The following is a 111,961-nucleotide window of genomic DNA, read 5'->3' as shown; positions in this document are numbered from 1 at the left end:
GGCGAGCCGCAGCGCACAAGTGTTACGCGGCACGCGGCAGCACAGTTGCCGCGTGCAGGCGACTTACCAGGGCAGGGCTTCGCCCATGTGGAAGAAGCCGCCGGTCGGGCCGTCGGCCGGCAGTGTGGCCAGTTGCACGCTGGTCTTGCCGCCGTCGGCGATGTCCATCGGCGCGTTCGGGCCGCCCATGTCGGTCTTCACCCAGCCCGGGTGGGCGGAGTTCACCTTGATCGGCGTGCCGGCCAGTTCGGCCGCCAGGTGCACGGTGTAGGCGTTCAGTGCGGTCTTCGACGCGTTGTAGGCCACTTCCTTGGCCGGCGCGATCGGCGAGTCCGGCGCGCAGTGCGTACCGAGCGAACCGAGGATGGACGACAGGTTCACGATGCGGCCGGCCGGTGCCTGGCGGATCAGCGGCAGCAGGATCTGCGTCAGTTCGATCACGGCGAAGAAGTTCACGTCGAAGGTGCGGCGCAGGACGTCCTGCGACACCGTGCTGGCGTTCGGCGCGAAGAAATCGCCGAGCGCGATGCCCGCGTTGTTCACCAGGATGTCGAGCCGGCCGTACTGGCTGGCGAAGTGGTCGTACACCGCCTGGAAGGTCGACGGCTTGGTTGCATCGAAGCCGATGGCCGAGGCGGTGATGCCTTCGTTGCGCAATGCGGCGACAGCCTCTTCGCCTTTCTCTGCGTCGCGCACGCCGATCACCACCTCGATGCCGAGGCGGCCGAGGCCGCGCGCGGTTTCCAGGCCGATACCCCGGTTGCCACCGGTGATGAAGGCGACTTTCTGTTGCGTGTTCATGCTCTAGCTCCTCAGGGATTGCGGGCGTGCAGGGGCTGGTCCGGCCCTGCGTCGGAAATGTCTGCGGGCGCGCGGCTGTGCCAGCCTCCACCCAGCGCACGGATAAGACCCACGGCGGCGCGCGCACGTTCGCCTTCGAGCTGCGACGCGATGCGCCGCTGCAGCAGCACGCTGCGGTCGGCGTCGATCACGTCGAGCTGGCTGACCGAACCTTCGCGGTACTGGATCTGCGACAGCTGCGCGGCACGCGCGGCGGCGCTCACCGCCTCGTCCTGCGTGCGCGTCTGTTCCGCCAGGATGCGCAGGCCGGCCAGGTTGTCCTCGACTTCGCGGAAGGCGCCGAGCACCGTCTGGCGGTAGGCGGCGACCTCTTCGTCATAGACGGCGCTGGCGCGTTCCAACCCGGCTTCGCGCGCGCCGCCATCGAAGATGGGCAGCGTCAGCGCGGTGCCGACCAGCGGTCCGAGCACGAAGCTGCGCGTGCTCCACTGGAACAGATTGCCCAGTTCGGACGATTCGTAGCCCAGTGCGCCGGTCAGGTTCAGACGCGGAAACCACGCCGCCTGCGCGATGCCGACACGGGCGTTGGCCGCGGCCATCGCGCGCTCTGCGGCGGCGATATCGGGTCGCCGTTCGAGCAGTGCCGAAGGCAGGCCCGGCGGGATGTCGAGCGTGACCCGTTCGAGCGGCTGCGGCTCGAGCGCGAAGTCCGCCGGTGCGCGGCCCAGCAGCAGCGCCAGTGCGTGTTCGGCGTTGGCGCGACGGCGTGACACGCCGAAGGACTCGGACTGCGCCGACGCCAGTTCGGTCTTTGCGCGCGCCAGTTCCAGCTCGCTCACGTCTCCCTCGTCGAAGCGCCGCTGCACCAGGCGCAGCGTGTCGGTGCGCAGCTGCACGGTGCCGCTGTAGAGCGCCTGTTCGGCGTCCAGCTCGCGGATCAGGAAATAGGTCTGTGCGACGTCGGCCTGCAGCGCGAGCTGCAGCGAACGGAACAGCGCTTCGCGCTGCTGCGCGGTGGCGCTGGCCGCATCGACGCCGGCGGCCACGCGGCCGAACAGATCGACCTCGTAGGCGACGGTGGCCTGCGCCCGCCACAGCGTGAGGGCGCGACCGTCCGCGCTGTCGTCGAGACCCTGTGCCGCCGGTGACTGCCGTTGCCGCGTCGGCCCGAAGCCGGCACCGACCTGCGGCGACTGCTGGGAGCGGGCGTCGCGCACCAGTGCACGCGACTGGGCGAGGCGCGCGGCCGCAGCCTTCAGGTCCTGGTTGGCGTCCATCGCCTGCGCGACCAGCGTGTTCAGGCGACCGTCGCCGAACACCGTCCACCACTCGCCGCGTGCCAGTTCTTCAGATGGCTGCGCAGGCTTCCAGTCCTTGTTACCGGCCGGCGCTTCCTTGAATGCCTGCGGCGTGTCGACCGCCGGACGCTCGTAGGTCTGCATGACCGAGCAGCCCGCCAGTACCAGCAGGCTGGACAGCAGCACGGCGCCGGTCCGCAGCGAGCGATAGGCCGTTGTGGGAGCGAGCTTGCTCGCGATGGCGGCCTTCGGCTTGGCGTCGGCCGTGTTCAATGATGTGTTCATGTCCATGCTCCGGATCAGTGGGCGACGGCTGCGACATCGGGCAGCGGCGTGTGGCCGGCGTGGGTGAGGCGCTTGCCCGAGGCCTTGCGCAGCAGCACGTAGAACACCGGGGTCAGGAAGAGGCCGAAGAAGGTGACGCCCAGCATGCCGGAGAACACCGCCACGCCCATGGCATGACGCATTTCCGAACCGGCACCGCTCGACGTGACCAGCGGCACCACGCCCATGATGAAAGCGATCGATGTCATCAGGATCGGGCGCAGGCGCAGCCGGCTGGCTTCGATCGCCGCCTCGACGATGCCGCGTCCGCGCAGTTCCAGTTCGCGGGCGAATTCGACGATCAGGATGGCGTTCTTCGCCGACAGCCCGACCAGCACCATCAGGCCGATCTGCGTGAAGATGTTGTTGTCGCCGGCGGTGAGCCAGACGCCGGTCAGCGCGGCCAGGATGCTCATCGGCACGATGAGGATGACGGCCAGCGGCAGCGTGAGGCTTTCGTACTGTGCGGCGAGCACCAGGAACACCAGCAGCACGCTGATCGGGAACACCCAGACCCCGGCGTTGCCGGCCAGGATCTTCTGGTAGATCAGGTCCGTCCATTCGTACTTGACGCCGCGCGGCAGCACTTCGTCGGCGATGCGCTCGGCCGCGGCCTGCGCCTGGTCGGACGAATAGCCGGGCGCCGGGCCGCCGTTGATGTCGGCCGAGGTGTAGCCGTTGTAGCGCACCACCATTTCCGGGCCGAAGCTCTGCTTCACCTTGACCAGCGAGGACAGCGGCACCATGTCGCCATTCGCGTTGCGTGTCTTCAGCGCCAGGATGTCCGCGGCTTCGGCGCGGAAGGGCGCGTCAGCCTGGGCACGCACCTGATAGACGCGACCGAAGCGGTTGAAGTCATTCACGTAGAGCGAACCGAGGTAGATCTGCATGGTGTCGAACACGTCGGTGATCGGCACGCCGAGCTGCTTGGCCTTCACGCGGTCCAGGTCGACGTCGAGCTGCGGCACGTTGATCTGGTAGCTGGAGAAGGTCGGGCCCAGTTCCGGCGCCTTCGCTGCGGCGGCGATGAAGGCTTCCTTGGCCGCTTCCAGTTCGGCGTAGCCGAGCGCGCCGCGGTCCTGCAGCTGCAGCTTGAAGCCGCCCAGCGTGCCCAGACCCATGACCGGCGGCGGCGGGAACACGGCGATGTAGGCGTCCTTGATGTCGGCGAACTTGGCGTTCAGCGACGCGGCGATTGCGCCGGCCGACAGTTCCGGGCTCTTGCGCTCGTCGAAGGGCTTCAGCGTCGCGAACACGATGCCGGCGCTCGAACTGTTGGTGAAGCCGTTGATCGACAGACCGGGGAAGGCGACCGCGTTCTCGACGCCCGGCTGGGCCAGCGCGATCTCGCCCATGCGGCGGATCACGTCTTCGGTGCGGTCGATCGAGGCGCCGGCCGGCAGCTGGGTGAAGCTGATCAGGTACTGCTTGTCCTGCGCCGGCACGAAGCCGCCGGGCACCAGATAGGACAGGCCGACCGTTGCGCCGAGCAGCACGGCATACACGCCCATGGCTGCGCCCTTGCGCTGGATCATGCCGCTGACGCCGCGCCCGTAGCTTTCCGAGCTGCGGTTGAAGAAGCGGTTGAAGCGCGCGAAGAAGCCGCCGAACACGGCGTTCATCGCCCGCGTCAGCGCGTCCGGCTTGGCGTCGTGACCCTTCAGCAGCATGGCCGCCAGTGCCGGCGACAGCGTCAGCGAGTTGAAGGCGGAAATCACCGTCGAGATGGCGATGGTCATCGCGAACTGCTTGTAGAACTGGCCGGTCAGGCCGGTCATGAAGGCCAGCGGCACGAACACGGCGACCAGGGTCAGCGCGATGGCGATGATGGGCCCGCTCACCTCCTGCATTGCGCGGTAGGTGGCTTCGCGTGCCGACAGCCCTTCGGCGATGTTGCGCTCCACGTTCTCGACCACCACGATGGCGTCATCGACCACGATGCCGATCGCCAGCACCATGCCGAACAGCGACAGCGCGTTGATCGAGTAACCGAAGCCCAGCATCAGCGAGAAGGTGCCGACGATGGACACCGGTACCGCCAGCAGCGGAATGATGGAGGCGCGCCAGGTCTGCAGGAACACGATGACCACCAGCACCACCAGCGCGATCGCTTCGAGCAGCGTCACGATGACCGCCTTGATCGACGCGCGGACGAACTGCGTGGGGTCGTAGACGATGCGGTATTCGACCGAGGGCGGAAAATCCTTGGCCAGTTCGGCCATGGTTTCGCGCACCGCGGCCGACACGTCGAGCGCGTTGGCACCGGGCGCCTGACGGATGGGCAGCGCCACCGCCGGCTTGTTGTCGAGCAGCGAGCGCAGGCCGTATTCGGAGGCCGCCAGTTCGACCCGGGCGACGTCGGCCAGCCGCGTGATGCTGCCGTCGGGCGAGGACTTCAGGATGATGTCCGAGAACTCCTCGACCGTCTGCAGACGACCTTGCGCGTTGACCGACAGCTGCAGCGGCACGTCGGCCGAATTCGGCGAGGCACCGATGACGCCGGCTGCCACCTGCACGTTCTGTTCACGGATCGCGCGCACCACGTCGCTGGCCGTCATGTTGCGCTGGGCCACCTTCTGCGGATCCAGCCACACGCGCATCGCGTAGTTGCCGGAGCCGAACAGGCCGACCTCACCGACGCCCTTGATGCGCGCCAGGCGGTCCTTCACGTTGATGACGGCGTAGTTGCGCAGATAGGTCGTGTCGTAGCGGTTGTCCGGCGAAATCAGGTGCACCACCATGGTCAGCGTGGGCGAGCTCTTGAGCGTGGTCACGCCGAGCCGCTGCACGTCTTCCGGCAGCCTTGGCATCGCCTGCGACACACGGTTCTGCACCAGCTGCTGCGCCTTGTCCGGGTCCATGCCGAGGTTGAAGTAGACGGTCAGCGTCAGGTTGCCGTCGCTGTTGGCCTGCGACTGCATGTACAGCATGTCCTCGACGCCGTTGATCGCCTCTTCCAGCGGCGACGCCACGGTTTCGGCGATCACCTTGGGGTTGGCGCCCGGGAACTGGGCGCGCACGACGACCGACGGCGGCACCACTTCCGGGTATTCGGAAATCGGCAGCTGGAACAGCGACAGCGCGCCGGCCAGCAGGATGAGCACCGACAGCACACCGGCGAAGATGGGTCGGTCGATGAAGAATCTGGAAATGTTCATGGCATCAGGCCTTCACGTTCGGAGCACGCCGGGCCGGCTGCGCGGGCGCACCGACCAGGCTTTCGCGGTTCATCGGCACGCTCTTCGGTGCCACGGTGTCGCCCGGGCGGGTGCGCTGCAGGCCGCTGACGACGATGCGTTCGCCGGCGTTCAGGCCGTTCTCGATGATGCGCAGGCCACTCTGACGCGCGCCCAGCCGCACTTCGCGGTAGGCGGTGCGATTGGTCTCGTCGACCACCAGCACGAAGCGCTTGTCCTGATCGGTGCCGATGGCGCGTTCGTCGATCAGCACCGCTTCGCGCGGGGCACCGCCACCGAGGCGGATGCGCGCGTAGAGGCCGGGCAGCAGCAGGCCGTCGGCGTTGTCGAACACGGCGCGCACGCGGATGGTGCCGGACGAGGTGTCGAGCCGGTTGTCGACCGAGGCCACGGTGCCGCGGCGCGAATGGCCCTCTTCGTCGGCCAGGCCGAGGAAGACCGGCACCGGTTCGCCGCCGGCGGCGCGAGCCGGATTCACGTACTTCAGGAAGCTCTGCTCGTCGACGTCGAAGGCGGCGTAGATCGTGTCCATCGACACCAGCGTGGTCAGCGGCGTGGTGCCGGCGCCGGCGGCGACGATGTTGCCCACGGTCACTTCGGCGCGCGAAATGCGGCCAGACACCGGGGCGGTGATGCGCGTGTATTCGAGGTTGAGTTTCGCCGCGGTCAGCGCGGCCTGCGCCGCCTGGACCTGGGCGGCGGCTTCGCGCGCGGCGTTCTGCTTCTCGTCGAGGTCGCGCTTCGCGATCGCGTTGTCGGCCGCCAGGCGCTGGCCGCGCGCGAGGTCGGTCGCGGTGTAGGCGGCCCGCGTTTCGGTCGCCGCCAGCTGCGCCTGTGCGCGCTCGACTTCGGCCGCGTAGGGGCGCGGATCGATGGTGAACAGCACGTCGCCCTTCTTCACGCGGGCACCGTCGCGGAAATGCACTGCGGTCAGCGTGCCGGACACCAGGGGCCGTATTTCGACGCGATCCACCGCCTCCAGCCGGCCGGAATAGTCCTGCCAGTCGATGATGGTCTGGCGGCTGACCTCGGCCACTTCGACCGGGGTGGCGGCCGGCGCGGCCGCTGCGGCGGGCGGTGTGTCGGCTTGTGCGCGCATGACGGCAAAGCCGCCGGTGGCAACCAGTGCGGTGATGACGAGGGCGAGGGCGGTGCGCGTGTGCGGGATGGACATGGCGGCTTCCTTGCTGGAGGGTTGGATGGAATGAAGAGGCATCGGATCGGTGTTCAGACGGCGTGACGGGCGTCGTTGTGACCGGCCTGCGCGCGGCCGAGCCGGCAGCGCAGGAACTGGACGACGCCGTCGAGCAGCGGCGGATGGGCGAGCAGGGTGGCGTGCGTGATGCCGGCGAAACGCTCGACCTGGGTGTGCACGCCGGCGGCGATCAGCGCCGCGGCATATTTCTCCGCTTCGCAATGCAGCAGGTCGCGCCCGGCGGTGGCGATGTAGGCTGCCGGCAGACCGGCCTGGCGGCACGACTCCAGCGGTGCGGCGTAGGGGTGCAGGCGCTGCGACAGCTGCGGCAGGTACTGGCGGTAGCAGTCGGCGCAGTCCTCGGCGCGCAGGTCGGACTGCAGACGCGCGGCGTCGCCGGTGCGCGTCATGCTCGGGTCCAGCATCGGGCCGATCAGCACCTGCACGGCGATGTGCACGTCCTGCCGGTCGCGCGCGATCAGCGCCAGGCTGGCGGCGAGGTTGCCGCCAGCGTCGTCGCCGGCGACCGCGATGCGCTGCGCGTCGGCGCCGAGCGTGGCCGCGTTGTCGGCGGCCCACAGCGTCGCCGCGTAGGCGTCCTCGGGCGCAGCCGGAAACGGGTGTGCCGGCGCCAGCGCGTAATCGACCGACACCACGACCGCGGGCAGCGTCGCCGCGATGTGGCGCGCCGGCACGTCGGCGTCGTCCAGCGATCCGCCGACGAAGCCGCCGCCGTGCAGATACATCACCAGCGGCAGCAGGGTGTCCGAACGCGGCTGGTAGATGCGCAGCGGCAGGCGGCCGTGCGGGCCGGCGATGTCGATGTTGCGCACGTGCGGTGCAGCGGTGCCGTGCGCGTCGGGGTGCAGCAGATTCATGCGGTCAGTCCTGCCGGCTATGCCGGGGTCAAGGTGTGACCGGATTCTGTATGTTGGCTCGCTGTGGATAAACTGGTCTAATCTGGTAACACTGTTCGCTGAGTGCGAATAATCGGACGAGGTCCGGTGCGCACTCGCTTGCCTACCCTTGTCCGGAGTTGCGCCATGGATCGTTTCCAGGCCATGCAGGTATTCACCCGCGTCGTCGATTCCAACAGCTTCACGCGTGCCGCCGACAGCCTCGGCCTGCCGCGTGCCACGGTCACTACCGCGGTGCAGAACCTGGAAAACCTGCTGCAGGTGCGTCTGCTCAACCGCACGACGCGGCGCATCAGCCTGACACCCGACGGCGCCGCCTATTACGAGCGCTGTGCGCGCATCTTGGCCGACGTCGAGGAGGCGGAAGCGTCCTTCCGCGAGGTGGCCCGCGGGCCCAAGGGCCGTCTGCGCATCGACGTGCCGGCGCCGGTCGGGCGGCTGGTGCTGATTCCGCGCATGTGCGAATTCCACAGCCGCTATCCGGACATCGAACTGGCCATTGGCATGGGCGACCGTCCGGTCGACCTGGTGCGGGAAAGCGTCGATTGCGTCATCCGCATCGGCGAACTGCAGGACTCGACGCTGGTCGCGCGACGCATCGGCACGATGGAGACCGTCACCTGCGCGTCGCCCGATTACATCGAACGTCACGGCGAGCCGGTCGCGTTGGCCGACCTGCAGCAGCATCGCGCGGTGCATTACTTCTCCAGCCGCACCGGTCGCATCTACGACCTCGATTTCGTCGTCGAGGGCGAGGTAACCGAAGTCAAGGTGCCGGGCAAGGTGTCGGTGAACGACGGTGACGCCTACGTCGCTTGCGGGCTGCAGGGTTTCGGCCTGATCCAGCCGCCGCGCTTCATGGTGCAGGCCCACCTGCAGTCGGGTGCCTTGCGCGAAGTGCTGCCGCAGTGGCGGCCGTCACCGATGCCGATATCGGTGGTCTATCTGCAGAACCGTCACCTGTCGCCCAAAGTGCGTGCCTTCGTCGACTGGGCGGCCGAACTGTTCGGGCGCTGCCCGATACTGGGCGGCTGCGACCAGGCCTGCAGCAAGGCGGAGCCGAAGGACGGCGACATGCGTCAGGCGATACTGGGCCTGCAGGCGGTCGAGGCCGGCAGCTACTGATCGCGACATGAAATTGTCGGTCGCAGGCTCCGATCCAGGCGGCTGCCGGGGCCGGAAATTCATCTGCCTCGCCGCGGCGGGAAGTACCACCATGCCACCGCCACCAGCAGTGCGAACAGCGAATAGGCGAGCGTGAACACCCAGGACGGCGCTTCGTAATAGAGCAGTCGCTGCACCCAGTGCTCGATGAAACTCGCACCGTAGGTCGCCTCGCCCGCCTGCCGGCGCAGCCAGATCTCGAGCGTGGTCAGCGGACATGCCTGTCCCATCCAGGCCTGCGCAACGACGATGCCGATGGCGGCCAGATGGGTCAGCCGGAAGTGCAGCGCGTTGACCCAGCGCCAGCGCAGCGTGTTGCCGACGATCACCAGCACCAGCCCGCCGACGACGAACAGCACGACGGCGAAGTGCAGCAAAAGGACGGCGTCCGCGAGCAGTCGGTACGAGGGCGAGAGAAGCATTGGGGGATCGATTGCAGTGATTCCAGGAGTGTGTGGCCACCTGTGCTGCAAGTCTCGCTTATGGGATCAGGCGTTTGGACAGAGTATCAGGGCGACCCGTGCCGTCGGTCCGTGTCGATCCCTTCTTCGACTTGGACGGCTGGCTGCAGATATCGGCCGCCCCGCTCGATATCGTCTATCGGCTGCTTCCAGTCGGGCGAGTCCGGTATCAAACACCAGAGCGACGCCTGAACTCCAGAAGCATAATGTTCCCAGCCCACAACTCGTAATCCGAAGTGGGCGTTGATGCGTGCTTCGATGTCGCACATGTATTTTCCGCAGTGTTGAACCCATCTCATATTCAGGGCGGCGATCCAGAACAGGGCGATCGCCGCGATGGCAGCCACCGCGATGACTATCCAGCCGTGTCGCCACTTATCGAGTTGGTCCGCCGCTGGCACCGCGAATGCTGCAATGGCTCCGCCATAGGCGACGTGTGAAAACGCCGTGCGCAAGCGTTCCCTGACCTCTTCCTTTAAGTGGTCATACTCTTTCAAGACCACTTCGATAGCGCCGTCCGGAAGCTTTGTGTAGACAGACATTGGACGAGCTCCTTCGGGATTGGATGCTGATTGAAGTGTGACCTGTGATGATGAATCTCGACGTTTCTCTCGTTGTTCTATCTCATGGCTGTTGGGCGGCGGCAGTGTCCTTGCGGTCGTGCGCAGCCCTGTACAGTCCGCACGCCAGACTTCGCATCGAGTGATTGCGAATGATGTTTGCCTTTGGATCAAAGTTGTAGCGATATTCCCAGACAGACGGATGCTCGGTGTACGGCGCCAGGCGGCTTGTGAAGAGGCGGATATATGCCAGGACTTCGCCGTGCTCGAATATCCGGTTGATTCGCAGTCCATTCGCGTTGTGCGTGCGTGGAGGATCTGGCGACGAGTACCAGCCCGTCACCGGGGACGGATCAAACGCAAATACTTCGGACACTCGCGGACCTCGTGCGTGTGAGGGATCCTGCTTGAAGGTGTATGCAAAATGCTGGGCGAGTCCGCCGCCCAGCGAGTGACCTGTCGAGACGATCCGAATCGTGTCTCCGTTGGGGTGGCGCAGCACATCGGAATCGGCTATGAGCAGGTAAGTCTGAGGATTCGAACGCAGGCGCTCATGAAACTCCTCGGCCACTTGGCGTGCGGTAAACGTGTACTGGTCCTCATGTCCAGGAATGAAACGGAGAAACCAGCGGAGATTGGCCGTCCAGTCAGGAATCTCCAGAAAGTTCGTTCCTTCGAAGACCACGACGATCTCCCGCGGGCTGGTTTCCTTCTCCAGAACGAGAAGGTAGAGGCCCTTCTTTCGCATGGCCCGGGTCAGTGTCTCGCTCGGAAAATCCTCCCAGGCAGTCCAACCGGCCGGCATGGGCGGCCTGTTCATCGTTCCGCATGCAGCAACCTTGTCACTTTCGGCGGTATCCGTTGAGACCTGCCTGTCAGCCATGGAGCGCAGCCGTGCTGCCTCGTATGCATAGTCGCTCATTGCGGCGTACTGCCACTGCATCCTTGCATGAGGCTCCGCATCAGCCGGTTCATCGTACTTTCCTTTGCGCGGATCACGGACCAGTACCTGATGCGATTCCTGAGTGAACGTCGCACATCCTGAAAGTCCGGCTCCGAACGCAAATAGAGATGCAAGGAAGGCGCAGGTTCGATTCAGCATGAAGAGCCTCATGTCGTATGTCACGTGGTTCTGGTTGTAGGGGGCGAGATGCCCCTGCTACCTCGACATCGTATGCCAATTGCGCGTTTGTGCAGCCGCATGGGAGATGTCGTGCGAGGCGCCGACGGTGTCCGTCGCGCCAAGGGAGTTCTCGAACCCCGCCAGCTCCCCGGTGCACGTGAATTCGTGCGTGCGGTCGTGTCATGCCGGTACCGGCTAGATATCAGATCCGCAGCGCCGGATAATCGATGCAGATCTGTCGTGGGTGATAAGCCGGGAGGACGCATGAAGGACGTGAAGGCAGTGGTGTTCGACGTGTTCGGCACGCTGGTGGACTGGCGCACCTCGATCGCGCGCGAACTGCAGGCCGTATTCGGCGATCGCGCCGATGCTTTTGCACTGGCCGATGCCTGGCGGACCGAGTACCAGCCGGCGATGGAGGAGGTACGCGCCGGGCGTATTCCGTTCTGCAAGCTGGACAGGCTGCATCGGCGCAACCTCGACATCGTGCTCGCCCGCGCCGGGCTGGACGACTGCGACGAGGCGGCGCGTGTCGCGCTCAACCTCGCCTGGCACCGGCTCGATGCCTGGCCGGACGTGGCGGAGGGTCTGCAGATGCTGCGCCGCGATTACCGGATCGCACCGTGTTCCAACGGACATATCGCGCTGATGGTGAATCTGGCGCGGCGCAACGGCTTTGTCTGGGATGCGGTGCTCGGTGCCGAAGTGGCGCGCGACTACAAGCCGCGGCCGGTGGTGTATCTGGCGGCGGCCGACGCTTTCGATCTGGCACCGGCGCAGACGCTGATGGTGGCGGCGCATTCATCCGATCTGGCTGCCGCGTCTGCAGCCGGTCTGCGTACCGCCTTTCTGGCGCGGCCGGACGAGTTCGGCGCCGAGCGGGGCGAGTCAGCGGCGGCGGTTCCGGTCGACCTTGCTGTCGCCAGCGTGCCTGAACTGGCGCAGGCACTGGCCGCACTGCGCTGAGCTTTCAGCGCGCGTCGGCCCCGGCGGCAGCTTTCGCCGGTACGCGCAGGATGCGTGCGACGAGCAGGCTGGCGCCCGCCACCAGTACCGCGCCGCAGGCGGCGGTGAACTGCAGCGCGTCGGTGAATGCGGCGTGCGCGGCCGACAGCAGCGAGGCGCCGGCTGGCGCGGGCAACTGTGCGGCGGCAGCGACCGCACCGCCTATGGTCGACAGCGCACCGGTAGACAACGCCGCCGGCAAGTCGGCTGGCATGCCTCCGGTGAGCAGATGACGGTAGATCAGCGTGCCCAAGCTGCCGAACAGCGCGATGCCCAGCGCGCCGCTGAACTCGGCACTGGTTTCCGACAACGCTGCGGCCGCGCCGGCGCGTTCCGGCGGTGCCGAACTGACGATGATGTCGTTGCCTATCGTGAACACCGGCGCCATGCCCAGACTCATCACGACTGTCGCCGTGACCAGCACGGCGAGGCCGTGCGGTCCGTCGATCAGCGTCAGCAGCGCGAAGCCGACGGCGGTGATCGCCATGCCCCACACCAGTATCGACACTGCCGACACGTGACGCGCCAGTCGCGGCGACAGCAGCGAACCGAACACGAAGCCGAGCGACCACGGCAGGATGGCGACGCCCGCCTCCAGTGGCGACAGGCCAAGCACCAACTGAAGATGCTGGGCGATGAAGATGTAGACGCCGAACATCGCCAGGCAGGACAGCGCGTAGGCGGCCACCGTGGCGCTGAAGGCAGGGCGGCGGAACAGTGCGACGTCGAGCAGCGGGTAGGCGATGGTCCGCTGACGCCGCACGAACAGTACGCCGAGGCTCACGCCGACCAGCACGGCGGCGAGCGCCAGCGCATCGGGCCCGAGCGTCGCCGCGTGCTTCAGACCGTAGATCGTGCTCAGCACTGCGGACAGCGACAGCGCGACGCTGGGCAGGTCGATGCGGCCGGCGTGTTCGTCACGATATTCCGGTAGCAGAGAGGGGCCGAGCAGCAGGAGCAGTGCCATCACCGGCACCGCGAGCAGGAAGGTCGAGCCCCACCAGAAGTACTGCAGCATGACGCCGCCGATCAGCGGACCGAGCGCACTGCCGACCGAGAAGGCGGTGATCCAGATGCCGATGGCGAACTGTCGTTCGTGCTCGTCATGGAACATGTTGCGGATCAGCGAAAGCGTGGACGGCGCCAGCGTCGCCCCGGCCACGCCAAGCAGGGCGCGCGCCGCGATCAGCGTGCCGGGGCTGCTGGCGAAGGCGGCCAGCACCGAGGTCAGCGCGAAGGCGGCCGCACCGGCCAGCAGCAGGCGCCGGCGGCCGATGCGGTCGCCCAGCGTGCCCATCGTGATCAGCAGGCCGGCCACCATGAAGCCGTAGATGTCGATGATCCACAGCATCTGAGCGGCGCTGGGAGCAAGGTCGGTGCTGATCGCCGGCAGCGCGAGATTGAGCACCGTCAGGTCCATCGCGTAGACCAGACAGGGCAGGGCGATCACGGCCAGGCCTGTCCATTCGCGACGGCCGGCTTTCGGGGCGGGTTGAACTGGAGTCATCGGGGATAAGAGCGTCTGCGCAGGTCGACGACGCGACAGATATCGCAATATCGACACTGTCGGACGCTGCAAAAGAAAACGCCCCCGGCCTTGCGGCCGGAGGCGTTCGTGCTAACCGAGCGGTGAAGCTTAGTTGGCGGCGAACGGGTGAGCAGCGGAACCCTTCTTGGCAACCACTTCAGCAGCGGTCGGGGTGCCGGCAACTGCACGGGCGATCGATTCCTTGACAGCGCGGTAGTTGAAGTCCTGGATCTTCGCGTCGTCGTCGGCCAGCCAGTGGATGAACACGCCAACGCAGATGAACAGGTTGTCGGCTTCGTCAGCCGGGATCGTGCCGTCAGCAACGCTGTCAGCCACGGCCATTGCAACGCCGCGCTGTGCCGGGCCAAACATCTGGACGGCTTGCTTGGCGCCCTTGATGGTGACCTTGTTGAACATGACGGTGGCCGGCTTGCAGACCAGGTTCGGAGCGACAACGGCCAGCAGGGACGTGAAGCCGTCCTTGTTGTTGACCAGTGCGTTTGCGAACGCGGCTTCAGCGGCGCTGCCACGCGGGCCCATGATCAGATCGATGTGAGCAACTTCGTTGCCGTCACCAACCAGGGATTCGCCAACACACAGACCGTTAATCTTCGCCATATTGAATCTCCTCATTTACAAGGCAGTTATAGGGGGTAGATCCCCCCCGGGGTGGTAACCCATGTTCCGGGGTGCGAAACACAGGATCAAAACTTCTTCTTCTGCTGCTCTTCGCGCCGCCCGTCGACCCACTCGAGCACGTCGGCCAGGAAGGCCGTCACGACGGTCAGGTCGGCGCTTGTACCGGGGTTGATTCCGGCTGATTTGAGCTCTGCGTCCCATGCCATCAGCGCGTCTTGCATCATAACCGGATCACGACATTGTTCAAGCCGAACGTACATCTGGACGCCCTTTTCGCGTATCGAGCGCGCCGTTTCCGCACCATGTTTGCGCGCGATATGGGTGTCGGGAATCAATGCGAGACAGAACATGAACACTGTGGTCGCTGCCCATGCTTCACTGCACCATCGACGACGCGCTGCAACATACTTTGGCAGCAGGTGATCGAACACCAGAGCATGACCGCTTGCGTAAAGCGAGGCGATGCTGTCCCGGTGCGCCGCCAGCTGCATCGCTTCGAGCAGCGTGATCACTGGGGCTTCGGCAACGTCGTGCTCGGCGCGTTCCCCGATGCCTGCCGGATGAGCCAGGCGGATTGCCGCATACGCGTGTGACGCGTCGATGACCGTCAGCCCGGCCAGTGTGCGCTGCAGCGATGCGCGGAGCGTTTCGTCGCTGTTTCGATGCAGTGCGGCATGGGCGATCGGCGCACAGCCGAGCACGATGCCCAGATTGGTGTTGCAGCCGACCGCCTGCCAGGTGGCGCGCATCGCGTCCTCGATGCGCTCGCCCACTGTCGCATCCAGGCGACACAGCGGTGCGGCTGCGGCCCGTGCGCTGGCGATGAAATCATCGACCTGCATGCGGTGACCGTCGCCGTGCAGGCCGACGTTACCCGGCTTGAGCGCCTCGACGTCCAGCCGGCAGGCGTGCTCGAACAGTGTGGCGAGCTGCACCGCCGCCGGCGTGCTCAGCATGCGATCACGCCGGCGCCCGGAATACGGCGCAGCAGGTCGTCGGCCAGCAGTTGCGCGATGTTCAGCGGTGTCACGCCCTGCAGGCCTTTCCAGGCCGGAATGCTGTTGACCTCGAGCACGGTGAGCTCGCCGTGGTCGTCGCGCAGGATGTCGATGCCGGCGTAGTCCATGCTGCAGGCGCGGGTGGCGTCGACGGCCAGGCGCATCAGCGCGTCGTTCGGCGACACCGGGATCGCTTCGCAGACGCCGCCCTGGGCGACGTTGTTGAGCCAGCTCTTGCCGCGGCGCAGCATGGCGGCGACCGGTTTGCCGTCGATCACCATCACGCGCCAGTCCGACCACTCACCGACGCTGTCGCGCGAGCGCGCGCTGTAGCGCTGCATGTACCAGACATTGCCCAGTGTTTCTGCCGCCGGCAGCGCGTCGCCGGCCTTCAGCCGCACGATGCCTTCACCCTGCGAGCCGAACAGCGGCTTCACCAGCACGTCGTGCCCGGCGGCGAACTCGCGCATCAGCACGGCGCGCGCCTCGGCTTCCTGCTCGGTCACCCAGGTCGGCGGCGTCGGGATGCCGGCGCGGTGCAGCAGCACGCTGGTCATCGCCTTGTCCACGCTCTTCTCGATCGCGCGCGCGTGGTTGTAGACCGGGATGCCCAGTTCGCCCAGGTAGTGCAGGAAATCCATGCGCAGCACGACCTGCTGCAGCGAACCGCCGGCCACGCCGCGCACGAACACCGCCTGCGGCAGCTTCTGTTCGAAGCCCGGCATCACGACGCCGGAAATGCCGCGCTGCAGGTCGATGTGGCACTCACCGAGGCTGACGTAGCGGGCCAGCAGGCCGCGCGCGCGGAAGGCCTCGCGCAGCCGGGCGCCATGCCAGCCCGGCTCGTCGGTGACGATGGCGATGTCCGCCTGCTGCACGCTCATGCCGATTACTTGCCCTCGCCGAAGGACTTGGCCAGCAGTTCGGTGTTGATCTGGCCGGCGCGGAAGCTCTTGCCCGTGCGCAGATTGCTCACCACCACGCGGGCCGGTGCGAACAGCATCGGGTCGATCTTGTAGAAGTCGTACTTCACTTCCTTGAATACTTCGGCGAACGGACGGCCGTAGTCGCGCGAAGCCGACGACGGCAGCTTCTGCGCCAGATCGGCCGCTGCGTCGTCCTCGCAATCGACGTAGAGCTGGGCGACGCCACCGAACAGGATGGCGTCGTTGGTGCGGCCCATCGCGTTCAGGAAGTCGGGCGCCGGCGGGGCGATCGGTGCACTGGCCGAGCCATCAACGATGTGCTGCAGCGGGAAGCCGAGCGCATGCACCTTGTGCAGCGCCACTTCGAGCACGCGGCCGACCACCTGCACGGTGCCGGCGAGGCTGCGCGTCGGCGTCAGGATGAGCGTCACGCCGTCGTCCGGCACATTGCAGTCGCGGCGGATCTTGGCCAGTACCTCGGCCGGCGGCTGGCGGTCGACCTCGAGCACCAGAACGGCGTGCTTCGCGTCGTCCTTGTAGCCCAGTTCCTTGTACAGCGGCTCCTTCACCGCCAGCGCACGGCCCGGACCGGAACCCAGTGCGTGGAAGGCCTCCTTGCCTTCGCCGTGCGACAGGCTCCAGCCGGCGTACTGGCTGGCCAGACAGGCGACGACCGGGTGGGTCGAATGCACGTTGATGATGAGCGGCCAGTGCGCTTCGCGCGTGTTGAAGGTGGCGGTGCCGAGACCGCCCATGCAGATTTCAGTGATGCGGCGGCCGGCTTCGATGCCGCCCGGGCAGTTGATGCCGGCGTCGATGACGCGGCCGCCACCGGGCAGCGGCTCGACCTTGATGCGCAGCGCGTCGGCGTCGCGCACCAGACCCTCGACCAGGGCCATCACATGCTTGCCCACGCTGGGCTGTGCACCGGTCAGCACCGGGCCGTGTTCAGGGTTGCTCATCTTCAGTTCTCCTCACGAAAGGGCTGTTGTCGTCATCTGTCCGGCGAAAAGGCCGGGCGTGTCCAGAAGTTGTCGTTCGCGTTGCCGCAGTTGCCGGCTGACGGTGGCGCCGTCGCGGCCAGCGGCGAGCACCGTGCACAGCGGCATGGCGCGATCCGTCGTGCTGCCGGCTGGCGGCCGGTCGGCGCTCCATGCCGGCCATGCCGCATCGTCGCCGATACGCAACGTGTCCGGCGCATACACCACGCGCAGTCCGCGTATCTCGTCGCCGGCCAGCAGTTCGACCTCGTCGAGCCGGCCTTCGCAGGCCGCGACGTGGGCGGCGAACAGACCGCCGACCACGCGCTCTTCATAAAGCATCATCGTTGCGGTGGGCCGCGGGTTGATCTCTATCAGCACCGCGTGCTCGCCGTCGAACACCAGATCCGCGCCATTCAGGCCACGCAGACCGAACTGCTGCGTCAGTGCAGCGACATCGCGCGCCAGCCGCTCGTGCTGTGCGCGGCTCAGCGGCAGGTCGCCGACCGCCTCGCACCAGGCGTAGGGACCGGCCACGCTGCCCGGATACTGGCGCGTGACGCCGACGATGCGCGCGTCGTGACCGTCGGCGAGAAACAGCACCGACGCCGGCACGCCGTCGATACGGCGTTGTGCGAACCAGCCCTCGGCGATCTGTTCGCCCGCTCGCGCCGGACGCACGCCGATGCCGCCACAGCCGCCTATCGGCTTCATCAGCCAGTCGTCGCCGGCCACCGGGCCCGAGATGTCGACCTCCGCGCAGCGAATACCGGCCCGGTGCGCCGTCTCTGCAAGATCCATCGGCGCCTTGCAGCGGGCGACCGTGGTGGCGTCGTTGCCGACGAGCGGTGCGATCGCATCCAGTTCGTCGAGCATTGACGGGACGGCCTCGAAACCCGAACCGGCGACGATGCCGCGCCAGTTGCCGGCCATCGACCGGACCAGCGCCGGCAGCCGCTCATCGAAGTGATCGCCCGACAGGGCGCCGCGTTCCAGCCGGCAGGCCAGTCGTGCGGTGTCGCTGTCGGCAAATGGATCGATCACGTCGCAGCGCCAGCCGGCCTCGACGCAGGAGCGTGCAAGTGCACGCGCACTGCCGGCGACGATGAGCCAGTGCGACACCGGCCCGCGCTCCGTCCGCGATTCCGCTTCAGGCGACCAGATCGCGTGCGGTGGCGAAGGCGTCGCGGAAGTCGAGATAGACCGGCTTGTCGGTGTTGATCATGCGCTGGAATAGACCGCGCTGGCACAGGTACTTCACGTTGCCGATGGCCAGTGCGCCGATGCCGACGGCCTTGCCCGATCCGGCGCCGAGCGGCTTGCCGTCGTCCATGACGCCCAGCCCTTCGATGCCCGCCGGCGGAACGGCGTTCACGTCGGCAGCGACCAGCAGCGAGCGCGCGTTCTGGAGCTGGGCCTTGCTCAGCACCTGGATGCCGGCCTTGGCCGTGCACAGGATGACGTTGGCCTGGGGCATCAGGCTTTCCTTCTGTTCGTTCGAACCCGCTTCGACCGGCTCGACCGACGAACCGTAGCGGGTATTCACGACTTCCGAGGCGACGCGGGCGCGCATCGCGCTCGAATGACTGCCGACCAGCACCTTGGCGCCAGCGCTGGAAGCCAGCACTGCAGCGGCGGTGCCGACCGGGCCGGTACCGCCGAGCACCAGCACGGTCTTGCCTTCGAGTTCGGTGTTGTGCGCCTTGCGCAGCTGACGCTCGACGCAGGCGACGAGGGCGGCGGCGGTGGTGAAGGCGCCGGAGGGGTCGGCGAATACCGACACTTCGAACGGCGGCACCATGGCGCCACGGCAGGCGTCGAGCATGTCGGCCGCCAGGCCGATGTCACGGCCGCCGATGAAGATGCCGGTGCGCTTCACGCCATTGGGGCCGCGCGAGAAGATGGCATCCTGGGTGAGGCCGTAGATCTGGTCCAGCCCGACGCCGGAGTAGGGCATCAGCACCTGGAAGCCGGCGTCGCACGCCATGTTCACATCGAAGGGGCTGATGTTGTTGGTGGGGCTGAACATGTGCAGGATGTACGGGTTTTCCATGGTCTCTCTCGCTCTTTCCGCCCGAAGGCTGGGTGCTCTCTTACGTCGTTGTGGGGTGCGGTGACGCACCTCTCCTCTAATTCCCGGTCTGCACCTGCGGCATCAGCCCGGCAGTTCCGTCCACTGCGCGCCCTCGTTGCGCGCAGCGCACACCATCAATTCCAGTCCTTCCGCCTGCGCGAACCGCGTGCGCGCAGACGCCACCATGGCGTTCGCGTCGGCCTCCGACGCTGCCAGCGCAAAGCCGGTCGGCCCCCAAGAACTCTGGCCGATGCAGGCTGCACCGAGCCCGGCCAGGTGTTCCGCGACACTGCTCACCAGCGCACTGGTGTAGCGGCCGCCCTGTGCCGGCGCGAAATAGTCGCCGACACATTGCTGCAATTCGTTGATCGCGGCACCGAACATGTCGATGTCGCGTTCGGCCAGCGCCGGCAGTGCGCGCATCAGCACCAGCCGGCTCAAGCGGTCCGCCAGACCCGCCTTGTAGGGCGGCAGCACGCGGAATGCCTCCTTCTCGGCCGCCCCGTGCAGGCCGCGACAGGCGTGATCGAAGATCAGCACCATGCGCCACTCCGCCGGGAAGGGCATTTGCACGACGATGGGCGGTGGGGCGTCCAGCGCGCCGCGACCGCCATCGACGATGAAACCACCGCCATCGAAACTGCCGATGCCGATGCCTGAACGCGCACCACGGTCGAGCAGGCCGGCGATGTCGCGCGAGTTCAGCTTCAGGCCGTGCAGACGCGCCAGCGCCATGCCGACCGCGAGAGCAAGTTGTGTGCCGGAGCCCAGCCCGGAGTGCGAGGGGATGGCGCCGGTGATGTCGATGCGGGCAGGGGGGAGATTGAAGCGTTCGCAGATCGTCGCCGCGTAGCGGCGCGCGCGCTCGGCGTCGTGACCGCTGACTTCGAGTTTCGCAGCCGGTTGGATCTGCAAGGTGGTGTTCAGACCTTCCAGCGTGAGGCCCACACTGCCGAAGCGTCGCCCGAGGCTGCCATCAAGGTCGACGAACCCCATGTGCAGGCGAGCGGGAGCCCGGACTTGCAGGGCGGCGGCGGTCGCGTGCGAAGCGTTCATCCGATGGGTCTGTCGTTGCGAAGGCGCGGATTATCCCAAATTCGGCGGCCTCACTGGCAAAGGCTTTTGCGACGGCGCCGGAAGCCGTTCAAGACAGTCGGGCGACGGTCGTTTACGGATCGCGCTGTCACGCATGTGAAACAGGTTGACCGCGGTGCGGTCTGTCCTGCCGGATGCTGCAGTGCGGTGCGCGAAGGCGCGCCCGTCGCAGGTTTGCGCTTGTTGTATCGTTGCGGGCTGCGGGTTCTATCAACCTGATGAAACGGATGACTCATGACGAATGAAGCGACTTCGACCGTCGTCACCGAAGTGGCCTGTCCGCTGTGCGGGCACGCCTGTGACGACCTGAGCGTCGATACCGCGGGCAGCGGCCTGACCGTCGTGGCCAACGGCTGCGACAGGGCGCGCGATGGTTTTGCTCGACTCGGCGGTGTTCCGACGAACGCTTCCGCCCGCATCGACGGCAAGCCGGCGTCGCTTGAAGAGGCCTGTGCGGAAGCTGCGCGCATCCTCGCGGGCGCGCAGCAGCCGGTGTTCGGCGGCATGGCGCTGGACCTGAACGGTGCGCGCGGCGCGATGGAACTGGTCGATCTGGCGGGCGGCATCGTCGAGCACATCAATAACGAATTCGGCTGGCGCGCGAGTCGCGCCGTGCAGGACGGCGGCGGCATCAACACGACGCTGGCCGAGGTGAAGAACCGCGCCGACCTCATCGTGCTGTTGGGTACCGATGCGGTGTCGCGTCAGCCGCGTTTCTTCGAGCGCGTGGTGTGGGTGAAGGAGTCGATGTTCGACTTCGATACCACCAGCCGCCACATCGTCTATATGGGCGCCGGCCTGAACACCGCGCCGGGCGTGTCGCCGGACGGCCGCCAGCCCGACGTGTTCGAATTCGACAAGAAGCGCATGCCCGAGGCGCTGTCGGTGCTCAATGCGCTGCTGGCGAAGCAGCCGGTGGCCGGTGAGGCGCCGCTGGGCATCGCACTTGCTCGCTGGCAGGCGCTGGCTGACGCATTGCTGGCGGCGAAATACAGCGTGCTGGTGTGGACGGCGTCCGCATTCGACACGCCGCAGGTCGACATGAACGTCGGCGCCATCGCGGCGATCGCCCGCAAGCTCAATGTGACGACGCGCTGCAACGCGCTGCCGCTGGCCGGCAACGACGGCGATTCGACGATGGGTGCGGTGCACCTTTGGCAGACCGGCTTCCCGATGCGCACCAGCTACGCCAGCGGTACGCCGAAGTTCGACCCGCTGCAAAACGGCCTGTCGCGCCTGGTCGCCAATGGCGAAACCGACGCGCTGGTGTGGCTGTCCAGTCTGAACGACACGGTTGCGCCGCCGTCGACCGGCCTGCCCACGGTGGTGATCGCGCCGCCGACGCAGAAGCTCGATGCGGAGCCGCATGTGTTCATTCCGGTGGCCACGCCCGGCATGCACCTGACCGGGCATTTCGTGCGCACCGACAAGGTGGTGTCGCTGCCGTTGCGGGCGCTGAAGAAGTCGTCGCTGCCCGCGGCGGAGCAGGTGACGGCCGCCATCGTGGCCAAGATGAAGGAGGTGGGAGCGTGAGTCTGATCAAACTGACCGGTGGCCGCGTGATCGATCCGGCCAACGGCGTGAACGACCAGGTGCGCGACATCTACGTGCGCGATGGTCGCATCGTCGCCGGACCGAACGAGCACGAGAAGATCACCGCCGAGTACAACATCGCCGGCCGCATCGTCATGTCGGGGGCCATCGACATGCACAGCCACATCGGTGGCGGCAAGGTGAATATCGCGCGCGAAATGCTGCCGGAAGATCACCGCGGCGATCCGCTGGAGCGCACCGAACTGACCCGTTCGAGCTGCGGTCACGCAGCGCCCGGCACGCTGGCGGCCGGTTATCGCTACGCCGAAATGGGCTACACGGCCGCCTTCGAGCCGGCCATCCTGCCGATCAACGCGCGCCAGGCACACATGGAAATGGGCGACACGCCCATTCTCGATACTGGCGGCTACGCCATGCTGGGCAGCGACGATTTCTTCCTGCGCATGATGGCGGCCAAGGAAGATCAGAAGGCGATCAACGACTACGTCGCGTGGACGCTGAACGCGACGCAGACGGTCGGCATCAAGATCGTGAACCCGGGCGGCATTTCGGCCTTCAAGTTCAACCAGCGCAAGCTCGATCTCGACGAACAGAACGCGTACTACGGCATCACGCCGCGCGAAATCGTCAAGGTGCTGTCGCGCGCCGTACATGATCTCGGCGTGCCGAAGCCGCTGCACGTGCATGCCAGCAACCTCGGCGTGCCGGGCAACGTCGACACCACGCTGGGCACGATGGACGCGGCCGAAGGCCTGCCCATCCACCTGACGCACATCCAGTTCCACAGCTACGGCACCGAGGGCGACCGCAAGTTTTCCAGTGCCGCGGCGCGCATCGCCGAGGCGATCAACCAGAAGAAGAACGTGACGGCCGACGTCGGCCAGATCTTGTTCGGCCAGACCGTCACCGCCTCCGGCGACAACATGGTGCAGTACCGCAACGCCGACCACGGCTCGCCGAAGAAGTCCGTCATCATGGACATCGAGTGCGACGCTGGCTGCGGTGTCGTGCCCTTCAAGTACAAGGACCAGAATTTCGTCAACGCGCTGCAGTGGGCGATCGGCCTGGAAATCTTCCTGATGGTCGATGACCCGTGGCGCGTGTTCCTGACCACCGACCACCCGAATGGCGCGCCGTTCACGACCTATCCGCACCTGATCAAGCTGCTGATGGACCGCAGCTTCCGCAACGCGATGCTGGACACCATCAACCCGGACGCGCGTGCGATGAGCAATCTGGCCGGCCTCGACCGCGAGTACTCGCTGTACGAGATCGCCATCATGACGCGCGCCGCGCCGGCAAAGCTGATCGGCCTGGCCGACCGCGGCCATCTGGCCCCGGGCGCTGCGGCCGACATCGTCGTCTACAAGGAGGACGCCGATCGCGAGCGCATGTTCGAGAAGCCGGAGCTGGTGTTCAAGGACGGCGAACTGGTGGTGCGCGACGGCCGGATCGTCAAGGTGGTGCGTGGCAACACGCACGCGGTGAAGCCGGAATTCGATCGCAGCATCGAGAAGAAGATCGAACCCTACTTCCAGCGCTACCACTCGGTGCGCATGAACAATTTCAAGATCAGCGACGACGAACTGTGCGAGTGCGGCGGTGGCAGCAAGCTGATTGCCCATGCATGCAAGAAGCGGGGTTGAGCAGATGATCATCAACGGTGTAGCGATCGACGACACTTTCGCCGAAGCATTCGGCATGCGGGGCATCCGCCTCATCATCACCGCGTACAACGAAACCTGGGCGCTCAATTCGGCCAACGCGATGACCGGCTTCGCGACCTCGGTCATCGCCTGCGGCGCCGAGGCGGGCATCGAGCGCGTGCTGTCGCCGGCGGAAACGCCGGACGGCCGCCCGGGCGTGTCGGTGCTGGTGTTCGCGGTGTCGAGCAAGGAACTGATCAAGCAGATCGAACGACGCGTCGGCCAGTGCGTGCTGACCAGCCCGACCAGCGCCATCTTCGCCGGTCTGGACGAAGGCGACCCGGTGCCGCTGGGCAAGACGCTGCGCTATTTCGGCGACGGCTTCCAGACCTCGAAGCAGATCGGCGGCAAGCGCTACTGGCGCGTGCCGGTGATGGACGGCGAATTCCTGGTGCAGGACACCGCGCGCATGGTGAAGGCGGTCGGCGGCGGTAACTTCCTGGTGCTGGCCGACACCCAGGTGCAGGCGCTGGAAGCCTGCGAGGCGGCCATCCGAGAAATGCGCAAGCTGCCGGAAGTGGTGATGCCCTTCCCGGGCGGCGTCGTGCGTTCGGGTTCCAAGGTCGGCTCGAAGTACAAGGCGCTGTCGGCCTCGACCAATGACGCCTTCTGCCCGACGCTGCGTGGCGCGACCAAGTCCGAACTGGACGAGCGCATCGGCGCCGTGCTCGAAATCGTCATCGACGGCCTGACCGACGCCTCGGTCAAGAAGGCGATGGAGGTCGGCATGCGTGAAGTCTGCAAGATCGGCGCGGCCGGCGGCATCCGCCGCCTGTCGGCCGGCAACTACGGCGGCAAGCTCGGCCAGTTCCAGTACCACCTGCGGGAGATCCTGTCATGAGCGCGCTGGTATTCACGCTGCGCAACGCACCTGCCCAGCGCGTCGACGCCGGCGCCCTGAATCCGACCGCGCTGGCCGGCCTGTCGGTCGCCGACATCGCGGCGCTCACGCTGCAGATCGGCAAGCGCACGGTACGCGTCGACGAGGTGTTCACGCTTGAAGGCGACGACACGGCGGACCTCGTGTTCCGCGGTGACTGCGGCAAGTTCGAGCGCATCGGTGCCGGCATGAAGTCGGGCCGGGTGACGGTCGAAGGCAATGCTGGCGCCTACGTCGGTCAGGGCATGCTCGGCGGCACCATCGCCATCAGCGGCAACGCCGGCGCCTTCTGCGCGACCGGCATGAAGGGTGGTCGCATCGAGGTCGCAGGCGACGTCGCTGAATTCGCCGGCGGCGCCATTCCAGGTGAAATGAAGGGCATGGCCGGTGGTCTGCTGCTGGTCGGCGGCAACGCTGGCGAGCGCCTCGGCGACCGCATGCGCCGCGGCCAGATCCTGGTCAGCGGCAACGCGGGCGACTACTGCGGCGCGCGCATGATCGCCGGCACCATCGCGGTGGCTGGCACGGTCGGCGCCTACCCGGGCTACCTGATGAAGCGCGGCACGCTGATCGTGAACAGCCTGCCGACGCAGATGCTGCCGGGCATGGTCGATTGCGGTCCGCACCGTCTCGGCTTCCTCAGCCTGCTCTACGCGAGCTGGAAAGGTCTGCCGGGGGCGTTCGGTGCCCTGGATGCCAGTGCCTGCACGGTCCGCCGCTACATGGGCGACATGGGCGTGGTCGGCCGCGGCGAACTGCTGGTCCGCGCTTGACGACGCATCGCTGGTGGCCGGAATCGCTGCATCCGCTGGTCGGGCGCAACGCGGCCGGCCGCCTGCTCGTGACCGAAGCGCTGCTGCGCTGCTGGATGTCGCGCCCCGAACTGGCGCTCGTCGACGACAGCTGCGTCGCGGAACGTGCGCTGGTGGCATCGCTCGACGCCGCGCCTGCGCGCATCGTCGAACACGGTGAGATCGCCGCCATCAAGGACGAGGACGCGCGCGACAACTGGTTCGCCTACGTCGCCTTCCGCGACCGTGTGCTGGCGCAGCCGGATCTCGAATCGGCCTGGCTGGAGCTGTTCCTCGACGGCCTGTCCGGCATCGCGCCGCTGTTCGTGCCGCAACTCACCGAAATAATCCTGCACGCGCTGCTGGAGGACTGCGACGACCCGCTGATGTGGCGCGCCGCGGAACTGTTCTTCCGCAATCAGCGCGCGACGCCACAGTCCGGCCGCGTGCTGATGGCCGACGCCGAAGTGCTCGGCGACTACGCCGAAACAGGCGGCTTCGGCAATATCGGCCGCCTCATCCTGCAGGCGGGTGCCGCGCCGCGGGCTGCGAATCTCGACGTGCTCGATCCGGCCAACGCCGCCGATCTGTACGCAAGGGTGGGGCGTCGCGCCGTGCTGCCGCTGAACGTCGGCCAGCCCGGGCTGGATGCGCTGTGCCGCGTGATGGAGCGCTGGATCGCGCATTTCTACGGCTGCGCGGTCCGCATCGCACCGCAGAAGGACATCCACGACGATCGCTGGGCCTGGCACATCGGCCTCGATCGCGAGGCGATGGACCTGCTGAACACGCTGTACGAGGGCGGCGAACTGGCGCCCGACCGCATGGCCCGCATCATTGCGCTGTTCCGCCTCGATTTCGTCGACCCGCAGGAGATGCGCGCCGAACTGCGCCGCGACGGCGAAGCGCGTCCGGTCTGGATGGCGCTGGCGATGGACGAAGCGGGTCTGGTGCAGATGAAGCCGCAGAACCTGCTGCTGAACCTGCCGCTCGCCGCGGCGAACTGAACGGCACAGCCGGCGGCGCGCGCTGCTGCGCCGCAATGCGGCGGCGGCTATACTCGCCCGCTTTCCCTGCATCCCCCGTATTGCGCCATGACTGTCGCCAAGCCCGAAACCCGTCCGGCCCGCCCGTATTTTTCTTCCGGCCCCTGCGTGAAGCGTCCGGGCTGGACGCTGGACGTGCTCAAGGACGCCTTCATCAGCCGTTCGCACCGCGCCAAGGACGGTCTGGCCAAGCTGAAGGAGGTCATCGTCCGCAGCCGCGAGGTGCTCGGCATTCCGGACGACTATCGCATCGCCATCGTGCCGGGTTCGGATACCGGCGCGGTCGAAATGGCACTGTGGACGCTGCTCGGTGAGCGCGAGGTCGATTGCCTCGCGTGGGAAGCCTTCGGTGCCAACTGGGTGACCGACGTCGGCCCGGTGCTGAAGCTTGCCAATGCACGCCTGGTGGTCGCGCCCTACGGCAGCCTGCCGGATCTGTCGGCGGTGAGTTGGGACCGCGACGTCGTATTCACCTGGAACGGTACCTCGGGCGGCGTGCGCGTGCCGGACGGCGACTGGATCGCCGATGACCGCGCCGGCCTGTCGATCTGCGACGCGACGTCGGCTGCCTTCGCGATGGAACTGCCGTGGCACAAGCTGGATGTGACCACCTGGTCCTGGCAGAAGGTGCTGGGCGGTGAGGCGGCGCACGGCATGATCGTACTGAGCCCGCGCGCGGTCGAGCGGCTGTACCGCCACACGCCGGCCTGGCCGATTCCGAAGGTGTTCCGCCTGATGAACAAGGGCAAGCTCACCGAAGACCTGTTCGAGGGCAATACCATCAACACGCCGTCCATGCTGTGCGTCGAGGACCAGATCGACGTGCTGCGCTGGGCCCAGGAGATCGGCGGTCTGCCTGCCTTGATCGCGCGCAGCAAGGCCAGTTTCGCGGTGCTCGAAAGCTGGGTGGCGAAGACCGGCTGGGTCGACTTCCTGGCCGACCGCGAGGACGTGCGCTCGCACACCTCGGTCTGCCTGAAGATCACCGACCCGTGGTTCGAGGCGCAGTCGCTGGAGGCGCGCTGGGCCATCGTGCAGCGTCTGTGCGCGCTGCTGGAGGCGGAAGACGCGGCCTTCGACATTTCCGCCTACCGCGACGCGCCGCCGGGCCTGCGCATCTGGTGTGGCGCGACTGTCGATACCGCCGACGTTGCGGCGCTGACGCCCTGGCTGGACTGGGGCTACGCCACGGTTAAGCAGGAGATGAGCCGGTGATGCGCGCCATCCTGTTCGACTGCGACAGCACGCTGTCGACGATTGAAGGCATCGACGTGCTGGCCGAACAGGCCGGCGTGGTCGATCAGGTGGTACCGCTGACCAATGCTGCGATGGAAGGCCGCCTTAAGCTGGAAGAGGCCTATGCGGCGCGGCTGGACCTGATCAAGCCCGACGCGTCGACCATCGACGCGGTCGGCCGCCAATATATCGAGACGCGTGTCGAGGGCGCTGCCGAGGCGATCGCCGCACTCGGCGCGCTGGGCTGGCAGGTGCACGTGGTGAGCGGCGGCATCCGCCAGGCGGTGCTGGCCATCGCGCGCTTTCTCGGCGTGCCGGACGAGCGCGTGCACGCCGTCGACCTGAGGTTCGACGCGAATGGCCACTACGCCGGCTTCGACCCGGAATCTCCGCTGGCGCGCAGTGGTGGCAAGGCGGAAATCGTGCGCCGGGTTGGCGCCGGTGCCGAACGCGTGGTGATGGTCGGTGATGGCATCACCGATCTCGAAGCGGCTGAAGCCGGTGCGCTGGTGATCGGTTTCGGCGGCGTCGTGCGCCGCGAGATCGTCGCCAGCCGGGCGTCGCATTTTATCGATCAGGCCGATCTGCGCGAGGTCGTGCGCCTGCTGGCGACGCCGGAAGAACTGGCGCGCGTCGAGTCGCTGCTGCGCTGAGCGACGTCGGTCAGCGCGTCGCGACGATGCGCCGGCCGTCGCCGGTGACCATGATCAGCGTGCGCGCGTCCGGTCTGTCCTGACGCACCACCTTGTCCATCATTTCGAACAGCCGGTTCTCGATGTCCATCGCCGCGCCGGCGCAGGCCATGCGGGTGGCGGCGATGCGGCCGAAGCGCAGGTCGTGGCCCTGGCGGGCCCAGCTTCCGGTGTAGCGGTTGCAGCCCGCGCGCCCGGCGAGCCGGCCCTCGGGCAGGAATTCGATGTGAGCGTCGACGTCGTCCGGTACTGTCGTCGTGCCGACCTCGCGGATCTGCCAGCGCCCATCCGGCGGTCCGCCGCCGCCGTAGGTGGTGCAGGCCGCAAGCAGCAGAACGCCCAGCAGCGATGCGAGGCGCGTGCTCATGTCAGAAGCGGGGCAGGGCCTGCCGGTAGAGCGGGCCGAAGCACTGCGTCACGTCGGGGCGGTAGCACACGAGGTGACTGTCCTCGCCCTGGCGGAAATGCACGAACACCCGGTAGGTTTCGCCCGAGTCGTCGGCGTTCTGCCCGAGACAGTCCTTGCCGCCGGAGTTGTGCCGGATGGTCACGTTCAGTTCGAAAAAGTCGTCGGCGACCGGCACGCTGGAAAACACATAGCTCACGTCGGTCTGCTCGTTGCCGCTGCTGACGCGGCCGGTGCCGTCGCTGCGATATTCGTAGCTTTCGACGCACTGCGACTCGTCGGTCCAGCTCCACAGCCCGACGATCTGTGGTGCGGCGAGCGGGCCGGCCGTTTCGATGCGCGCGGCCTGCGAGGCCGACGCCGCGAGCAGCGCCGCGCCGAGCAGCAGAGAGGTACAGGCCTGCTTGAATCGATGGATGTGCATGACGGCCTCCGCAGAGCGCGACATGTTTCGATTGTAGGCCGCTGCGTCAGATTCCGTTTGCCGCCTTGCGGCGCAGCGGACCGAAACAGTGCTTCAGTTCCGGTTCCATGCAGACGATGTGCTGGTCGCCATCGGGGTGGAATTTCAGATAGACGGTGTAGCGCTCGTTGGTGTCGTCGCTGGCGGCACCGGCGCAGTCGCGCCCGCCGTTGTCCTTGGTGATGGTCGCCTGCAGCCGGTAGAAGCCGTCCTTCAGTGGCACCGGATCGAAGATGTAGGCCATTTCGGCGCGCTCGTCGCCGCTGCTGACGCGGCCGCTGCCGTCGGCGGCGTACTCGTAGGTTTCGCTGCACTGCTGCGGGTCGGTCCAGCTCCAGCTGCCGGCAAGACGCGGCGACGCCGCGCTCACGCCGGGCTGGGCGGAATCGGCCGGTACGGCAAATGCACCGCTGCAGGCAAACAGTGAAGTGGCGATCAGACTGGCGCAGAGGCGCGGTGCAATGGACATGTCGGGCTCCGGTCGGACGGCTTGCGGGGACGCTGCGGCCGGCGCATTCTGGCACCGGGCTCGCGATGGGACACGGGCAGCGTGCCCGAGTTCTGCGCAAACCTGTGCGGAAATATCTGGCGCCTGCGGTGTCGAAGCCCCCGACCACACCGCATCGCGCAAGGGAGCGCCGCCATGGCCGACACCGTCCTGCTGTCCTATCTGTTCAGCGCCGCCGCTGCGCTGTCGGGCTATCCCGAACTGCCGCTGTCCGAACTGCCGACGCTGCGCATGATGGCGCCGGCTGCACTGGTCGAGGAAGCCTGTCCGGACGATCCGCGCGAGTGCGACAAGCTGGTTGCGCTGTACGACCACGACCGTGAGCAGATACTGATACGCGCCGATCTCGACCTGCAGGACCCGACCGACAATTCCTTCCTGGTGCACGAGTTCGTGCACGTGCTCGAGGCACGGCAGAAAGGTGCGCTGTACCAGCACGACTGCAATGCGACGCTGCGCTCGGAGCGCGACGCCTACCGCGTGCAGAACCGCTACCTGCAGCAGGAAGGGCGCAGCGAGCGCTTCGGCACGCAGCTGGCGACCGTGGTCTGTGCGCGCGATCAGCGCTCGGCCGGCAACGGCACGATGCGCCTCGAAGTCGCACCCGGTGTGGCGAACGAGGAGCGGGTGCTGGAGAACTTCATGCAGGAGCTGCGCGACGGCGCGGCCGCGGCACAGCGCCGCTGACCGCGCCCCCGCGACGCTTCAAAGCAGCACGCGCTCGATGCCGCCGGCGTTGGCCTGCTCGACGTAGCGGGCGGCCCAGTCCTCGCCGAGCAGGTGGCGCGCCATCTCGACCACGATGTAGTCGGCCTGGGTGCTGCTGTCGTTGTCGTAGCGCGACAGGCCCTGCAGACAGGACGGGCAGGAGGTCAGTATCTTCACCTCGCCGGCAAAACCGTCGGCGCGCAGCACGTCCGCGCCCTTGCGCATTTCCTCTTCCTTGCGGAAGCGCACCTGGGTCGAAATGTCCGGCCGGCTGACCGCCAGCGTGCCGCTCTCGCCGCAGCAGCGATCATTCAGCGCCACCTTCGTGCCGTCGGCCGTGCCGACCAGCTGATTCACCACCTTCAGCGGCGCGTGCGTCTTCATCGGCGTGTGGCAGGGGTCGTGATACATGTAGCGCACGCCCTGCACGCCTTCGAGCTTGACGCCCTTTTCCATCAGGTACTCGTGGATGTCGAGCAGCCGGCAGCCGGGGAAGATCTTGTCGAATTCGTACTGCTGCAGCTGGTCCATGCAGGTGCCGCAGGACACGATCACGGTCTTGATGTCGAGATAGTTCAGCGTGTTAGCGACACGGTGGAACAGCACGCGGTTCGAGGTGCTGATCTGCTGTCCCTTTTCCGCGTTGCCGCCGGCGGTCTGCGGATAGCCGCAGCACAGGTAGCCGGGCGGCAGCACGGTCTGCGCGCCGACGTGGTAGAGCATGGCCTGGGTGGCCAGACCGACCTGCGAGAACAGCCGCTCGGACCCGCAGCCGGGGAAGTAGAACACCGCTTCCTGGTCTTCGGACGCGCGCTTCGGGTCGCGGATGACCGGCACGATGGCGGCGTCCTCGATGTCCAGCATCGCGCGCGAGGTGCGCTTCGGCAGGTTGCCCGGCATCGGCTTGTTGATGAAGTGGATCACCTGCGCCTTGATGGTGGGCTTGCCCAGTGTCGGCGGCGGCGCCTTGGTCTGGCGGTCGACCAGGCCGAGTGCCTTGCCCACGCGATGCCCCAGCCGCTGCGCCTTGTAGCCCACGCCCATCATGGCCACGCGCAATGTCTTGATGGTGGCCGGATCGGTCGCGTTCAGGAAGGCCATCGACGCGGCCGTGCCCGGGTTGAACTTGCGCTTGCCCTGCTTGCGCAGTGCATTGCGCATGGCGATCGATACGTCGCCGAAGTCGATGTCCACCGGACAGGGCTTCTCGCAGCGATGGCATACGGTGCAGTGGTCGGCCACGTCGCCGAATTCGTCGAAGTGGCGCAGCGACACGCCGCGTCGCGTCTGCTCCTCATACAGGAAGGCCTCGATCAGCAGCGAGGTGGCGAGGATCTTGTTGCGCGGCGAATAGAGCAGGTTGGCTCGCGGCACGTGGGTCGAGCACACCGGCTTGCACTTGCCGCAGCGCAGACAGTCCTTGATCGAGGTCGCGATCTGGCCGATGTCGCTCATTTCCATGATCAGCGACTCGGTGCCCAGCAGCGAGAAGGAGGGCGTGTAGGCGCGCGACAGATCGCCGCCGGGCAGCAGCTTGCCGGCGTTGAAGTGGCCGTCCGGATCGACCCGCTGCTTGTAGTCGATGAAGGGTGCAAGCTCCTCCGGCGTCAGGAATTCGAGCTTGGTGATGCCGATGCCGTGCTCGCCGGAAATGACGCCGCCAAGCGAACGCGCCAGCGCCATGATGCGGGCCACCGCGGCATTGGCTTCCTGCAGCATGCCGTAGTTGTCCGAATTCACCGGGATGTTGGTATGCACGTTGCCGTCGCCGGCGTGCATGTGCAGCGCGACGAATACGCGGCCGCGCAGCACTTCCTTGCGGATGATTTCGACACGGTCGAGCACCGGCCGGTACATCGCGCCGTCGAAGATCTCGTCCAGCAGCGGCTTCAGTTCGCGCTTCCACGACACGCGCACCGAATAGTCCTGCAGCCGGTGGAACAGGGTCGGCTTTTCGGCGCGGTTGAGCAGCGGTCCCATCTCTACGCCGATCGACATCAGCAGCGGTTCGGCGCGCGCCAGCGGCATGTCGAGATTGTCCAGCAGCCACTGCCAGCGACCGCGTACCGCGGCCACCTGCTGCAGCGCCTGGGTGCGGCGGTCGCCGATCAGTTCGTCGGCATCGACATTGGCGTCGCCGGCATGCAGCGGCAGTTCGCCGCGCAGGAAGTCGACCAGCGCATCGCACAGGCGCAGCTTGCTGGCGATCGACAGTTCGATGTTGATGCGTTCGATGCCGTCGCAGTAGTCGCCCATGCGCGGCAGCGGAATGACCACGTCCTCGTTGATCTTGAATGCGTTGGTGTGGCGGGCGATGGCGGCGGTGCGGGCGCGGTCCAGCCAGAAGGTCTTGCGCGACTCGGCCGATACGGCGATGAAGCCTTCGGCGCCGCGCTGGTTGCACAGGCGAACGACTTCGGACGCTGCGGCCATCACCGTCGTTTCGTCGTCGCCGACGATGTCGCCGATCAGCACCATCTTCGGCCGGCCGTGGCGGCGCGCCTTGGTGGCGTAGCCGACCGCGCGCACGTAACGTTCGTCGAGATGTTCGAGACCGGCCAGCAGCACGCGTGCATTGCCTGACTTGGGAAGACCGTCCAGGTAGTCCTTGATCTCGACGATGGCCGGCACCGCCTCGCGTACCTGGCCGAAGAATTCGAGGCAGACCGTGCGGGTGACCGGCGGCAGCTTGTGCAGGATCCAGCGCGCGCTGGTGATCAGGCCGTCGCAGCCTTCCTTCTGCACGCCGGGCAGGCCGGCGAGGAATTTGTCGGTGACGTCCTTGCCCAGACCTTCCTTGCGGAAGCGCGCACCCGGCACTTCGAGGATGTCGGCTTCGCCCCGTGGCGTGCGGCCGTCGGTTTCGAAACGCTGGATAGCAAAGCGCACGACGGGCGCGTCGTGGATCTTGCCGAGGTTGTGGTCCAGCCGCGTGATTTCCATCGGCCAGCCATCGGCGTCCACCATGCGCCAGCTCGCCAGATTGTCGAGCGCCGTGCCCCACAGTACGGCCTTCTTGCCGCCGGCGTTGGTGGCGATGTTGCCGCCGACACAGGAGGCGTCGGCCGAGGTCGGGTCGCAGGCGAACACCAGGCCGGCGTTCTCGGCGGCATCCATGACGCGGCGGGTGACCACGCCGGCGCCGGTGCGTATCGTCGCGTAGGGCTCGGACAGACCCGGCAGCACCATGGGCTCGACGGCGCCCAGATCGATCAGCTTTTCGGTGTTGATGACTGCTGACTTGGCCGACAGCGGCACGGCGGAACCGGTGTAGCCGGTGCCGCCACCGCGCGGCACGATGGTGAGGCCGAGCTCGATGCAGCCGCGCACCAGCGGCGCGATCTCGTCCTCGGTGTCCGGGTAGAGCACGACCAGCGGATATTCGACGCGCCAGTCGGTGGCATCCGTCACGTGCGATACACGGGCCAGACCGTCGAAGGCGATATTGGCTTCGCGCGTGTGGCGGCCGAGCACCTTGCGGATACGACTGCGCAGCTTGCGGGTCTCACCGAAGCCGGCGGCGAAGGCATCGACCGCGTTGCGCGCGGCAGCCAGCAGTTCGCCCACCTTGCGATCACGCTCCTGCGATGCGGCATCACCGCCCGGCTGGCGGCGCTGTTCGATCTCGCGCAGTCGATGGTGCATCGCACCGACCAGCGCGTCCTGGCGCTTCGGGTTGTCGAGCAGATCGTCTTCGAGATAGGGATTGCGCTGAACGACCCAGATGTCGCCCAGCACTTCGTAGAGCATGCGTGCCGAACGGCCGGTCATGCGCTCGTCGCGCAGGCTGGACAAGGTGTCCCACATGCGGGCGCCGAGCAACCGGATGACGATTTCGCGGTCGGACAGCGAGGTGTAGTTGTACGGGATTTCGCGCAGTCGGGTAGGGTCGCGCGAAGCTTGCAAATCGATGAGCGCGGTAGCGGATTCCATCAACAAGCCATGAAGCGAATCGGAGCGGCATTATACGCCTGCTTCTTGTGCACTGCGCCACAATCGGCGCGAAGTGCGCCGGGGTGTTGTCCATGCGACGCATCCGACCTGTACCTGAACGGAAGAATCGATTGGATACCCTGACTCACGCACTGTCCGGCGCGCTGCTCGGCCGCTTCATGGCACGCGCGCCGGCCGACGAACGCCAGCCCAAGGTCTGGCAGACGGTGCTCGCCGGCGGTCTGGCCGCCACCTTTCCGGACCTCGACTTCGTGCTCGGCTACGTGTCCGAGCTCACCTATCTGCGCGGCCACAGAGGTGTCACGCACTCGCTGATACTGCTGCCGCTGTGGGCGCTGCTGCTGGCCTGGCTGATGCCGCGTCTGCTGAGCGCGCGCGGTGTCGGCTGGCGGCGCTTCTACGCAGTGGCGTGCGCCGGCATCGCCATCCACATCCTGGGCGACCTGATCACGCAGTTCGGCACCATGATCCTGGCGCCGTTCTCGGATCGCCGTTTCGGCTGGGGCACCACCTTCATCATCGACCTGCCGCTGACCGGGCTGCTGATTGCCGGCCTCGCGGCGAGTGCGCTGTGGCGGCGCAGCCGGCTGCCTGCCGCGCTCGGCCTGGCCGCGGTATGCGCCTGGATCGGCGTCGGCGCGGTCGGCAAGTTGGAAGCCATCGAGGCCGCGCGGCGTCATGCGGTGGAGCAGGGCATCGCCTTCGTCTCGATCGACGCGATTCCGCGGCCGGCTTCGCCTTTCAACTGGACCGCGGTGATCGACGACGGCCAGCGTTACCACATCGCGCACATCAACACGCGGCGTTCCGGACTGCTCGAGGCAGGGCCCGACGACAACCTGATCCGCCGCTTCTCGGCCCACTACCGGCCGGTCGCGCTGGCGCAGTGGGAAGTACGCGAACGCTTCGGCAATGGCGGATACGACGGTGTGCGCGAGCAGGTGCGCGCGGTCTGGTCGGCGCCGGATTTCGCCTTCTTCCGCTGGTTCGCGATGTTTCCGGTGCTGGACAGCGTGGGCAGCGCAGGCGGGGGCGCTTGCGTCAGCTTCCGCGACCTGCGCTTCGAGACGCCGGGGCGCGACACGCTGCCGTTCCGCTACGGGCTGTGCGAGAACGGTGCGGGATGGGCGCTGGTCGAGCGGACGATGGCCGGCTGGCGTGCGCTCAGCGGGCGCTGAAAGAGAAAAGCCGGGCCGGCAGTCCGCGGACCACCGACCCGGCTTTCATCGCGGCGGGGCGATCAGTACTTCAGGGTCATCGTCAGCTGGAAGGCACGTTCAGTGCCCGGAACGACCATGCTGCCGTTCTCGTAGATGCCGTCGTAGTAACGCTTGTTGAACACGTTGAGAACGTTCAGCTTGACGTCGTAGCGCGGTTGTTCATATGCAAGCATGAGATCGGCACGCACGTAACTGGGTGCATTCGCGATGCCGACCGGACTGGTACCACCAGTGCCGTAAGCAAGGCGATTGCCCTTGGCTTCGAGGCCGCCTCCTACGCGCCACGCCTCGGTAAGGCGGTAAGTGGTCCAGAGGTTGGCGGTGTAGCGTGGCGTATTGCGAGGCCGCAGGCCGACTATGTTCGGGTTATTCACGGCGAAGACTTCGTCGATTTCAGCGCGCATTAGTGCGATGCCACCGAACATGTCCCATTTTGGCGAAATACGACCTGCGGCTTCGAATTCGATACCGTCGGTGTGACGCTCCTTGGAGAGAACAGAGGAGTTCGCTTGTTCGAGATCAGTATTGCGTTCATTGAACTTGGTCGCACGGTACAGAGCCGTACGCAGCGACAACGCGCCGTCCAGCAGTTCCCACTTTGAACCCAGTTCCACCGTGCGGCTGCGTTCGGCGTCGTAGCGCGTGCCGTTGTTCAACTGGTACAGGTCGGCCGTTGGGTTGAACGAGTCACTCCAGGCGAAGTAGTAAGTCGAGGTATCGTCCGGCTGGAAAAGCAGGCCGCTGCGATAGCTCCACTCGTTGTACTTGAGGCGAAACTGCGGATTGGCAACCGTGTAGTAGTCAGCATCCATCCGGTCGTGGCGCAGACCAAGCAGCAGCTTCCATTGCGGCATGAATTCGATCTGGTCCTGTGCGTACACTCCGATCGAGTCACCCTCGTAACCGGCTCGGTTGGTGCGGGTGCGATTGCCGTAGTTTGCCGGGAGAACGGGATCAGGGTTCGCGTTACCGACGGTGGTGGCTGGGGCGGCAGCGGCGACGTAGTTCCAGCGGTCCTGCTTTTCGTTCAGAAGTTCGACACCCATCAGCACTTCGTGCTTCATGCCGGCGGCCTCGAACTTCGTGGTCAGATCGCTCTGCAGCGTGACGGTCTGCTCATGGGCGCCACGGGCGTGCGTCCGGCGACCCACCGTAGTTGCGTCGGTGACAGTAGTGGTGTTGATCCCGGCACCCAATGTCGGCTGTGTTGCCCACAATGCACGCTTGTAGTCGGCGAAACGCAGGACCGTTCGTACTTCGGTGTCCTGCGTGAAGCGGTGTGTCCAGATGCCAGTACTGATGTTGGTGTCGTTACGCTCGTAGTCGGACGGAGTGCCATAAAAACGGCTTGCCGACACGTCCAGCGGGCGACGGGTGATCTGAGTGCGGGTAACCGCACCCGCGCGGCTGATGAAGGGGACGCCGAAGTCAGGGACATCGTCTGTCGAGAGATAGAGGTGTCCGATCGAGAACTCGTCGGCGGTGCCGATGCCCCAGCGCAGCGTGGGGGCGATGCCCTCGCGTTTGGTCTCGACGCCGCGACGCGAACTTTCCGCATCGGTTTTCATCGCGCTGATGCGCAGGGCGGCGTTCTCGCCGACTACCTTGTTCACGTCAGCTGTGACACGGCCGTACTCATAGCTGCCGACGGTGGCCGACACTTCGGTGCGGTCGACGAGGCCCGGCTGCTTGCTGACGCGGTTGATCACGCCGCCGGCCTGACCTCGGCCGAACAGCATGGCGGCCGAGCCGCGCAGGACGTCGATCTGCTCGACGTGGAAGACTTCCCGATTGTACTGTGCGACGTCGCGCACCCCGTCCAGGTACAGGTCGCCGAAGGAATAGAAGCCGCGCAGCATGATGTTGTCGCCGATGCGACCGCCTTCGCCGGAGTTGAAGGTGAGGCCGGCGACATGACGCAGCGCGCTCTTCATGGTGTCGGCATTGCTGTCCAGCATCAGCTGCTCGGTCACCGTGGTGATCGCCTGCGGAATGTCCTTGGCCAGCTGCTTGGTCTTGGCCGACGTGACGATGCCTGTCTGGTAGCCGCGGTTCGGCGAGTTCGGGCGGTCGTACTCGTCGCGCACCTTCACTTCCGGCAGAACCGGAACATTGGAGTCGGTGGCGGGCTTCTGTTCTTCGGCGCCGGCGGTGGACGACAGGGCCATCAGCATGGCCGCGGCCAGCGTCAGCGGCTGCTGCGGGATCGAGCGTTTCATCAGTGCTAGTCCAGTAGGTTGATATCGGGGGCTGGACTGGCTTGCTGCGACGCAATGGGGCTGGCTGGTCCGCTGCCCGGCGCGTGCGAGGAGCACGAACATGGGCAAGTGCGGCGCAGTGTAAATGAGAACGGTTATTGGAAACTGGATGTTGCGGCGTCGCAACAATCGATTCGCGTGCAATCGAAATTCCGCGCGGGTCGGCGGATTGCGCGGACTGTCTCTGTGTGGTCCGCTCGGGTAGAATGAAAACTGTTCTCAACATCTGAATCAGCGGATATCGCAATGCCGACGCCTTCCGACGTGGAATCCCAGACGCCCGGTCCGACCGCCGGCTTCGCGCTGAGCAGCGCCACCGTCGGCGCGCCGATGACCGTGGTCGAGGTGCGTGCCGACGCCCGGGCGCCGGAATGGGCCAGCCGGCTGCGCGAACTCGGGTTCATCAGTGGTGAATCGGTACGCGTGCTGCGTCGCGGTCAGCCGGGCGGCGAGCCGCTGGCGGTAAGGGTCGGCGTGTCGACGTTTGCGCTGCGCCGCGCCGAAGCCGACTGCGTAATGGTGCGAGCGGCCGATGGAGCGGCAGCGTGACGCAGACGGTGGTCGATAGCAGCCGGCTCGGTCCGGCCTTGCTGGCGCTGGTGGGCAACCCGAATTGTGGCAAGACCGCGCTGTTCAACCTGCTCACCGGCAGCCGGCAGAAGGTGGCGAACTATGCCGGCGTGACCGTCGAGCGCAAGGAGGGCGTGCTGCGCACCCCGTCCGGCCGCCGGCTGGCGGTGCTCGATCTGCCCGGCACCTACAGCCTGACGCCGCATTCGCCGGACGAGCAGGTCACATGTGATGTGCTCGCGGGGCGTCTGTCCGGCGAGCGTCGTCCCGATCTGATCCTTGCGGTGGTCGATGCGACCCACCTGCCGCGTCAGCTCAGACTGGTGCTCGGTCTGATGCGCCAGGGGCTGCCGGTGGTGGTTGCGCTGAACATGACCGATCTGGCACGGGCGCGTGGCATCCACGTCGATGCCGAGGCGCTGTCGAAAGCGCTCGGCGTGCCGGTGGTGACCACGGTGGCGGTGAAGTCGGGTGGCGCCGACGCGCTGCTCGAACTGCTCGAGGACGTGCGCCCGGGCGCCGCGCTGCCGGCGGCGGAAGCGGGCGACGTCGCCGACGACCACAGACGTGTGCGCGACATCCTGGCTTCGCTCGGGCTCGACACCGTGCAGGCGCACGCCTTCAGCGACCGCGCCGACCGCGTGCTGCTGCATCCGCTGGTCGGCCCGCTGCTGCTGTGCGCGCTGCTGTTCCTGATCTTCCAGGCGGTGTTCGCCTGGGCCGAGGCGCCGATGGGCTGGATCGAGGCGGCGACCGCCACGATCGGCGAAGCGGTCGGATCGATCCTGCCGGACGGCCTGCTGCGCAGTCTGCTGGTCGACGGCATCGTCGCCGGGCTGGGCGGCGTGCTGGTCTTCCTGCCGCAGATCGTCATCCTGTTCTTCTTCATCCTGCTGCTCGAGGAATCGGGCTACCTGCCGCGCGCCGCCTTCCTGCTCGACCGGCTGATGGGCGGCGTCGGGCTGTCCGGCCGCTCCTTCATTCCGCTGCTGTCGAGCTTCGCCTGCGCGATACCGGGCATCATGGCCACGCGCACGATCCAGAACCCGCGCGACCGCTGGGTCACCATCATGATCGCGCCGCTGATGACCTGTTCGGCGCGGCTGCCGGTGTACGCGCTGCTGATCGGCGCCTTCATTCCGTCGCGCACCGTTGCCGGCGGGCTGGAACTGCAGGGGCTGGTGCTGTTCGCGCTCTACCTGGCGGGCATCGTGTCGGCCATCGCCATCGCCTGGCTGCTCAAGCGCTTCGGTGCGCGCGACCTGACGCAGACGCTGATGATGGAACTGCCGGACTATCACTGGCCGTCGGTGCGCAATATCGCGATCGGCCTGTGGCAGCGCGTGCTCATCTTCCTGCGCCGGGTCGGCGGCATCATCCTCGCGCTGACCGTGCTGCTGTGGTTCCTCGCCACCTTCCCGGCACCGCCGCCCGGCGCCACCGGCCCGGCGATCGAGTACAGCTTCGCCGGCACGCTGGGCCGCTTCCTGCTGCCGCTGTTCGAGCCGGTGGGCTTCAACTGGCAGATCGCGGTCGCGCTGGTGCCCGGCATGGCGGCGCGCGAGGTGGCGGTCAGCGCACTGGGTACCGTCTATGCCTTGTCGGCCACCGCGGACGACACTGCGCAGGCGCTGGCACCGCTGATTTCGGCCAGCTGGGGGCTGCCCACAGCGTTGTCGCTGCTCGCCTGGTTCGTGTTCGCGCCGCAATGTCTGTCGACGCTGGCCACCGTGCGGCGTGAAACCGGTGGCTGGCGGGCGCCGCTGCTGATGGCGGGCTATCTGTTCGGGCTGGCCTGGCTGGCAGCCTTCCTGACCTTCCGCATCGCATCAGGAGTGAGTGGATGACCGTACTGACCGACTTCGTTGCGCTGTGTGCCGTGGCGCTGGCCGCGCTGGCGGCCGGTCGGGCACTGCGTCAGTGGTGGCGCGCCCTGCGTGCGCCGTCCGCCGGTTGCGGTGGATGCACCGGCTGCAGCCGGCCGTCCGCGCTTCAGACGCGCCCGGACGGCGAATCGAGCAGGTGCTGATAGACGTAGCTGCGCAGCAGTATCCAGCTCTGGTTGTCCAGTTCTGCGAATTCGATGCCGCAGGCGACACCGCCGTCCGGCAGCGGATGGGCGTTGCGCACCGTGCCTTCGCACTGCACCTCGATGTCGACGAAATGCAGATTGAGCGGCAGCGTGAAGCTCAGCGTTTCCCCCACTTCGCCCGCGGCGGCGCTGCTGCGCAGTTCGGCCCCGGTGGCGCTCAGATTGGTGACGCGCACGGCGCGCGCGTCAGCGCCCTTGAGCTGTACCGCGATGTCGGTGCGGACGCGTTCGGCGCGGCGGATGCGACGGCTCGATACCGCGGGCGGAAACTCCAGGTGCAGGTATTCGTAGGGACTGACTGCGCGTTTGAGCACGCGGCTGTTGAAGCTGAAGGCCTTGCGTCCGGAGAAGGTGCGCACCAGCACGGTGTCGCCTTCGATCAGCGAGCCGCTCCAGTTCTTTTCGTCGGGCATGCTGACCAGCAGCGAACGGTCTTCGGTATAGCCGACCAGCCTGACGACGCGTGCGCCTCCGGTGATCTTGGCCGGTGGATCGAGCTGCATGCGGTCGCCGACCTTCAGGCCCATGCCGAGGAAGGTCGAGGTGCTGGATTCGATCGGATTGCTTGCCATCGGAGGATATCTGCCGTGTCTCTGGTGCCGGGTCTGCCGCGTTCACTCGTGGTGGACGGGCACCGAGGTCTACGGCGCGCGCGCCGTCTTCTAAACCCCTGTCCACGCATTTTTGCCGATCATGCCGGCTCGGCGATCAGTACAGCCTGTCCGTCGTGCGCGTCATGCAGCAGCCGGCAGCGCAGGCCGAAGGCCTGTGCCAGTTCGGGCGACGCCAGCACGGCGGCGGGGGCGGCATCGGCGCGGATGCGACCTTCAGCCAGCAGCACCATCCGGTCGGCGTAGCGCGCAGCCAGATTCAGGTCATGCACGATGGCCAGCACCGCACAGCCTCGACGCCGGGCGAATTCGCGTGCGCAGGCCAGCGTGCGGTGTTGCCAGGCGATGTCGAGCGCCGCCACCGGCTCGTCGAGCAGCAGCGCGTGCGCGCCTTCGGGTGCCGTCCAGATCTGCGCCAGCGCGCGCGCCAGGTGCACGCGTGCCTGCTCGCCGCCGGACAGCGTGGCACAGATGCGTGCCGCCATGCCGTCGACGCCGGTCAGCGCCATCGCGGCGCGTGCGATCTGCCGGTCTTCGGCGCCCGGGCGTCCGTGGTGGTGAGGGAAGCGGCCGAGCTCGACCACCTGGGCCGCGGTGTATTCGAGGTCGGTGCGCTGGTGCTGGGCATGCACGGCGCGCATTTGCGCCAGCGCAAGCGGTGCGATGTCCTGAAGCGCGGCGCCGGCGCACAGCACGCTGCCGTGTGCGACGTCCATATCGCCGGCCAGTGCGCGCAGCAGCGTGGTCTTGCCGGCGCCATTCGGGCCGACCAGCGCCAGCAGTTCGCCCGGCTTCAGCGTCAGCGTAACGTCGTCGAGCAGCAGGCGACGGCCGGCACGAACGGTCAGATTGCGGGCAGCGAGCATGTCAGGTGCTTTCGTGCGCGGCGCGACGGCGCAGCAGGGCGATGAAGAAGGGGGCGCCGAACAGTGCCGTCAGCACGCCGATCGGTAGTTCGGCCGGCGCCACCCAGGTACGGGCGGCGCTGTCGGCCAGCACGACCAGTGCGGCGCCGGTCAGTGCGCTGGCCGGCAGCAGTCGGGCATGTGCCGGACCGACCAGCCGGCGTGCGAGGTGAGGCGCGATCAGCCCGATGAAGCCCAGCGTGCCGGTCAGCGCCGTGGTCGCGCCGACCGACAGCGCGATCAGCAGCACGCAACTGCGGTTCAGCCGCGCGGTGGCGACGCCGAGGTGGGCGGCCTGCGACTCGCCCAGCGCGAGCGCATCGAGCGGTCCGGCGCGGCGCAGCAGCGCGCCCAGTGCCAGCGCGACCGCCAGCGTTGCCGCCACCACGCCGGGCCAGGTCGCGCCGGCGAGGCTGCCCAGCGTCCAGAAGGTGAACTGCCGCACCTGCGCGTCGCTGCCCATGAACATGAGCAGACCGATGCCGGACATCGCCAGCGCGTTGATGGCAATGCCCGACAGCAGCATCAGCGTGACCGAACTGCGGCCATTGCGGCGCGAGGCCGCATAGACGACGGCGGTGGTCAGCGCGGCGCCGGCGAAGGCGGCCAGCGGCAGTGCCGAGCTGGCCAGCCAGCCGCCCGCGCTCATCGCCCGTTCGCCGAGAACGACGACACAGGCGGCCGCGAGTGCCGCGCCGCTGCTGACGCCGACCAGCCCCGGGTCGGCCAGCGGATTGCGCATCAGACCCTGCATCGCGGCACCGGCGATGCCCAGACCGGCGCCAGCGATCACGCCGAGCAGCACGCGCGGCAGGCGCAGCGTGCGCACCACCAGTTCGGCTTCGCTGCCGGCGTCGGCACCGAACAGCGCGCCGAGCACGGCCGTCGGCGACAGGCTGACCGCGCCGCTGCCCAGTGCCAGCACGACGACGCAGAACAGCGCCAGCGCGAGCGCCGGCAGTGCCAGCGAAGCAGGCGCCCCGGCCGACAGAGTGAGTGCGCGCGTATTCACGGCGCGCGCATCCGGCGCGCCAGTTCGCTCACCGCCTGTGGCAGGCGCGGGCTGAAGCCCAGCATGCGCAGTGCGTCGAGGCTGACCAGCCGGCCCGCCCGCGCGGCCGGCAGCGCCGCCAGTCCGGGGCGGGCGAGGAAGGCGCTGGCGCCACCGGCGGCGGCGATGGCCTCGTCAGTCGTCACGATCACGTCGGGCGCCGCGGCCAACGCGGCTTCGAGCGTCAACGGCCGGTAACCGCGGAAGCGTCCGGCCATCACGTTGACGGCGCCGGCGTAGCCCAGCATCGCGTCGGCCGCCGTGTCGTCGCCAGCCACCATCGGACTGCTGCCGCCGTGGTCGAGGATGAACAGCGCGCGCGGCCGGCCGGGCAGGGCGCCCACCTCGCGCTGTGCCGTCTTCCAGTCGTGATCGAAGCGCTCAGCCAGTGTGCGGCCGGCGTCTTCCATCGCCAGCGCGGCGGCGACCATGCGGATCGCGTTGCCGACCTGCGCCGCGCTGTGGTCCGGCGGCAGCTGGATCACCTGCACGCCGGCGCCGCGCAACTGGGTCAGCGTGACTGGCGGGCCGGCATCGGCGGTGGCGATCAGGTGGGTGGGCCGCATCGACAGCACGCCCTCCGCCGCCAGCGCACGCTGATAGCCCACCTTGGGCAGCGCCTGCGCGGACGCCGGCCAGGTGCTGGTGGTGTCGGTGGCGACGATACGGTCGGCTGCGCCCAGCGCATGGACGATTTCGGTCACCGCGCCGCCGACCGTGACCAGCCGCTGCGCCGGTGCGGCGACTGCCGCGCCGGCGGCGAACAGCAGCGCCACCAGCGTGCTGCGGAGCAGTCGGCGGCTCATGCCGCGAGGCTGTCGGCGGTGCCGAGCTGGGCCACCAGTGCGCGCCAGTCCTCGCGCTCCGGCTTGCCCGGTTTGCGCTCCCCGAAGAACAGCGCGATGGTTTCACCGGCTGCGTCGAGCAGTTCGACCGAGGTGACGACGCCATCGGCGGTCGGCTTGCGCACGATCCAGGTCTGGTCGACCAGGTCCTGCCGCAGGTGCAGGTTGAAGCCGGGGTCGAGTACGTTGAGCCAGGGCCCCATCACTTCGACCCGATGCACCGGCCCGGTGTGGATCTGGATCATGCCCGGGTTGCCGACGAAGCACATGACCGACACCCCATCGGCGGCCGCCGCTTCGAGCAGCGAACGCGTCAGATCGTTGCCGATCCGGTTGGCGTGGCCCTCGGGCGCGATCTGCATGGCCTGGCGGCGCGATACCTTGTGCCGGCGCAGCAGCGGGAAGAAGTCGTGCGTGTCCTGCATGCCCAGCCAGTCGCGGCGGAAGGCGACGGCGTCGATTGCGTCGAGCGGCGTTTCGTCGCTGGCGGGCGCGCTGCGCGGCGCGACCTTTTCGCCGGCGCTCTGGTCGGCGGCGGCGAATTCGGCGACCAGCCGGTCCCAGGCTGCGAGATCGGTGCCGGCGCGCGAGAACACCTTGTGCACGGCGTCGCCATGCGCGTCATAGAACTGCAGGCTGCGCGACTCGCCCTTCGGACCCTGTTCGGTCACTGCGTAGCCGTATGCCCAGCGACCGTAGAAGATGCGCAGGTCGATGGCGCTGCCCAGCGCCAGACCGACCTTGGCATCGCCGGACATCTGTTCGAAGCAGCCGGTCTTTTCATGGACAGCGGCTTCGTTGCGGGTCAGCGCCATCACCTCGCCCAGTTCGGGCATGCGGCGAAACAGCGTGTCGAAGGGCGCGGTCAGGCGCACGGCGTCGCGGCCGACGCCGCTGGCAATCGCCTCGCCCTCGCTGATACCGAGGGCTGCGGCGGCGTCGCGATTGCGCAGGCGGCGCTCCGCCTTCAGCGCGTGGAAGGTGTGATAGAGGCTTTCCGGATCGGTGTGCGGCGTCATCGCGGTCTCCCGGTATCAGGCGCGACGACGCGACAGGGCGCCGAGCAGGCCGAGGCCGGCAGCCAGCGACATCCAGGTCGCCGGTTCCGGCACCGACTGGGCGAGTACGGCGAGCTGGTCGAGGCTGAGGTGCGCTTCCGAGCTGGTGAAGCTGAACTGCAGCGACAGCGGATCGGTGACCACCCAGGTCCAGTAGGCCTCTTCCTCGCTGCCACCGAAGCCGCCGAGCGCGGCGCTGTAACTGACCACCTTGTTCGCGGCGATGCCATTGAGCGTGGCGACGGTGTCGGCCGCCGTGCCCTGGGTCGCGATGCGCAGCCACACATTCCAGGTGCCGCTCTGCGCGACGTCGAGGTCGACCAGGAAGAAGGCTGCGCCGGCGGCGCTATACAGGTTGCCGCTGCCGGTCAGGAAGCTGCCGGCGCCCGGGTTGAGCTGGCTGACGCTGCCACTGCCGGCGATGTCGGGCGTGGCGTCGGTGCTGAAGCTGTCGAACACGTTCCACTCGGCATAGACGCTGCCGCTGGCCCACGGCGTGGCGGCGGAACTGCCGTTGCCGTCATGACCGGCGAGCGGGGTGTCCCAGCTGGCGCTGGTGGCGAAGGCGGCGGTGGAGGACAGTGCGCACAGGGCGCCAGCGGACAGCAGAAGGCGGAAAGACATGATGGACCTCGTTCTGAGCCATCTATCCCTTCCCCGCGAAGGCGATCGATCAGGCGGTTTCTGTGATTTGAAAACCTGCTCCGCGGCCCCGCGCCGCCGGAGTGTGCTGCGTCACGCCGGTCTCAGCCGGGCGCGAAATCGATGACGTACCGATACTGCTTGCCGCAGTCGATGATGACTTCCTTCTGGCCGCGCTTGAGCAGGCGGACCTCGACGCTCAGCGAGCCGAAGCCGTCGTGCCGGATCAGGTCGTCCAGCAGGGCGGACAGGCGCACCTTCAATGCTTCGGTCGGTTCGTTGCCTGAGGCGGACATGGATGCTTGCGGTCTGGCCGCGGACGGTCGATTTCATTAAATGATAATGATTCGCAGTATGGTGTCAAGCCTCAGGCATGACGACAGCGCTGCGCAGCATCGCGGCGTGGGCGAGCAAAGGGGAACGAGATGAATGCAAGGGCCCGGAGGCGGCCGCCAGTGAGGAGCGGGACGACGTTGCGCCGCCCCGCTGGGTGATCAGTTGCCGACCTTGCGCAGAACGAAGCGGCTGGCCAGCCCGGTGGCGTCACCGCGTTCTTCCAGCACGTCGAGCAGCAGAGTGCCCGAGCCGAGCTGATCGAGTGCCGACGGTGCGATCCAGTACTCGCACCCGGCCACTTCACCCAGCTTGACGTCATGATCGTCGACCGGCAGCGAGCCAACCGGGCGGCAGCGCGGCTGCAGCACGTCACCGGTCGCGTCGTGCAGGAACATCAGCGGCCCGTAGCGCGCCGACAGCCGGATGATGAGCATGACGGCATCGACGCTGGCCGCCAGTGCGGGAAATTCGGACGGATCGGGCATGAGACCGAGGCAGTAGGGGTCGGATGGATGTGGCATGGTGCGGTCATTCAATGGAGGTGGCGGCCCGTCCGCTGCCGCGCGTCGGCGCGTGGCGCCGCGTTCCGGGCGTGGCGTGCCGGTGCGCAGTCATCGACAGCTGTAGAACGGCCATGCTGGCAGACATCGGACGTGACTCCTGTGCGGAAAGACAGGATGGGCGCGGCGCCCCTCGCAGGGGCGTCGCGGAAACAGGCCGTCCCAGCAAGAGCCGAGCCAAGTGCGATGAATGGCGCTGGAGCATGATTAGGAATGGTTTTTTCCCGCATGGCGAACATTCAAACGCCGTGATGTGTCCAGTTACGGTGCATGACGGTGTTCATGCGTGCAACGCGTGTTTCATTTGCATGTCATTGATTGGGCGCGGAAATCCAGTACAGAAGCGCATTCTTGCAGCCCTGCAGTGTTCCTGACATATGAAATATCGTTCAGAACCTCATCGTCACCGACAGCTTCGCCGTCCGACCGGGCGCCTGTATGCCGACCGCACCGGCGAAGCCATCCTGCAGGCAGTAGGTTTCGTTGGTGAGGTTGTCGAGATTGAAGCGCAGTTGTGTGTCACGCGTCATCTGCCAGCTGGCGAACAGGTCGTACAGGCGTACGCCGTATTGCGTGCCTATCGTGCCGACGCCCGGCACGACCAGTGTGCCGGGACGCGAGCACACGGTTTCTACCGTGCTGGCAGCCGCCCGGCGGTCAGCGATGTCGCGTATCCGCACGCCGGCTTCGACCCGCCCGTCGAACCCGCGCACGCCGGCACTGATGCTCAGTGTGTCGCCGGGCACGCCATAGAGCGCGTAGTCGGTGCCGGCCACCGCATTGGTGATGCGGCCGTCGATCTGTGACCACGACAGCGACGAGAAGGCATGCAGTCCGTCGTAACTGATTTCCAGTTCGGTGCCCTTGCGCCGCTCCTTGCCCGGCTGGCCGACTTCGCCCCCGATATTGCTCAACGACGTCAGGAGATGGCGGGTGTGGATGTCGTAGTAGGTGACCCGCGCCTGCCAGCGCCCGTCGCGCGGCGAGGAGGGTTGCGGCATCCAGGCCAGCGTCAGTTCGTGGTTCGACGATTCCTGCGGCCGGTAGAGTGCTCCGCAGATTTCGTTGTCGGGCGCGAGGTCGAGTGCAGGATCGTAGGTCTGACCGTAGCCTGAAGGGTCGTACAGCGGTTCCGGATAAAGCACCGGATTGCCGGGCAAGGACCAGCCAGCGCTTTTCGCGCAGCGGCTGGCGAAACTGCCGCGGGCGAAGTACTCGTCAACCAGCGGCGGGCGGAAAGCTTCGTGGTAGCGCACGGTGGCCGACCAGTCGCTGCGCGGGATGCGCCAGGTGAGCGCCGCCGCCGGCGACAGCTTGACGAAGCGGATGTCCGGCGACTGTCCGGCGGCGATCATGTTGGTGCGCGTCTGACCCTCGGCGCTGACGTGGTAGCGGTCGAGTCGCGCACCCAGCGTGAAGGTGAAGGCGCCGAGCGTGAAGGCGTTCTCGACGATCAGTGCATCGGACACCTTGTCGCCCGGCGGTTGCGCCTCGTTGAAGCCGTTCGGGTAGACCTGCTGGTTGGTCAGCGCGCGCGAGGTGACGCGTGCGATATCGCGGCTATTACGTATGCCCTGGTAGCCGATGCTGAGCACGCCCTGCAGTTCGCCAATCGCGTAACGCGTGTCATTGAACACTTCGGCGGTCCAGATCGAGTAGCGCCAGGCGTCGTCGCAGCGATCGATGCGGAAAGCCGCCGGAAAGGCGGTCGATGGCGATACGCAGATGCGGCTCTGGGTGATGCGATGCACGTCATCCAGGTCGGTCGTTTCATAGGCGAGGGTGCCGCGCAGCGCGATCCATGAATCGGCCGGCGTGTAGTTCATGCGCAGATTGGTGGTGGTGTCCTCGATGCTGCGTTCGACCACGCCGAACTGGCCTGCACTGCCGGCAGTCGCGTCGTAGGGTGCGCGCTCGGGGCCTCCCGTGTAGTAGGTCTGGCTCAGTTCCAGCGTCAGGTCGTCGCTGGCGTAGAAGGTGGCCTTGGCGAAGCGGCTTTCCGAGTGCACCGCGGTCAGGTCGAGCCGGCTGCGGTCGGGCAGGCGGATGTCGTCCGAGTCGCGCCGGGCGATCGAGACGACCAGATCGAGATAACCGTTCGGCCGACCGTATACCGTCACCATGCGCAGCCGCTCATTGCTGTTCGCGTTGTAGCCATACTTGATCTGGGCGCCGACGCGCTCACCCGGCCGCAGGTAGTCGGCAGCGGATTTCGTGGTGGCCGAGATGGTGCCACCGAGCGCACCGGAGCCGGACTTCAGCGACGGCCCGCGCTCGATCTCGATGGCCTTCAGCAGTTCGGGTTCGATGAATACGCCGCTGCCGAAGCGGTACTTCTCGAAGCCTTTCACTGCGCCGTCGATCTTGAACAGCACGTCCTCGTTGTCGGAGAAGCCGCGCAGGTTGAATTTCATGCCGCTGGCGCGCGGACCGCCGTCGACGGCGACACCCGGCACGTCCTTCAGCAGGTCGAATATCGTGCCCGCCTGGCGGCGTTCGATCGCCTCGGGTCCTATCGTCGTGACCGGCCGATCGGGGGTCAGTTCGACCGCGGGCGGACGGATGTCGTCGCGGGAGTCGCGCACCTCCACTTCCGGCAGCGTGACGACGTCCTCCTCAGACAGCGCATCGTCCTGCGCCGCGCACGCGAGCGGCCACATCAGCGCCAGCAGCAGCTGCGGGCGCAGGGGAATTCGGTGTTTCAAGATGTCGTGACAGTCTGGATGGGCGAACGCAAGCGGGCGGCACCCTCGAGGGCACCGCCCGCATGCGGCGAAACGGACTCAGTGCTGACGCGTGCGGCGGCGGGCGACCAGCGTGATCACCGCCATGCCGCCGAGCAGCAATGCGGCGGTCTGCGGTTCCGGCACCGGTGCGGCCACCAGCTGATCGACCTGGAAGGCGAGCGACTGCGCGTGGTTGTCGGTGGCGAAGGTGATGCGGAAGCTGTCTACCGGCACGGTGACGCCGAGGCTGGCCAGGTTCCAGGTGAAGGTGAGGTGGTTCGGGTTGTTCGGGTCGGAGGCGACGAACTCACCGGTGAAGAAATCGGTGTAGCCCAGGTTCTCGCTCGCCTGTGAGCTGGAGAGCAGGAACTGCTCGCCGCCGTTGAAGCTGAGGCGCGGCAGGTTGTTCGCCGCCAGCACGCCGTAGATGCCGTTGCTGCCGGTGCTCACGTTGATATAGGTCTGGAACACGATGCTGGTCAGGCCGTCGACCGCGTCGCTGACCACCATTTCGAAGGTCGAGCCGTTGCCGGCGAACTGGTACAGGCCCGAGGAGGCCGGATAGGCGCCGCCGGAGGTGCGTCTGAGCACGGCGCCGCCTTCTGTTTCGCTGTTCGACGCGATGCCGGCAGCCAGTTGCGTGGCGGTGATGCGGGCTGCGGTCAGGTTGTTGAAGCCGTCGGTGGCGATCGAATCCTCGATGTCGTCGAAGGCGCTGTGGGTGGTGCTGGCGTAGGCAGAACCGGCGAGTGCGAAGCAGGCGGCCGCGAGGAGCGGCGCCGCGAACGGACGCAGGCGATGATGGATCATGGGTGACCTCTCTCGATGAACGGACGATGGGGTGCGCGGCCTGCGAACAGGCCTCGCGTACAGGACGCCGCATCGGAAGAGGGGCGCCGGGCGGTATGCGGGCAGGTCATGAATGCTCCGTGCGTTGCATGACTGGCTGGCCGCGATTGCCGGCTGGCTGGCAGGTGGGCCGGCCCGGAGGCCGGCAGGAAATCCGCGCGTCAGACGCGCAGGGCGTAGAACTCGACCACTTTCTGTGCTTCGAATGCGAAAGGCGTGGCGTCACCCGGCGGCAGGTGGGCCAGACGCAGGCTCAGCGCCGATTCGTCGAAGGCGATCCATTCGGCACGTTCCAGCGCCGGCGTCTGCAGTGCATCGACCACGCTCTGCACCTTGCGACCCTTGTCGGTCAGCGTGATGGTGTCGCCGACGCGCACGCGGATGGACGGGATGTTCACCCGCCGGCCGTTGAGCAGCACGTGACGGTGGCGAACCAGCTGGCGAGCGGCCGGAATGGTCGGTGCCAGCCCACCGCGGAACACGATGTTGTCGAGCCGGCGTTCCAGCAGTTCGACCAGCTTTTCGCCGGTCGGCAGCTTGGAACGTTCGGCTTCCTTGAACACGGCGCGCAACTGGGTTTCGGTCAGGCCGTAGTTGTAGCGCAGCTTCTGCTTTTCCATCAGCTGGGCGCCGAACTCCGACTTGCGGCGGTTCGGGCGGTTGCCGTGCTGGCCCGGTGGCGCAGTGCGGTTTTCGGCCGTCTTGCGGGTCAGGCCGGGGAGGTCGGTGCCGAGTGCGCGCAGCACGCGCAGGCGGGGGCCGGTGTAGCGGGACATGGATGCTCCGGGGCAGAGGTTTCAGTGCGCGGCACGCACGGCCAAATCGCCGACGGTATGCAGCGTCCAGCGGTTGATCAGGGCGCCGCAGACCTCGCGCATCAGCGGGTCGGCGCGTTCGTCGTCGGCCACCACTTCAAGATGGCGGATCACCATCTGCGCCACTTCCGGGCAGGGCCGTTCGGCGAAGCGGGTCATCACGAACAGCGTGGCGGCGGCGAGCGTGCTCGGGCTGGCTTCGCCGGCGTGCTGGTGTTCCGGGGTCATGTTGCATCCTCCGTCTGGGCGGCGCCTGGGCTGCTTGGCGCGGGTGCCGCGGGTGCTGTCGGGGAAGCTGGCGGGTGTCTGCGGGGGACCTGCAGTGCAGACGGTGGCTGGCGCGCGTTCTCTTTTTGGATGAGAACGATTCGCATTACATCATCGGTGCGGAAGGCTGTCAAGCATCGTCCACGGACAGATGCAAAGAAAAACGGCCACCCCGCAGGGTGGCCGTTTCGTCGTGCGGACGCCGCCGATCTACTTCGCCGCCGACGGATCGGTGACGAAACCGATGCGGGTGAGGCCGAGGCGGGCAGCCTCGCTCATCACGTGCGCCACCGAACGGTAGGGCACGTTCTGGTCGGCGCGCAGCTGGATCTCGGCGTTCTTGTCCTTCGCTGCTGCCTCCTGCAGCTTGGCTTTCAGCGTATCGGTGTCGATCTTCTCGCCGGCCCAGTACAGCTGTTCGTCGGGGCCGATGGCGATCTGGATGTTTTCCGGCGGCAGCGTGTTGGCGCTGGTCGATTCCTTGGGCAGGTCGACCTTGACCGCATGCGTCAGCAGCGGGGCCGTCACCATGAAGATGATGAGTAGCACCAGCATGACGTCGATCAGCGGAATCATGTTGATTTCCGCCATCGGCCCGTCGTCGTCCTGCTCGAAACTTGCAAATGCCATGTCCGGGCTCCCGATCAGTGCGCGTTGCGCGCGGCTTCGCGGCCGCGTTCGACCAGCGACAGCACGCGGTCACCGGTGGCCTTCGGATCGTTCGAGCCGCTGTCCTTGACGCCGGTCGACAGCATCACGAACACGTCGTGCGCGAAGCTGTTCAGCTCGGCCATCACGTTGCGCGTCGAGCGGGCAAAGAAGTTGAACGCAAGTGCTGCCGGGATGGCGGTTGCCAGACCGATGGCGGTCATGATCAGCGCCTCGCCGACCGGGCCCGCCACCTTGTCCAGCGTGCCCTGACCCGACATGCCGATGGCCAGCAGTGCGTGGTAGATGCCCCAGACGGTGCCGAGCAGACCGATGAAGGGCGCGCTGGAGGCAACCGAGGCGAGGAAGGTCTGGCCGTATTCCATGCGGCTGCGGTCGCGTTCGATCGAGCGCTTCAGCGCGCGGGTCAGGAATTCGTCGGCGCTGCCGGTGGCGATCAGGCCACGCGTGCCGGCATTGCCGCTGCGCAGGGTTTCAACCGCGCTGAAACCTTCGTGCACCAGGTGCGAGAACGGATCGGTCACGCCGTGCGAACGCATGTCGCGCGCCACGTCTTCCAGCGAGGAGGCGTTCCAGAAACGGTCGAGGAAGGTGCCGCTGGCGCGGCGCTGGCGGAAGGCCACGATGCCCTTGAGCACGATGAGGAACCACGTACCGATGGAGGCCAGCACCATCAGTACGAGGATGGTGGTTGCGACACCGTCTGCATTCGACAGAAAGTGCGCAAAGCCGAGGGACTCATTCATTCAAATTTCTCCTGATGGAAGCCTGATGCAAAAGTTGGCCGCCGCGCAGTGTACGCCTGACGCGGACGGGAACAAATCACGAGTTGAGACCGAAGTCGATGGGTACAAATGCCTGGCCGCCGCTGATCGCCTCGTCACCGCGGCGTGCCGGAACGAATTTCCATTTGCGCACGGCTTCGAGTGCGGCGTCATCCAGCCGCGAAAACCCACTGGACTTGGAGATTTCGACACTGGTCGGCAGACCATTCGCGTCGACCGTCACGCGCAGCATCACGCGGCCGGCTTCACCGAGGCGCTTGGACATCGCCGGATAGGCCGGGCGCGGGTTCTGCAGATAGGCAACGTTGAACTTCGGCGGGGTGACCGGCGGTGGCGCGACCACCGGCGCAGCGGTGACCGGCGCCGGTGACGGCTCGCTGACAGGCGGCGCGTCGATCGCGACCGGTTCCGGCGGCGCCGGCGGTTGCGGTGCAACGGTGGCGGTGGTCGGTGCGTCTGCCACCGCCGCGATCTGCGGCAGCGGCTGTTCCTTGCGCACCGGTTTGACCGGCTTCACCACCGGCTTCGGTTGCTCCGGCTCGACCCGTTTCTCTTCCTTGGGCGGTTCCGGAGGGGCGATCGGCAGCGGTTCGGGCGCGATCAGTGTCGCCTGCATCACCATCGGCGGCGCTTCCAGCGCCGCGGGGTTGTGCACGATCCACAGCAGCGCGGCGGCGTGCAGCAGCACTGCGCCCGCGAGCGACATGCCACGCAGCGGAAGACCCGCCGACGGTGTGCCTGAAACCGCCTCGTGACGAAGGACGCGGCTGGCGGGGCGCGCCAGAGCGGCACCCGGGGACTGCACGAAGGAGGCTTCGGATGGAACGAATGCGGCGCTGCTCATCGGGCCGCTCCGACGGAGGGGTGGGTCGTGAAGTCGTGCATCGATCGTCGGCGTTCTGTGAGTTCAGGAATGCGGTGTGCCTGCCTGCGCGGGCGTGGGCTGCGCGGATGCTGCGGGAGCGATCGTGAGCTGATCAAACAGGCGGGTCGCCGGGAAGGCGGTCAGCAGCCACAGCGCGGCGACACTCAGCAGTGCCGACAGTGCGCTGCGCAGCAACGGTGTGCGCGGCGGTGCGGGTTCGGCGTGGCGGCTAATCATGGCGGTTGTACGGACTGCGCCCGGGCGGCACCGACCCGTCGCGGACGGGCCGGTATGGCAGTTCCGTCGGGAAACCGCCGCGTGCGTCAGCTGCCGAGTTCTCCCATTGCGGACTGCGTGTAGTTCTGCAGCCCCATCTTGTCTATCAGGTCCAGCTGGGTTTCCAGCCAGTCGATGTGTTCCTCGGTGTCGGCGAGGATCTTGCGGAACAGGTCGCGCGAAACGTAATCGCCCGCGCTCTCGCTACAGGAGATCGCGTCCTTCAGCGTCGCGTGCGACTGCTGTTCGATCTTCAGATCGGCGCCGAGCATTTCCGGCACGTTCTCGCCGATCAGCAACTTGTGCAGGTCCTGCAGATTGGGCAGGCCTTCCAGCAGCAGGATGCGTTCGATCAGCATGTCCGCATGCTTCATTTCCTCGATCGACTCGTGATACTCGTGGTCGCCGAGCTTGGTCAGACCCCAGTTCCGGTACATGCGCGCATGCAGGAAGTACTGGTTGATCGCAGTCAGTTCGTTGACCAGCTGCTTGTTCAGGTACTGCAGAACCTTCTTGTCGCCTTTCATGAGACTTCTCCTGGTCAGGCGGTGCCACAACGGTGACGCCTGACCGAATTCTAGGCCGTCGCAAGGCGAGTGCGGCGACCTGTTTGTGCGAGGTATCAGGCCGCGGCGGCCTCCGCGTGAGCCCGGTGAAGACGGATCGGCTGCAGTTCGGCGCGGGCGGCGTCGATCACTTCCTTGGCGGCACGCACGCAACGGCCGCAATCGCGGCAGCAGCCGAGCTGGCCGGCGACGTCGCGCACGGTGCGGCATCCGGTATGCACTGCGGCCTTGATGTCCCGGTCGGTCACCGGTTCGCACAAGCAGATGTACATGGCTCTATTTGGTCAGGATGAGTTTTCCATTGCGCGTCAGCCGCAGCGAGTAGAGCTCGCCGCCGTGATTGATCGCGACCTGTTTGCGCCCGCCCAGCAACTGGCTCGAATCGAGCGCAGGCGGCGTCGGAGCAGCGGCGCTCTGCGGTGCCGGTTGCGGTGCCTGCGACGGGGGAGCGGATTGAGTCATTCGCCAATGGGCATAGAAATGAGAATGGTTCGTATTAGTACAGAAGCGAGAGGCGGTGTCAAGCGCGGCATGTGCGCTTCCCGCACGTCGAAGTGCAACGATCGGTGACGCCCGCCCCTACAATCGCGGGATGGACAGAAACGCCCCTGATCACATGCCGGCCGACGCACCGTTCTGCCCGGTTCATCACCCGGACTTCATTCCCCATCCGGACCATGCCGAACAGGCGGTCAGCCGCGTGCTGTGGCTCAGCGCTCTGGCCATGGTTGCCGAGATCGTCACCGGCTACCTGTCGGGTTCGATGGCGCTGCTGGCCGACGGCTGGCATATGGGGACCCATGTGGCGGCGATGGCGATCAGTGCATTCGCCTACACCTATATGCGCGCTCACCGCGGCAGCGCCCGTTACAGCTTCGGCCCGGGCAAGGTGTCCTATCTCGCCGGCTACTCGTCCAGCCTGCTGCTGGCCGGCGCAGCGCTGTTCATGATCGTCGAGTCGGCGTCGCGACTGCGCGCGCCGCACGCGATCCACTACGACGAAGCGCTGCTGGTGGCGCTGGTCGGTCTGGCGGTCAACCTGATCAGCGCATGGCTGCTGCACGACAAGGGCGGGCATGCGCACCACGGCCATGCTCACGGTCACGACCACGCTGACGATCATGCCCATCATCAGGGCGAGCACGACGACCACAATCTGCGCGCCGCCTACCTGCACGTGGTGGCCGATGCGCTCACCTCGATCGCGGCGATCGGCGCGCTGGTGGCAGGCAAGTGGGCCGGCCTGGCTTGGCTCGATCCGCTGGTGGCGGCGCTGGGTGGACTGCTCATCCTGCGCTGGGCCTGGCATCTGGCGCGCGACAGCGCCACCGTGCTGCTGGACCGCCAGGTCGAGGGCAGCGTGTTCGATGCCGTGCTCGGTCATGTCGATGACTGGGGCGGCCGGCCGCTCGACGTTCACCTGTGGCTGCTGGCGCCGGGGCGCCATGCGCTGGCGCTGACAGTGGCTGCCTCGCCGCTGCTCGACCCCGAGGCGCTGCGCGCTCGTCTTGCCGGCGAGAAGACGCTGGCGCACGTGACGCTTGACCTCAGGGTGATCGACGACGCTTCTGGTGCGGCGCAACAATCGCTATAATCGCGGGCTTTTCACAAGGAGCGAGACATGGGTCTGGAACGAGTTCCGTCGGGCAAGGATCTGCCCAACGATTTCAACGTTGTGATCGAAATCCCGATGCATTCGGACCCGGTCAAGTACGAAGTGGACAAGGAGTCGGGCGCCGTCTTCGTCGATCGCTTCATGTCGACCGCCATGCACTATCCGTGCAACTACGGCTACATCCCGCACACCATCGCCGGCGACGGCGACCCGGTCGATGTGCTGGTGATGTCGCAGTTCGCGCTGCCGCCGGGCGTGGTCGTGCGTTGCCGTCCGATCGGCATGCTGAAGATGGTCGACGAGGCCGGTGAGGATGCGAAGCTGCTGGCCGTGCCGGTGGACAAGCTGACCCCGATGTACCGCTCTGTGCAGAGCCCGCGCGACCTGCCGCAGATTCTGCTGGACCAGATCTCGCACTTCTTCGAGCACTACAAGGATCTCGAGCCGGGCAAGTTCGTCAAGGTGCAGGGCTGGGCCGACATCGAGGAAGCCAAGAAGGAAATCATGGCCGGCGTCGACCGCTACCAGCAGGCCGAAGAGAAGCCGAACTACTGAGTTCGAACTACGGCGAGTCCGGCGCCCCGCCGCGTGTGCGGTAGGGCGTGCGTTCCTCCAGTTCGTTGATGTGCAGTGCGATGCCGGCGCGCTCCCGTTCGAGGTAGCGCGCCACCGCATCGGAAAAGTCCTCGTCGCGCAGCCAGTGCGCCGACCAGGTGCGCACCGGCGTGAAACCGCGCGCCATCTTGTGCTCGCCCTGGGCACCCCCCTCGAAAGCCTGCAGGCCGCGTTCGATCGCGTATTCGATGCCCTGGTGGTAACAGGCTTCGAAATGCAGGCAGGGCACGTATTCCATCTCCCCCCAGTAGCGCCCGTACAGCCGCGTGTCGTCGCGCAGGTTCAGCGCGCAGGCGACGTCCTGCCCGTCACGCGAAGCGATCACCAGCATCAGTGATTGCGGCGTGCGTTCCCGCAGCAGTTCGAAGAAGCGGGCATTCAGATAGGGACGCTGGCCGCGCACGCGGTAGGTGTTGCGGTAGCAGGCGACGAACAGGGCCAGTTCCGCGTCGCTGATGTCGGCGCCGTCGATACGCCGCAGCGTGACGCCGGCGTCGCGCACGCGTCGACGCTCCTGGCGGATCTTCTTGCGCTTGTCGGCACTCAGCGTGGCGAGGAATTCGTCGTGGCTGCGGTAGCCGGCGTTGTGCCAGTGGAACTGTACCGATTCACGCAGCAGCAGCCTCGACGTGTCGATCGCCGCCAGTGCCGCGGCGTCCGGAAACAGCAGGTGCGCCGACGACACGCCGAGCGAGCGCGCGTGCGCGAGCCAGGCGTCGAGCAGCACGGCGCGCGCGGCGGTGTCCTGCGCCAGCAGTCTCGGGCCGGGAACCGGGGTGAAGGGCACGGCGCACAGCAGCTTGGGGTAGTACTCGCGACCGCTGCGCTCCAGCGCCTCGGCCCAGGCCCAGTCGAACACGTATTCGCCGTAGCTGTGCGACTTCAGATAGCCGGGCAGGGCGGCAACCAGGCAGTCGCCGTCGTACAGCGCGAGATGATCGGGGCGCCAGCCGCTCTCAGGCGACACGCAGCCGGACGTCTCGAAAGCGTCGAGCAGTGCGTGCGACAGCGTGGCGTGACCGCCGGTGAGCGCGTCCCACTGCGCCGCGTCGATGGCCGCCATCGACGCGTGCCGCTCGATGCGCAGGCTGTCGCGCTTCATGCCGGCGATCAGTCGTACTTGATGTACTTGAAGCGCGGATCGTCCGGAGTGCCGGCCAGCGCGCTGCCTTCTTCCGCGCCCGGTTGCCACATGATCACGTCCTCGATCTTCTTCGCCAGCTGGAAGTCGCGCTCAGTCACGCCCTTGGCTTCGTGATTGACCAGCTTGACGATCACGAAAGCATAGGACACGGCGAGGTCCGGGTGATGGAAGGCCGCCTCGGCCAGATGACCGACCGTGTTCACCACCATCAGCGTGCCCTTCCAGCCGCTGGTCTTGTACTTGCGGCGAATCCAGCCGTCCTCGTAGTACCACTTCGGCAGTTCGGCCTTCAGACGGGCATCGATTTCCTCCGGCGTGAAGGCTTCGTTCGGGCCTGCTTTTCTCCACTGCGACATATCGGTCTCCTTGAGTAACGCCACTCGTAACGCCACTCCGACCATTGCAACTCGCATGCGTTGCGTCGACCGGAATGAAAAACGCGCTGCATGCACCAGACGAGCCGGGCCGTGCAGCGCGCGCGGGGATTCGGCCGGACCCGAGGGCCCGGCCGGTCGCTCAGGACGCGAAATTCGCGGCGGCGAAGTCCCAGTTCGCCAGGCTGGCGAGGAAGGTGTCGACGAAATCCGGGCGACGGTTGCGGTAATCGATGTAGTAGGCGTGTTCCCACACGTCGATGGTCAGCAGCGGCTTGGCGTCGGAGGTCAGCGGGGTGCCGGCGCCGCTGGTGTTGACGATGTCCAGCGTACCGTCGCTCTTCTTCACCAGCCAGGTCCAGCCGGAGCCGAAGTTGCCGACGGCCGAGGCCTTGAAGGCCTTCTTGAATTCGTCGAAGCTGCCCCACTTGGCGTCGATGGCGGAAGCCAGTGCGCCGCTCGGGGCGCCGCCGCCAGCCGGCTTCATGCTGTTCCAGAAGAAAGAGTGGTTCCACACCTGGGCCGAGTTGTTGAACACGCCGCCGGCCGGGGCCTTCTTGACGATGGCTTCCAGGTCGAGGTTCTCGAACTCGGTGCCCTTGATCAGGTTGTTCAGGTTGGTGGCGTAGGCCTGATGGTGCTTGCCGTAGTGAAATTCCAGCGTTTCACGCGAAATGTGCGGTGCCAGTGCGTCGAGCGCGTAGGGCAGCGGAGGCAGGGTGTGTTCCATGTTTTTTCTCCCAGTCGGTCGGTTCAAAGCCAAGTCCATGAGTGTATGGCCGGCCATCGGTCAGCACAAGGCGAGTCAGTCGGCGGCGTCGGAATCCGGGTATGAATGGCTGACTTCGACGTCCGCGTGGCCGCGAGCGAAGTCTATTCGCAGCGGCTGCCTGTGCATCAGCGTGGCGGCGTCCCGGACAATGCGGCCCTCGGTGTCGCGCACGATGGAAAAACCGCGTGCCAGTACTGCGGTCGGATCGAGCTGAGCCAGTTGCGTCGCGCCGAGGTGCGCGCGCTGGCGGGCGTGATCCAGGCGGGCATGCATGGCGTGGCGCAGTTGTTCTGCCAGCCGCGACAGGGTTGCCTGCCGCATCGCCTGCGTCGGACGTGCGAGCCGCAGGCGCATCGCCAGTGCTTCGGCACGCCGCTGCGCCTGTGTCCGCTGTGTCGCATGGGCGCGACGGAGCCTGTCGTAAAGGCCATGCAGCCTGTCGTGTGCGATGTCCATCTGCCTTGCAGGCGGCCGCAGTCGGGCGGCGAGGTCGTCGAGTTTCTGCCCGTGTGCATCGAGCCGGCTGCGCAGCGCCCGGGCAAGGCGGGCACTCAGCGTGCGCAGACGGCCCGCCGCTTCGACGTGGCCGGCGCTGACCAGTTCGGCGGCTGCGGTCGGCGTCGCTGCGCGCACATCGGCGACGAAGTCGGCAATCGAGAAATCCGTTTCGTGGCCGACGCCGCTGACCACCGGTACCGGACAGGCGGCGATGGCGCGCGCCACACGCTCGTCGTTGAAGGCTGCCAGGTCCTCGGCGGACCCGCCGCCGCGCACCAGCAGCACGACCTCGGCGTCGACGCCGCCGGCCTGACCGATCGCGGTAGCGATCTGCCGCGGGGCGTCGACGCCCTGCACCAGACAGGGCAGCAGCACGATTTCGAGATGCGGCGCACGCCGTGCCAGAGCCGCCAGCACGTCGCGCAGTGCCGCCGCGCCCGGTGAGGTGACGATGGCCAGCCGGGCGGGCAGGGCAGGCAGGGGCCGCTTGCGCGCCGCGTCGAACAGGCCTTCGGCCGCGAGTTGCGCCTTCAGCCGGAGGAAGGCTTCGTACAGATCGCCGATACCGGCGCGGCGCATCGCGTCGACGGTCAGCTGGAAGTCGCCGCGCGCCTCGTACAGAGACACCTGGGCGCGCACCTCGACCCGCAGGCCAGCCTTCGGTTCGAAGGGCAGCAACTGGCTGCGGCTGCGGAACATGACGCAACGCACCTGCGCCGCCTCGTCCTTCAGCGAGAAGTAAAGATGGCCTGACGCGGCCCGTGTCACACCGGACAGCTCGCCACTGACCCAGAGCACCGGAAACTGGCGCTCCAGCGCGAGACGCGCGCGTCGCGCGAGCTCCGACACGGCGATGGCGGCAGAGCCGTTGCTGTCTTCATTGACTGTATTCATGAATCGATTTTCGCGACGGCCGGCGAGACCGACGCGGCTGTCATGGAAGCTTAATTTTTGATCGGCGTAAGGAAAACGCTTACCGCGAGGCGAGTTAGCAAAGCCGCTCAGACAAAACCCACACAGTTATCCACAATTTCTGTGGATAACCTCGTCGGCTGCATCGCTGGCGATGTCGCAGGGTTGCCGCCCCACGTCCTGCAAGCTACAGTTCGCCGCTTGTTCACGAAGGGGCTCTACGTGTTTGAGATCATCCGCGCGGCCGGCTGGCCGATCTGGCCGCTGATAGCCGCCTCCGTCATCGCCGTCGCGCTGATCATCGAACGTCTGGCCAGTCTGCGTCGAAGCAAGGTCGTGCCGCCGGGTCTGCTCGAATCCATCGCCACTGACCTGAAGGGCGGTCAGCCGAACGCCGACATGATACGCCGCGTTGCCGCGCACTCGCCGCTGGGCCGCGTGCTGGCCGCCGGCCTGCGCAATGTGCGCAGCTCGCGCGAAGTGATGAAGGAGGCGATCGAGGAGGAGGGGCGCGCGGTCACGCATGATCTCGAACGCTATCTGACCACGCTCGGCACCATCGCCGCGGCGGCGCCGCTGATGGGCCTGTTCGGTACCGTGGTCGGCATGATCGAAATCTTCGGTTCGCAGACCGCTACCGGCAGCAATCCCCAGCAACTGGCCAGCGGCATCTCGATCGCGCTGTACAACACCGGCTTCGGTCTGCTGGTGGCGATTCCGGCGCTGATTTTCCACCGCTACTTCCGCGGTCGCGTCGACGACTTCATCGTCGATATGGAGCAGCAGGCGATCAAGCTGGTCGAGGTGGTGCACGGCGAGCGCGCCGCGAAGTAAGGACGCCTCATGAATTTCCGACGCGGCCGCGGGCGTGAAGAGCTCGAAATCAATCTGATCCCGCTGATCGACGTGCTGCTGGTCATCCTCATCTTCCTGATGGTGACGACCACCTACTCGAAAACGGCCGGCCTCGAAATCACGCTGCCCAGTGCCGAAGCACCGGAAGCGGAGGCAACCGATCGCGAGATCAATGTGCTCATCACCGCGCGCGGCGACATCCTGATCAATCGCCTGCCGGTGGCGGCCGGCAACGCCGATGCGCTGGCCGAGGCGCTGGCGAAGGCGGCGTCGGGCAAGCAGGAGCCGGTGGTCATCATCTCGTCCGACAAGGACGCGCGGCTGCAGTCGTCGATCGACGTGATGCAGGCCGCGCAGCGCGCCGGCATTGCCGGCATTTCCTTCGCCACCCAGTCCGACGCGTCCGGCGGCCGATGAGCACCGCGCCCGCGCTGTGGCGCAGCCGCGGCGTCGCAGCCTGGCTGCTGTGGCCGCTGTCGCTGCTGTTCCGCCTCGTATCCGCGTTGCGACGCGCTGCTTTCCGCGCGGGACTGCTGCGTGTCGACCGTCTGCCGGTGCCGGTGATCGTCGTCGGCAACATCATCGCCGGTGGCGCCGGCAAGACGCCGCTCACGCTCTACCTCGCTCGCGCGCTCGCCGCGCGCGGCTGGCGCCCGCTCATCGTCACGCGCGGCTACGGCGGTCGCGCCGATGCCGTGCATGAGGTCGATGCCCGGGCCGACGTTACCGAATCGGGGGACGAACCGGTGCTGCTGGCGCGGCGCAGCGGTCTGCCGGTGTGGGTCGGTCGCCGTCGTGCCGATGCCGCACGGGCCGGGCTGGCGGCACATCCCGATTGCGACCTCGTGCTGTGCGACGACGGTCTGCAGCACTACGCGCTGGCGCGCGACGTTGAAATCGCGGTGCTCGATCGGCGCGGCGTCATGAATGGTTTCCACCTGCCGGCAGGGCCCTTGCGCGAACCGCCGGCTCGCCTGCGCACGGTCGATGCAGTGGTGCTGAACGGCTTGCCGACGCCGCCTGAGGGTGTCCGCACCGCCTTCCGCATGGGTCTGCACGGCGCGCGCTTCTATCGGCTCGATCGTCCGGAACAGCAGGCGGCGGCGGCCGATCTGGCGGGTCTGCGCCTGCATGCGATCGCCGGTATCGGTGAGCCGGCACGCTTTTTCGATCACCTGCGCGCGCTCGGGCTCGAGTTCGTCGCGCATCCGTTTCCCGATCATCACGTGTATTCGGCGCAGGACCTCACCTTCTCCGGCTGCGATGCGCTGCTGCTGACGGAGAAGGACGCGGTAAAATGTCACGGATTGTCGGACACCCCGATGTGGGTATTGCCGGTCGAGGCACACCTCGACCCTGATCTGGCGGGTTACATCGCGACCCGTCTAGCGGAGTTGAAGCATGGATCCACGTCTTCTTGAAATTCTCGTCTGCCCGGTCACCAAGGCGCCGCTGGTGCTCGACCGCGCACGCAACGAGCTGCAGTGCAAGGCCAGCCGCCTGGCGTATCCGATCCGCGACGGCATTCCGGTCATGCTCGAAGACGAAGCACGTGAAATGAGCGAGGAAGAGGTCGCCGCGCTGCGCGAGCCGGCTGGCCGCAACGGCTGAGCGACGGGGAGGTCATCATGTTCAAGGTCGTCATTCCCGCCCGCCACGCATCGACCCGGCTGCCGGGCAAGCCGCTGCTCGACATCGGTGGTCTGCCGATGGTGGTGCGCGTGGCGCAGCGCGCCGCGCAGAGCGGCGCCGAGGCGCTGGTGATCGCCACCGACCACGAAGCCATTGCCGATGCGGTGCGCGCCCACGGCTACGAGGCGGTGATGACGCGCAGCGATCACGCCACCGGCACCGACCGCATCGCCGAGGTGGCGGAGAAACTGGGCTGGTCGCCGGCTTCCGTGGTGGTGAACGTGCAGGGCGACGAGCCGCTGATCGATCCCGATCTGATCCGCCAGGTCGCGCTCGCGCTCGATCAGGACCCCGAGTCGTCGATCGCCACCGCCAGCAGCGCCATCGCCCAGGCGGCCGACTTCTTCAATCCGGCGGTGGTCAAGGTGATCTGCGACATCCACGGCCGCGCAATGTATTTCTCGCGCGCGCCGATTCCGTGGGCGCGTGATGACTTCGCCACCTCGCGCGATACGCTGCCGGCCGCGCTGGGGGCGCAGCGCCACATCGGCATCTACGCCTACCGCGTGCGTTTCCTGCAGCGCAACGCGCGCCTCGATCCGGCACCGATGGAGCAGGTCGAAGCACTCGAACAACTGCGCGCGCTGTGGCACGGCTACCGCATCCGCGTGGTGGCCGACGTACCGATGCCGCACGCCGGTGTCGATACGCCGGACGATCTGGAGCGCGTGCGCGCGCTGTTTTCCACCGGCACGGTCTGACGCATTGCCGTTTGACCGCGCTTCCCGTTGGCGGTAACGTCGCGCCCGCTGGCATTGCGTTTGCCGCGGCGCGCGCACTGTTCCACCAGAATCCAAAAAACAGACTCACATCAGGAGAGGACATGCGTCTCATACTTCTGGGCCCGCCGGGCGCAGGCAAGGGCACTCAGGCGACCTTCATCAAGGAACGCTTCAACATCCCGCAGATTTCCACCGGTGACATGCTGCGCGCCGCCGTCAAGGCCGGCACGCCGCTGGGCATCGAGGCGAAGAAGGTGATGGACGCCGGCGGCCTCGTGTCGGACGACCTCATCATCAATCTGGTCAAGGACCGTCTGAAGGAAGACGACTGCAAGGCCGGCTACATGTTCGACGGCTTTCCGCGCACGATTCCGCAGGCCGACGCGATGAAGGCGGCCGGCGTGCCGATCGACTTCGTGCTCGAAATCCAGGTGCCGGACCAGGACATCATCACCCGCATGAGCGGCCGCCGTGCCCACATCGCGTCGGGCCGCACCTATCACGTGGTGTTCAACCCGCCCAAGGTCGAAGGCATCGACGACGTGACCGGCGAACCGCTGGTGCAGCGTGACGATGACCGCGAGGAAGTGGTGCGCAAGCGTCTCGACGTGTACCACTCGCAGACGCGTCCGCTGGTCGAGTACTACTCCGGCTGGGCGCAGCGCGGCGAGCCGGGCGCACCGAAGTACCGCGCCATTTCCGGCGTCGGTCCGGTCGACGAAGTGAAACAGCGCGCCTTCGACGCGCTGGCCTGATCTGCATGGCTGCAAACCTGTTCTACGCGCAGTCCGGTGGCGTCACGGCGGTCATCAACGCGACCGCCTGCGGCGTCATCCAGGCGGCGCGTGAGCATGGCGACGTGATCGGCAAGGTGTTCGCCGGGCGCAACGGCATCCTCGGTGCGCTGCACGAAGACCTGATCGATACCTCGCTGGAAAGCGACGCAGCCATCGCCGCCCTGCGCCACACGCCGGGCGGCGCCTTCGGTTCCTGCCGATACAAGCTAAAAGGCCTCGACGAGAGCCGCGCGCAGTACGAGCGGCTGATCGAGGTATTCCGCGCGCACGACATCCGTTACTTCCTCTACAACGGTGGCAACGATTCGATGGACACGGCGTGGAAGGTGTCGCAGATCGCCGAGAAGCTGCACTACCCGCTCACCTGCGTCGGCATTCCGAAGACAGTGGATAACGATCTGGTCGAGACCGACAACTGCCCGGGCTTCGGCTCGGTGGCGAAGTATGTTGCGGTGTCGATGATGGAGGCGGGTCTGGACGTCGCGTCGATGGCGCGCACGTCCACCAAGATCTTCGTGATGGAAGTGATGGGCCGCCACGCCGGCTGGATCACTGCCGCTGCGGGCCTCGCCGCGCGCACGCCGGCCGAGGCACCGCACATCCTGCTGTTCCCCGAAATTCCGTTCGACGAGGCGGCCTTCCTGGCGCGCGTCGACGCCTGCGTACGTGAGCACGACTTCTGCGCCATCGCGGTGTCCGAGGGCCTGCGTGGCGCCGACGGCAAGCTGCTGGCCGAGTCGGGCACGCGCGACGCATTTGGCCACGCCCAGCTGGGCGGGGTCGGCCAGCAGGTCGCCGAACTGATCAAGGCGAAGCTCGGCCACAAGTATCACTGGGCGCTGCCGGACTATCTGCAGCGCAGCGGTCGCCACATCGCCTCCGGCACCGACGCGCAGCAGGCCTACGCGCTCGGTCGGCGCGCGGTCGAACTGGCGATCGAGGGCCGCAACGCGGTCATGCCCGCCATCGTGCGCGTGTCCGATACGCCCTATGCATGGAAGATTGACGTGGCGCAACTGCAGGACGTTGCGAACCGCGAGAAGATGATGCCCAGGCATTTCATTTCCGACGACGGCTTCGGCATCACCGAGGCCTGCCGGAAATACCTGCAGCCCCTGATCGAGGGTGAGGACTATCCGCCCTACGTGAATGGACTGCCGGCCTATGTCAGCCTGAAGAACGAGAGCGTGCCGCGCACGCTGCCGCCGTTCTCGGGCTGACCGGGTCGAAGACGCACCGCTTGTAGCCGCACGCTCCCCGGCGTGCGGATGACATACCAGGACATGCGCCGCAGGGGCGCGTGTCCGGCAACCCACAAGGTTGCTCGCTGCTTCCGGGGCGGGGTCACGGCGCCGCCCTTTCGTTGCACGCAGTCAAAACAAGAGGAGGGGTGATGTCGTCGTTCGGTCTGTGGTTCGCACTCGTGTGCGCAGTGGTGGCCATCGTGTATGGCGCCGTATCCAGCAAGTGGATCCTTGCCCAACCTTCCGGCAACCCCCGAATGCGGGAAATTGCCGACGCCGTGCAGGAAGGGGCAAAGGCCTATCTCAACCGTCAGTACCGCACGATCGCCATCGTCGGTGTCATCCTGACCATCCTCCTCGCCGTCACCCTGGGCATGTCCACCGCGGCCGGTTTCGTCATCGGTGCGGTGCTGTCCGGTGCTGCTGGCTACATCGGCATGAACGTGTCGGTCCGCGCCAACGTGCGTACGGCGGAAGCCGCGCGCAAGGGCATTTCCGAAGCCTTCGACGTCGCCTTCCGTGGTGGCGCCATCACGGGCATGCTGGTGGTCGGTCTGGGCCTGCTGGGGGTGGCAGGCTACTACGCCATCCTGAAGGGGGCGGCGGCACATGACGCGACCATAGACCAGATCATCCATCCGCTGATCGGCCTGGGTTTCGGTTCCTCGCTGATTTCGATCTTCGCCCGTCTGGGCGGCGGCATCTTCACCAAGGGTGCCGACGTCGGTGCCGACCTGGTAGGCAAGGTCGAAGCGGGCATTCCGGAAGACGATCCGCGCAACCCGGCGGTGATTGCCGACAACGTCGGTGACAACGTCGGCGACTGCGCCGGCATGGCGGCCGACCTGTTCGAAACCTACGCGGTGACGACGGTGGCGACCATGCTGCTCGGTGCGCTGATGCTGAAGTCGAATGCCGAGGCGGCGGTGATCTACCCGCTGGCGCTGGGCGGCTTCTCCATCATCGCCTCCATCATCGGCTGCATGTTCGTGAAGACCAAGCCGGGTCAGAAGATCATGAACGGCCTCTACCGCGGCCTCATCGTCGCCGGTGTGCTGGCGCTGATCGCCTTCTACCCGCTGACCACGATGCTGATGCCGGACGACGCGCTGAATGCGGCGATGGGCATCTACGACGGTGCGCAGATCCGGCTGTATGGGGCGGCGGTCGTCGGTCTCGTGCTGACCGGCCTGATGGTGGTGATCACCGAGTACTACACCGGCACCGACTTCCCGCCGGTCAAGCACATCGCGGAGGCCTCGACAACCGGTCACGGCACCAACATCATCGCCGGCCTCGGCGTGTCGATGAAGTCGTGCGCCTGGCCGGTGCTGGCGGTGTGCGCGGCGATCTGGGCGGCCTACACGCTGGGCGGCCTGTACGGCATCGCCATCGCGGCGACTTCGATGCTCAGCATGTCCGGCATCATCGTCGCGCTCGACGCCTACGGCCCGATCACCGACAACGCCGGCGGCATCGCCGAAATGTCGGAGCTGCCGGACTCGGTGCGCGCGGTGACCGATCCGCTCGACGCCGTCGGTAACACGACCAAGGCGGTGACCAAGGGTTACGCCATCGGTTCGGCCGGCTTGGCCGCGCTGGTGCTGTTCGCCGACTACACGCACGCACTGGAAGCGGTCGGCCACAGCGTGGCTTTCGATCTGGCCAACCCGGCGGTCATCATCGGCCTGTTCATCGGCGGCCTGATTCCCTACCTGTTCGGCGCCATGGCGATGGAAGCGGTCGGCCGTTCCGCCGGCGCCGTGGTGGTCGAGGTCCGTCGCCAGTTCAAGGAGATCCCCGGCATCATGGAAGGCACCGCCAAGCCGGACTATTCGCGCGCGGTCGACATGCTGACCGTGGCGGCGATCAAGGAAATGATGATTCCGTCCTTGCTTCCGGTGCTGGTGCCCGTCGTCGTGGCTTTCGGCATGGCTTTCCTGATGGGGTCTGAAGCCGGCGTGCAGGCGCTGGGCGGTGTGCTGATGGGTACCATCGTGACCGGCCTCTTCGTCGCGATCTCGATGACCACCGGCGGTGGCGCCTGGGACAACGCGAAGAAGTACATCGAGGACGGTCACTTCGGCGGCAAGGGCTCGGAGGCGCACAAGGCGGCGGTGACCGGTGACACGGTCGGCGACCCGTACAAGGACACGGCCGGCCCGGCGGTGAATCCGCTGATCAAGATCATCAACATCGTGGCGCTGCTCATCGTGCCGCTGCTGCCGTCAGCCACCGGGGCGACACACGCTTCGGCGCCGGTACAGCCGACCGCTCAGCCGATACAGGTGGAGCAGGTGGTGCAGCTGTCTCAGGCGCAAGCTCAGTTGCAGCCTCAGGTGCAACAACTGACGCAGACCCGATAAGGCCTCTGTGCAGGGACGAAAAAAAGCCGGCCCCGCGGGGCCGGCTTTTCTTTGCCTGTCGTTCAGCGCAGCGGCGGCAGCTGGCTGGCGCGCACCGCGGCCTTGATCGCGGCGCTGTTGTTCGGTTCGGCTTCCACCCACTCCTTCGCCACCGCCTGCAGGCGGCCCCAGTCGCCGTCGTTCTCGTGCTGGATGGCGCGCAGGAAGTAGGGCTTGTCCTCGTCGGCGGCGGCCCAGAACGGCGGGGTCGCGTCGCGGAGCGGCAGTTCGCTTGCCGCATTGCCGCTGTGCACCCATTCCACCGGCACCGCGAAGTGACGCTTCATGCCCGGAATGAAGAAGGTGAGCACGCCGACCAGGCGGCCGTCGGTGTCGAACAGCGCACCGCCGGATGCACCCTGCTGGAAGGAGGCGTCGGTTTCGATCACCAGCGCGCCATCCATCTCGTGCAGTGCGGTCACCTGGCCGTCACTCATCGACAGCGCCTTGCCGCCGGAGAAGCCGACCGCATGCACGGTGTCGCCCACCTTCAGCGTGCGCGAGGTGGCCATGTCCACCGGTCGGCCCATCGCGTGCGGCGTCGTCATCACGCACAGGTCGTGGCGCGGATCGACCGAACTGGCCTGCGCCGGCACGCCGCTGCTGCCGCGCGCCACGATCACGTTCGTTGCGATGCCGACCACGTGGCAGTTGGTGATCACATGCGTGTCGTCGATCTGCACGCCGGTGCCGGTGTTGATGCGTCCGTCGGCGTTCGCCGCCAGGACCTTCACCACGTGCATCGACAACTGGATGTATCGCTCGGCACTGGCGTGTGAAGCCTGAGCGACGGTGAGCAGAAACAGCAATCCAAGGGCACGCATGACGATCTCCTTGCTGGCTTCCGGATCCTGGCTGGACCCGGTGGCGATGAACTGACTAACGGAACATGGCTGTGTATGTATGAGGTTGTAGGTGTGTCAGCTGACGAGCGGTATCAGCGAGAAGCGTGCCAGCGCCGCGGTGAAAGGGCGCTTCAGGCACTGCGGTGGACGCGGGGGACGGTCCTGTTGCGGGCACGACGACGTGGAAACCCGCATCGGGAAAGCTTCCCGATGTTGCGTTGCAACAAAAGACTGTGGCCCCGATGCGGGAGATCGTCGCGGATCGGGCGTACGACGACGCGACGTCCGGATGGCCGGAATGTGGATGGGCGTGACCGAAAATGAAGCACTGCCGCCCCATCCATTGCACCGGGCTGGTGCGATGGATGTGTTGCAGATCGACGTCAGGCCTCGATCAGGCCGTTGCGAAGTGCAATCAGCGTCAGTTCAGCCTGGTTGGATGCGCCGAGTTTCTGCTTGACGTTGTAAAGATGGGTACCGACGGTGGAGGTCGACAGATGCAGGGTTTCGGCGATCTGGTTCACCGACTGCCCGCGGGCGAGGTGGATGAACACTTCGAACTCACGCTCCGACAGCGCTTCGACCGGATTCTGCGTGCCGGTCACGTCCTGCATCGCCAGCTTCTGCGCGATTTCGGCGTCCAGATACATGCGGCCGGCGGCCACCGTGCGCACCGCGTCGATCAGTGCCTCCGGCGCGCCGCGCTTCGACAGGTAACCGGTGGCGCCCGCCTTCAGCACCCGTTTCGGATGTGCCGTGTCCTCGTGCGCCGACAGCGCCAGGATGCGCACGCCCTTGTCGCGCGCGGTCAGTCGCCGTACGGCCTCGATGCCGCCCATGCCGGGCATCGACAGGTCCATCACGATCACGTCCGGCTTCAGTTCGGTGTAGCGCTGGTAGGCCACTTCGCCGCTGTCGGCCTCGCCGATCACCTCGATGTCCTCGCAGGCGGCGAGCAGCAGCTTGAATCCCATGCGGACGACCGCGTGGTCGTCCACCAGCATGACCTTGATCGGTCCCATTGTTGTTCTCCCCCTCAATCCATCGGCAGTCGCGCGAACACCCGGGTACCCCCACCGTCGCGCGGCTGCAGTTCAAGTTCGCCGCCGAGTGCCTGCGCGCGCTCGCGCATGCCGCGTACGCCGTGGTGTCCGCGCTTCTGTGCCCAGCCCTGTTCCAGACCAGTGCCATCGTCCTCGACCGACAGCTCCAGCGACCGTTCCGACCCGTGCAGCGAAATCATGATTTTCCGGGCGTGCGCGTGCTTGAGTGCATTGGTCACCGCCTCCTGCACGATGCGGTAGGCCGCCAGCTTGAAGGAGTCACCCGGCGCCTCCGGCAGGTCGTGCATCTGCAGTTCGAACTGCATGTCCGGATGGTGACGCCGCCACTCCGACACCAGATCTTCCAGCGCATCTTCCAGCCCGAGATTGTCCAGCGCCAGCGGTCGCAGCTTCGGGATGATGCTGTGCATCACGTCGTACAGGTGATTGGCCGTCTCGACGATCAGGTTGGCCGCCTCCGCACTGCGCGGATCGGACTGTGCGTCGCGCCGCGCAATCGACAGGCCCATGCTCTTGATCGCGGTGACCGCCTGGCCCATTTCGTCGTGCAGCTCGCGCGCGATGTCGCGCCGCTCCTCCTCGATGCGACTCTGGATGAACTGCGTCAGTTCGCGGTTCTCTTCCAGATTGCTGCGCGCTTCGAGCGCTTCCTGCCGGGCGTTCATGTTGTCCTCGATGGCCTGTGCCATCCGGTTGAAGGCCAGGGCCATCGATCGGGCTTCCTTGCCGGGCAGCGGCGGCAGCCGCGTGTGATAGTCGCCGGCACGCATGTGTTCGAGCCCGCGCACGATGGTGTTGAACGGACGGGTTTCGCGGCCGACCAGCCAGAACACGATGCCGTTGCCCAGCAGCAGCGCGATCGAGCCGGCGATCAGCAGCTGCACCGCCTCGTCCCAGCCGTCGAGGATGGCGCGCGAAGCGTCGGCTTCCACCACCAGTCGCGCGCCGTCGTTCAGTGTGATCTCCTGGCGTGGCCGCTTGGGCAGTATCGCGTTCGAATACCACTCGGGCGCGTCGCGGCCCGCCTTGTAGGGCGAGGGCGGCGAGGTGTAGAGCTTCACGCCGCTGCTGTCGACCAGATGGATTTCGGTGGCGCGCACGCGACCGAGCCGGTACAGGAAATCGACCAGCGCCGGCGAACCCATATTGGCGTAGACCAGCGCCACGCGCGACAGCAGCTGGGTGGCCACCCGGTTCGCCGCCTCGATTTCTTCGCCGACGGCGCGTCGCGTGCCCATCAGTTCCATCGTCAGCATGGTGCTGGTGAAGGTCAGGATGACCGCGGCGATCAGCAGGTTCAGCTTCAGTCTGAGACTCACGACGGTTCTCCCGGCCAGGCGTCGAAATGTCCGTCCCGCGCGTGCGCGGTCAGCGCCGATCCGAGCAGCTTGAGGCTGGCCGGATGGAAGGGGTCGTGACCGGCGCCCTGTGCCCAGGCCAGCCGGCTGCCCGCCAGCGTGCGGTGGGCGCGCCAGGCGTTCTGCGGCCGGCAGATCAGGTCGTTGGTGCCGTGCACGAGGGCGACCGGCAGCCCGTGCAGGCGGGCGATCGCGTCCATCACCTTCGCTTCGCCGATGAAGCAGCGGTGCGCCAGATAGTGCGACTGCACGCGATAGCGGGCACGCAGCAGCGGCCACTCGTCCGCGCTTGGCTCGGCCGGCACGGTGCGTTCCGGCCACGCGCCGAGCGCGTGTTCCCAGGCGCGCCAGGCCAGTACGGCGCGGTCGATGCGCGCGCTGTCGCCGGACGAGAACACGCGGTCGAGCCAGACGACGACACGGCTGCGCCAACGCGCCGGGACGACCTGCATGAAGGCGTCGTGCGCTTCGGGTGCCAGCGCGGCGGCACCGTGGAAGAACGCGTCGATGTCCGCGCGCCCGCCGAGGAAGAGGCCGCGCAGCAGCACGCCACTGCAGGCCTCACGGTGGCGCGCGGCATAGGTCGCCGCCAGCGTCGCTCCCCAGGAGCCGCCGAATACCAGCCAGTGCTCGATGCCCAGATGGCGGCGCAGCGCCTCGATGTCGGCGATCAGCGCATCGCTGTGGTTGTGCGCGGTATCGCCCAGCGGCGTGCTGCGGCCGCAGCCGCGCTGATCGAACAGCACGGCGCGCCACACCGCCGGATCGAAGAAGCGGCGCTGGCGTGGCGAGCAACCCGAGCCCGGGCCGCCGTGCAGGTAAAGCGCCGGCTTGCCCTGCGGGTTGCCGCACTGTTCGTAATAGACGCGATGGCCCTGACCGACGTCGAGCCAGCCGTGATCGAACGGTTCCATCGGTGCATGCAGCATGGGGTGGGGCAGGGTGTGGGTGCGGGGCGCTGATGGTAGCCCATGCGTGGGCGGCACACATGCTGCGCCGGCACATGGGAGCCATGGGACAATGGCGCCATGAACGAAAGGAACCACCGGGTCGAGATCCTGGGACAGGTCTTCACCCGCGACGATGTCGTCGAACGCATGCTGGCGCTGCGCCGCAACCATGGCCGCACGCTTGAACCGTCGGCTGGCGACGGCGCCTTCGCGTCGCGCATTCCGGGCTGCGTGGCCATCGAGATCGATCCGACGGTCGCGCCGGCCGGCGCGCAGGTGATGGATTTCTTCGCCTACCCGGTCGACGAGAAGTTCGACACCGTGATCGGCAATCCGCCCTACGTGCGGCACCAGGATATCCAGGCGGACACGCGGGCACAGCTGCGCAGCGATCTGTTCGACCGCCGCAGCAACCTCTATCTCTTCTTCATCGAGAAGTGCGTGCGTCATCTGAAACCGGGTGGCGAGCTGATTTTCATCGTGCCGCGCGACTTCATCAAGCTGACCGCCGCGCGCCGGCTGAATGACTGGCTGTTCGCCCAGGGCAGCATCACCGACTTCATCGAGACCGGCGACAGCCGCGTGTTCGGCCCCTATGTGCCGAACTGCGCGGTATTCCGTTTCGAGAAGGGGCGCATGGACCGGCGCATGAGCGACGGCCGGCGCTTCCACTGCGAACGCGGCCAGCTCATGTTCCTGCGTGGCGATTACGGCGTACCGCTCGCGTCGCTGTTCGACGTGCGCGTCGGCGCCGTGTCCGGGGCGGACGACATCTTCGTGCACCCGCAGGGCAATGTGGAGTTCGTCTGTTCCAGCACGGTCGACACCGGCCGCACGCGGCGCGCCTTCTTCGATGTGCGCAACGACTGGCTGGAGCAGCACAAGCCGCGGCTGCTGGCGCGGCGCGTACGCGAGTTCGGCGAGCACAACTGGTGGCAGTGGGGACGTCTGCACCACCGCTCGGGCGGCCCGCGCATCTACGTGAATGGCAAGACGCGCAAGCCGCGCCCCTTCTTCCTGCACGAGTGCACGCACTACGACGGCTCGGTGCTGGCGCTGTTCGCCCGCCCCGAAGTGGCCGATCTGGCACGTGCCGCTGAGCTGCTCAACGACGCCGTGGACTGGCAGGAACTGGGTTTCGTCTGCGACGGCCGCTTCCTGTTCTCGCAGCGCAGCCTGCAGACCTGCATGCTGCCCGACGTGTTCGAAACGCTGCGCTCAAGAAAATCCTGAGTCGTCTTTCCAGAGTGGCACGAGGTGGGCGGTGCCGGACCGGCGCAGTATTCGATCCATGCACTGCACGTCGCAGTGAGCCAACGAACCACCATCAGGAGACTGCCATGAACTGGGAAACCCCGAAGGCCACCGACCTGCGTTTCGGCTTCGAAATCACCATGTACGTCGCCAACCGCTGATCCTCAGCGTTTGAGCAAACAGAAAAGCGGGCATTGCCCGCTTTTCTGTTTTGTGGCGCCCGAAAACGCACTCATCCGGCAGGGCGCGTCGCCCGCCAGCACAGCAGCGATCCGGCCGTCACCAGCGCCGCACCCTGCCAGAACGGCGGCGCGAGCGGCGCCCCCAGCCACGCGGCGGCGAATGCAGTCGACAGCAGCGGCCCGCCGTAGGACGCGGTGGTGAGCAGTGGCATGTCGCCGCCGAGCATGCCGACATTCCACAGCGCGTAGCCCACACCCAGGGCCGCTCCGGCGGCGACCACTTCCAATCCGATCTGCGCCGACGGTACAGGCAGCGGCTCTCCGCCCAGCACCACCAGCCCCCACAGTGCAGCCGCCGTTGCCGAGAAGAACACGGTGACGCCGTTGTAGCCGTCCGCCAGACGACGGGTCACATTGCAGTAGAGCGCCCACAGCAGCGCGCCAGCGAAGGCCAGCGCATACACCACCGGATTCGACGCCACGCCAGCCGACAGCGAGGACAGCGACCACTCGTTCCCCCCGCCCACCACCCGGATGATTCCGCTCAGACACAGCACCAGTCCCGGCGCGATCCACGGGCGCAGGCGCTGCCCGTTCATCGCGCCCGCGAGCAGGATGGTGAAGCAGGGCCACAAGTAATTGACGATGCCCAGCTCCATCGCCTGTGCGTCGTCGAGCGCCAGGCCGAGCGACAGCGACAGACACAGTTCATAGGCGAGGAACAGGGCCCCGCCGAGCAGCAGATAGACCGGGCGCGCGCCACGCGGCGAAGCCGGGCGGAACAGCAGCCAGAGGAAGATCGCGCCTGCCGTGTAGATCGCTGCCGCACCGACCACCGGTCCGAGCGCGGTGCTGATGCTGCGCACCATGCCAATCATCGTGCTCCAGAGCAGGATGGCGGCAAGACCGCAGAGCGTGGCCGCGGTAGAGACGGGACGGACGGACATGGAGGCGAAGAGGGGACGATGCGGCTGAATGCTAGCAGAGGAAACAAAGTTTCCTCTGCTGCAACTTTAGGCCACGCAGCTGACCGGTCGCTCGCCTTAGCCGTCAGACGCCCTGTGCGTTGCGCCACTGCCGTGGCGACAGTCCCGTCTGCGCCTTGAAGGCACGCGACAGCGCCGCCTCGCCGCCGTAGCCCACCTCGTCGGCGATCAGTTTCAGCGCGCGGCCCTGGCGCAGCGCACGCTGGGCGATGCCGATGCGCCAGCGCTGCAGATAGGCGCCGGGCGTGCAGCCCACGGTGTCGCGGAACACGTTGGCGAACACGCTGCGCGACATGCCGGCGCGCTCGGCCAGCGTATCCAGCGTCCATTCCTGCGCCGGTTTCTCGTGCATGGCCACCAGCGCCAGACGCAGCCGCGGGTGCGACAGCCCGGCCAGCATGCCGGCGCCGGTCTGGCCGCCTTCCATCAGGTGCCGCAGCACCTGCACCAGCACCACCTCGAACAATCGATCCAGCACCGCCTGCCGGCCGCAGTACTCGTGCGACGCCTCGTCGAACAGCAGGTCGAGCACCGGCTTCGCGCCGAGGATGTCGTCCAGCGCCAGACAGCTGAAGTCGGGCAGCGCCGACGCGATCGGATTGGCCGCACCGCCGGAGAAGTGCAGCCGCGCGCAGGCGAAGTCGGCGCCACGCTCCGGGTCGGTGACGAAGCGGTAGGGCGTCGGTCGCGAAAACAGCAGCAGGCTGGGCCGGGTCACGTGCTCGATGCCGGCGGGATGGTGGATGTCCACCTCACCGGCGCGCACCAGGTGCATGCGGCCACTGTCGCCCGCATCCAGTTCGGTGATGCCGCACAGCGCGCCGGTGTTGAACACGCGGGCGCTGACCGAGAAATGCTCCAGCAGGGCTTCGAGGCGGTCGACCATGAGCAAAATACTCAGAGGTAAGTTTTCAGGATTATACGTTGCGTATGGTCTCGCGGATCGGCGCAAAGTTCGTCCTGCCAACAGGCACTGCCGCAAACCTCTCTCACTGCACAGGAGTTCATCATGTCGATCGAAAAGGTTCTCTACACCGCCCAGGCCACTGCAACCGGTGGCCGCGAAGGCCGCGCCGCGTCGTCCGACGGCGTGCTCGATGTCCAGCTGTCGACGCCGAAGGAACTGGGCGGCGCCGGCGGCCCCGGCACCAATCCCGAACAGCTGTTCGCCGCCGGCTACTCGGCCTGCTTTCTCGGCGCGCTGAAGTTCGTCGCCGGCCAGAACAAGGTCGCGCTGCCCGCCGACACGCAGATCACCGGCCGCGTCGGCATCGGCGCCATCCCGACCGGCTTCGGCATCGAGGTCGAACTGACCATCGCCGTGCCGGGCCTGCCGCGCGAACAGGTCGAGTCGCTGGTCGAGAAGGCGCACATCGTGTGCCCGTACTCGAACGCCACCCGCGGAAACATCGACGTCACCCTGGTCATCGCCGACTGAGTCATCGGCCTGACGGATAGCCACCGTCCCCAACCCGTTACTTGAAAGGAATCCATCATGAATGCAGTCCGCCGCACCCTCGCCCTGTCCGTGCTCGCCGCCGCGCTTGCCGCACCGACCTTCGCCGCCGAAGCCGCCAAGCCCGCCGCGCGCACATCGGTCGCGGTCAAGAAGACCGAAAACTACGTCACCACGCGTGACGGCGTGCAGATCTACTACAAGGACTGGGGCCCGAAGAACGGTCAGGTCGTCGTGTTCAGCCACGGCTGGCCGCTCAGTTCCGACAGCTGGGAAGCGCAGATGCTCTTCCTCGCGTCGCAGGGCTACCGTGTGGTGGCGCATGACCGGCGCGGTCACGGTCGCTCGTCGCAGCCGTGGGACGGCAACGACATGGACCACTACGCCGACGATCTCGCCGCGGTGATCCAGGCGCTGGACCTGAAGGGCGCCACGCTGGTCGGCTTCTCCACCGGTGGCGGGGAGGTGGCGCGCTACATCGGCCGTCACGGCACCAGCCGGGTGAAGAAGGCGGTGCTGGTCAGTGCGGTGCCGCCGCTGATGCTGCAGACCGCCGACAATCCGGGTGGCCTGCCGATCGAGGTGTTCGACGGCATCCGCAAGGCGTCGATCGACAACCGTTCGCAGCTGTATCTCGACATCGCCTCGGGTCCGTTCTACGGCTACAACCGTCCCGGTGCCAAGCCGTCGCAGGGGCTGATCCAGTCGTTCTGGGCGCAGGGCATGCAGGCGGGGCACAAGAACACCTACGACTCGATCGCGGCGTTCTCGGCCACCGACTTCCGCGCCGACCTGAAGAAGTTCGACGTGCCGACGCTGGTGATCCACGGCGACGACGACCAGATCGTGCCGCTCGACCTGTCGGGCAAGGCCTCGGCCGCGCTGGTCCGCAACGCCGAACTGATCGTCTATCCGGGTGCGCCGCACGGCATCACCGACACGCACAAGGACAGGCTCAATCAGGATCTGCTGGACTTCCTGCGCAAGTAAGGCCGCACGAAACCCGGTCCCGCGCAGCGGGCCGGGTTTTGTCCTTCAGTGACGGACGAACAGCAGCAGTGACAGATAGATCAGATAGGCGCTGACGAAAAGTCCGCCTTCAGTGCGCGACACCCGGCGCTCGCTGCGGAACACCGGCAGGCACACGATGGCCACCAGTGCGGCCAGCGGCAGGTCGATGCGCAGCACGTCGCTGCCGACCTCGATGCCATGCGGCGCGATGGTCATGGTCAGGCCGAGGATGACCAGAATGTTGTAGATGCTGCTGCCGATCAGGTTGCCGATCGCCACGTCGCGGTCGTTCTTCAGCGTCGACAGCACGGTGGTGGCCAGCTCCGGCGCCGAGGTGCCGATGGCGACGATGGTGAGCCCGATGAAGGCGTCCGACACGCCATAGGCGCGCGCGATGCTCGATGCGCCATTCACCAGCAGGTCGGCTCCGAACAGCGTGAGCGCCATGCCGGCCAGCAGCAGTGCCGAATTCCACGCCATGAACAGCCGCGCCGAACGCAGCGTGGCGGGCATCACGTCGGCCACCTCGCGCGCGAATTCGCGTTGCATCGCCGCGCTTTCCTCGCGGCTGAGGCGCACCAGCGCCACCGTGTACAGCACGGCGCCGATCAGCAACAGCACGCCCTCGCTGCGGTCTAGCCGCCCGTCCCACGCCATCGCGATCAGCGCCAGCGCGGCGGCGATCATGACCGGCACGTCGAGCCGCACGCTGAGCATGCGCGTCGGCAGCGGTCGCATCAGCGCGCTCAGGCCGAGGATGAACAGGATGTTCAGGATGTTGGTGCCGGCGATATTGCCGACCGCCAGCGGCCCCTTGTCTTCGGCGACCGCGGTGATGCCGACTGCCAGTTCGGGCACGCTGGTGCCGACCGACACCACGGTGAGCCCGATCAGTATCGGCGGGACGCGCAGCCGCGCCGCCACGCGCGAGGCGCCGCGCAGCACCATTTCGGCACCGGCCAGCACGATCACCAGCCCGGCCACGAAAACGAGGGCCGGGTGCAGCGTCAGCCCGGCGGTCAGACGAAGTCCTCGCCCGGCATCGCCGGAATCTCGGTCGGCCCGCGGCGGTCGATCACCACCAGCACGTCGCAATCGGCCTCCGACAGCACGTGCTTGGTCACGCTGCCCAGCAGCAGTTCTTCGGTCACGTGCGTGCCGTGCTTGCCCATCGCGATCAGGTCGCAGTTGCGCTGCGCCTGGCAGTCCAGGATGTGGCGCGACGCGTTGCCGTGCTCGACCATCACCGTGTACAGGCTGCGCTCCAGCCCGGCGCGCTCGGCCAGCTCGTGCAGCAGGCGCAGCGAGCGCTCGCGTGCTTCCGCCCGGTAGCCGTTGATCAGGTCCTGCGAAATTCCGGCGTACTGCAGCATGCCTTCGAACGGCACGTCGAAACTGTGCAGCAGCAGCAGATCGGCCTCGGGCGCGACGCGGCGTGCCATGCGGATGGCCTCCAGCGAACCCGGCGAGAAGTCGACCGGTACCAGCACGCGCCGGTAAGGCCCAAGGCACGGCTTCTTCACCACCAGCACCGGACTGCTGCTCTTGCGCAGCAGGCGCGACGCGGTCGAACCGACCAGCAGCCGGCTCAGCACGCTTTCGCCTCGCGCGCCGACCAGAACCAGATCGGCCTGAACCGATGCCGCATAGGCTGGTAGGAACTGCGTCGCCAGCCCGGCTTCGACCTTCAGTTCCGCCACCACGCCGCGATTGTGCGTGGCATCGCCGGCGATCGCGGCGAGCGCGTCGTACTGGTGCTGTACGGCCTTCTCGGAAACGATTTCAGCCTGATCGCCGAGCAGGTTGCGCAGCGGACCGAGTGCGTCGAGGCCCAGCGCATGCACCAGCGTGTAGTGCGCGCCGCTGCGGCTGGCCAGTTCGAAGCCGCGGTCGACGGCGTCGAGCGACAAGGGCGACAGATCGGTCGCGGCGATGATGCGTTGAAGCTGAGGCATGCTGGGTCTCCCCGAAAAATGCGTGCCGGCTTACAGCCGGGCCACGCGGAAGTGGCGAAGGACCGCCTTCTCGATTTCGACCGCCAGAAACACGGCGGCGCCGAGGCCGAGAATCACCGTCCATGAAGACAGGTCGAGCGCGGCGCTCCTGAACAGCTGCTGCATCGGTGCGGCATAGGTGAACAGCAGTTGCAGCACGATCAGGATGGCGCTGACCAGCAGCACCACGCGGTTGCCGGTCAGTGTTTCCACGCTGAAGGCGTGGCGGGTGAAGTGGCGCACGTTGAACAGGTAGAACAGTTCGCACACGACGATCATGTTCACCGCGGCGGTGCGCGCCAGTTCGATGCTGCTGCCGCGCGCCAGCTCCCAGTTGAACACGGTGAAGGTGGTCGCCACCATCAGCGCAATGACGAACAGGATGCGCAGGCCCAGCGCGCGGGTGACGATGGGCTCCTGTGGCGGGCGCGGCGCGTGCGACATCACGTTCTGCTCGGCCGGCTCGAAGGCGAGCGACAGCGCCAGCGTGACCGAAGTGACCGTATTCACCCACAGGATCTGGCCTGCGGTCACCGGCAGTGGCAGGCCGGCGAAGATGGCCAGCAGGATGACGCCGGCCTCGCCGCCATTGGTCGGCAGCATGTGCATCAGCGATTTCTTGATGTTGTCGAACACGACGCGGCCTTCGCGCACCGCGCGCGCGATGGTGGCGAAGTTGTCGTCGGTGAGCACCAGGTCCGAGGCTTCGCGCGCCGCGTCCGTGCCCTTGCCGCCCATGGCGACGCCGATGTCGGCCGACTTCAGCGCCGGCGCATCGTTCACGCCGTCGCCGGTCATCGCCACGAGGTGGCCTTCGGCCTGCAAGGCCTCGATCAGCCGCAGCTTGTGTTCCGGGCTGGCGCGCGCGATCACGTCGGTGTCCAGCGCGCGCTCACGCAGCGCGGCGGCGTCCAGCGTGCCGATGACGTCGCCGGTCAGCGTGCGATCGGCCTCCAGGCCCAGCTGGCGGCCGATCGCCGCAGCGGTGACTGCGTGGTCGCCGGTGATCATCTTGACCCGTATGCCCGCTTCGCGGCACTGCGCCACGGCGGCGATCGCTTCTTCGCGCGGCGGGTCGATGATGCCGACCAGACCGATCAGTTCGAAGCGGGCGTCGATGTCCTGCAGTTCGACCGAGGAGCGATCGCTGGGGAAGGGCGCCTGCGCCAGCGCCAGCACGCGCTCGCCCGCACCGCCGGCGCGCGCGATCGCCGCCGTCCAGTAGCCGTGGTCCAGTGGCGCGCCGTCGTACTGGGTGGCGCACAGCGCCAGCACCCGCTCCGGCGCGCCCTTGAGCAGCAGGAAGGCATGGCCCGTATGGTCGCGGTGCAGCGTGCACATGAACTGGCGTTCCGACTCGAACGGAATGGCATCGACGCGCGGGAAGTGCTGAGCCTCGTCCTGCGGATCCAGGCCCGCCTTGCGGGCGAAGGCGACCAGCGCGCCCTCGGTGGGGTCGCCGATCAGCGTCCAGCCGGCGTCGCCGTCGTGGCGGATCTGCGCGTCGTTGCACAGCAGCGCGCAGCGGGCTGCGGCAGCCAGTCCGGGCACGTCGCCGGGGGCGAGCGGCTGACCATCGTCGTGAAAGCCGCCTTCCGGCGCGTAGCCGCTGCCGCTGACGCCGATCTCGCGGTCGGCGAGCAGCAGTCGCACCACCGTCATTTCGTTGCGGGTCAGCGTGCCGGTCTTGTCGGTGCAGATGACAGTGACCGAGCCCAGCGTCTCGACCGCCGGCAGCCGCCGCACGATGGCCTTCTTGCGCGCCATCGTGCGGGTGCCGATGGCCAGCACGATGGTCACCACCGCCGGCATGCCCTCGGGGATGGCCGCGACAGCGAGGCCGACCACGGCGAGAAAGAGGTCGAACGCCGGCATCTGTATAACGAAGTGACCGTAGAGCACGGTCAGCGTGGCGACGACCAGGATGAAGCCGGTGATCTGGCGGGCGAACTGGTCGAGCCGGCGGGTCAGCGGCGTGGCCAGCGTTGCCACTTCGCCGACCAGCGTGCCGATGCGGCCGATTTCGGTGCCGACGCCGGTCGCCACGACAATGCCGCGTGCCTGGCCGAGCGCAACCAGCGTGCCGCAGTAGCACATCGAGCGGCGGTCGCCGATGGCTGCCGCTTCCGCCACGGCGGCGCTGTCCTTGTCGACCGGTGCCGACTCGCCGGTCAGCGCGGCTTCGGTCACACGCAGGTTCTTCGTGCGCAGCAGGCGCAGGTCGGCCGGCACCTTGTCGCCGGATTCAAGCAGCACGATGTCGCCCGGCACCAGATCGGCGGCGTCGACCTGATGGCGCTCGCCGTCGCGCAGTACGGTGGCGCGCGCGGCGAGCATGCCGCGCACCGCATCGAGCGCGCGCTCGGCCTTGCCTTCCTGGATGTGGCCGATCAGCGCGTTGATCAGCACCACGCCGAAGATGACGGCCGAATCGACGTGGCCGCCCAGCGCCAGCGTCACCGCGCCGGCCACCAGCAGCACATAGATCAGCGGGTTGTGGAACTGCTGCAGGAAGCGCAGCCAGGGTGGGCGCTTCGGCGCCTCGGGCAGTCGGTTCGGGCCATGCTTCACCAGGCGCGCGGCCGCTTCGGCGCGGCTCAGGCCCGACTGCGCCTGCACATCGAACAGCGCCGGCAGGTCGTCTGCGGGCAATGCGTGCCAGGCCTTGGCGCCGGCGGTGGGGTCGGTGTGTGAAGTGTTCATCAGGGACGTCAGTGATGCGGCCAGCTGGCGCCGCCGGGCGCGCCGCGCCCGAAATGCCGCACGACGTGCTCCGCCATGCCGCGCGCAAGTTCGTTCTCGCCAAGGAACACCGTGCCCAGGCTCTCGCGCTCCAGCAGCTCGGCCTCTTCCTCGTTGTGGGTGCGCAGCACGACGGCGATCTCCGGGTTCAGCGTGCGTGCGATCTCGACCATCTTGCGCACGTTCACCGTTTCCGGAATCGCGATCACCAGCATTGCCGCGCGGGCGATGTGCGCCTGGATCAGCACCTCCGGCGTCTGCGCATCGCCGAACACCGCCGGTACGCCCTCCCGCCGAAGCTGGTCGACGCGCTCGCGGTTCTGTTCGGCGACCACGCAGGGAATGTGCTGTTCGCGCAGCGCGTCGGCGATACGCCGGCCGACACGGCCGTAGCCGACCAGCACCACCTGTTCGTTCAGCAGTCGCGCGTCGGTGGTCATCGGCAGCGCCGCCAGCGGGTCGTCGCGCTGCTCCAGCCGGCGGGCCAGCGATGAGCGCGCGATGGCCCAGGCGCGGAAGGGTTCGATGGTCGAGAACAGCGCCGCGTTGGCGGCGATCGAAATCAGTGCGCCGGCCAGCACCAGACTCTGCCCCTCGGCCGGCATCAGCCCGAGGTTCACGCCCAGCCCGGCGAGAATGAACGAGAACTCGCCGATCTGCGCCAGGCTGGCGCCCACCGTCAGCGCGGTGTTCAGCGGGTAGCGGAAGGCGAGCACCAGCAGCACCGCGGCGATGGTCTTGCCCACCATGATGATGGCCACCACCAGCAGCAGCTTCAGCGGCTGCGTCCAGATCACCGCCGGGTCGAACAGCATGCCGACCGACACGAAGAACAGCACGGCGAAGGCGTCGCGCAGTGGCAGCGACTCGTCGGCGGCGCGGTGGCTGAACTCCGACTCGCGCATCATCATGCCGGCGAAGAAGGCGCCCAGCGCGAAGGACACGTCGAACAGCTTGCCCGCGCCAAAGGCCACACCCACCGCCACGGCCACCACGCTCAGCGTGAACAGCTCCTGGGACCCGGTGCGCGCCACCCACCACAGCAGGCGCGGCAGCACGCGGCGGCCGACCACCAGCATGAGCACGATGAAGGCGATCACCTTGGCCAGCGTGATCGCCATTGCCAGGCCAAGGTCGCGGCCCGATGCGGCGGCGTCATTGCCCGACAGCACGCCGGCCAGTGCCGGCAGCAGTACCAGCACCAGCACCATCACCAGATCCTCGACCACCAGCCAGCCGACCGCGATCTGGCCGTTGATCGACTTCAGCAGTCCCTTGGCTTCGAGCGCGCGCAGCAGCACCACGGTGCTGGCCACCGACAGGCAGAGGCCGAACACGATGGCCGCACCGATGTCCCAGCCCCACATCGTGGAGACCGCCATGCCGAGCAGCGTGGCGACGGCGATCTGCACCACGGCGCCCGGCACCGCGATGCGCTTGACCGCCATCAGGTCGTCGAGCGAGAAATGCAGGCCGACGCCGAACATCAGCAGCATCACGCCGATCTCCGCCAGCTGGCTGGCCAGTCCGATGTCGGCGACGAAGCCCGGCGTGGTCGGGCTGATCACGATGCCTGCCATCAGGTAGCCGACCAGCGGCGGCATGCGCAGGCGTACCGCGATCAGGCCGAAGATCATGGCGAGGCCGAAACCGGCCGCAATGGTGGCGATAAGGGTGATGTCGTGAGGCATGGCGCGTTCTGGTTATCGTTGGGGCGTATGCATGCACCACGCATGGCGTGCGCACGATCGTCCCCCGGCGGCGCGGGTTGCGTGAAGCTGAATATCCTGCGCCCCGGGCGTCTGTTCGGCCACCGGCAGTGTGGCCATCGCTTTCTTAGTGTGCTTCGTATTAGATCAAACTTTTTCGCATCGGCCGTGACTGCGCATGCCGCGGCGATGGCGACGGCACAGTGTGCGACGCGCTGCGCCGGGCCGTTTCGCCGTGAGGTGCCGGGAAGGTCGCCCCCGGAATTCTGTCGATGAAACAGCCCTTAATGAAATTCTTTAGACTCGGTTCAGATCAGCTGCGAGGCGCCCGGGTGCGCCGCTGACGATACTGGCAGTGCAGGTCAGGCAACACGATCACCGGGATGCAGGGCCTGCGGAAGAGCCATCCATCAAAACTGAGGAGATAGACATGAGCTGGGAAACCCCGAAGGCCACCGACCTGCGTTTCGGCTTCGAAATCACCATGTACGTCGCCAACCGCTAAGTTCTGCGGTGGCAAGAAAAAACGGCGGGCCTTGTGCCCGCCGTTTTTTTTTTGCGCGGCCCGTTGAGCCGCGCCTCGTCACTTTTCGCCCGTAGCAAGGGCCTACAGGCCGAGCAGCTCGGCACTCGCCTCCATCTGGCCGTGCTCGAAAGCCGGCGCGAAATCGTCCAGCTCGTCTTCCTGCAGTCCGACCTCGGGGCTCAGCGCGACCTGCCTCCACCGACAGACCGCCACATAGACCTCTTGCAGCACCGACAAGGCCTGTTCCCTGTTCAACGCGAAATACGACGAGCGGGCCAGCAGCATCTGCACGTCGGTGATCGGCCCGTCCTGCTCCGACAGCCAGGTCTTCGATTCCCGGTCCTTGTCCGGAAACGGGTTGATGTCGAAGGCGGGCGCGAGGCGCCATTGGCCGTGGGCCACGTGCAGGAAGCCGTGGTTCTGCAGGTGGTCGTCCACGTTGGTGATCAGCAGATTGAACGCCATGCGGCGCCAGAGCTGCTGCACGTCCTGCGTGGGCGCGTGGCCGTGGGTACGAAGGGCGTCGGCGATCTCCGTGTAGCTGCGATCCTCCTCGCGCGAGGCCTGCAGCAGCGATGCCGCCGACTGGTAGGGAATGCGGCCGTCGGCGTCATCACGATCGAAGCGGCCGATCAGAGCCACAGGCACTTCGTTTCCCTCGTCGCCCAGCAGAACGATGCGCGCAGGCGCGGCCGCGATGCCTGCGCGCGCTGCGAGCTTCAGCGCCAGCACCTCGCCGCGGGTGACGCTGCGCGTATCGCCCACACTGGGAAACTTCCCGATGGCGAGCCGGCCGTCTTCGTCCACCAGGGTGCACTTGGGCCGCATGCCGCCGAGCGAGGTGCCCTTGCCCTGCAGGTAGCGCAAGTCCTCGGCCGTCTCCTGTCCGCGCTCGACGGCGCGGCTGGCCTGGTAGATGCGCTGCAGTTCGATCAAGGGCGGGGTGCTGCGGCGTCCTTCGGGCGTCGTCCGGTGCCAGTCTCCATCCGCATCGCGCAGGCGCAGCGCGCCGACGCGGCTGAAGTCATCCACCGCCAGCAGGTAATCCAGTTCGGTGAGGGCCGACATCTGCGGATCGGCCTTGCGGCGCTTGGCGTGAGCGCGGGCGATGACGCGCCGACCCCAGGCGTCGGGCGCGGTATCGGCGATGGCGCCATGAAAGACCGAGTCGTTCAGCGAGCGCGCCTTGTGCGGCTGGTAGCCCGGCAGCAGTTGCAGGTCGGCCGACACATTGAAGCGTGCCGAACTGTCCAGCCAGGATGGGTCATAGGCAAAGGTGCTGTGCTCGCGCCGGCCTTGCCGCACATAGACGAGCGAGCCGACGGGCAGACCGGCCTTGCCGATGCATACCTGAATCTGCCGGCGCGTTGGCGCCGTCGCTGTCATCAGAGCGCTCCCGACGTTCCTGCCTTGCTGCGCACGCGCTTGGGCAGGTTCTCGTCCATCAGGGTCAGACCGATGTCGTCCTTCGCGGTGTCCAGCAGGTTTTCCAGCGACTGAATCTCGCCGAAGACGTGCAGCGCGCGGGCGAAGAAGTGAATGGGAACCCGCAGGTCTCCTTTCTCCATGCGTCGCACGGTCGACAGCGACGCACCCATGCGCTCGGCGAGCGAGGCCTGCGAAATGTGCCGGCGGCGGCGGGCGAGGGAGATGTCGCTGCCAAGCTTCCGGATCGCCTGCTCGACTGGAAGAGGAACTGGTGGTTCCATATTAAGTGTCCCGATAGGGGTGTTTATATTTTATTAATGTTTCTATCGGGATGATTATAGTCGACCGGCGCAGTGCGGGAGAACCGCGGTTCTTGTTGAGGGAGGACTCGGCTGGCGCGAACGATGCCAGGGCCGGGGTTACGTCGGGCGGTTTCGTCGTAGGACTCTTGCGTCAGCCGCCCTAGGCCTCGAAGCGGTCGATCAGTTCATACAGCAACCGAAGTTCTTCTTCCTGATGAGGGCGGAGTTCCAGCAGATCGACGTGGTGACGAACCAGGTAATACTCGTTCTCGCTGCGAATTGCGCCACGCGCCCTTATTCGGGCAAGCCGGTCGGCGTCCTTGGCGAGGAAATCCGGATACCGAGCCACGATCGCCGCGGACAGCGCCTCAATTGCACGCTTTCTGGCTTCCGGAGGTATCGACTTGAGCAGCATCGGCATCTCGCGAAGACCTTGCTCCAGACCGGTAGCGAGCGTCGAGCGCGGCGCGTCGATTGGATTCACATACTGATGCCTGACGTGGGTCCAGTTCTCGACCAGAGCCTGGGCAGTCGGATCGTCAAGTCGTGCGATCGCATCGAAGAACAGGTCGAATACAGCGATCAGTTTTGTGAGCTTGTCTGTGCGCGCCAACGCGTGTTCCTCATGGTGGAGTGACGAGGTCGCGACCGGTTCAGCGCCACGCCCTCCTGCAGCGTCATGCGCCCCGAGGGCGCGCATGAGCGTTAGTTCATGAACGCGCATCACCACCGATTGCCTGTCCCTGGTTCCGGTGCATCTTGTCCATCGCCCTCTGCAGTCCTTCAGCCAGCTTCTGATCGTTAAACGACCGCGCACCCTCGATGCCCAAGCGTGCCTTCTCGATGAAGTTGATGCGCGTGGTGTCCGTGGCCATGTCGACCGGTTGGCCCGTCTCGACCGAGATCTTCATCGTCATGCCCATGAAAAGGGCGCTTTCATCGAGCGACATCCTTCCAGTGCGGATCTGTTCGTTCATCCAGTCGGTCATTTCCTGACGGGTCATGCTTGTGAAGTCGACAGGCCTCGCGGAGGGCGTTTGACCGGTTGCCCGCCGCCAGCGCGGACGAAAACGAGCTGGGACCGGTGTCAGGCGTGGAGGAGGGCAGGGTACGGGGAGCGCTGTAAGGCGGGCTGGTTTCAGGGATGATCTTCATCAAACGCTCCTCTTGTCAAAATTCGGCCGTCGAAAACGTGGTCTGTCCTTATTTTTCTAATCAGCAGGTTTTTTGATTGAATCCTGTTCGTCCACTACTGGTATAGATATAAAATCGATGTCGCTATCATTTTTGTATTTTTCAGAGAGGCTTTCTAGCTCCTTGTTAATGCTTTCAGCTGTCACTGTGGATTTTGAATCTAGAACTAGCTTGTGATCGAGTCTGGCTCTTATATCGTCGAGTTCGAAATTGGCTGAATCCCCTCGGCGCGGAGAGCCTTCAAGTTCTACAATGACTCCTAGGATATAGTTACCAAGGCGTAAAAAATGCGGGGCTGCGCAGATCGTTCTCCGAACTCCAGAGTACGACCCGCCGGTTACGACGAATTCCACCCCAAGTTTTGAGGCGTCCGCCGTAAGAAGAGAGGCAAAATTCATTATTTCCTCTTCATTTTTTTGCAACTCATCCCATGAAATCCGCAGGTTTCTTGAAATGCCGAAGAAATTCGCAATCAGAATGGTTGATTCAACGAGTCTGTTAAAAGGGGTGCAATCAAATTTAAATTCCGACCCCTTTAGCTCGAGGGAAAATGAAGGACCAACGTCTGGTCGATATTCAAATAAAAAAAATTGACCCGGCGTGCACAAGAGCTCAATCGCGTGCAGTGAATCAGACATGCAGTACAAATCTGTTGGTGTCTGTCCCGTAAGACTTATGCTGACATCTGACTTACCGCTGTATGGCTGCAGTGTAAAGTCAATCGCACCAGCATCAATGCGAACTCTGGCCAATTCTTTGGGGACAAAGGAGTTTATCTGTGACGTGTAGTGCTTTGCTGGCAGCTCGATCGGCGGTGAAAGTGGCCCCTTCCTGAATATAGCGGTCCCAATGGAGGAGGGAGCTATGTCAGGCATGCTCATCATCGCTGTTGGCATGTCTAAAAACGGTGTCTTTTCGGCACGATTGAATCTTTTCCTAAACCCTCTAACGTTGAGTACCTCAACCTTGGAAGATTTGCCAAGAGAAATATCAATCAGTTTCAAGAGGGTGTCTTTGCCATTAATTCCAAAATGGAAGCTTACGCCGCCTTCCTCGTACCCCAGAGATTCCAGCAGATTCTTCTTTCGGGCGACGCAAGCGGCAAGGTCGGGGCCAATAAAATTTCTGAATACATCAATGACAGCAGTCCCCGTCAAATCCGCGAGCTTTACACTATCTCGATAGTTAATAGATATCTTTTTTCGATTTAGGGCTTGGTCTTGGTTCTCGATTTTTAGTTCATGAAGGTGCTTCAGGACTCTTGAGATCAAGATGTCGTCAAAATGAACAACGTAAGCTGCAACGGGATCGTATCCGCCGGAATATTCAATGACTACGATAAAGGTTGGCAGTGGCGCAGTTGCCATCCGGCGCAAATTCGACAATTTAACTTGCACGCTGCCGGTTGCTTTGTCGGTTGCTTTAACTTGGACCTTGCATTCGAGAGCGGGGCGGTGCAGTGACTCTGTAGATGAATCCAGTGCTTCTAAAGGAAATTCGACAAAGAAATCTGTTCCTGTTTTGTCGATGGTAGCCTTATTGCACACAATGTTTTCTTCAATGCACCATCTGTTGAAACAGTTTTCGCCAAGGTCTCCAACGTTTCGTGCCATTTTCCTATCCCTGGTTTTCATCGAGAGCAGACGCCCGCCAGTGGCAAATTGAAATTGATTAGTTCATGTCACGCTGTTGCACGCGTGTTAAGTAGTTCTTGAGAACCCAGTCCGCACTATATCTTCGAGCATTCTGGCCATGGTATTCAACGTCCCTCTATTTTCTTCGCTCCCTCGAAAGGTCACACTGTCTTTATCCCCCGGACCAATCCAAGGCTTGAAGAGCGTCGGTTCTTCAACTCGGGGAGAAAGGTCTTGGAATAAATCGGGTCGGACCCAATACCCCTCTCATGGGGTAATTAAAACTCTTACGGTGAGTTCGTCCTGCTTGGCGTTGAGGTCGTTTTCGATTCCCCGTGGGTTCGCAATTCTGCCGTCCGGGTCATACACAAAGCAGAAAAGCGTCCGACAGTCCGGGTGCCTTTTATATTTTGCGATGTCTACGATAAGCTGTTCGCCAAGTTCCCTCTCCCCCAGACTTGGTCGCGATTTCTTTATTTCTACTACGGCTTCGATCTCTGGAAGTAGAAAGTCAACGCGCGACGTTCCGCCCGCGTAACTGGGAGTCCATTCCTCTGGACGCACATCGTCGAACGGAATTCTCAACAGCGCGTGGAAGAGATCCTGAACATCGTACTCGTCCCCAATGTCGAGGGTAGGGCGATTCTGACGCCGAACGCGCAGCTGTTTGGCGACGAGGTGAAAGCGCTCGCCTATGCGATATAGCGCCTCAACGCGCTCGGGCGCTGTTGTCTTTCCGGGCGAGAGCTGGGCGCTTCTCAGACAAGCTGGGCTTCTCTTCACGCGGGCGATTACCGCATTTACTACGCCGCGAACATTCTCAACGCCGCGGTACGATGGAGAGCCGATGTACGTGTGTGTGCTCTCGTTGAAGTAGTCGGCAACGATCTTCGCGTGATGTAGGCCATCGACCAACTCATCTCGAAAGAGGTCGATCAACTCAACCCCGATCTCCCGATATCGACTCTCGTCCCCGTGAGCCATATATAGGCCGCTGTGGGTTTTCTTGAATCGACCCATCATCGCAGTCAGCTCGGCCGAGTACTCCCCCAGTGTTCGAACAAACTCCTCTTGAGTCATGGGGATCTAATGTGGCGAGGACGACGGTTTCGTCACGTATGACGGGCGCTCGCCGGAGAAGCGGGCAAACTGGACAAGAGTTTTCTTCATTCGAATGCTCTCTGTTCGATTAGCTATGTACTCACGGTACGAACGAAACCTTGAAATCGGACGCACTCCGATCCGGCGCCTCACTCGCCGACCGATCATGTCATCCGTGTCGTCCGCCGAATGCCATCCGCGTGCGCAACTATAGCGCGCCGCCGCTTCCGCCACGCAAGCCCACCGCATGCCCAGGCATTCAACTCCGCTACGGGGTAGATTCCGCTACTTCCCGCACCCTCCCGACATCGCCGCCCCTCCCATGAACACCTCCTACCCCTCACCCCTCCACACCGAATGGGCCACGCTGCAGCACGACCACGAGCGCCATGAGCGTTGCGCGGTCGGGATCAAGATTGCTGCGGTCGCGCTGACCGCCGGCGCCGCGCTGTTCGGTTTTCCGTTCGAGCTGGCGGCACCGCTGACCGTGATCGTGTGGGTGATTGAGGCGATGCTGCGTACGGTGCAGGGGCGCTTGGGTCAGCGCTTGCTGAAGGTGGAGACGCTGATCGCCGACGGGGCGTCGGAGTACGCGGCCTGTCAGTTGCATACCGAGTGGCAGGCGACGCGGCCGGGCGCGGTCGGGTTGTTGTTGGAGTACGCGACGAGTGCGCTGAAGCCGACGGTGGCCTTTCCGCACGCGCTGCTTCTGCTGCTGCAGGCGGCACTCGCGATTACCGGCTAAGTCCTTTGCTGCATTGCGAAACATCAAGGCGCTGAAACACGGACCGGGGCACAATCGGGGCGACTCCCGCATTGCAACGGACTGAACCATGACTGCATCGCGTCGCCGCCTCGTTCTGGGGCTGTTCGTGCTCGCCGCCGCAGCGGCCGGCTATTACGGCTGGAAGCAGTACGCCGCACCGCCGGTGAGCGAGGCTTTCGCGTCCGGCAACGGGCGCATCGAGGCGACCGAGATCGATGTCGCCAGCAAGACCGGCGGCCGGCTGGAGAGCGTGGCGGTGCGCGAGGGTGACGACGTGAGCGCCGGCCAGGTCGTCGCGCGGATGGACGTGCGTGCGCAGGAGGCCGAACTGAAGATCAGCGACGCGCAGATCGAGCAGGCACACGCCAGCCGTGCCGCCGCGGTGGCGGCGGTGGCGCAGCGGCAGAGCGAGGCGGCAACGGCCGGCGCCGTGGTGTCGCAGCGCCAGAGCCAGCTGGCGCTGGCCGAGAAGGACATCGAGCGCACGCAGCGTCTGGTCGACAAGGGGTTCATCTCGACGCAGAAGCTCGACGTCGACCAGACCAACAAGCAATCCGCGCTGGACGCTCAGAAGGCTGCGTCGTCGCAGTTGCGCGGCGCCTATTCCTCGATCGATGCCGCGCGCGCCGCGGTGAAGCAGGCGGAAGCGGCGATCGAGGCCGCCGAGGCGCGCAGCGCGCGCATCCGCGTCGATCTGCAGGACGCGCAGCTGGTCGCCCCGGCTGACGGCCGCGTGCTTTACCGGCTGGCCGAACCGGGCGAGGTGCTGGCGGCGGGTGGCAAGGTGCTCACGCTGCTCGACATCACCGACGTCTACATGACCATCTTCCTGCCGACCTCGCAGGCCGGCCGCGTGGCCATCGGCACCGAGGCGCGCATCGTGCTCGACGTGCGGCCGGACATTTCGATCCCCGCCAGCGTGAGCTTCGTGTCGCCGCAGGCGCAGTTCACGCCGAAGTCGGTCGAGACGCGCACCGAGCGCGAAAAGCTGATGTTCCGCGTGCGGGTGAAGATTCCGCCCGAGCTGCTGAAGGCGCACGCCAAACAGGTGAAGACCGGCCTGCCCGGTGTGGCCTGGGTGCGGCTCGATCCCGAAGCACCGTGGCCGGCGACGCTGCCGCCGCTGGTCGGTACGCCGAAACCGCCGACGACGCCATGACGGACACGGTCGCCCGGCTCGCCGGTGTCGGCCTGCGCTACGGCGACACGGTGGCGCTCGACGACATCACGCTCGACATCCCGGCCGGCTGCATGGCCGGGCTGATCGGGCCGGATGGCGTCGGCAAGTCCAGCCTGCTGGCGCTGGTGGCTGGCGTGCGCCTGATCCAGCAGGGCGACGTGGCTGTGCTGGGCGGCGACATGCGCGACCGCCACCACCGCGCCGCGGTGTGCCCACGCATCGCCTACATGCCACAGGGGCTGGGGCGGAATCTGTACATGACGCTGTCGGTGTTCGAGAACGTCGACTTCTTCGGTCGACTGTTCGGCCAGGCGACGCGCGAGCGCGAGGCGCGCATCGCCGAGCTGCTGGACAGCACCGGTCTCGCCGCCTTCCGCGACCGCCCGGCCGGCAAGCTGTCGGGCGGCATGAAACAGAAGCTCGGCCTGTGCTGCGCGCTCATCCACGACCCCGACCTGCTCATCCTGGACGAGCCGACCACCGGCGTCGATCCGCTGTCGCGTCGCCAGTTCTGGCAGCTGATCGACCGCATCCGCGCGCGGCGGCCCGGCATGAGCGTGCTGGTGTCCAGCGCCTACATGGGCGAGGCAGCCGGCTTCGACTGGCTGGCGGCGATGGACGATGGCCGCGTGCTGGCCACCGGTTCGCCGGCCGAACTGCTGACGCGCACCGGCGCGGCCGATCTCGACGCCGCCTTCATCGAATTGCTGCCGCCGGCCAAACGCCAGGGGCACGAAGCACTGGTGGTGCCGCCGCGCATTGCGCAGGCGGACGGCCCGGCCATCGTCGCCGAAGGGCTCACGATGCGCTTCGGCGATTTCACCGCGGTCGATCACGTCGATTTCGAGATCGGCCGCGGCGAAATCTTCGGCTTCCTCGGCTCGAACGGCTGCGGCAAGACGACGACGATGAAGATGCTGACCGGCCTGCTGCCGCCGAGCGAGGGCAGGGCGCTGCTGTTCGGAAACGAGGTCGACACGAAGGACATGGATACGCGGCGGCGCGTGGGCTTCATGACCCAGGCGTTTTCGCTGTACGGCGAACTGAGCGTGCGGCAGAACCTGGTGCTGCATGCACAGCTCTTTCACCTGCCGGCGGCTGGCATCGCGGCGCGCGTCGCCGAGATGGTCGAGCGTTTCGGGCTGGCCGAATACCTCGACACGCAGGCCGCCGGTCTGCCGCTGGGCATACGGCAGCGGCTGTCGCTGGCGGTGGCGGTGATCCACAAGCCTGACATGCTCATCCTCGACGAGCCGACTTCGGGCGTGGACCCGGTGGCGCGCGACGGCTTCTGGCGACTGCTGGTCGAACTGTCGCGCAAGGACGGCGTGACCATCTTCGTGTCCACCCACTTCATGAACGAGGGCGAGCGCTGCGATCGCATTTCGCTGATGCACGCCGGCCGCGTGCTGGCCAGCGACACGCCGGCGGCGCTGATCGAGCGGCGCGGTGCCGCGTCGCTGGAAGAGGCTTTCGTCGCCTATCTGGAAGAAGCGACCGGCGACGGCGCCCAGCCAGCCGTCACCGAGGCGCCCGCGGCCGTTGCACCGCCGTCGCCCGCCGCGCGTCCGGCGCCCTTCAGCAAGCGCCGGCTGCTGGCCTACGCGCGGCGCGAATGGCTGGAAGTGCTGCGCGACCCGGTGCGGCTCACCTTCGCGCTGCTTGGCTCCGTCATCATGGTGCTCATTCTCGGCTATGGCATTTCGATGGATGTCGAGGACCTGAAATTCGCCGTGCTCGACCGCGACGACACGCCGGAAAGCCGCGCCTACATCGAGAACATGGCGGGCTCGCGCTACTTCATCGAACAGCCGCCGCTGGCTGGCGTCGACGAGCTGGACCGCCGCATGCGCGCCGGCGAACTGAGCGTGGCGCTGGAAATACCGCCGGAATTCGGGCGCCGACTACGCAGCGGCCACGCGGTCGAGATCGGCGTCTGGGTCGATGGCGCCATGCCCTTCCGCGCCGAGACCACGCTCGGCTACGTGCAGGGCCTGCACGCCGATTTCCTGCAGCAGGCGGCGGTGCGCGAGGGGCTGCCGGCGACGGCGTATCCGGCGAAGCTGGACATGCGCTACCGCTACAACCAGGACTTCCGCAGCGTGTTCGCGATGGTGCCGGCGGTCATTCCGCTGCTGCTCACCTTCATACCGGCCATCCTGATGGCGGTCGGTGTGGTGCGCGAGAAGGAACTGGGTTCGATCACCAATCTGTACGCGACGCCGGTCACCCGTCTGGAATTCCTGATCGGCAAGCAGCTGCCTTACATCGCCGTCAGCATGGTGAGCTTCTACGGGCTGGTGCTGCTCGCGGTGTTCGTGTTCGAGGTGCCGCTGAAAGGCAGCCTGCTGTCGCTGAGCCTCGGCGCGCTCATTTTCGTCACCGCCACCACCGGCCTCGGGCTGCTGATGTCGTCCTTCGCCCGCACGCAGATCGCGGCACTCGCGGCGACCGCGGTGGTGACCATGCTGGCGACGGTCACCTTCTCCGGGCTCACGCATCCGGTGTCCTCGCTCGAAGGCGTGGGGCGCACGATAGGCACCTTCTTCCCGGCGACCTATTTCCTGAACATCAGCCGCGGCCTGTTCACCAAGGCGCTCGAAATGCGCGATCTGTACGCCGACTTCCTGGCGCTGGCCGCCTTCGTGCCGGTGCTCACCGTGCTCAGCGTGTGGCTGCTGAAGAAGCAGGAGCGATGATGCTGAGAACCTCGGTTGACCGCTTGCCAATGTGCTTCAAGCCCTGCCCATCAAGGATGCTGGCGGGTTGCGTCGCTCATCTTCCGGAGGAGACCGCTTCGACGTCGCGTGCACGGTTGGCGGGGCGTCCGGCGGCGTTGCTCGTCCTTGCAGGGTGCCATCCTGCCGCGTCCTCGTGCCTTGCCGTACACCCCGCCAACCGCGCCCGTCACGTTCCACCGATCGCCGATCAACCGAGGTTCTCAGGATGATGCGAACACGCCTGCTCAACGCCTGGCGGCTCGGGCTCAAGGAACTGATGAGCCTGTGGAACGACAAGGTGCTGCTCATCATGATCGTGTGGGCGTTCTCCGGCGGCATCTACAGCGCCGCCACCGCGACCTCGCAGGAACTGCACAACGCGCCGATCGCCATCGTCGACGAGGACCGCTCGGTATTGAGCGAGCGCATCGCCGGCGCCTTCTACGGCCCGTACTTCCGATCGCCTGAAATGATCACCGAGGGGCAGGGCGACGCCGGGCTCGACGCCGGGCTGTACACCTTCGTCATGATCATCCCGCCCGATTTTGAGCGTGACGTGCTGGCCGGCGCGCAACCGTCGATACAGGTGAACATCGACGCGATGCGGGTGAGCCAGGCTTTCATCGGCGCCAACTACATCCAGAACATCGTGCTCGGCGAGACCGTGGAGTTCGTGCAGCACCGGCGCAGCGAGACGGTGGCGCCGATCACGCTGGCACCGACCATCCTGTTCAATCCCAACCTGACCAGCGCCTGGTTCGGCAGCGTGATGGAAATCATCAACAACGTGACCATGCTGTCGGTCATCCTGACCGGCGCCGCGCTGATCCGCGAGCGCGAGCACGGCACGCTCGAACACCTGCTGGTGATGCCGCTGGGGGCTTTCGAAATCATGCTGGCCAAGGTGTGGGCCATGGCGCTGGTGGTGTGGGTGGCGGTGCTGCTGTCGCTGTACTTCGTGGTCGAGCGCGCGCTGGCGGTGCCGATCGCCGGCTCGATTCCGCTGTTCATGGCGGGCACGCTGATCCAGCTGCTGGCGACCACCTCGCTCGGCATTTTCATCGGCACGCTGTCGCGCAACATGCCGCAGCTCGGGCTGATGATGATCCTCGTCATCCTGCCGCTGGAGCTGCTGTCCGGCGGCATGACGCCGCGCGAAAGCATGCCGCAGGCGGTGCAGTTCATCATGGAGTTCGCACCCACCACGCACTTCGTCAGTCTCGCGCAGGCGGTGCTCTACCGCGGCGCCGGCCTCGACGTCGTCTGGCCCAGCCTGCTCGCCATGGCCGCCATCGCCGCCGCCTTCTTCACCGCGTCATTGCTGATGTTCCGGCGCAGCATCGCGGCGCAGGGCTGAGGTTCGAGCGCCGCAGTCGGGGTCCGAAGACCCCTCCCACAGAACCCCGGCTCCGACCACGGATCGGGCGCGTTCCCGGTGGGAGCGGCCTTGGCCGCGACACGGCCACAGGATCTCGTGTCTGGCTCCCGCTGCCGGTCTGGCGCACGCCCCCCTGTAGGAGCGGTCTTCCGACCGCGACAGGGCCTCTGCTGTCCGCAGGCTTCGATGCAGGGCGCTGTCGGGGTCAGAGGACCCCTCCTACAAAATCCCGGCTCCGTCCACTGATTGCGCGCGATCCCTGTGGGAGCGGCCTTGGCCGCGACAGGGCCTCTATTGTCCGCAGGCTTCGATGCAGGCCGCAGTCGGGGTCAGAGTATCCCTTCAGAACCCGGCTTGATCTCCGTGCCGCCGTCAGCGCCGTGCAAGCGCCTGTTCGAGCCGCGCCAGCGCGTCGCGGATGACCGACCGCGGCGAGGCGAGGTTGAGGCGCATGTGACCGCTGCCGCCGGTGCCGAAGCTCGCTCCGGGGTTCAGGCCGAGGCCGGCGCCGATGAAGAAGTCGCGCAGCGCGTCGTCGTCCAGACCGAGGCCGCGGCAGTCCAGCCACAGCAGGTAGGTGCCCTCGGGCGACACCGGATGGATGCCGCGCAGCCGATGGGTGACGGTTTCGATCACCTCGTCGCGCGTCGTTTCGAGATAGTCCATCAGCGCATCCAGCCACGGCCCGCCATCGCGGTAGGCGGCTTCGAAGGCGGCGATGCTGAACGGATTGGAGGCACTCACATGCAGCGTGCCGAATGCGCGTTCGACCGCGCGTCGCTCGGCGTCGTCGGCGATCAGCGCCGACAGGCCCAGACCAGGCACGTTGAATGTCTTGCTCGGCGCCACCGTGGTCAGCACGCGGTCACCCGGGCGCGCCAGCGTGGCGAGCGGCAGGTGGCGCACACCGGGGTAGGTGAGGTCGGCGTGGATTTCGTCGGACAGCACGACCAGTTCGTGGCGGCGGGCAATCGCCAGCAGGGTGTCCAGCTCTTCGTGCGACCACACGCGGCCGACCGGGTTGTGCGGCGAGCACAGCAGCAGCAGCTTCGATCCGGCGCGCGCGGCGCAGCCTTCGAGCTGGTCGAAATCCATGGTCCAGCGGCCGTCGCGCTCGATCAGTGGGTTCTCGACGACGCGCCGGCCGGTGTCGCGTATCGCGGACAAGAAGGGCGGGTAGACCGGCGGCTGCACGATCACGTTGTCGCCCGGTTTGGTGAAGGCCTGCACTGCGGCATACAGCGTCGGCACGACACCCGGGCAGAAGTGGATGTGTTCGCGCGCGACGGTCCAGCCGTGTCGTGCAGCGAGCCAGCGCTCGAGCGCTTCGAAGGCGCCGTCCGGGAACAGCGTGTAGCCATAGACCGGGTGGCGCGCACGTTCGGCCAGTGCGGCAACCACGGCCGGCGGCGCAGCGAAGTCCATGTCGGCCACCCACAAGGGTGTGACCTGCTCGGTGCCGAACACCGCGGCGCGGCCGTCGTGCTTGACGCTGGCCGTGCCGTCGCGCGAGATCGGCTGATCGAAATCGAAAGAGGTGCTCAGCGTACGCGCTCCCACAGCGTCACTTCGGCCAGCGTGTGCTGGTGCTTGCGACGGGTTTCGCGGATGACGAAGGGTACGTCGCGTGGCGCGCCGACCATGCGGAAGCGCTCGCCCAGCACGGCCTTGAGGCCGTCCAGCGTGGTCCAGCTCTCGCCATCCTTCTTGAAGCCGCCCAGCCAGTCCTCGCGTTTCGTGTGTTCCTCCAGCCAGGTGTAGGGCGAGGTGATCATCAGCAGACCGCCGACGTTCAGCCGCTCGTGCACCGCCGCCAGGAAGGCCTTCGGGTCGTACAGCCGGTCGATCAGGTTGGCGGCGAGTATGAGGTCGTAGCCGGTCAGCACGCTCTTCAGATTGCAGGCGTCGCCCTGCATGAAATCGACCTTCCCGCGCACCGACTCCAGCCCCATGTCGGCCAGACGGCGCGTCTTGTACGACACCAGTTCGCCCTCATCGACCAGCGTGTAGCGCAGTTCGCCCTGTTCGGCCAGATGCACGCCGGCGTTGATGAAGCGGGCCGAGAAATCGACGCCGGTCACGTGCTCGAAATGGCGGGCCAGTTCGAAGGTCGAGCGCCCGGTGGCGCAGCCGAGATCCAGCGCGCGCCGCGCCGGCCGGTCGCCCATCGCTTCGATGGCGATGTTCGCCAGCGCCTTCGGGAAGTTGGGCACGCCGAAGTACTCGTCGCCGTAGTGGAACTCTGCGTACTCGGACAACTGCCGGTCGCTTTCGTAATAGACATTCGGCGCGCTGGCCGGTGCATCGCTGATCACGTATCGGAACCCCGCGTGCTGGAAGAAATGGCAGCGGAAGGCGTAGCGCGATTCGCGGGTCGCCTCGTTGCCACAGGAAACCCACGCGCCGCCCTTCATCAGGGTGTGGCGCGCGTCGAAGGTGGGCGTCGAGAAATCGTCGTAGATCGGGTGCACGTCGAAGCCGGCGAACGGATAGATCGGCGTCTCCGTCCATTGCCAGACATTGCCGACGACGTCGAAGAAGTCGCCGTGCGCGAAACGATCGACCGGGCAGGACGAGGCCCAGTGATCGAGGTGCAAATTGGCGGGCGCCTTCGTGTCCACCGGCACTTCTGTAACGCCAGCCACGTCGTACAGGCGGTACCACTCGTCCTCGGTCGGCAACCGTACCGGGCGACCGGTCTTCGCCGCCTTCCACTTGCAGAAGGCGCGCGCCTCATGGCAGTTGGTTTCGACCGGCCAGTTCCACGGCATCGGCACTTCTTCGAGCATCAGCCGCAGTTGCCAGCCGTCCGGCTTGCGCCGCCAGAACTCCGGGTGATCGATGCCGGCCTGCAGCCGGAAATCGCGCCAGCCCTTGCCTTCGTCGTCCCACCAGGCGCCGTTGCGGTAGCCGCCGTCATCGACGAAGTCGAGGTACTCGCGGTTGCTGACGACATGACGGCTGGCTTCGAACGCCGCCACCGCGACTTCGCGTGTTTCGTATTCGTTGTCCCAGCCGTAGATCGGGTCGTCGCGGCGCCGGCCCATGCGCGCAAGGCCGGCCGTCACCGGAACAGTCGTATTCACCGGCGCTTCGCCGCTGTCGCGACAGGGCGCCCAGGCGGGATGAGTGCGCACGAATTCGAGCCGGCTCTGGCGGATCAGCACCGACGACGTTTCGAGGTGGATGCGCTCGTGTTCGATGCCCATGATGATGCTCCACCACGGGTTGCTCCAATTTACCGGCAGCGTGAGCGGCGCCTCATTGATGACGCGGTCCACCAGACGCCGGACTTCGTTGCGGTAGTCGCGCACCGCCTGCACGCTCGGCCAGTCGTAGTTCGCCTCGTTCAGGTCGTCCCAGCTCATTTCATCGACGCCGACCGCGAACATCGATTCGAAGCGCGGGTTGATGCGCTCATGGATGAGCCCGGCCAGCAGCAGCTTGTTCACGAAGAAGGTCGCGGTGTGGCCGAGATAGAAGATGAGCGGATGGCGCAGCGCGATCGGCTTGCGGTAGTAGGCCTCGTCGCAGGCGAGCACTTCGAACAGCTGCTCGTAGCGGCTGAAGGTCGCGTGGAAATAGTCGCGCAGCGTGCTGCGCATCGCGTCCGGATCGGTCGCATCGAGTCGCGGCGTGCGCAGGAAGAGCGTGTCCTGATGACTATTCATGTTCTTTTTGTACTCCGGCAAGTGCGGGTGTTGGAGGGCGTGCCGGTGGGCAGGGATCATGGTGAGATCATCCCGGTAATCAGATGTTTCCGGCCGTGGTCGCGCGTGAGACGCGGCTCGGCGCCGGTAAGTTCAGACATTGTGCCGCGACCGGCATGGCGTGCGTATGTCACGCCGGTTCCGGGGCGAAAGCGGCGCTGTCGCTGCCGAGCTCGCGCGCCAGCCAGTCCACCAGCAGCCGCGTGCGACCCGGCAGCAGCCGGGCATGCGGATAGACGATGTGCACCGGTCGCGGGGGCGGTTCGAAGTCGCGCAGCACGATGCGCAGCTCGCCGCGCTCCAGCTGCGGCCTGACCTGGTAGCACAGGAAGAGGCCGAAGCCGGCGCCGGCCGCGCAGGCATCGACCGCGGGCGCGATGTGGTTGAACTCGAGGTTGCCGGCAATCGGCACGGTCACCGCGCGGCCATGGACGTGAAAGCTCCAGGCCAGGCTCGAGGCACCGGTGAAGCGGACGCAGGGCGCGCCGCGCAGCGCGTCCGGGTGCTGCGGTTCGCCGCGCGAGGCGAGCAGGTCGGGGCTGGCCACGACGACGCGGCGGATGGCCCCGAGCGGACGCGCGATCAGACCCGAATCGTCGAGCGCACCGATGCGCACGCCGACATCCACGCTCTCTTCCAGCATGTTCACGACGCGATCGTGCAGCAGCACGCGCAATTTCACGCGCGGATGCCGCAGCGCGAAACGGGTGGCCGCCGGCGCCACATACATCTGGCCGAACTGCACCGGTGCGGTGAGCGTGATCGGCCCCGACGGCTCGGTCGCGCCTTCTTTCAGCGCGTCCTCGGCGTCCTGCACCGCCGACAGCACCTGACGGCAGCTTTCGAGGTAGCTGCGCCCCTCGTCGGTCAGCGCGATGCGCCGCGTCGTGCGGTTCAGCAGGCGCACGCCGAGGTGAGCCTCCAGCGCCGCCAGCGTGCGCACCACGGCGGGCAGCGAACAGTCGAGCGCACGCGCGGCCGCGGTCAGGCTGCCGTGCTCGGCGATGTCGACGAAGGTGCGCATGGCTCTGAGCGTGTCCATGCCGCGATATTACTGCGCAAAGTGGAGGAGTGTTATCCGTATTGCCCCATTTATTGCCTGATAAGGATTGCGGATACTGCATCACGTCGCCACCCGACGCCCAACCCAACGCAAGGAGCCTGTAATGACGCTGACCGCCACCCTCCGCCCGGATGCCCCCATCGTGTTGCACGGCTTCAAGCTGTCCGGCCACAGTCACCGTGCCGAGCTCTTCCTCGAACTGCTCGGCCTGCCCTACGAATTCCGCCAGGTCGATCTGGCCGGCGGCGAGCAGAAGACGCCGGCCTTCCTGGCGAAGAACTGCTTCGGCCAGGTACCGGTGATCGAGGACGGCGCCACCGTCATCGCCGATTCCAACGCCATCCTGGTCTATCTGGCGCAACGCTACGCCCCCGGCCGTTGGCTGCCGCAGGATCCGGCCGGTCAGGCCGAGGTGCAGCGCTGGCTCACCGTCGCCGCCGGCCCGGTCGCCTTCGGCCCGGCCGCCGCGCGTCTGGTGACGCTGTTCCGCGCCCAGTTCGACACGCAGGAGGTGATCGCCCGCGCGCATCGGCTGCTCGCCGTGATGGACGGCGAACTGGCCGGCCGCGACTGGCTGGTCGGCAGCGCGCCGACGCTGGCGGACGTCGCGGTGTATACCTACGTGGCACACGCGCCGGAAGGCAATGTGTCGCTCGACGACTATCCGAACGTGCGCGCCTGGCTCGCCCGTGTCGAAGCGCTGCCCGGCTTCGTCGCGATGCCGGTGAGCAAGGTCGGCCTGCGCGCCTGATCGCCATGGAAACCGGACGCAATCCCTTCCACGATGGCGAGCGCGCGATGCAGGCGCGTGCAGGCATGCAGCAGCGCATGGCCGAAATCGGCGCGCGCGTCATCCGTGACCACATGCCGGAGCAGCACCGCGACTTCTTCGCGCTGCTGCCCTTCCTGATCGCTGGCAGCGTCGACGCCGATGGCCAGCCCTGGGCGTCGGTGCTGCACGGGCCGCCGGGCTTCGTGCGGTCGCCCGATCCGCGCACCTTGCACGTCGATGCCCGGCCGCCGGCCGGCAGTCCGCTGGCCGCGCATCTGCGCGACGGCGCAGCGCTCGGACTGCTCGGCATCCAGCCGCACACGCGGCGGCGCAACCGGATGAACGGGCGCGTCGCTCGCGTGAGCGAGACCGGCTTCGACGTCGAGGTGGAGCAGAGCTTCGGCAACTGCCCGCAGTACATCCGCACGCGTGAAGCGTTCTACTTCGACGAGGGCGCGCCCGGCGCGCCACAGCCGCTCGTCGCTCTCGACGACGCAGCGCGCGCACTGATCGCGTCCGCCGACACGCTGTTCATCGCCAGCACGCATGCCGAGGGTGTCGACGTGTCGCACCGCGGCGGTGAGCCGGGTTTCGTGTCGGTCGACAGCGATGCGGGTGACGTGCTGACGCTGCCCGATTACGCCGGCAACTTCTTCTTCAACACGCTGGGCAACCTGCTGCTCGAACCGCGCGCCGGACTGCTGTTCATCGATTTCGACAGCGGTGACCTGCTGCACGTGAGCGCCCGTGCCGAGATCGTGTGGGACGGCGACGAAGTGGCCGCCCATCCGGGCGCGCAGCGGCTGCTCCGTCTGACCGTAACCGGCGCACTGCGCGTGCCAGGCGGGTTGCCGCTGGAGTGGTCGGCCAGCGCCGATCAGGCGTAGCACCGTCACGGTGGGGCGGGTTCTGTGAGAGGGGTCTTCTGACCTCGACAGCGGCGTTGCGCTCGCCGGCCTTCAGGGCACGGTCGTATGTCTCTCGTCAGACGCAGCGGGCGAGCAGGGCGACGACTTCGGCCTGGCGGTGCGTGCCGGTCTTGGCGAGGATGCGCTTGAGGTGGGAGCGTACCGTCGCCAGGCCGATGCCCAGCCCGGACGCGATGCCTTCCAGCGAACGCCCCTGCGCCAGCGCGGCGGCGACTGCGGCTTCGGTCCGCGTGAGGTCGAACAGCGCGCGCAGCTTGTCCAGATCGGCCGGCGCTTCCGGGTCACGGATGAACACCAGCGCCGCCGGCCCCTGATCGCCGAACACCGAGGTCGTCGGGCGCAGGGGCGCGATCTCGAGCACGAGCGGCAGCCGTCCCGGGCGCGGAACGCACAGCGCGGCCGCGGCATCGCGCGGCTCGCCCTGCGCGACGTTGACCGCCGCGCGGACCCGCGCCGACAGCGCATCGCGCAGCGCCGGTTGCTGCAGCATGAGGCATCCGCCATGCACCTCCAGTTCGGTGTTCCCGCGCAACAGCGCGTCCGCCATCGCGCTCGACAGCATGACGCGGCAGCGCTCATCGACCACGACCACGCCGGTATCGACGCGATCGAGCGCCTGCAGCGCGGCGGCGTGCGCCTGCGACAGCGCAGACAGGCGCCGACCCAGGCGCAGCGCGCGTTGCAGGTGCGGCAGCAGCAGCGCGACCTTGCTGCGCTCGACTTCGGAATACGCACCGGCTTCGCGCGTGCGGTGGATGCCCAGCACGCCGATGACCCCGTCGGCCGCCTGGAACACCGCGCCCAGCATGTGGTGGATGTCGAGATGACGCAGCCATTCCTGGTAGAAACCGCTGCGTGCCTGTTCCTCGGGCGTCACCAGATCCTCGTCGGTGATGACGCGCGACAGACCGTGGGCGACCGAGCGTTCCACCCACAGGTCGCGGCGATGCCAGTCCTCGGCCCAGGCCCGGTCGCGCTCCGCGACCACCAGATTGTCGGTGCATTCGAGCAGATCCACCTGCGCGCCGCCGCCGTGCAGCTTGATGACGGTGCTGGTCGAATCGAGCGCCTGGGCGGTACGCGTCGCCGTGCCCGGCCACAGGCTGCTGTCCAGCGCAGCGTCGTAGTAATGCGCGATCAGCGCCGACAGGCGGGCGTCGGCAAGTTCCGGTGAGGACATGGGTGACGCCTCCGTGAGCGGGTTTCTCCCCTGTTTGGGGGGCGCAAGCGCCCCGTGCGGATTTCTACCATAGCGTACGGGCGGCACACGACGGGAAACCTCACGCCTCACGCGCGGCAGCCGTGACTGCACCGGCGGCGACGCGCCCACCGACAATGAATGACAGGAGCTTTTCCATGCAGACAGGAACCGTTCTTTCCCGCCTCGCACTGGCCGGCGCGCTGATCGCCGGCGCCTTACCCGCGCTGGCGCAGAACGCCACCACCCCCGCCGCGAAACTCGACATCGCCGGCGTGCGCATCGGCATGACGGAAGCCGAAGCCGTCAAGGCGGTGCAGGCCTTCGACGCCAGCGCGAAGCTGAAGCGCAACCTCGCCACCTTCCCCTATTTCGACGGCGTGAATTCACTGGAGTCGCCGGAATTCCTCGACCAGATCGGCGTCACGATGGCCGGTTCCGGCATCGGCATCTGGTTCGCCAGCCCGCCCGCGGAGCCGCGCGTCATCGCGGTCATGCGGCGCGGTTCGGCGCCGCAGCCGCCGGGCAGCGAACAGATGATGGCCTCACTCGTCGCGCGCTACGGTCCGTATGCCGCGCGCACACCGCCAGTCGCCGGCGGTCGCGCCGTCGTGCATTGGAGCGAGGAAGGCAAACCCCAGTGCAGCGTGGACAAGGACCGCAAGGGCCAGCGTATCCCTTGGAATAACGCCATGGGCACGCTGCTGCAGCCGGGGGCGGTCAAGGTGCTGGAACAGTACGCACGGCAGCGCGTGCCGCATCTGGTCGACGCCCTCGGCCCCACGCCGGACGTCGCACGCTGTGGCATCGTGCTGCGCTACGAATGGAACAGCGAACCGGTGCAGAACTTCGAAGCCTGGCTGGTCGATCAGGGCGGCATGGTCGCCAGCAGCCGCAGATCGGCCGCGTGGGTGGAGCAACTCAAGGCCGAGGCGGTGCGGAAGCTGAAGGGGCAGGGGACGGCGCCGAAGTTCTGACGTGCCCGCGTTCCTTCGGGCGATTCATTCGGCGCGTGTGCGGACCACGCTTGAGCGCTTCACAGCATGCGCGACACGATGCGCTGCGTTTCGTCGCTGAACTCGGCAAACTCCTGATCCGTCAGCAGATTTTCCCGTCGCATCTCGGTCAGCTTGAACAGCGCGTTGGAGCGGCTCAGCCCGTCGAATGCCAGCGCGATCTGCTTGTCGCGGTCCTGTATCAGCTTGAAGATGCTCAGATAGCGCTCATGGCTCGTGTCCTCGCTTTGGGCGACGAGCATCAGTTCTTCCAGGATACGGTTGCACAGGCGCTCAAGCGCAACCGGCTTCAGCGTGCTGAGCCGTCGCCATTCTGCTTCAGGGATTCGCGTCGTCATGGTCTGTTCGTGATGCCTGTCGGTGGGATCGATGAATGGGTTCCGTTCTAGGGGTCGCTCCTCCTCGTAAGGATAAGCGCGGTAGCTGCATGAAGCGAACACTCACGCGAAGCGGCGTTGCGTCACTGCGTATCGAAGCCGAATTGAGGGATGCTGCAGAGGAGGTATTGCATGAGGGCGAGACCTTCTCCAGTTTCGTTGAAGCATCGATCCGCGAAAGCATCGCCCGCCGCTGCGTGCAGGCCGAGGTCCTAGGCCACAGTTTGCCTTGCGGGGCCGCGCACCCGAAACCGGGCGCTGTATAGGCGCTGACGAAGTGCTCGAACGTCTGGATACGATGCTGGCCAAGGCCTGGGCGGGCAAATGAGCGATCGCATCCGCTTCACCAAAGAAGCGGAAGCCGATCTGGTCCGGCGCTAGTCATTCCTGCTGGAGTGATCCCTCGAACCACCGAAGGAAATGCCCGTGCGACGGCCTTACCGGGTCGTTAACTGAGTGCTCGACGTTCCTCTGATCGTGACCGGCTGACCGGACACGGCGTCTTCGATCCAGACTGTCGAGGCGTCCTTCTCCAGCTTGCCCTTCACGACATAGACCTTGTCGGCTTCAGGAGTGAAGTCGAGTTCTGCTTCGACCGACCAGAAAGTGCCAGCCATTCGTGAAGCGATCTCGTGTATCGGAGCGCCTGTTGCATGCGTTCCGACAACGACCACCTTCAGTGGCTTCACTGGAACCAGACGAGAGGGGAACTGGGCGGACAGACGGAATCCTTGCCCCGCACTCGCGCGTCGGGATTCTCCAACTGCAGTGTTGGACACGCGGGTGCCATCGACGGACGCAAGGTAGAAAAGGCGAGCCTTGCTTCCGTCTTCGATTTCGCCCGAATCAATGACAGTCGCCATCGCGACATTACTCAACGTCAGCCGCAACTCACCGAGACGGCTCCCCGGAATGGACGCCGAGTGCCCGGCATCACCATGAACGATGAGAGGGCCGGGTGCTTCTTCCGTCCCGTGAACAATCACATATCGGGCTCGTTCAGGAACGGCAACACGTCCCTCGAATCGATTGCCTTCGAACCTCTGGCGCCGGCTTTCCATGCGACCGAAGCTGCGAGTTTCGATCATGTTTCGATCGTCGTCGAGAAAGGTAAAGACTGGCACCAGGGTCTTCAGCTGATAAATCATGATGCCGCCATGTGGTGTCGATGCATAGTCAAAATAGCGTCGCGCAAGGTCGTCCGGTAGAGAGAAGGACGCAAACCTTCGCGGAGTGCCGTCAATCAGGTAGCTCGGCGATGTGGCATCGATTTTCACCGTCGCCGTGTTGCCGAGCGTAAGACCCGTGAACTGCATCGCTTCCGGTGTCACAGTTTCCTGATGCGACTGGGCCTCGCGGTCGCTCTCCTCGATGACAGTGGTTGCACAACCGGCCAGCAACGACAGCGAGATCAATACAGCAGAGAGTCCGCGCAGAGGGAGTGTCATTTTAATTTCTTGATGTGCGTGTTTGCGGAGGATACAGGGGACAGATCACGTTATTTAAAATCGTGGTCTGTCCCCGATTGCGTACTCAAAGCGCAGCCTTGGGCCATCCTGCTCGACCGAATTGTTAGAGCGATTTCTCACTCGGGCCGAGATAACTCGAACGCTACTTAAACCACTTGATGATCTGCTCACGAAATCCTTGCGATACTTGTTGCGCAAGAAAATCGTTGAGGCGCTCAGGGTCGGGCTCGTGGCGCACGGCCTCAACGAGTTCCTCCCATGTATCGTAGTCACTTGGATCCGCCGCAACGACAAGGCCAATGCCAAACCGCTTGGCTTCAAGAGAAATTTCTTCCAGCATGGTTTCTAGCCCGGGACGCTCACTTTCTGGGATATGTAGCAACGCGTATGCACGAGTAGAGGCTCGACGATGGCCGAGCGCTTCGTAAATAACAGTAATGTCAATTGCATTAGTTGGTTTAATCTCAAAGGTGATCAAATCAAAGTGACGACCAGGGACATAAGGATAGGTTTTGAAACTCGCGACGGTAATATCTGGTCGAGTCCATTTTCCACGTGTGTGGCGAGAGCCTTGTGCAGCAGTAATTTCCGCAATTAGGGAATCAAGCCGATAGTCTTGCGCCCACCGACTCTTAATCACCTCAACCATGGGCGCGTACAAATCCTTTTCGGATGCCCCAACAGGTAAATTTGCCGGCTCATCTTGAGGAGTCTCGGCACCAACATCGGCAGGCGCAATGGCTGCTTGTGGTGGAGGTACGCGACGCACACTCCCGCCCTTACCTTTGCCCGTAGTTAGAACGCCTCGTTCAATCAACCGATTGCGAATTTCCCAGTAGAGTTCCTCTGTCCACCCAGTGGCAACAAGTCGAGTTCGCAGTGTGAAATTCCCAATAGCATCAACATCGGGAATCTCGGAAATCAAAGCTGCTTCGTATTGATCAATATTCTCTTGAGTCAAGCCTTCAAGGGCCATTGTTGTTTCCTTGCAGTTCTAACGCTTGAATTAAGCCGAGCCGCGAAGCGGCTTCGGTTTGAATGAATTGTTATGCGTCATGTCGAGGCCAGTTGAGTGAGGTGGACCTCACTAAAGTGCATGCGGTAGAGGTTGCCCTGAGACTCTAGTTGGTCGTTTGCGTAATTGGGGGCAGACCACGGCTTCAAACCTCGGTTGTTGATAATGTGTTGAAAGCTGATCTGTCCACAATGCCGACTAGACGAGGGCTACCAAGGTGAAAGGCGTTCGGCTTCTGCAGCTCCGCCATAAATTTAGCCGGAGTTGCCAGGCGTCTCTAAGTATGAATTGACAGTCGCAAGAATCTTGTCTGCGTGGGCGTAAATGTCATCTACCGATTCGAGCGCAATCTGTTCTTCTTCCTTCTTTGCGTTAAAGATTCCGAGCTTCAGCTTCTGTGTGTTGTTGAATCGCAATCTGCAGATGGGCTTTCGGTTGTTGTCGTCTAGCAAAATGGCGCAGTAGCTTTGAGCGTCTCGCATGACTACACGTTTCGTTGCGATAACTGACCTCACTATCGCACGTACAGTGTGGAATCCCTCCAGCTCTTCGTTCGAGGTGACAACAATCGGTTCGGGAATGGATTCGACATCAACTGATTGAGTGACGGACGGCTTCTCTGCGATCGACGTTGATTCGGGGGACATGGCCCCCTTTAGGCGCTCGTTGATTCGTTCGCCGATAAACTGCTCGAAAGCACGTTTTGTAATTGCGGTGAACTGATCTCGGACGATCGGAGTAAATCGCTTCGAACCCAATATATCTGCCGATAGTAGGCGAACGAAGTCCTCGGACGGCTCTGCAACCAGTTCAGCGAGTTTTGCTTGAATCGCTCTTGTGTACTTCAGGTCGTTTGCGGTCGTAAGAATTGTGTCTATGTCAAAAGCAGTCTTTGCGAACTTCTTTAGCTCCTCAACGTCCCGCTCCTTGAAGTCAAGAATATTGAATTCAAAGAATGGCTTTTCATCCATCTTGTTTGGCTGTTCAAGGTCAGTGAAGAAGCGATAAACAAGGCCGTTTGTGAGAACGCCGAAGCGGGCTTCTGTTACGTGGAAGTAACGGAATAATTGACCGGCATGGTTAATATTTAGATCGCCCCCGCATTTTTTGCATTCAAATAGCATGATAGGCTTGCCGTCACGAAGAATTGCGTAATCCACTTTCTCACCCTTCTTCGTTCCGACGTCGGAGACAAGCTCTGGCGTGACTTCAAGTGGATCGAAGACGTTGTATCCCAGTGCTTGGATGAATGGCATGATCATCGCGTTCTTGGTCGCTTCTTCGGTCTGAATCAGCGTCTTGGCGTTTGCAATCCTGTTTGCAAGGACACGCAATTGATCGACGAAATCCATGGCACATCTCCTATTTGTTGATAGATGCAAACGCTTGGCGTGCGAGACTGAGGTGTCGAACTTGGAACACGGAATCGACTGCGAAGGTAGCAAAGTGCAGCACGGATGCCCACCTGACATAGTCGTCCGTCCGAGACTCTATCTTATTCGGTTTGTATGCTGAGCGGATTCCGCCGATTGGTAGGTGGTGAGGCGGCCTCCCAGCGGTGCCCAAAAAAAACGAGGGCTCGTTAGAAACGAGCCCTCGCTATCATTGAGAGTACCTTTCCTGCTCAAACGTCAGCCGCAACTCCCCACCGCCCCGCAGGCCGTGCAGAAGTCGCAGCCGTCCTTGCGGATCACCGACTGGTTGCCGCATTCGTTACACAGCGCGCCCTGCATCAGCTTGGGTTCGTCGTCGCCACGCGGGGCTTCGAGGATGCCCATTTCGCGGGTGGGGTAGCCGTCCTCGTCGAGGATGCCCAGCATCGCGTAGCGGTGGATGATGAGGCGGGCGACGTAGGCGACGGTCGACGGCCAGTTCTGCTGGCGGCGGGTGCCGGGCACGAAGGCCATGAAGTCACCCAGCGGCTCCGGGTAGCTGATGAGCTTGCGCAGCTTCATGCCTATCCAGGCCGGGTCCATCACGCGCATGTCGAGCGCGAGGATGCGGGTGAGACCGTCGAGCGCGCGCGGGTAGTTGCCGGACAGCCACACCGAGTACGGTCGCGTTTCGCCGCCGGGCAGCGTGATTTCCTTCAGGCCGAGCACGAAGTCTTCACCGGTGGCGGGATTGCTGATGTCCACCGTCCAGCTCAGCGTGCCGTCGGTGCCGGTCTTCGGCTCCTGCACGGCGAACAGGGTGTCGAGCACCGGCGTCGGCGCTTCGCGGTCAAGCGCGCCGAGCTTGTCGCAGCGGTAGCGGATGACGTTGGCGAAGGCGGCGACCACGCCCGGCATGCGGCGATGTTCGCCGGTCGGCGGGAAGGACAGGTCGAAGCTGGCGTCGCCGACGGTCTTGGCGAGCACGTCGAGCTTGAGCTTGAGCCAGCCCGGATCGTTGGCGCGCATGTCCATCGACAGCGTCTTGGCGACGGCGCCGAGGCCGCGCGGCTGGTTGGCGCCATTGACCCACACTTCGAAAGGCAGCGGCTGGATGCGGCCGTCCGGGCCTTCGTTCTCGGTATGGCCGACGAAGAGCGCGAATTCGCCGCCCGGCGTCTTCAGCATATAGGTCCAGCTCGGGTTGCCGTCGCTCATGTCCGGCCGGCCGGGCCAGCGCAGGCTGGACAGCACCGGCGCCGGCAGTGCGCCGATGGACAGGCGCTGGTTGGCGCCGACCGCCGACAGTTCGACGTCGTGCGGCTGCTTCTTCTCTTCCGTCTTCGGCGTGTCGACCGACAGCACGCTGCCGAGAACGCTGTTCGGGCGATAGGTGGCGAGACCCTTGAGGCCGGCCTTCCACGCGGCGAGGTAGAGATCCTCGAAGTCGGCGTAGGGGTAGTCGGCCGGCACGTTCACCGTCTTCGAAATCGACGTGTCGATGTAGGGCGCAACCGCGGCCACCATGTCCTTGTGCGCGGCGGCGGAAATTTCCAGCGCGGTGACGAACCAGGGCGGCAGTTTTTCCATGTCGCCGCCGAGGTGCTTGTACAGGCGCCAGGCGTAGTCCTCGACCGCGTATTCCTTGAAGGTGCCGTCGGCCATGCGCTTCTTGCGCGTGTAGGTCCAGGAGAAGGGCGGTTCGATGCCGTTGCTGGCGTTGTCGGCGAAGGCCAGCGAAATGGTGCCGGTGGGCGCGATCGACAGCAGGTGCGAATTGCGCAGCCCGTGCTTGCGGATCTGCTCCTTCACCTCGGCCGGCAGGCGCGACGCGAAGTTGCCGCCCGACAGATACATGTCGGCGTTGAACAGCGGGAAGCTGCCGCGCTCCTTGGCCAGCTCGACCGAGGCGAGGTAGGCGGCGTCGCGCATCACTTCGGAAATGCGCGAGGCCATCAGCCGCGCTTCCTGCGAGTCATAGCGCTGGCGCAGCATGATGAGGGTGTCGCCCAGGCCGGTGAAGCCGAGGCCGACGCGGCGCTTGGCCATCGCTTCGTCATGCTGCTGTTGCAGCGGCCAGTGCGTCACGTCGAGCACGTTGTCCAGCATGCGGATGGCGACCGCCACCACTTCGCGGAAACCGTCGAAGTCGAATTCGGCCGCTTCGGAGAAGGGCCGCTTCACGAAGCGCACCAGGTTGATCGAACCGAGGTCGCAGCAGCCGTAGGGCGGCAGCGGCTGTTCGGCGCAGGGGTTGGTCGCCTCGATGCGCTCGCAGTAGTAGAGGTTGTTGTCGCGGTTGATGCGGTCGAGGAACAGGATGCCCGGCTCGGCGTGATCGTAGGTCGAGCGCATGATCTGGTCCCACAGATCACGGGCGCGCGGCTTCGCATAGACCCACAGACCGTCCTCGCGCTGGTAGGCGCCGGCTGCCTTCAGGTCGGGTGCCGGCTCGGCCTTGTGCACCAGGTCGACCGTGGTGTCGGCTTCGACCGCCTTCATGAACACGTCGGTCACGCCGACCGACACGTTGAAATTGGTCAGGTCGCCGCCGTCCTTGGCGTGGATGAACTGTTCGATGTCCGGGTGATCGCAGCGCAGCACGCCCATCTGGGCGCCGCGGCGGCTGCCGGCGGATTCCACCGTTTCGCACGAGCGGTCGAACACGCGCATGTAGCTGACCGGGCCGGAGGCGCGCGATTGCGTGCCGCGCACGCGGGCGCCCACCGGACGGATGCTGGAGAAGTCGTAGCCGACGCCGCCACCGCGGCGCATCGTTTCTGCGGCCTGGGCGAGCGCGGTGTAGATGCCGGGGCGCTCGTCCTCGATTTCGGTGATCGAGTCGCCGACCGGCTGCACGAAGCAGTTGATCAGTGTTGCGGTGAGATTGGTGCCGGCGGCCGAACTGATGCGGCCGGCGGGCACGAAGCCGCGGTCCTGCGCTTCGAGGAATTTCGCTTCCCAGTGTGCGCGGCGGTCTTCCGCCTCGGCCTGGGCCAGTGCCTTCGCCACGCGGCGGCGCACTTCGGCGACGGTGGTTTCGCCGCCCTTGGCGTACTTCTCGATCAGCACTTCGCCTGAAATTTCCTGCTCCGGCAGGCAGGCGATTTTTTCCTCTTCGGTCAGTGGGACAAGATCGATCTGTTGCATGTGTGGGCTCCTCCCTGACGTGAATCTTTCGATTCTAGGCCGCTGATACGAGGTCGGACAGCCTTGACAGGGGGCCGTTCCGGCGGTCGTCCGCGCCCCTGCTGGCATTGGCTGCGATGCCCACGGCCGGGCGGGCGATTGCGGTGCACCATGACAATGCGAGGGCGCGGGGGCGGGAAAAGGCGGTGGCCCATCATGAGTCTTGCACCGACGACTGTGGGAGATTCTATGTTCCGACGCAAGCGTTTTCGTGCTGTTTCGGGACATAG

General features: G+C 66.1%; 106 protein-coding genes. 37 read left to right on the top strand and 69 right to left on the bottom strand.

The genetic code is table 11. The annotated features are described in order from the left end of the window. Positions 1 to 63: 63 nt before the first annotated feature. The 5 genes from IV112_RS11020 to IV112_RS11000 are packed head-to-tail and all read right to left on the bottom strand — an operon-like array spanning position 64 to position 7,693. A complete protein-coding gene (locus tag IV112_RS11020; protein ID WP_304003535.1) occupies positions 64 to 801 on the bottom strand; it encodes an SDR family oxidoreductase in 738 nt (245 codons plus the stop codon). An 11-nt stretch (positions 802 to 812) separates the two neighbouring features. After that, entirely contained in the window at positions 813 to 2,384 is a 1,572-nt protein-coding gene (locus IV112_RS11015) for an efflux transporter outer membrane subunit (protein WP_304003534.1), read from the bottom strand. Positions 2,385 to 2,398: 14 nt separating this feature from the next. After that, positions 2,399 to 5,581, bottom strand: a complete 3,183-nt coding sequence (locus IV112_RS11010) for an efflux RND transporter permease subunit (protein WP_304003533.1) — start codon at positions 5,579 to 5,581, stop codon at positions 2,399 to 2,401. A gap of 4 nt (positions 5,582 to 5,585) precedes the next feature. Continuing rightward, complete coding sequence (locus IV112_RS11005) at positions 5,586 to 6,794, bottom strand: efflux RND transporter periplasmic adaptor subunit (RefSeq protein WP_304003532.1); 1,209 nt, start codon at positions 6,792 to 6,794, stop codon at positions 5,586 to 5,588. Positions 6,795 to 6,847: 53 nt separating this feature from the next. Next, positions 6,848 to 7,693, bottom strand: a complete 846-nt coding sequence (locus tag IV112_RS11000) for an alpha/beta hydrolase (protein WP_304003530.1) — start codon at positions 7,691 to 7,693, stop codon at positions 6,848 to 6,850. A gap of 165 nt (positions 7,694 to 7,858) precedes the next feature. Here IV112_RS11000 and IV112_RS10995 point away from each other — a divergent pair, with 165 nt between their 5' ends. Beyond that, positions 7,859 to 8,857, top strand: coding sequence for a LysR family transcriptional regulator (locus tag IV112_RS10995; RefSeq protein ID WP_304003529.1), 999 nt, complete (start codon positions 7,859 to 7,861; stop codon positions 8,855 to 8,857). Positions 8,858 to 8,916: 59 nt separating this feature from the next. Here the strand turns inward: IV112_RS10995 and IV112_RS10990 are convergent, their stop codons facing one another. From IV112_RS10990 to IV112_RS10980, 3 genes are all read right to left on the bottom strand, one after another. Next, entirely contained in the window at positions 8,917 to 9,318 is a 402-nt protein-coding gene (locus IV112_RS10990) for a DUF2784 domain-containing protein (RefSeq protein ID WP_304003528.1), read from the bottom strand. 86 nt (positions 9,319 to 9,404) lie between these two features. Further along, complete coding sequence (locus IV112_RS10985) at positions 9,405 to 9,899, bottom strand: hypothetical protein (protein WP_304003526.1); 495 nt, start codon at positions 9,897 to 9,899, stop codon at positions 9,405 to 9,407. Between the two features lie 82 nt (positions 9,900 to 9,981). Continuing rightward, the gene (locus IV112_RS10980; RefSeq protein WP_304003525.1) at positions 9,982 to 11,019 is read right to left on the bottom strand and encodes a lipase family protein; all 1,038 of its coding nucleotides are present in this window, start codon (positions 11,017 to 11,019) and stop codon (positions 9,982 to 9,984) included. Between the two features lie 285 nt (positions 11,020 to 11,304). On the opposite strand from IV112_RS10980, the gene IV112_RS10975 reads away from it, so the two are divergent. After that, the gene (locus IV112_RS10975) at positions 11,305 to 12,006 is read left to right on the top strand and encodes a haloacid dehalogenase type II (RefSeq protein ID WP_304003524.1); all 702 of its coding nucleotides are present in this window, start codon (positions 11,305 to 11,307) and stop codon (positions 12,004 to 12,006) included. 4 nt (positions 12,007 to 12,010) lie between these two features. Here IV112_RS10975 and IV112_RS10970 read toward each other — a convergent pair whose 3' ends face one another. The 8 genes from IV112_RS10970 to IV112_RS10935 form a co-directional block, all read right to left on the bottom strand. Further along, complete coding sequence (locus IV112_RS10970) at positions 12,011 to 13,552, bottom strand: MFS transporter (RefSeq protein ID WP_438362234.1); 1,542 nt, start codon at positions 13,550 to 13,552, stop codon at positions 12,011 to 12,013. Between the two features lie 129 nt (positions 13,553 to 13,681). Then, the gene (gene fae, locus IV112_RS10965; RefSeq protein ID WP_019918611.1) at positions 13,682 to 14,191 is read right to left on the bottom strand and encodes a formaldehyde-activating enzyme; all 510 of its coding nucleotides are present in this window, start codon (positions 14,189 to 14,191) and stop codon (positions 13,682 to 13,684) included. Between the two features lie 86 nt (positions 14,192 to 14,277). Beyond that, on the bottom strand, positions 14,278 to 15,168 hold the full coding sequence (locus IV112_RS10960; RefSeq protein WP_304003522.1) for a triphosphoribosyl-dephospho-CoA synthase: 891 nt from the start codon (positions 15,166 to 15,168) through the stop codon (positions 14,278 to 14,280). Further along, entirely contained in the window at positions 15,162 to 16,094 is a 933-nt protein-coding gene (locus IV112_RS10955; RefSeq protein WP_304003521.1) for an ATP-grasp domain-containing protein, read from the bottom strand. Before IV112_RS10955 ends, IV112_RS10960 begins: the two co-directional genes overlap by 7 nt. Before the next feature lie 5 nt (positions 16,095 to 16,099). Beyond that, positions 16,100 to 17,098 carry a methenyltetrahydromethanopterin cyclohydrolase gene (gene mch, locus IV112_RS10950; RefSeq protein WP_296810798.1) on the bottom strand — a complete coding sequence of 333 codons (999 nt, stop codon included), beginning with the start codon at positions 17,096 to 17,098 and terminating at the stop codon, positions 16,100 to 16,102. 12 nt (positions 17,099 to 17,110) lie between these two features. Continuing rightward, a complete protein-coding gene (locus tag IV112_RS10945) occupies positions 17,111 to 18,238 on the bottom strand; it encodes an ATP-grasp domain-containing protein (protein ID WP_304003519.1) in 1,128 nt (375 codons plus the stop codon). A 28-nt stretch (positions 18,239 to 18,266) separates the two neighbouring features. Continuing rightward, positions 18,267 to 19,169 carry an NAD(P)-dependent methylenetetrahydromethanopterin dehydrogenase gene (locus IV112_RS10940; RefSeq protein ID WP_019918606.1) on the bottom strand — a complete coding sequence of 301 codons (903 nt, stop codon included), beginning with the start codon at positions 19,167 to 19,169 and terminating at the stop codon, positions 18,267 to 18,269. A 102-nt stretch (positions 19,170 to 19,271) separates the two neighbouring features. Further along, on the bottom strand, positions 19,272 to 20,246 hold the full coding sequence (locus tag IV112_RS10935) for a beta-ribofuranosylaminobenzene 5'-phosphate synthase family protein (RefSeq protein ID WP_304003517.1): 975 nt from the start codon (positions 20,244 to 20,246) through the stop codon (positions 19,272 to 19,274). 273 nt (positions 20,247 to 20,519) lie between these two features. On the opposite strand from IV112_RS10935, the gene IV112_RS10930 reads away from it, so the two are divergent. The 7 genes from IV112_RS10930 to IV112_RS10900 all read left to right on the top strand — a co-directional run bounded on the left by IV112_RS10930 (position 20,520) and on the right by IV112_RS10900 (position 28,151). Then, positions 20,520 to 21,818, top strand: coding sequence for a formyltransferase (locus tag IV112_RS10930; protein WP_304003516.1), 1,299 nt, complete (start codon positions 20,520 to 20,522; stop codon positions 21,816 to 21,818). Beyond that, positions 21,815 to 23,485 (top strand): formylmethanofuran dehydrogenase subunit A, encoded by a 1,671-nt coding sequence (locus IV112_RS10925; protein ID WP_020164342.1) that lies wholly within the window; start codon positions 21,815 to 21,817, stop codon positions 23,483 to 23,485. Before IV112_RS10930 ends, IV112_RS10925 begins: the two co-directional genes overlap by 4 nt. 4 nt (positions 23,486 to 23,489) lie before the next feature. Further along, a complete protein-coding gene (gene fhcD / locus IV112_RS10920; RefSeq protein ID WP_296810811.1) occupies positions 23,490 to 24,386 on the top strand; it encodes a formylmethanofuran--tetrahydromethanopterin N-formyltransferase in 897 nt (298 codons plus the stop codon). After that, the gene (locus tag IV112_RS10915; protein WP_304003514.1) at positions 24,383 to 25,198 is read left to right on the top strand and encodes a formylmethanofuran dehydrogenase subunit C; all 816 of its coding nucleotides are present in this window, start codon (positions 24,383 to 24,385) and stop codon (positions 25,196 to 25,198) included. Before fhcD ends, IV112_RS10915 begins: the two co-directional genes overlap by 4 nt. After that, on the top strand, positions 25,195 to 26,223 hold the full coding sequence (locus tag IV112_RS10910) for a DUF6352 family protein (RefSeq protein WP_304003513.1): 1,029 nt from the start codon (positions 25,195 to 25,197) through the stop codon (positions 26,221 to 26,223). Before IV112_RS10915 ends, IV112_RS10910 begins: the two co-directional genes overlap by 4 nt. Positions 26,224 to 26,310: 87 nt before the next feature. Further along, positions 26,311 to 27,477: a phosphoserine transaminase gene (locus IV112_RS10905; protein WP_304003512.1), complete on the top strand. Its 1,167-nt coding sequence runs from the start codon at positions 26,311 to 26,313 to the stop codon at positions 27,475 to 27,477. Continuing rightward, positions 27,477 to 28,151, top strand: a complete 675-nt coding sequence (locus tag IV112_RS10900) for an HAD-IB family phosphatase (RefSeq protein WP_304003557.1) — start codon at positions 27,477 to 27,479, stop codon at positions 28,149 to 28,151. The genes IV112_RS10905 and IV112_RS10900 overlap by 1 nt, the downstream gene beginning before the upstream one ends. A gap of 10 nt (positions 28,152 to 28,161) precedes the next feature. Here IV112_RS10900 and IV112_RS10895 read toward each other — a convergent pair whose 3' ends face one another. The 3 genes from IV112_RS10895 to IV112_RS10885 are packed head-to-tail and all read right to left on the bottom strand — an operon-like array spanning position 28,162 to position 29,528. After that, complete coding sequence (locus tag IV112_RS10895) at positions 28,162 to 28,557, bottom strand: META domain-containing protein (RefSeq protein ID WP_304003511.1); 396 nt, start codon at positions 28,555 to 28,557, stop codon at positions 28,162 to 28,164. Position 28,558: 1 nt separating this feature from the next. Further along, complete coding sequence (locus tag IV112_RS10890; protein WP_304003510.1) at positions 28,559 to 29,020, bottom strand: hypothetical protein; 462 nt, start codon at positions 29,018 to 29,020, stop codon at positions 28,559 to 28,561. Between the two features lie 46 nt (positions 29,021 to 29,066). Beyond that, positions 29,067 to 29,528 carry a hypothetical protein gene (locus IV112_RS10885; RefSeq protein WP_304003509.1) on the bottom strand — a complete coding sequence of 154 codons (462 nt, stop codon included), beginning with the start codon at positions 29,526 to 29,528 and terminating at the stop codon, positions 29,067 to 29,069. Positions 29,529 to 29,702: 174 nt separating this feature from the next. Here IV112_RS10885 and IV112_RS10880 point away from each other — a divergent pair, with 174 nt between their 5' ends. Further along, entirely contained in the window at positions 29,703 to 30,254 is a 552-nt protein-coding gene (locus tag IV112_RS10880; protein WP_304003507.1) for a DUF6647 family protein, read from the top strand. Positions 30,255 to 30,272: 18 nt separating this feature from the next. Here the strand turns inward: IV112_RS10880 and IV112_RS10875 are convergent, their stop codons facing one another. Continuing rightward, on the bottom strand, positions 30,273 to 34,208 hold the full coding sequence (locus IV112_RS10875; RefSeq protein WP_304003506.1) for a DUF3683 domain-containing protein: 3,936 nt from the start codon (positions 34,206 to 34,208) through the stop codon (positions 30,273 to 30,275). 131 nt (positions 34,209 to 34,339) lie between these two features. Between IV112_RS10875 and IV112_RS10870 the strand changes: the two genes are divergently transcribed. After that, complete coding sequence (locus IV112_RS10870; RefSeq protein WP_304003505.1) at positions 34,340 to 35,407, top strand: metal-dependent hydrolase; 1,068 nt, start codon at positions 34,340 to 34,342, stop codon at positions 35,405 to 35,407. Between the two features lie 62 nt (positions 35,408 to 35,469). Here the strand turns inward: IV112_RS10870 and IV112_RS10865 are convergent, their stop codons facing one another. Then, entirely contained in the window at positions 35,470 to 37,668 is a 2,199-nt protein-coding gene (locus tag IV112_RS10865) for a TonB-dependent receptor (protein WP_304003504.1), read from the bottom strand. A gap of 285 nt (positions 37,669 to 37,953) precedes the next feature. On the opposite strand from IV112_RS10865, the gene IV112_RS10860 reads away from it, so the two are divergent. Genes IV112_RS10860 through IV112_RS10850 form a run of 3 tightly spaced genes read left to right on the top strand, consistent with a single transcriptional unit; the run spans position 37,954 to position 40,306 of the window. Beyond that, a complete protein-coding gene (locus IV112_RS10860; RefSeq protein ID WP_304003502.1) occupies positions 37,954 to 38,256 on the top strand; it encodes a FeoA family protein in 303 nt (100 codons plus the stop codon). Then, positions 38,253 to 40,124 carry a ferrous iron transporter B gene (feoB, locus tag IV112_RS10855; protein WP_304003501.1) on the top strand — a complete coding sequence of 624 codons (1,872 nt, stop codon included), beginning with the start codon at positions 38,253 to 38,255 and terminating at the stop codon, positions 40,122 to 40,124. Before IV112_RS10860 ends, feoB begins: the two co-directional genes overlap by 4 nt. Next, a complete protein-coding gene (locus IV112_RS10850; protein ID WP_304003500.1) occupies positions 40,121 to 40,306 on the top strand; it encodes a hypothetical protein in 186 nt (61 codons plus the stop codon). The genes feoB and IV112_RS10850 overlap by 4 nt, the downstream gene beginning before the upstream one ends. Here IV112_RS10850 and IV112_RS10845 read toward each other — a convergent pair. The 19 genes from IV112_RS10845 to hemP all read right to left on the bottom strand — a co-directional run bounded on the left by IV112_RS10845 (position 40,270) and on the right by hemP (position 54,657). Beyond that, a complete protein-coding gene (locus tag IV112_RS10845) occupies positions 40,270 to 40,941 on the bottom strand; it encodes a flagellar brake protein (RefSeq protein WP_304003499.1) in 672 nt (223 codons plus the stop codon). The two genes, IV112_RS10850 and IV112_RS10845, sit on opposite strands and share 37 nt — an antisense overlap. Positions 40,942 to 41,060: 119 nt before the next feature. Next, positions 41,061 to 41,846, bottom strand: a complete 786-nt coding sequence (locus IV112_RS10840; RefSeq protein WP_304003498.1) for a heme ABC transporter ATP-binding protein — start codon at positions 41,844 to 41,846, stop codon at positions 41,061 to 41,063. Position 41,847: 1 nt separating this feature from the next. Further along, complete coding sequence (locus IV112_RS10835) at positions 41,848 to 42,897, bottom strand: FecCD family ABC transporter permease (RefSeq protein WP_304003497.1); 1,050 nt, start codon at positions 42,895 to 42,897, stop codon at positions 41,848 to 41,850. Beyond that, entirely contained in the window at positions 42,894 to 43,742 is an 849-nt protein-coding gene (locus tag IV112_RS10830) for a heme/hemin ABC transporter substrate-binding protein (RefSeq protein ID WP_304003496.1), read from the bottom strand. Before IV112_RS10830 ends, IV112_RS10835 begins: the two co-directional genes overlap by 4 nt. Continuing rightward, positions 43,739 to 44,800 (bottom strand): hemin-degrading factor, encoded by a 1,062-nt coding sequence (locus IV112_RS10825; protein WP_304003495.1) that lies wholly within the window; start codon positions 44,798 to 44,800, stop codon positions 43,739 to 43,741. The genes IV112_RS10830 and IV112_RS10825 overlap by 4 nt, the downstream gene beginning before the upstream one ends. Positions 44,801 to 44,815: 15 nt before the next feature. After that, on the bottom strand, positions 44,816 to 45,463 hold the full coding sequence (locus IV112_RS10820; protein ID WP_304003494.1) for a PEP-CTERM sorting domain-containing protein: 648 nt from the start codon (positions 45,461 to 45,463) through the stop codon (positions 44,816 to 44,818). A 122-nt stretch (positions 45,464 to 45,585) separates the two neighbouring features. Further along, positions 45,586 to 45,777, bottom strand: a complete 192-nt coding sequence (locus tag IV112_RS10815; protein ID WP_019918582.1) for a hypothetical protein — start codon at positions 45,775 to 45,777, stop codon at positions 45,586 to 45,588. A 198-nt stretch (positions 45,778 to 45,975) separates the two neighbouring features. After that, entirely contained in the window at positions 45,976 to 46,338 is a 363-nt protein-coding gene (locus IV112_RS10810) for a DUF779 domain-containing protein (RefSeq protein ID WP_304003493.1), read from the bottom strand. Positions 46,339 to 46,766: 428 nt separating this feature from the next. Continuing rightward, complete coding sequence (locus tag IV112_RS10805) at positions 46,767 to 49,082, bottom strand: TonB-dependent receptor domain-containing protein (RefSeq protein ID WP_304003492.1); 2,316 nt, start codon at positions 49,080 to 49,082, stop codon at positions 46,767 to 46,769. Between the two features lie 78 nt (positions 49,083 to 49,160). Further along, a complete protein-coding gene (locus IV112_RS10800; RefSeq protein WP_304003491.1) occupies positions 49,161 to 49,913 on the bottom strand; it encodes a PEP-CTERM sorting domain-containing protein in 753 nt (250 codons plus the stop codon). A 200-nt stretch (positions 49,914 to 50,113) separates the two neighbouring features. After that, positions 50,114 to 50,728, bottom strand: a complete 615-nt coding sequence (rpsD, locus tag IV112_RS10795; RefSeq protein WP_019918578.1) for a 30S ribosomal protein S4 — start codon at positions 50,726 to 50,728, stop codon at positions 50,114 to 50,116. A gap of 21 nt (positions 50,729 to 50,749) precedes the next feature. Further along, positions 50,750 to 50,995, bottom strand: coding sequence for a hypothetical protein (locus IV112_RS10790; protein ID WP_019918577.1), 246 nt, complete (start codon positions 50,993 to 50,995; stop codon positions 50,750 to 50,752). A 249-nt stretch (positions 50,996 to 51,244) separates the two neighbouring features. After that, complete coding sequence (locus tag IV112_RS10785; protein ID WP_019918576.1) at positions 51,245 to 51,664, bottom strand: ExbD/TolR family protein; 420 nt, start codon at positions 51,662 to 51,664, stop codon at positions 51,245 to 51,247. Between the two features lie 14 nt (positions 51,665 to 51,678). Continuing rightward, positions 51,679 to 52,449, bottom strand: coding sequence for a MotA/TolQ/ExbB proton channel family protein (locus IV112_RS10780; protein WP_020164367.1), 771 nt, complete (start codon positions 52,447 to 52,449; stop codon positions 51,679 to 51,681). A gap of 76 nt (positions 52,450 to 52,525) precedes the next feature. Beyond that, a complete protein-coding gene (locus tag IV112_RS10775; RefSeq protein WP_304003490.1) occupies positions 52,526 to 53,332 on the bottom strand; it encodes an energy transducer TonB in 807 nt (268 codons plus the stop codon). 63 nt (positions 53,333 to 53,395) lie between these two features. Beyond that, on the bottom strand, positions 53,396 to 53,590 hold the full coding sequence (locus IV112_RS10770; RefSeq protein ID WP_304003488.1) for a hypothetical protein: 195 nt from the start codon (positions 53,588 to 53,590) through the stop codon (positions 53,396 to 53,398). A gap of 86 nt (positions 53,591 to 53,676) precedes the next feature. Further along, positions 53,677 to 54,156, bottom strand: coding sequence for a bacterioferritin (gene bfr / locus IV112_RS10765; protein ID WP_019918572.1), 480 nt, complete (start codon positions 54,154 to 54,156; stop codon positions 53,677 to 53,679). Positions 54,157 to 54,251: 95 nt separating this feature from the next. Beyond that, complete coding sequence (locus tag IV112_RS10760) at positions 54,252 to 54,467, bottom strand: (2Fe-2S)-binding protein (RefSeq protein WP_304003487.1); 216 nt, start codon at positions 54,465 to 54,467, stop codon at positions 54,252 to 54,254. Between the two features lie 4 nt (positions 54,468 to 54,471). Continuing rightward, complete coding sequence (hemP, locus tag IV112_RS10755) at positions 54,472 to 54,657, bottom strand: hemin uptake protein HemP (protein ID WP_157256670.1); 186 nt, start codon at positions 54,655 to 54,657, stop codon at positions 54,472 to 54,474. 130 nt (positions 54,658 to 54,787) lie between these two features. Between hemP and dmeF the strand changes: the two genes are divergently transcribed. Together dmeF and ppa are read left to right on the top strand one after the other, a co-directional pair. Beyond that, positions 54,788 to 55,789, top strand: coding sequence for a CDF family Co(II)/Ni(II) efflux transporter DmeF (gene dmeF, locus IV112_RS10750; protein WP_304003486.1), 1,002 nt, complete (start codon positions 54,788 to 54,790; stop codon positions 55,787 to 55,789). 27 nt (positions 55,790 to 55,816) lie between these two features. Continuing rightward, entirely contained in the window at positions 55,817 to 56,365 is a 549-nt protein-coding gene (gene ppa, locus IV112_RS10745) for an inorganic diphosphatase (RefSeq protein WP_304003484.1), read from the top strand. A 7-nt stretch (positions 56,366 to 56,372) separates the two neighbouring features. On the opposite strand, the gene IV112_RS10740 is transcribed toward ppa, so the two are convergent. The 4 genes from IV112_RS10740 to xseA form a co-directional block, all read right to left on the bottom strand. Then, the gene (locus tag IV112_RS10740; protein WP_304003483.1) at positions 56,373 to 57,527 is read right to left on the bottom strand and encodes a GNAT family N-acetyltransferase; all 1,155 of its coding nucleotides are present in this window, start codon (positions 57,525 to 57,527) and stop codon (positions 56,373 to 56,375) included. A gap of 8 nt (positions 57,528 to 57,535) precedes the next feature. Further along, positions 57,536 to 57,925, bottom strand: a complete 390-nt coding sequence (locus tag IV112_RS10735; protein WP_304003482.1) for a 4a-hydroxytetrahydrobiopterin dehydratase — start codon at positions 57,923 to 57,925, stop codon at positions 57,536 to 57,538. A 160-nt stretch (positions 57,926 to 58,085) separates the two neighbouring features. Beyond that, the gene (locus IV112_RS10730; protein ID WP_304003481.1) at positions 58,086 to 58,673 is read right to left on the bottom strand and encodes a superoxide dismutase; all 588 of its coding nucleotides are present in this window, start codon (positions 58,671 to 58,673) and stop codon (positions 58,086 to 58,088) included. A gap of 75 nt (positions 58,674 to 58,748) precedes the next feature. Beyond that, on the bottom strand, positions 58,749 to 60,107 hold the full coding sequence (xseA, locus tag IV112_RS10725) for an exodeoxyribonuclease VII large subunit (RefSeq protein WP_304003479.1): 1,359 nt from the start codon (positions 60,105 to 60,107) through the stop codon (positions 58,749 to 58,751). Between the two features lie 240 nt (positions 60,108 to 60,347). Here xseA and IV112_RS10720 point away from each other — a divergent pair, with 240 nt between their 5' ends. From IV112_RS10720 to IV112_RS10685, 8 genes are all read left to right on the top strand, one after another. After that, a complete protein-coding gene (locus IV112_RS10720; protein WP_024300488.1) occupies positions 60,348 to 60,959 on the top strand; it encodes a MotA/TolQ/ExbB proton channel family protein in 612 nt (203 codons plus the stop codon). Between the two features lie 9 nt (positions 60,960 to 60,968). Beyond that, a complete protein-coding gene (locus tag IV112_RS10715) occupies positions 60,969 to 61,397 on the top strand; it encodes an ExbD/TolR family protein (RefSeq protein ID WP_304003477.1) in 429 nt (142 codons plus the stop codon). After that, positions 61,394 to 62,401, top strand: coding sequence for a tetraacyldisaccharide 4'-kinase (lpxK, locus tag IV112_RS10710; RefSeq protein ID WP_304003476.1), 1,008 nt, complete (start codon positions 61,394 to 61,396; stop codon positions 62,399 to 62,401). The genes IV112_RS10715 and lpxK overlap by 4 nt, the downstream gene beginning before the upstream one ends. Next, positions 62,382 to 62,591 carry a Trm112 family protein gene (locus IV112_RS10705; protein ID WP_020164379.1) on the top strand — a complete coding sequence of 70 codons (210 nt, stop codon included), beginning with the start codon at positions 62,382 to 62,384 and terminating at the stop codon, positions 62,589 to 62,591. The genes lpxK and IV112_RS10705 overlap by 20 nt, the downstream gene beginning before the upstream one ends. A gap of 17 nt (positions 62,592 to 62,608) precedes the next feature. Beyond that, a complete protein-coding gene (gene kdsB / locus IV112_RS10700; protein ID WP_304003475.1) occupies positions 62,609 to 63,373 on the top strand; it encodes a 3-deoxy-manno-octulosonate cytidylyltransferase in 765 nt (254 codons plus the stop codon). A 122-nt stretch (positions 63,374 to 63,495) separates the two neighbouring features. Beyond that, positions 63,496 to 64,149: an adenylate kinase gene (gene adk, locus IV112_RS10695; protein WP_019918558.1), complete on the top strand. Its 654-nt coding sequence runs from the start codon at positions 63,496 to 63,498 to the stop codon at positions 64,147 to 64,149. Positions 64,150 to 64,154: 5 nt separating this feature from the next. Then, positions 64,155 to 65,411, top strand: coding sequence for a 6-phosphofructokinase (locus tag IV112_RS10690; RefSeq protein WP_304003474.1), 1,257 nt, complete (start codon positions 64,155 to 64,157; stop codon positions 65,409 to 65,411). Between the two features lie 173 nt (positions 65,412 to 65,584). Continuing rightward, the gene (locus tag IV112_RS10685) at positions 65,585 to 67,801 is read left to right on the top strand and encodes a sodium-translocating pyrophosphatase (RefSeq protein WP_304003473.1); all 2,217 of its coding nucleotides are present in this window, start codon (positions 65,585 to 65,587) and stop codon (positions 67,799 to 67,801) included. Between the two features lie 62 nt (positions 67,802 to 67,863). Here the strand turns inward: IV112_RS10685 and IV112_RS10680 are convergent, their stop codons facing one another. From IV112_RS10680 to pip, 4 genes are all read right to left on the bottom strand, one after another. Continuing rightward, positions 67,864 to 68,664, bottom strand: coding sequence for a S1 family peptidase (locus tag IV112_RS10680; RefSeq protein ID WP_304003472.1), 801 nt, complete (start codon positions 68,662 to 68,664; stop codon positions 67,864 to 67,866). Positions 68,665 to 69,068: 404 nt separating this feature from the next. Then, positions 69,069 to 69,707, bottom strand: coding sequence for a response regulator (locus tag IV112_RS10675; protein ID WP_019918554.1), 639 nt, complete (start codon positions 69,705 to 69,707; stop codon positions 69,069 to 69,071). A 14-nt stretch (positions 69,708 to 69,721) separates the two neighbouring features. Continuing rightward, on the bottom strand, positions 69,722 to 71,068 hold the full coding sequence (locus IV112_RS10670) for an ATP-binding protein (RefSeq protein WP_304003471.1): 1,347 nt from the start codon (positions 71,066 to 71,068) through the stop codon (positions 69,722 to 69,724). Next, complete coding sequence (gene pip, locus IV112_RS10665; RefSeq protein ID WP_304003470.1) at positions 71,065 to 72,021, bottom strand: prolyl aminopeptidase; 957 nt, start codon at positions 72,019 to 72,021, stop codon at positions 71,065 to 71,067. Before pip ends, IV112_RS10670 begins: the two co-directional genes overlap by 4 nt. Positions 72,022 to 72,135: 114 nt before the next feature. Between pip and IV112_RS10660 the strand changes: the two genes are divergently transcribed. Both IV112_RS10660 and pqqA (IV112_RS10655) read left to right on the top strand, forming a co-directional pair. Then, a complete protein-coding gene (locus IV112_RS10660; RefSeq protein WP_304003469.1) occupies positions 72,136 to 73,290 on the top strand; it encodes a class I SAM-dependent methyltransferase in 1,155 nt (384 codons plus the stop codon). Positions 73,291 to 73,397: 107 nt separating this feature from the next. Continuing rightward, positions 73,398 to 73,472 (top strand): pyrroloquinoline quinone precursor peptide PqqA, encoded by a 75-nt coding sequence (pqqA, locus tag IV112_RS10655; RefSeq protein ID WP_008060153.1) that lies wholly within the window; start codon positions 73,398 to 73,400, stop codon positions 73,470 to 73,472. 71 nt (positions 73,473 to 73,543) lie between these two features. Here the strand turns inward: pqqA (IV112_RS10655) and yddG are convergent, their stop codons facing one another. Both yddG and IV112_RS10645 read right to left on the bottom strand, forming a co-directional pair. Further along, the gene (gene yddG / locus IV112_RS10650) at positions 73,544 to 74,440 is read right to left on the bottom strand and encodes an aromatic amino acid DMT transporter YddG (protein ID WP_304003468.1); all 897 of its coding nucleotides are present in this window, start codon (positions 74,438 to 74,440) and stop codon (positions 73,544 to 73,546) included. A gap of 103 nt (positions 74,441 to 74,543) precedes the next feature. Continuing rightward, positions 74,544 to 75,365 (bottom strand): AraC family transcriptional regulator, encoded by an 822-nt coding sequence (locus tag IV112_RS10645; RefSeq protein ID WP_304003467.1) that lies wholly within the window; start codon positions 75,363 to 75,365, stop codon positions 74,544 to 74,546. Between the two features lie 123 nt (positions 75,366 to 75,488). Between IV112_RS10645 and IV112_RS10640 the strand changes: the two genes are divergently transcribed. Next, entirely contained in the window at positions 75,489 to 75,917 is a 429-nt protein-coding gene (locus IV112_RS10640) for an organic hydroperoxide resistance protein (protein ID WP_304003466.1), read from the top strand. Positions 75,918 to 75,974: 57 nt separating this feature from the next. Beyond that, positions 75,975 to 76,925, top strand: a complete 951-nt coding sequence (locus IV112_RS10635) for an alpha/beta fold hydrolase (RefSeq protein WP_304003464.1) — start codon at positions 75,975 to 75,977, stop codon at positions 76,923 to 76,925. A 45-nt stretch (positions 76,926 to 76,970) separates the two neighbouring features. Here IV112_RS10635 and IV112_RS10630 read toward each other — a convergent pair whose 3' ends face one another. Genes IV112_RS10630 through ybaL form a run of 4 tightly spaced genes read right to left on the bottom strand, consistent with a single transcriptional unit; the run spans position 76,971 to position 83,373 of the window. Then, a complete protein-coding gene (locus IV112_RS10630; protein ID WP_269744943.1) occupies positions 76,971 to 78,041 on the bottom strand; it encodes a calcium/sodium antiporter in 1,071 nt (356 codons plus the stop codon). After that, entirely contained in the window at positions 77,966 to 78,901 is a 936-nt protein-coding gene (locus IV112_RS10625) for a universal stress protein (RefSeq protein WP_304003463.1), read from the bottom strand. Before IV112_RS10625 ends, IV112_RS10630 begins: the two co-directional genes overlap by 76 nt. A 30-nt stretch (positions 78,902 to 78,931) precedes the next feature. After that, positions 78,932 to 81,643, bottom strand: coding sequence for a cation-translocating P-type ATPase (locus tag IV112_RS10620; protein ID WP_304003462.1), 2,712 nt, complete (start codon positions 81,641 to 81,643; stop codon positions 78,932 to 78,934). A gap of 8 nt (positions 81,644 to 81,651) precedes the next feature. Continuing rightward, positions 81,652 to 83,373 carry a YbaL family putative K(+) efflux transporter gene (gene ybaL / locus IV112_RS10615; protein ID WP_304003461.1) on the bottom strand — a complete coding sequence of 574 codons (1,722 nt, stop codon included), beginning with the start codon at positions 83,371 to 83,373 and terminating at the stop codon, positions 81,652 to 81,654. Positions 83,374 to 83,821: 448 nt separating this feature from the next. Between ybaL and pqqA (IV112_RS10610) the strand changes: the two genes are divergently transcribed. Next, entirely contained in the window at positions 83,822 to 83,896 is a 75-nt protein-coding gene (pqqA, locus tag IV112_RS10610) for a pyrroloquinoline quinone precursor peptide PqqA (protein ID WP_008060142.1), read from the top strand. A 102-nt stretch (positions 83,897 to 83,998) separates the two neighbouring features. Here pqqA (IV112_RS10610) and IV112_RS10605 read toward each other — a convergent pair whose 3' ends face one another. From IV112_RS10605 to IV112_RS10580, 6 genes are all read right to left on the bottom strand, one after another. Further along, positions 83,999 to 85,303, bottom strand: a complete 1,305-nt coding sequence (locus tag IV112_RS10605; RefSeq protein ID WP_304003460.1) for a type II toxin-antitoxin system HipA family toxin — start codon at positions 85,301 to 85,303, stop codon at positions 83,999 to 84,001. Then, the gene (locus IV112_RS10600; RefSeq protein WP_304003459.1) at positions 85,303 to 85,626 is read right to left on the bottom strand and encodes a helix-turn-helix domain-containing protein; all 324 of its coding nucleotides are present in this window, start codon (positions 85,624 to 85,626) and stop codon (positions 85,303 to 85,305) included. The genes IV112_RS10605 and IV112_RS10600 overlap by 1 nt, the downstream gene beginning before the upstream one ends. A gap of 181 nt (positions 85,627 to 85,807) precedes the next feature. Next, entirely contained in the window at positions 85,808 to 86,260 is a 453-nt protein-coding gene (locus IV112_RS10595) for a hypothetical protein (protein WP_304003458.1), read from the bottom strand. 97 nt (positions 86,261 to 86,357) lie between these two features. Further along, positions 86,358 to 86,651 carry a hypothetical protein gene (locus IV112_RS10590; protein WP_304003456.1) on the bottom strand — a complete coding sequence of 98 codons (294 nt, stop codon included), beginning with the start codon at positions 86,649 to 86,651 and terminating at the stop codon, positions 86,358 to 86,360. Between the two features lie 207 nt (positions 86,652 to 86,858). Continuing rightward, entirely contained in the window at positions 86,859 to 88,454 is a 1,596-nt protein-coding gene (locus IV112_RS10585) for a hypothetical protein (protein ID WP_304003455.1), read from the bottom strand. 288 nt (positions 88,455 to 88,742) lie between these two features. Further along, on the bottom strand, positions 88,743 to 89,555 hold the full coding sequence (locus tag IV112_RS10580) for a hypothetical protein (protein ID WP_304003454.1): 813 nt from the start codon (positions 89,553 to 89,555) through the stop codon (positions 88,743 to 88,745). A gap of 343 nt (positions 89,556 to 89,898) precedes the next feature. Here IV112_RS10580 and IV112_RS10575 point away from each other — a divergent pair, with 343 nt between their 5' ends. The 4 genes from IV112_RS10575 (at position 89,899) to IV112_RS10560 (ending at position 95,599) form a co-directional block, all read left to right on the top strand. Beyond that, entirely contained in the window at positions 89,899 to 90,321 is a 423-nt protein-coding gene (locus tag IV112_RS10575) for a hypothetical protein (protein ID WP_304003453.1), read from the top strand. Positions 90,322 to 90,409: 88 nt separating this feature from the next. Next, positions 90,410 to 91,501 (top strand): HlyD family secretion protein, encoded by a 1,092-nt coding sequence (locus IV112_RS10570; protein ID WP_304003452.1) that lies wholly within the window; start codon positions 90,410 to 90,412, stop codon positions 91,499 to 91,501. Then, positions 91,498 to 94,221: a ribosome-associated ATPase/putative transporter RbbA gene (gene rbbA / locus IV112_RS10565; RefSeq protein WP_304003451.1), complete on the top strand. Its 2,724-nt coding sequence runs from the start codon at positions 91,498 to 91,500 to the stop codon at positions 94,219 to 94,221. Before IV112_RS10570 ends, rbbA begins: the two co-directional genes overlap by 4 nt. A 250-nt stretch (positions 94,222 to 94,471) precedes the next feature. Beyond that, positions 94,472 to 95,599 carry an ABC transporter permease gene (locus IV112_RS10560; protein ID WP_304003556.1) on the top strand — a complete coding sequence of 376 codons (1,128 nt, stop codon included), beginning with the start codon at positions 94,472 to 94,474 and terminating at the stop codon, positions 95,597 to 95,599. 393 nt (positions 95,600 to 95,992) lie between these two features. Here the strand turns inward: IV112_RS10560 and IV112_RS10555 are convergent, their stop codons facing one another. The 3 genes from IV112_RS10555 to IV112_RS10545 all read right to left on the bottom strand — a co-directional run bounded on the left by IV112_RS10555 (position 95,993) and on the right by IV112_RS10545 (position 100,372). Continuing rightward, positions 95,993 to 97,180, bottom strand: a complete 1,188-nt coding sequence (locus tag IV112_RS10555; protein ID WP_304003450.1) for a MalY/PatB family protein — start codon at positions 97,178 to 97,180, stop codon at positions 95,993 to 95,995. Continuing rightward, the gene (ovoA, locus tag IV112_RS10550) at positions 97,162 to 99,291 is read right to left on the bottom strand and encodes a 5-histidylcysteine sulfoxide synthase (protein WP_304003449.1); all 2,130 of its coding nucleotides are present in this window, start codon (positions 99,289 to 99,291) and stop codon (positions 97,162 to 97,164) included. Before ovoA ends, IV112_RS10555 begins: the two co-directional genes overlap by 19 nt. 169 nt (positions 99,292 to 99,460) lie before the next feature. Further along, positions 99,461 to 100,372, bottom strand: coding sequence for a LysR family transcriptional regulator (locus IV112_RS10545; RefSeq protein ID WP_304003448.1), 912 nt, complete (start codon positions 100,370 to 100,372; stop codon positions 99,461 to 99,463). Between the two features lie 124 nt (positions 100,373 to 100,496). Here IV112_RS10545 and IV112_RS10540 point away from each other — a divergent pair, with 124 nt between their 5' ends. Further along, positions 100,497 to 101,144 (top strand): glutathione S-transferase family protein, encoded by a 648-nt coding sequence (locus IV112_RS10540; RefSeq protein WP_304003447.1) that lies wholly within the window; start codon positions 100,497 to 100,499, stop codon positions 101,142 to 101,144. A gap of 5 nt (positions 101,145 to 101,149) precedes the next feature. Next, on the top strand, positions 101,150 to 102,052 hold the full coding sequence (locus tag IV112_RS10535) for a pyridoxamine 5'-phosphate oxidase family protein (RefSeq protein WP_304003446.1): 903 nt from the start codon (positions 101,150 to 101,152) through the stop codon (positions 102,050 to 102,052). 97 nt (positions 102,053 to 102,149) lie between these two features. Here IV112_RS10535 and IV112_RS10530 read toward each other — a convergent pair whose 3' ends face one another. Beyond that, positions 102,150 to 103,274 carry a helix-turn-helix transcriptional regulator gene (locus tag IV112_RS10530; RefSeq protein WP_304003445.1) on the bottom strand — a complete coding sequence of 375 codons (1,125 nt, stop codon included), beginning with the start codon at positions 103,272 to 103,274 and terminating at the stop codon, positions 102,150 to 102,152. A 176-nt stretch (positions 103,275 to 103,450) separates the two neighbouring features. On the opposite strand from IV112_RS10530, the gene IV112_RS10525 reads away from it, so the two are divergent. Next, positions 103,451 to 104,269: a hypothetical protein gene (locus IV112_RS10525; protein WP_304003444.1), complete on the top strand. Its 819-nt coding sequence runs from the start codon at positions 103,451 to 103,453 to the stop codon at positions 104,267 to 104,269. Positions 104,270 to 104,328: 59 nt separating this feature from the next. Here IV112_RS10525 and IV112_RS10520 read toward each other — a convergent pair whose 3' ends face one another. Then, a complete protein-coding gene (locus IV112_RS10520; protein ID WP_304003443.1) occupies positions 104,329 to 104,646 on the bottom strand; it encodes a peptide ABC transporter substrate-binding protein in 318 nt (105 codons plus the stop codon). A 35-nt stretch (positions 104,647 to 104,681) separates the two neighbouring features. Between IV112_RS10520 and IV112_RS21485 the strand changes: the two genes are divergently transcribed. Next, complete coding sequence (locus tag IV112_RS21485) at positions 104,682 to 104,951, top strand: YlcI/YnfO family protein (protein ID WP_368500447.1); 270 nt, start codon at positions 104,682 to 104,684, stop codon at positions 104,949 to 104,951. Positions 104,952 to 105,122: 171 nt separating this feature from the next. Here IV112_RS21485 and IV112_RS10515 read toward each other — a convergent pair whose 3' ends face one another. The 4 genes from IV112_RS10515 to IV112_RS10500 all read right to left on the bottom strand — a co-directional run bounded on the left by IV112_RS10515 (position 105,123) and on the right by IV112_RS10500 (position 111,692). Next, positions 105,123 to 106,133, bottom strand: coding sequence for a hypothetical protein (locus tag IV112_RS10515; protein ID WP_304003442.1), 1,011 nt, complete (start codon positions 106,131 to 106,133; stop codon positions 105,123 to 105,125). A 163-nt stretch (positions 106,134 to 106,296) separates the two neighbouring features. After that, a complete protein-coding gene (locus tag IV112_RS10510; protein WP_304003440.1) occupies positions 106,297 to 107,130 on the bottom strand; it encodes a hypothetical protein in 834 nt (277 codons plus the stop codon). A gap of 293 nt (positions 107,131 to 107,423) precedes the next feature. Beyond that, on the bottom strand, positions 107,424 to 108,521 hold the full coding sequence (locus tag IV112_RS10505) for a type I restriction endonuclease (RefSeq protein ID WP_304003439.1): 1,098 nt from the start codon (positions 108,519 to 108,521) through the stop codon (positions 107,424 to 107,426). A 279-nt stretch (positions 108,522 to 108,800) separates the two neighbouring features. Beyond that, on the bottom strand, positions 108,801 to 111,692 hold the full coding sequence (locus IV112_RS10500) for an adenosylcobalamin-dependent ribonucleoside-diphosphate reductase (RefSeq protein ID WP_304003438.1): 2,892 nt from the start codon (positions 111,690 to 111,692) through the stop codon (positions 108,801 to 108,803). Positions 111,693 to 111,961: the final 269 nt, after the last annotated feature.

Origin of the sequence: Methyloversatilis discipulorum (assembly GCF_018780585.1) — a bacterium.
Classification (GTDB): Bacteria; Pseudomonadota; Gammaproteobacteria; order Burkholderiales; family Rhodocyclaceae; genus Methyloversatilis; species Methyloversatilis discipulorum_B.
This window is presented reverse-complemented; position numbering and strand designations above follow the sequence as displayed.

What these genes read in the sequence shown, in the direction of transcription:
- IV112_RS10975 (WP_304003524.1), top strand. Translation starts at nt 11,305, where the DNA reads ATGAAGGACGTGAAGGCAGTGGTGTTCGACGTGTTCGGCACGCTGGTG.
- IV112_RS10830 (WP_304003496.1), bottom strand. Translation starts at nt 43,742, where the DNA reads ATGAGCCGCCGACTGCTCCGCAGCACGCTGGTGGCGCTGCTGTTCGCC.
- IV112_RS10860 (WP_304003502.1), top strand. Translation starts at nt 37,954, where the DNA reads ATGCCGACGCCTTCCGACGTGGAATCCCAGACGCCCGGTCCGACCGCC.
- IV112_RS10675 (WP_019918554.1), bottom strand. Translation starts at nt 69,707, where the DNA reads ATGGGACCGATCAAGGTCATGCTGGTGGACGACCACGCGGTCGTCCGC.
- IV112_RS10915 (WP_304003514.1), top strand. Translation starts at nt 24,383, where the DNA reads ATGAGCGCGCTGGTATTCACGCTGCGCAACGCACCTGCCCAGCGCGTC.
- IV112_RS10960 (WP_304003522.1), bottom strand. Translation starts at nt 15,168, where the DNA reads ATGCTGAGCACGCCGGCGGCGGTGCAGCTCGCCACACTGTTCGAGCAC.
- IV112_RS10800 (WP_304003491.1), bottom strand. Translation starts at nt 49,913, where the DNA reads ATGATCCATCATCGCCTGCGTCCGTTCGCGGCGCCGCTCCTCGCGGCC.
- IV112_RS10545 (WP_304003448.1), bottom strand. Translation starts at nt 100,372, where the DNA reads ATGGACACGCTCAGAGCCATGCGCACCTTCGTCGACATCGCCGAGCAC.
- IV112_RS10785 (WP_019918576.1), bottom strand. Translation starts at nt 51,664, where the DNA reads ATGGCATTTGCAAGTTTCGAGCAGGACGACGACGGGCCGATGGCGGAA.
- ybaL (WP_304003461.1), bottom strand. Translation starts at nt 83,373, where the DNA reads ATGCCTCACGACATCACCCTTATCGCCACCATTGCGGCCGGTTTCGGC.
- IV112_RS10625 (WP_304003463.1), bottom strand. Translation starts at nt 78,901, where the DNA reads ATGCCTCAGCTTCAACGCATCATCGCCGCGACCGATCTGTCGCCCTTG.
- IV112_RS10635 (WP_304003464.1), top strand. Translation starts at nt 75,975, where the DNA reads ATGAATGCAGTCCGCCGCACCCTCGCCCTGTCCGTGCTCGCCGCCGCG.
- IV112_RS10935 (WP_304003517.1), bottom strand. Translation starts at nt 20,246, where the DNA reads ATGAACGCTTCGCACGCGACCGCCGCCGCCCTGCAAGTCCGGGCTCCC.
- dmeF (WP_304003486.1), top strand. Translation starts at nt 54,788, where the DNA reads ATGGACAGAAACGCCCCTGATCACATGCCGGCCGACGCACCGTTCTGC.
- IV112_RS10895 (WP_304003511.1), bottom strand. Translation starts at nt 28,557, where the DNA reads ATGAGCACGCGCCTCGCATCGCTGCTGGGCGTTCTGCTGCTTGCGGCC.
- IV112_RS10685 (WP_304003473.1), top strand. Translation starts at nt 65,585, where the DNA reads ATGTCGTCGTTCGGTCTGTGGTTCGCACTCGTGTGCGCAGTGGTGGCC.
- pip (WP_304003470.1), bottom strand. Translation starts at nt 72,021, where the DNA reads ATGGAACCGTTCGATCACGGCTGGCTCGACGTCGGTCAGGGCCATCGC.
- IV112_RS10820 (WP_304003494.1), bottom strand. Translation starts at nt 45,463, where the DNA reads ATGTCTTTCCGCCTTCTGCTGTCCGCTGGCGCCCTGTGCGCACTGTCC.
- IV112_RS10590 (WP_304003456.1), bottom strand. Translation starts at nt 86,651, where the DNA reads ATGACCCGTCAGGAAATGACCGACTGGATGAACGAACAGATCCGCACT.
- IV112_RS10930 (WP_304003516.1), top strand. Translation starts at nt 20,520, where the DNA reads ATGACGAATGAAGCGACTTCGACCGTCGTCACCGAAGTGGCCTGTCCG.
- IV112_RS10570 (WP_304003452.1), top strand. Translation starts at nt 90,410, where the DNA reads ATGACTGCATCGCGTCGCCGCCTCGTTCTGGGGCTGTTCGTGCTCGCC.
- IV112_RS11005 (WP_304003532.1), bottom strand. Translation starts at nt 6,794, where the DNA reads ATGTCCATCCCGCACACGCGCACCGCCCTCGCCCTCGTCATCACCGCA.
- yddG (WP_304003468.1), bottom strand. Translation starts at nt 74,440, where the DNA reads ATGTCCGTCCGTCCCGTCTCTACCGCGGCCACGCTCTGCGGTCTTGCC.
- IV112_RS10905 (WP_304003512.1), top strand. Translation starts at nt 26,311, where the DNA reads ATGACTGTCGCCAAGCCCGAAACCCGTCCGGCCCGCCCGTATTTTTCT.
- ovoA (WP_304003449.1), bottom strand. Translation starts at nt 99,291, where the DNA reads ATGAATAGTCATCAGGACACGCTCTTCCTGCGCACGCCGCGACTCGAT.
- IV112_RS10780 (WP_020164367.1), bottom strand. Translation starts at nt 52,449, where the DNA reads ATGAATGAGTCCCTCGGCTTTGCGCACTTTCTGTCGAATGCAGACGGT.
- IV112_RS10970 (WP_438362234.1), bottom strand. Translation starts at nt 13,552, where the DNA reads ATGACTCCAGTTCAACCCGCCCCGAAAGCCGGCCGTCGCGAATGGACA.
- IV112_RS10620 (WP_304003462.1), bottom strand. Translation starts at nt 81,643, where the DNA reads ATGAACACTTCACACACCGACCCCACCGCCGGCGCCAAGGCCTGGCAC.
- IV112_RS10530 (WP_304003445.1), bottom strand. Translation starts at nt 103,274, where the DNA reads ATGTCCTCACCGGAACTTGCCGACGCCCGCCTGTCGGCGCTGATCGCG.
- IV112_RS10850 (WP_304003500.1), top strand. Translation starts at nt 40,121, where the DNA reads ATGACCGTACTGACCGACTTCGTTGCGCTGTGTGCCGTGGCGCTGGCC.
- IV112_RS10865 (WP_304003504.1), bottom strand. Translation starts at nt 37,668, where the DNA reads ATGAAACGCTCGATCCCGCAGCAGCCGCTGACGCTGGCCGCGGCCATG.
- xseA (WP_304003479.1), bottom strand. Translation starts at nt 60,107, where the DNA reads ATGAATACAGTCAATGAAGACAGCAACGGCTCTGCCGCCATCGCCGTG.
- IV112_RS10600 (WP_304003459.1), bottom strand. Translation starts at nt 85,626, where the DNA reads ATGGAACCACCAGTTCCTCTTCCAGTCGAGCAGGCGATCCGGAAGCTT.
- IV112_RS10535 (WP_304003446.1), top strand. Translation starts at nt 101,150, where the DNA reads ATGGAAACCGGACGCAATCCCTTCCACGATGGCGAGCGCGCGATGCAG.
- IV112_RS11020 (WP_304003535.1), bottom strand. Translation starts at nt 801, where the DNA reads ATGAACACGCAACAGAAAGTCGCCTTCATCACCGGTGGCAACCGGGGT.
- IV112_RS10500 (WP_304003438.1), bottom strand. Translation starts at nt 111,692, where the DNA reads ATGCAACAGATCGATCTTGTCCCACTGACCGAAGAGGAAAAAATCGCC.
- IV112_RS10775 (WP_304003490.1), bottom strand. Translation starts at nt 53,332, where the DNA reads ATGAGCAGCGCCGCATTCGTTCCATCCGAAGCCTCCTTCGTGCAGTCC.
- IV112_RS10510 (WP_304003440.1), bottom strand. Translation starts at nt 107,130, where the DNA reads ATGGCCCTTGAAGGCTTGACTCAAGAGAATATTGATCAATACGAAGCA.
- IV112_RS10640 (WP_304003466.1), top strand. Translation starts at nt 75,489, where the DNA reads ATGTCGATCGAAAAGGTTCTCTACACCGCCCAGGCCACTGCAACCGGT.
- IV112_RS10505 (WP_304003439.1), bottom strand. Translation starts at nt 108,521, where the DNA reads ATGGATTTCGTCGATCAATTGCGTGTCCTTGCAAACAGGATTGCAAAC.
- IV112_RS21485 (WP_368500447.1), top strand. Translation starts at nt 104,682, where the DNA reads ATGGGTTCCGTTCTAGGGGTCGCTCCTCCTCGTAAGGATAAGCGCGGT.
- IV112_RS11010 (WP_304003533.1), bottom strand. Translation starts at nt 5,581, where the DNA reads ATGAACATTTCCAGATTCTTCATCGACCGACCCATCTTCGCCGGTGTG.
- IV112_RS10515 (WP_304003442.1), bottom strand. Translation starts at nt 106,133, where the DNA reads ATGACACTCCCTCTGCGCGGACTCTCTGCTGTATTGATCTCGCTGTCG.
- IV112_RS10540 (WP_304003447.1), top strand. Translation starts at nt 100,497, where the DNA reads ATGACGCTGACCGCCACCCTCCGCCCGGATGCCCCCATCGTGTTGCAC.
- IV112_RS10680 (WP_304003472.1), bottom strand. Translation starts at nt 68,664, where the DNA reads ATGCGTGCCCTTGGATTGCTGTTTCTGCTCACCGTCGCTCAGGCTTCA.
- IV112_RS10840 (WP_304003498.1), bottom strand. Translation starts at nt 41,846, where the DNA reads ATGCTCGCTGCCCGCAATCTGACCGTTCGTGCCGGCCGTCGCCTGCTG.
- IV112_RS10875 (WP_304003506.1), bottom strand. Translation starts at nt 34,208, where the DNA reads ATGGAATCCGCTACCGCGCTCATCGATTTGCAAGCTTCGCGCGACCCT.
- IV112_RS10645 (WP_304003467.1), bottom strand. Translation starts at nt 75,365, where the DNA reads ATGGTCGACCGCCTCGAAGCCCTGCTGGAGCATTTCTCGGTCAGCGCC.
- rbbA (WP_304003451.1), top strand. Translation starts at nt 91,498, where the DNA reads ATGACGGACACGGTCGCCCGGCTCGCCGGTGTCGGCCTGCGCTACGGC.
- IV112_RS10575 (WP_304003453.1), top strand. Translation starts at nt 89,899, where the DNA reads ATGAACACCTCCTACCCCTCACCCCTCCACACCGAATGGGCCACGCTG.
- IV112_RS10525 (WP_304003444.1), top strand. Translation starts at nt 103,451, where the DNA reads ATGCAGACAGGAACCGTTCTTTCCCGCCTCGCACTGGCCGGCGCGCTG.
- rpsD (WP_019918578.1), bottom strand. Translation starts at nt 50,728, where the DNA reads ATGTCCCGCTACACCGGCCCCCGCCTGCGCGTGCTGCGCGCACTCGGC.
- IV112_RS11015 (WP_304003534.1), bottom strand. Translation starts at nt 2,384, where the DNA reads ATGAACACATCATTGAACACGGCCGACGCCAAGCCGAAGGCCGCCATC.
- IV112_RS10880 (WP_304003507.1), top strand. Translation starts at nt 29,703, where the DNA reads ATGGCCGACACCGTCCTGCTGTCCTATCTGTTCAGCGCCGCCGCTGCG.
- IV112_RS10815 (WP_019918582.1), bottom strand. Translation starts at nt 45,777, where the DNA reads ATGTCCGCCTCAGGCAACGAACCGACCGAAGCATTGAAGGTGCGCCTG.
- IV112_RS10690 (WP_304003474.1), top strand. Translation starts at nt 64,155, where the DNA reads ATGGCTGCAAACCTGTTCTACGCGCAGTCCGGTGGCGTCACGGCGGTC.
- IV112_RS10520 (WP_304003443.1), bottom strand. Translation starts at nt 104,646, where the DNA reads ATGACGACGCGAATCCCTGAAGCAGAATGGCGACGGCTCAGCACGCTG.
- IV112_RS10770 (WP_304003488.1), bottom strand. Translation starts at nt 53,590, where the DNA reads ATGATTAGCCGCCACGCCGAACCCGCACCGCCGCGCACACCGTTGCTG.
- IV112_RS10940 (WP_019918606.1), bottom strand. Translation starts at nt 19,169, where the DNA reads ATGGAAAACCCGTACATCCTGCACATGTTCAGCCCCACCAACAACATC.
- IV112_RS11000 (WP_304003530.1), bottom strand. Translation starts at nt 7,693, where the DNA reads ATGAATCTGCTGCACCCCGACGCGCACGGCACCGCTGCACCGCACGTG.
- mch (WP_296810798.1), bottom strand. Translation starts at nt 17,098, where the DNA reads ATGAGCAACCCTGAACACGGCCCGGTGCTGACCGGTGCACAGCCCAGC.
- IV112_RS10890 (WP_304003510.1), bottom strand. Translation starts at nt 29,020, where the DNA reads ATGCACATCCATCGATTCAAGCAGGCCTGTACCTCTCTGCTGCTCGGC.
- IV112_RS10585 (WP_304003455.1), bottom strand. Translation starts at nt 88,454, where the DNA reads ATGGCACGAAACGTTGGAGACCTTGGCGAAAACTGTTTCAACAGATGG.
- IV112_RS10955 (WP_304003521.1), bottom strand. Translation starts at nt 16,094, where the DNA reads ATGAGCGTGCAGCAGGCGGACATCGCCATCGTCACCGACGAGCCGGGC.
- IV112_RS10985 (WP_304003526.1), bottom strand. Translation starts at nt 9,899, where the DNA reads ATGTCTGTCTACACAAAGCTTCCGGACGGCGCTATCGAAGTGGTCTTG.
- IV112_RS10715 (WP_304003477.1), top strand. Translation starts at nt 60,969, where the DNA reads ATGAATTTCCGACGCGGCCGCGGGCGTGAAGAGCTCGAAATCAATCTG.
- IV112_RS10560 (WP_304003556.1), top strand. Translation starts at nt 94,472, where the DNA reads ATGCGAACACGCCTGCTCAACGCCTGGCGGCTCGGGCTCAAGGAACTG.
- IV112_RS10760 (WP_304003487.1), bottom strand. Translation starts at nt 54,467, where the DNA reads ATGTACATCTGCTTGTGCGAACCGGTGACCGACCGGGACATCAAGGCC.
- IV112_RS10810 (WP_304003493.1), bottom strand. Translation starts at nt 46,338, where the DNA reads ATGCCACATCCATCCGACCCCTACTGCCTCGGTCTCATGCCCGATCCG.
- fhcD (WP_296810811.1), top strand. Translation starts at nt 23,490, where the DNA reads ATGATCATCAACGGTGTAGCGATCGACGACACTTTCGCCGAAGCATTC.
- bfr (WP_019918572.1), bottom strand. Translation starts at nt 54,156, where the DNA reads ATGAAAGGCGACAAGAAGGTTCTGCAGTACCTGAACAAGCAGCTGGTC.
- IV112_RS10790 (WP_019918577.1), bottom strand. Translation starts at nt 50,995, where the DNA reads ATGACCCCGGAACACCAGCACGCCGGCGAAGCCAGCCCGAGCACGCTC.
- hemP (WP_157256670.1), bottom strand. Translation starts at nt 54,657, where the DNA reads ATGACTCAATCCGCTCCCCCGTCGCAGGCACCGCAACCGGCACCGCAG.
- kdsB (WP_304003475.1), top strand. Translation starts at nt 62,609, where the DNA reads ATGTTCAAGGTCGTCATTCCCGCCCGCCACGCATCGACCCGGCTGCCG.
- IV112_RS10995 (WP_304003529.1), top strand. Translation starts at nt 7,859, where the DNA reads ATGGATCGTTTCCAGGCCATGCAGGTATTCACCCGCGTCGTCGATTCC.
- IV112_RS10980 (WP_304003525.1), bottom strand. Translation starts at nt 11,019, where the DNA reads ATGCTGAATCGAACCTGCGCCTTCCTTGCATCTCTATTTGCGTTCGGA.
- IV112_RS10825 (WP_304003495.1), bottom strand. Translation starts at nt 44,800, where the DNA reads ATGACGCCGCACACCGATCCGGAAAGCCTCTATCACACCTTCCACGCG.
- IV112_RS10705 (WP_020164379.1), top strand. Translation starts at nt 62,382, where the DNA reads ATGGATCCACGTCTTCTTGAAATTCTCGTCTGCCCGGTCACCAAGGCG.
- IV112_RS10660 (WP_304003469.1), top strand. Translation starts at nt 72,136, where the DNA reads ATGAACGAAAGGAACCACCGGGTCGAGATCCTGGGACAGGTCTTCACC.
- adk (WP_019918558.1), top strand. Translation starts at nt 63,496, where the DNA reads ATGCGTCTCATACTTCTGGGCCCGCCGGGCGCAGGCAAGGGCACTCAG.
- IV112_RS10605 (WP_304003460.1), bottom strand. Translation starts at nt 85,303, where the DNA reads ATGACAGCGACGGCGCCAACGCGCCGGCAGATTCAGGTATGCATCGGC.
- lpxK (WP_304003476.1), top strand. Translation starts at nt 61,394, where the DNA reads ATGAGCACCGCGCCCGCGCTGTGGCGCAGCCGCGGCGTCGCAGCCTGG.
- IV112_RS10990 (WP_304003528.1), bottom strand. Translation starts at nt 9,318, where the DNA reads ATGCTTCTCTCGCCCTCGTACCGACTGCTCGCGGACGCCGTCCTTTTG.
- IV112_RS10730 (WP_304003481.1), bottom strand. Translation starts at nt 58,673, where the DNA reads ATGGAACACACCCTGCCTCCGCTGCCCTACGCGCTCGACGCACTGGCA.
- IV112_RS10735 (WP_304003482.1), bottom strand. Translation starts at nt 57,925, where the DNA reads ATGTCGCAGTGGAGAAAAGCAGGCCCGAACGAAGCCTTCACGCCGGAG.
- IV112_RS10885 (WP_304003509.1), bottom strand. Translation starts at nt 29,528, where the DNA reads ATGTCCATTGCACCGCGCCTCTGCGCCAGTCTGATCGCCACTTCACTG.
- IV112_RS10580 (WP_304003454.1), bottom strand. Translation starts at nt 89,555, where the DNA reads ATGACTCAAGAGGAGTTTGTTCGAACACTGGGGGAGTACTCGGCCGAG.
- IV112_RS10845 (WP_304003499.1), bottom strand. Translation starts at nt 40,941, where the DNA reads ATGGCAAGCAATCCGATCGAATCCAGCACCTCGACCTTCCTCGGCATG.
- ppa (WP_304003484.1), top strand. Translation starts at nt 55,817, where the DNA reads ATGGGTCTGGAACGAGTTCCGTCGGGCAAGGATCTGCCCAACGATTTC.
- IV112_RS10900 (WP_304003557.1), top strand. Translation starts at nt 27,477, where the DNA reads ATGCGCGCCATCCTGTTCGACTGCGACAGCACGCTGTCGACGATTGAA.
- IV112_RS10740 (WP_304003483.1), bottom strand. Translation starts at nt 57,527, where the DNA reads ATGAAGCGCGACAGCCTGCGCATCGAGCGGCACGCGTCGATGGCGGCC.
- fae (WP_019918611.1), bottom strand. Translation starts at nt 14,191, where the DNA reads ATGGCGAAGATTAACGGTCTGTGTGTTGGCGAATCCCTGGTTGGTGAC.